Below are 115343 nucleotides of genomic sequence, written 5' to 3' on the forward strand. Positions count from 1 at the left end.
CGTCGATCACATTGTGGTGCTGCCGCTGTATCCGCAATTTTCTTGCTCGACGGTCGCCGCGGTTTGGGATGAATTAGGGCGCATTTTTGCCGACTATCGCTCGCTGCCGTCGATTTCCCTGATTCGCGATTATGCTGATAATGAATCTTATATCAACGCGCTGGTGGCATCGGTCAGGGAATCTTTTGCCAAACACGGTGAGCCGGATGTTTTGCTGCTTTCCTACCACGGCATTCCGCAGCGTTATGCCAACGAAGGGGACGATTACCCGCAACGTTGCCGCGACACCACGCGCGAATTGCTTTCAGCCCTCGAACTGCCGCCAGAAAAAGTGATGATGACTTACCAGTCGCGTTTTGGTCGTGAGCCATGGCTGATGCCTTATACCGACGAAACCCTGAAAATGTTGCCTGAGAAAGGGATAAAACATATTCAGGTTATGTGTCCTGGTTTTTCTGCTGACTGCCTGGAAACGCTCGAAGAAATGGCGGTACAAAACCGCGAAGTGTTCCTCGAAGCAGGCGGCACCAAATATGAATATATTCCTGCTCTGAATGACGACCCGGCCCACATTGCAATGATGATGAACCTGGTGCAGAAATATCGCTGATCTCGCTTAGGGCCGTTAATGTGCTACCATTTCCGGCCTGATTAGCGACTTTGAACAACATCATGAAATTTCCCGGCAAACGTAAATCCAAACACTACTTCCCTGTCAGCGCACGCGATCCTTTATTGCAACAGGCTCAACCTGAACATGAAACTGGCACTTCCTGGATTGTTGGGATTGACCAAACGCTGGTGGATATCGAAGCCAAAGTTGACGACGAATTTGTTCATCGTTACGGTTTGAGTTTCGGGCACTCGCTGGTGATTGAAGACGAAATTGCAGAAGCGCTGTATCAGGAACTGGTGCAAAAAGATCTGATTACTCATCAGTTTGCCGGTGGCACCATCGGTAACACCATGCACAACTATTCGGTATTAGCCGACGACCGCTCCGTTTTACTGGGCGTGATGTGCAGCAATATCGAAATTGGTAGCTATGCCTACCGCTACCTGTGCAACACCTCCAGCCGAACCGATCTCAACTATCTGCAAGGCGTGAATGGCGCGATTGGTCGTTGCTTCACGTTGATTGGCGAGCAGGGCGAACGGACATTTGCGATAAGCCCGGGCCACATGAACCAGCTTCGCGCTGAGAGCATTCCGGAAGAGGTTATTGCGGGCGCGTCTGCCCTGGTTCTGACTTCCTATCTGGTGCGCTGCAAAGATGGCGAGCCGATGCCGGAAGCCACCATGCAGGCCATCGCGTATGCGAAAAAGTACAACGTTCCGGTGGTGCTGACGCTCGGCACAAAATACGTTATCGCGGAAAACCCGGAGTGGTGGCAGGCGTTCCTCAAAGAACACGTCTCCATTCTGGCGATGAACGAAGAAGAAGGGCTGGCGCTTACGGGCGAAAACGACCCGCTGCTGGCGGCGGATAAAGCGCTGGATTGGGTTGATTTAGTGCTCTGTACTGCCGGGCCAGTAGGTTTGTATATGGCGGCCTTTACTGAAGAATCAGCAAAACGCACCACCCAGCATCCATTGCTGCCGGGCGCGATTGCTGAGTTTAACCAGTACGAATTTAGCCGTGCGATGCGCCATAAAGATTGCCAGAACCCGATGCGTATTTTCTCGCACATCGCGCCATACATGGGCGGGCCTGAGAAAATCATGAACACCAATGGCGCGGGCGACGGCGCACTGGCGGCACTGCTGCATGATATTACGGCGAACAACTATCACCGCTCCAACGTGCCGAACTCCAGCAAACACCAGTTTACGTGGCTGACGTATTCGTCTTTGGCTCAGGTGTGTAAATACGCGAATCGCGTGAGTTATCAGGTGCTGAATCAGCACTCTCCGCGCCTGACGCGTGGCTTGCCAGAGCGCGAAGATAGCTTAGAAGAGTCTTACTGGGAGCGTTAATTCCTTAGTCTGGAAGGTGGATGACGCGTGCGCTTATCCACCCTACAACACTCTTTCGTAGGTCGGATAAGCGAAGCGCCATCCGACACGGCTTCATCAAAAATTATCCCGACACGGTTTCCTGCACGACAGGTTTCTCCAACAACCCCATCATCGTATTCGCGATTTCACGCTCACCCATAACCACCCGATTGGCGCCGCGTTCGGTAATGTAATCCACTTCGTCGTCATAATGCGCGCGGGCAATAATCTCGATGTCCGGGCATTTGGTGCGTGCGGTCGCGACGATTTCACCGGCTTCGTAACCGTTGGGGATCGTCAGCAATAACCAGCGAGCGCAATCAAGATGCGCAAGATTCATGATCTCTTCGTTGGCCGCATTTCCCAGCACCGCCCGAATCCCACGCTCGCGCAGTTCATCAACGCGGCTGCGGGAGGTTTCAATCACCACCAGTGGAATGCCCTGCGCCATTAATTTCTCACCCAGCAAACTCCCCACGCGCCCAAACCCAACCAACAGGGCATGATTGCAAATATCGACCGGAATTTGCTTCTCGTCTTCGATAGCTTCTTCCAGCGTCTGCTCTTCCAGCGTTTCGGTTTTAGCCAGGTAGCGCTCAAGAATCGCAAACAAAATCGGGTTGAGCATAATCGACAGAATCGCCCCGGCCAGCACCAGATTTTGCCCGGTTTGCGGCAGCAGATTCAGCGCCATGCCCAGCCCTGCAAGAATAAAGGCGAATTCACCAATCTGCGCAAGGCTAGTAGCGATGGTTAATGCAGTCCGTTGCGAGTGGCCGAACAGGCGCACCAGGAAGAATGCCGCGAGGGATTTACCAAATACGATAATCGCCACGGTGCCCAGCACGGCGAGCGGTTCCTGAATCAAAATCATCGGGTCGAATAACATCCCGACCGAAACAAAGAACAACACCGCAAACGCGTCGCGCAGGGGTAAAGTGTCGTGGGCCGCACGGTGGCTGAGTTCAGATTCGTTGAGCACCATACCGGCGAAGAATGCGCCGAGTGCAAACGACACATCAAACAGTTCAACAGCGCCAAACGCGATACCCAGCGCCAGCGCCAGAACCGCAAGTGTGAACAACTCGCGCGAACCGGTTGCCGCACTTCGCGCCAGAATCCACGGCACCAGGCGGCGGCCAACAATCAACATAATCGCAATAAACGCCACCACTTTGCCGATGGTAAACGCCATATCCAGCGACAAAGAGGCGAGGCCCACGTCGCCTTTTTCCATCATCCCGGCAACGGCTGGCAGCAGAACCAGAGTCAGCACCATCACCAGATCTTCAACAATCAGCCAGCCAATAGCGATTTGACCGCGCTGGCTGTCGATTAACTGCCGTTCTTCAAGGGCGCGTAGCAGCACCACGGTACTGGCGGTGGAAAGACACAGGCCAAACACGATGCCGGTCATCAGCGACCAACCCATCAGCGATGAAAGCGCCATACCCAGTAGCGTCGCCACAGCAATTTGGGCGATAGCGCCGGGAATGGCGATGGCCTTTACCGCCATCAAATCCTTCAGAGAGAAATGCAAACCGACGCCAAACATCAGCAAGATAACGCCCAGTTCAGCTAATTCGGGCGCCAGTTTAGTATCTGCGACAAAGCCTGGCGTAAAAGGGCCGGCCAGTACCCCAGCTAATAAATAGCCCACCAAGGGTGATATACGTAGTTTGTTGGCGAGCATACCGAGCAAAAAGGCCAGTACAAGGCCGCCGACAATGGTGGTGATAAGCGGGGTGGCGTGATGCATTCCGTCTCCTTTCGTGGTTAATCAGATCCAATATGTCCAAAATATAACATTTAGTTTATGACAATTTTTTAAACGATGTGTGTGCTAAATAGATAGTTTCTTTAGAAAAGGCGCATTTAGACAAAAATAAGTGCCTGATGGGTATTTTGTACGTTTAATTTAGGAAAGGTCTGGCGGAATGTGGAAGTGGTGAAGGGCCAGAGAGTTTCTCCGGCCCTTATAACTATGACTTATGGCGATAGTCAGGCAGGAATATGGTCAATATGCCGAGAAGTGGCAGGAAAGCACATATTTTATAGACTAATTCGATACTTGTATGGTCGGCAACCAGACCCAGTACCGCGGCCCCCAAGCCACCCATACCAAACGCAAAGCCGAAGAACAGCCCGGAAACCATGCCGATACGTCCAGGCATCAGCTCTTGCGCATAAACCAGAATGGCCGAAAATGCAGAGGCAAGAATAAAGCCGATGATCACCGTCAGAATCCCCGTCCATTCCAGGGAGACATACGGCAAGAACAGGGTGAATGGCGCGACGCCAAGAATCGAACCCCAAATCACGTATTTACGGCCAATCTTATCCCCAACCGGCCCGCCAATGACCGTCCCCGCCGCTACCGCAAACAGGAAGGCAAACAGATGGAACTGGGCATTTTGCACCGACAAACCAAATTTGTGCATCAGGTAGAAGGTGTAATAGCTGCTGATACTCGCCATATAAAAATACTTAGAGAAAATCAGCACCAGTAAAACAGATACCGCCTGAATCACTTTCTTGCGCGGTAGCGGGTTCACCACCGGAGCGGCAGTTTTGCCCTTCGTCATACGATGCTGGGCGGCGTACCAACGGCTGATTTGCAACAACACGATAATCGCCAGTAAGGCCGCGAGCACGAACCAGCCGACGTTGCCTTTACCGTACGGCGCGATAATCAACGCTGCCAGCAGTGGCCCTAACGAGCTACCAAAGTTGCCGCCCACCTGGAAGAGTGACTGCGCAAGACCATGACGGCCACCGGAGGCCATGCGAGCCACGCGTGAAGATTCCGGGTGGAATACCGATGAGCCTGTGCCAACAAGGCCCGCAGCCAGCAGCACCATCGGGAAACTGCCCGCCATGGCGAGGATAACCAGGCCGCAAAGTGTGAAGCACATACCAATCGGCAACGACCACGGCATCGGGTATTTGTCGGTGTAGTATCCTACTACCGGCTGGAGTAGCGATGATGTCACCTGGAAAGTGAGCGTGATCATCCCAATTTGCACAAAGCTTAGCGAAAACTCGCTTTGTAGCAGCGGGTAGAGCGCCAGAATCAGCGACTGAATCATATCGTTGAGCAAATGGGAGAGGCTAATTGCCCCCAGAATGCCAAACGCGGTGCGAGCCTTTTGCGGCTCCGTTGACGCGAGAGTTTGTTCCGAGATTGCCATAAATACCTGTAATTATTGAATTGATTGTTTTTTAACCCAGTTCACTGATGGAACCGTAGGAAATCATTACCCAGCTAACATACCTGCAGGAAAGGGACGAAGAAAGTCACAAGAGTGAAAAGTTATTTGTCTATGCTAGTAGGGTTCTGCTATTGGTGCGAAAGCATTTATTAAATATGGAGATTTGCGATGAAGTTCGTAGTGAAAGGGGTGACCACCGCGCTGCTAATGGCAGTCAGCTTAACCAGCGCATCTGCACTGGCCTGGGAAAAAGATAAAACTTATAACATCACCATTTTGCACACCAACGATCACCACGGTCATTTCTGGCGTAATGAACACGCTGAATATGGCCTGGCAGCACAAAAAACTCTGGTGGATAGCATTCGTAAAGAGGTGGCGGAACAGGGCGGCAGCGTGCTGTTGCTGTCCGGCGGTGATATTAATACCGGCGTTCCTGAGTCCGATTTGCAAGATGCAGAACCTGATTTTCGTGGCATGAACCTGATTGGTTACGATGCGATGGCTATCGGCAACCACGAATTCGACAAGCCGCTGACGGTATTACGCCAGCAGGAAAAATGGGCAAAATTCCCGCTGCTTTCGGCCAACATTTACCAGAAAAGCACCGGCGAGCGTCTGTTTAAACCGTGGGCTATTTTCAAGCCGCAGGGCATTAAAATCGCGGTTATAGGTTTAACCACCGACGACACGGCAAAAATTGGTAACCCGGAAAACTTCACCGATATCGAATTCCGTAAACCGGCTGACGAAGCAAAACTGGTGATTCAGGAACTGCAAACCACTGAAAAGCCAGATGTGCTGATCGCCGCAACGCACATGGGTCACTACGATAATGGCGATCATGGTTCAAACGCGCCAGGCGATGTCGAGATGGCTCGTAGCCTGCCTGCGGGTGCGCTGACGATGATTGTCGGCGGGCATTCGCAAAACCCGGTCTGTATGGCAGCGGAAAACAAAAAGCAGGTTGATTACGTGCCGGGTACGCCATGTGCACCAGACCAGCAAAACGGCATCTGGATTGTTCAGGCGCATGAGTGGGGCAAATACGTGGGCCGCGCGGATTTCGAATTCCGTAACGGCGAGATGAAACTGGTGCATTACCAGCTGATCCCTATCAACCTGAAAAAGAAAATCACCTACGATAACGGGGAAAGTGAGCGCGTGCTCTACACGCCACAAATCCCGGAAAACCAGCAAATGCTCTCCTTGTTGACGCCATTCCAGAATAAAGGTCAGGCGCAACTGAACGTAAAAGTGGGTAGCGTAAACGGCCACCTGGAAGGGGATCGCAGCAAAGTGCGTTTCGTGCAAACTAACCTGGCGCGTCTGCTGCTGGCGGCACAAATGGACCGTACCGGTGCTGATTTCGCGGTAATGAGCGGCGGTGGTATTCGCGATTCGATTGAAGCGGGCGACATCACTTATAAAGACGTCCTCAAGGTTCAGCCGTTTGGTAACACTGTGGTTTATACCGATATGACCGGTAAAGAAGCGACGGATTATTTGAGTGCGGTGTCGCAGAAAAAACCTGATTCGGGCGCTTATCCTCAGTTCGCAAATGTCAGCTTTGTGGCAACTGCTACGGGTCTGCAAGATTTGAAAATCAAAGGTGAACCGATCGACCCGGCAAAAACCTACCGTATGGCGACGCTAAACTTTAACGCCTCCGGCGGGGATGGTTATCCGGCTATTGATAAAAAACCAGGTTACGTAAATACCGGTTTTGTGGATGCAGAAGTGCTGAAACAGTACATCGAGAAGCATTCTCCGCTCGATGTTAATGCTTTCGAGCCGAAAGGCGAGGTGAGCTGGAAGTAACTTTTCCCCTCACCCTAACCCTCTCCTTGGGGAGAGGGCCGGGGTGAGGGCGCTATTTCAACGGCAACAAAATATCGGTCTGCTGCGCATGTTCCGGGTGGTTTTTATCCAGCTCCAGGTAGCGGAAATAGACCGGAAAATCACGTAACTCCTCACCGCTATTGGGCAACCATTGGCGATAAAGATAGTAAACGCTATCGCTGATTCGCTCATAAGCGCCAACATGCCGAACCACCGCGCAACGCCCGCCGGGCAGCTTTTTGCTGATAACGCCCTGTGGATTTTCAGGCACCAGACCGTTCGCCTCCGGGATTAGCTCGCCACACACATCAAAACGAAACTCCTCACCTGGCGTGGTGGCGGGATCGCTGTAAGGCACACCGTACGTTCCTTGCGTGATGTAGTCCGAAAGTCCTGATTCTTTGCGCCATTCGATAAAACTTGCGACCGTATTATTGACGCGCATCGGGTCGCCAAGATGTTCCAGCACCGCGACATCCATCGGTTCGACAGTAATAATTTTCACGTCCATATTTTCTAACCTCTGCTGATTTTCCCGTCCGGGAAATTGAAAATGTACTTGCCAGTCAACCCACACGGGATCTTTGCGAAACTCGCCGGGGGTCAGGCCGAAAGTGTTTTTGAAGGCACGGGAAAATGATTCAGGATTTTCAAATCCGGCATCCAGGGCAATATTAATCACTCTTTCCTGCGGATGGCTCACCAACCGGAAAGAGGCCCGTTTCAGCCGCATTAACGTGATGTAACGGCTAATACTGATGCCACAGAATTGACTGAATTGCCGATGGAAATGAAAACGCGAAAAACAGGCCACTTCGCTCAGTTGCTCGACGGTTAACGGGCTATCAAGATGCTGTTCAATATAGGCAAATACTTGCTCAAAACGTCGGGCGTAAAGCTGGTGTCTGGATTTTTTCATTATTCCTCCCTCAAGGCGTTCACTTTGCCAGTCACTCGTTGCGCCGTCCTGACTGAAATTGCTCTTTTAGGAGAAATAAACCACTAATCGCGGCGGGCTATTTCGGCAAAAGTAGCCTTCAGCAGTTTTGCCAGATCGGCCGCGGCCAGTTCGATATCCAGCCCACGCTTGCCGCCTGAAACATAGATAGACGAAAACTCCTGAGCAGCGGCGTCAATAACTGTAGGCAGCAGTTTTTTCTGCCCCAGCGGGCTGATGCCGCCAACCAGATAACCGGTAATCCGCTGTGCCACCATGGGGTCAGCCATATCCACTTTTTTTGCGCCCAACGCTTTAGCAGCTTTTTTTAAGTCGAGCTGCCCGGAAACCGGGGTTACAGCGACCGCCAGATGCTTCATATCACCGTTAATAGCCACGAGCAGCGTTTTGTACACTTGCTCTGCATTGAGGCTGAGTTTACGCACCACCTCATCGCCAAAATTGGTTTCGCTCGGGTCATGATCGTAAGCATGTAACTGAAATGGAACACGGTTTTTTTCGAGAAGTTTTACTGCGGGTGTCATGTCACCTTCTTAGTGCTTTTGTCTGAAAAGCGCACGAATTATTAAGCTGCGTGATATATGTTTTAATTACTATAATCTCACTCAATAGTGATAGCGTTAATGGTCACATTGAGCGACAATTATTCATCTGGTCGTTTATTCGACCAGCATAATTACAACAATATAGAAATTCCTCTTTGACGGGCCGATAGCGATATTGGCCGTTTTTTTATCTGGTTTTCAAGAGCTCAGGCAGATTTCCCTTCCCATAAAGATGTAGCGCACCGACGGCGACGACGTAGCGTCCGGCAGGTAACTGCTGCAAAAAATGTTGCCACTCAAGATTACGCCGATGCATAAGAACATCGTATAGCTCATCGCCAAACGTATTGGGCAGCGCCACATTCCCACGCTGCGGCGGAGTTTCCAGCCACCAGCTAATCATCATTTGCAGCAGCCGGGCATTGGTGTGCCAGTGGGTCAACGTATCGGTTAGCAGCGGCATTCCGCCATTGGGTAAACGGGTGAGAATATCAATCTGGTGTTCAGCGCCCTCAAGCTCGATAACTGGGATCGCCATGGTTTTTGCCGCCTCCAGCATCTGAAAATCTATCCCGTAATTCGCCCGTAACCCCAGTCGCTGCGCCTGATGAGCTTGCAGCACCAGCGCAATTTGCCAGGCGGGCTGGGTTTCAATCTGGCTCAGGGGGATATCCAGTTCCTGAATTAACGACACGACTTGCGCCCAGTTTTCGGCAGACAAGCGCTGTTCGAGAGGAAGCTCGTTGGATTGTTGCGGGAAAGGAGAACCACTTTGGGTGATATCTGCTTCGACAATCAGCGCATCCGCGTCTCTGAGCTTGTCGATGAGCTTTTCGGACAGCGGCGACATATCGCGCGTGCCCATGTGAATACTGCCAACCAGATGCAGATGGCGATCTCCGGGCAGAACAATATCCAGAGCAGGCCAGGGATAGTGGGGAGTTGAAAGGCTTGAAAACAATGCGGTAATTCGCGATAGCAGACCCATTTGCAGATTCCCTGGCTAAAAAGTCATGCTACCGCTGCGATGAGTCGGGTGCAAATTTCCCCACGGTTTTTACACCGTGGGGAAGGTCATTGCGTTTTCGTCGCCCGGATAGGCGCAGCGCCATCCGACATTCAGTCCTTCGGCTTAAAGCGCAACAGGCGGTTAGCGTTACTGACTACCGTAATCGACGACAGTGCCATCGCCGCGCCTGCCACTACCGGGTTGAGCAACGTTCCGGTCAGCGGATACAAAATCCCGGCGGCAATTGGGATCCCCAGCGTGTTGTAGATAAACGCGCCTACCAGATTCTGCTTCATGTTGCGCAGCGTGGCTTTGGAAATCACCAGCGCATCGGCGACACCCACCAGGCTGTGGCGCATCAGCGTGATTGCAGCGGTTTCGATAGCCACATCGCTGCCGCCGCCCATGGCAATCCCCACTTCGGCTTGCGCAAGCGCAGGCGCATCGTTTATCCCGTCACCGACCATAGCGACCTGGCGGCCCTGTTGTTGCAGCTTTTTAATCGCTTCGGCTTTGCCATCCGGCAATACGCCTGCGATCACTTCGTCGATGCCTGCTTCTTTAGCGATGGCGTGAGCGGTGGTTGGGTTATCGCCAGTCAACATCACCAGGCGATAACCGTTACGATGTAAGCGTTGCAGCGCGCTGACGCTATCGGCACGAAGCGGGTCACGAATCGCAAACAGTGCCGCGAGTTTGCCGTCGACTGCCAACAGAACCGGTGTGGCGCCACGGCTTGCCTGGGCTTCAATCTCTGCGTCCAAAGCTGTGGTATCGACGTTTTGTTCAACCAGCAGCGCTTTGTTCCCGAGTAATAACTGACGCCCTTCGATTTCACCGCTAACACCCAGCCCGCGCAAAGTGCGGAACGCATTCACCTGCGGCAATTCCACGCCTACGGTTTTATCGAGAATCGCACGTGCCAGCGGGTGGCTTGAGCCTTGCTCCAGTGCGCCCGCCAGTCTTAATGCATCACTCTCTGACCAGCCGTTGTCAGTGCTCATCGCGACAACCTGCGGCTTGCCTTCGGTCAGCGTACCGGTTTTGTCAAACACGATGGTATCGAGCGTGCTGGCGCGTTGCAGGGCATCGGCATCACGTACCAACACGCCAAACTCCGCGGCACGACCCACACCAGAAATAATCGACATCGGCGTTGCCAGACCGAGCGCACAAGGACAGGCAATAATCAGCACCGTCGTGGCAATCACCAGCGTATAAACAATTTGCGGAGCCGGGCCGAAGAAGTACCAGATGGCGGCGCTAAACAGCGCAATCAGTACCACAACCGGAACAAATACCGCCGAGATTTTATCCGCCAGTTGGCCGATTTCCGGCTTGCTGCTTTGCGCCTGGCGCACCATACGAATGATGCGTGAAAGCGTTGTATGGTTGCCGGTGGCGGTGGCGCGGAACAATACGCTGCCGTCTTGCACCACCGTGCCCGCATGAATCGGTTCGTCGTTCGATTTTTGCTGCGGCACCGGTTCGCCGGTCAGCATCGCTTCATCAAACCACGCCTCGCCCTGGGTGATTTCCCCATCAACCGGCACGCGATCACCCGTGGTTAAACGCAGAATCATGCCTGCGGTCACTTCTGCCAGCGGCAGCGTCTTTTCGCCTTCTTCGGTGACGACGCGCGCCGTCGGCGGGGTTAAATCCAGCAGGCGTTCCAGCGCTTTAGATGAGCGTTGGCGTGCGCGTTGCTCCAGCATATGCCCGAGGTTTATCAGGCCGATAATCATGGCGCTGGCTTCGTAATAAAGGTGGCGAGCTTCCATCGGGAAGTGCTGCGGCCAGATATTCACGGTAATGGAATAAATCCATGCCGCGCCGGTTCCCAGCGCTACCAGCGTGTCCATGGTGGCGGTTTTATTGAGCAAACTGCGCCATGCGCTGCGGTAGAAGTGCCCACCGGCGAAGACCATCACGCCTAAAGTGACCAGGCCGATTGCCAACCATATTGAACGGTTGTCATCGGTGACCATCATATTGTCGCCAAACATTCCCCAAATCATGACCGGGATGCCGACGGCCAGCGCCAGAATCGCCTGCCAGCGGAAGCGTTTAACGGCGGCGTTGGCAGTTTCTTGCTGGCGTTCGCGGCGTTTCGCATCGTCTTCGATGGCTTCAGCGCCATAGCCAACACTTTCTACCGCTTTAACTAAAGATTCGGCGGAGGCAGTGCCCATAATCAGGGCGCTGCGCTCGGCAAGGTTTACCCGCGCAAGGCTGACACCAGGGACGTTTTGCAACGCACTTTGTACCCGGGTCACGCAACTTGCACAGCTCATCCCGTTGATCAACAACTGTTGGCTATCGTCGTTATCTTCGGTGGCTGCCGGAAGCGAGGGATTAGCCGCTGTCAGTGCTTCCGACGGGATTGATGACTCTGTCAGCGGATCAGACTTTGGGTGGCTGGCCGCTGTCGCTTCGTACCCGGCTTGTTTCACCGTGTTGATAAGCTCATCAACGGATGCCGTTCCGGTCACGCTGGCGTGAGTTTGTGTGACATCAGCCTGCTCAACGTCAGGGCGCTGCTCCAGGCTTTCTTTAACGCGTTTGACGCAGTGGCCACAGGTCAAACCATCAAGGTTTAGATCGATAACATGAGACATTTTCAGACTCCTTTTTTGAAAGTAAGGTAAGCGTAAACCTTCCCCTCAGGGGAAGGTCAAGCGATGCAGTTTAATATTTCTGGTTATTTCCCGTGTCATGCCTTGATAAATAACCGTTACCCGCTTTCGGACATCTATTTGCATCATATTTTCAAAGCATTATGTGAGGCAGTATGAGTTAAGTAATACTTTTTCTCCTGCCAGCTTTTCATTGCACCGCCATGTACTACTGTTACTTAAAGTATTTCGACACGTGTTTGTCGTTGTCTTTATGTTTCAGCGCGTTATTACTTTTGTGGCCATGCAGAGATTGCTTATGAATAATATATATCGATTAGTCTGGAGCCATGTTGCCAACAGCTATATTGCCGTTGCAGAAATATCCCGGGGTGGGAAAAAAGGGAGCAAAACGGGGCGGGGTGGGAAAAAGTTATTAGCAGCGGCGCTCGTGCTAACCGGGAGTTATACAAGCTACGCCATTGCGGACGATGTGACATGGATAACCGCGTATCCCACTTATTTATTCCCGGAAAATCAGGGGATTAATTACGATACCGTTCGTGATACCGGATTTGCCTTCACGATTGATAATCAAGTTCAGCCAAACCACTATATTCCAGGTACCGTCCTGAATATCAATGGCCCAATACCGTTTATTGCCGCCGGTTCTAACGGTGCGAGCACTGGCGTCACCGTGCTCAATGCGCTGCCGGGCGGCACAGGGACTGACCCTGACCGCATCACCGTTATTGAGGCAACAGATTCGACAGGTGCTGCCACCACGATAACTGAAGCCAATATTAGCCAGTACACCTATTCCCCATCTCCGGCTGTTCCACAAGAAAGTCAGGAACTGAATGTTGAAGTTCCGGGCCTGGACGGCAGCTACCAGGTGGTCAGTGTTTATGATTCATCGACTTTTATTTCCGCCGATGACACCGCCGTAAGCGCAATGGTTTTACCCGTTTATGATCATAATTCTATTCGTATCTTTAATAATTTTGGTATTGCCTCAGTAGCGTCAACGGGCGGGCAGGCCAATATCAATGTCGGTTCGAGCGATACCACCACGCCTATTTCAGCCGCTGCGAATACCATTAATTTACTGACCAAAAACTCTGTGCTGGCGAAAGCCGATGGCAGCGCGGGTGTTGCCAGCAGCACGCAGTGGCTTTCGGATAACTATATTGTTTTCCGTCCGGCGATTGTGCTTCAAAGCGATACACAACAGCTTGGTGCGCAAAGTGCAAAATACGATTTCACTATCACGCTGCCCAACTACGAGCAAATTGGGCCGCGAGTAGTTTTGCTGGGAAATAAAACATTCACCATTAACTCATCGTCTGATATCGCAGAGGTGAATGATTTCCTGGTAGGCCAGGGGGATTATGCCGGCAAGCCGCAAATCCAGTACTGGCTGACGGCGGGGGCCTCGGTCAACGGCGAAGTCATTGACTCAACGGTTGAAGCGCAAAATACCTACGACGCGATTATTACCGGAATGCTGGCGCAAGAGGAAAACACCAGCATCAATCTGACCTATCACGTTTGGGATGACAAAAGCGGGCACACCAATAACGCAACGCTTGGCTCCGGGGATTTAAACGTAATTTATGCCACCGGAGGCAATGCTTCAGGGCTGGTCACGGCTGATGGCAGCCTCGCCGTGGATGGTGCCTCAGCGGTCATGCGCGCCGATACGAACGCGATTATCACTAACGACGGTGCGATCAACGCATGGCGCAGCAGTGGCAGCAGCCCAACGTCAGTCGGCATGTTGACCACTAATGCCCGCGCAATCAACAACGGCACATTGAACGCCGGGTTGTTTATTGAAAAAGACGGCAACAATCAAAATGTCTCTAACGCGGGCAGCGTGGGGATGCAGGGCAGCGGTACCAGTACATTAACCAACAATGGTCATATTAATGTCGCGATAACAGACACCACCACCAACAATGCGCGCGGGATCAGCGCATCGGGTACGACGGCTGTCACCAACGCTGCCGACGCCACCATTGCGCTGGTGGGCAATAGCAAGAATGCAGGCGGGAGAGCGGGCGGGTACGGCATCTTCCTGCAAGATGGCGCGACATTGACGAACGCGGGGAATATCTACCTCGGCGTGACGCCTGTTTTCGATGCCACCGCGCCAACGCCAGTTCCGATGACGGGCGGCGATCTTTCTGCGGGTATTCACACGCAAAGTTCCGGGGCGGTAAATAACACCGGCACTATCACGCTGGAAGAAAATATCCGTAACGCTGCCGGGATTTCCGTGCAGGGTGCGACCGGGGCGATAACCAACAACGGCACAATTAATGTTTTAGGGAAGCTGACTAACGGTTCGGCGGCGGCAAACTATGGCCTGAATGTTGCCGACAACACCGGCACCGTGACGCACAACGGCGATATTAACGTTGATGGTGATAACAACATCGCCATTAACGTGCTGGCGCAAAAAGCAGGGGCGACAGTCAGTTCGACGGATGGTAGCACTATTACAGTGGGAACCGCCGGGGACACCGGGGGGAGCGACGGGCAACCGTATACTTATCGCAATTATGCGGTTTACGCCGAAGGGCTGAATACACAACATGCCCAGGTTAACCTGAACTCCACCATTCGTTTGTTATCGGCCGGGGCAATTGGTGTTCACGCGCGCGGAGATGCGCAAATTGATATTAATGCTGACTCAACGCTCACCTTTGAAAACACCCAACAGATGGGCTACTACGCCTGGGGTAATGAAGCGCAAATTAATATCGGCAGCGCGGCTATCAATGATAACGGCCAGAAAGATTCGATATTATTCGCGGTAGACCATGGCGCGACGTTTGCTGGCAGCGGGTCGGCGGCGGGTTATCAACTGACCGTTTCCGGCGAAAATGCGACCGGGATATTCGCCAACGGTCTGGATGAAAACAGCGGGACTAAAACGACACTCGATACCGGTACGGCGAAAATTAACGTCAACGGTAATGGTGCCATCGGGGTAAAAGTCACCGGTGGCGCGCAAGGGACAATTAGTGATGGCGGCATTGTATTAGGTGGGAATAACACCACAGCCGTTGTGCTTGATGGGCGTAATTACAATATCGACAGTACCATCGACCCCGAAGAATTAATTACGCTCGTTACATCGAATGCGGCGACGACAACGCTTTCTTCGCAAAGCGGTATTACCGGTTACAACGTTTCGCACCTCGGGCAATTAACTCTTAATGGCACGGGGATTGCGTTAAACGGAACGAACAGTACCGGGATCCTTCTGCACGATAATGGCTCGGCGATTGTGAACGCGCCGGTCAGCGTTTTGGGTACCAATAATATTGGCGTCAATATCCAGAACAACGGAGTGCTGACCAATAACAATACGATTAGCGTGAGCGGCGCGACCGGAAGCGGCAATGTTGGGTTGCGCGTCGGTGGGGCGAATGCGGTGGTGAACCGTCTTGGCACCGTTAATGCCACTGGCGGGTTGGCGGCAGTACAGTTAATTGGTACGGGTGCGAATCTGACGGTCAACGGAACGGGCAATCATATCACCGCCTCCGGTGGCGCCGATGGCGTGAGAATGGACTCCGGCGCGACATCATTTACCGCGACCGATACGGTTATTGATATTTCTGGCAGCGGTGCCGGGATTAATAACAACGCTGACACCTCGAACATCAACCTTAATGGCGTAACGATTAACGCCTCCAATGGCCCGGCGATCCGCACGGCGGTCACGTTTAGTGCGGCGGGTGCCGGTAACTCGCTAAACGTTTCCGGAAACGGCCAGGGCTTTGCCTTTATGAATGCGAACGGCGACCCAACGACCGGGAATCTCACCATTGATAACGGCTACACCATTAACGGTGATGGCGCGGGCAGCGTCGGGATTCTGGCAAGAACATCAGATAACGTGACGTCTGGCGCGACCATCAATATGGCGGCGGGCGCAGGGTCAGCAATTGTCGCAACGGATGGTGTGGCGGGCGCCAGCCGTACCATCACGAACACCGGTAATATTACCAGTCTGGGCGCGGGCGCCCCTGTCATTGATGCGTCAGGCAGCGGCAATACCACCGTGAATAACAGCGGCTCGTTGTTGGCGGCTGATGCCACGGCGCAGGCGATTTTGACCGGGGATGGCAACGATGTAGTGGCATTGAGCGGTGCGGGTGCGAATACCCGTGGCGAAATTGTGTTAGGCAGCGGTAACGACCAGTTTAGCTGGACGGCGGGCGCGTATACCGGCGGCGTCACCTTTACCGGTGGGGATGGTAACGACAGCGCCACGCTTGGCGATGTGTCGCTGGCAAACGTCACGCACATTCTCAGCGAAGGCGGCACGAATAATACGTTGACGCTCAACGGTACGCATCAGGGAACCGCCCCTGCGTTATTGGGAAGTTTTACCGCGGACGACCTGGTAAAAGGCACCAATATTGGCACCGGCTGGAGCACCTTGACCCTGGATGGCGATGCCACCGATGCGCGTATTGTTGATGACCTGACGCTCTCGGGCGCTCAGGCAATCAACATCAACAACGGCGCAACGCTGCGCTCGGGCGACAGCGCATCGACACCCGGTGACGCTACCCTTCATAACTACAATGTTTCTACTTCCGGCGCGACGAGCCTGCTCTCTTTTGATGGCGCTGGCGACCAGATTTACAGCGGTATTATCAGCGGCAGCGGCGGAATGGAACGCATCGGCGCGGGTAAAACCACGCTGCTTGGCGAGAACACTTACACCGGAAATACCTGGATCGGCGCAGGGGCAGAATTGGCGCTCGGTGACGGCGGAACGGTGGGGAGTTTGTCCCAAACAACTAACATCACCGACGACGGTATTCTGACTATTGATCGTTCTGACGATATTCTTCTTAACGGTGTGATTTCGGGTAGCGGTGCGTTCCATCAGGATGGAGCAGGCACGACGCGTCTTGGTGGAGCCAACGCCTGGACGGGTGCTACCGAAGTAAACCAGGGCACGTTGTTGGTTAAGGGCAATCAAAGCCTGGCAACTGGCCTGACAACCGTTCACACCAATGCGACACTCGGTGGGACGGGAACTATCGGCGGCGATGTCGTCTTTGAAGAAAATTCAATCCTGACGCCGGGCGATAGCGGCGTCGGCACCTTAACCATCAATAAAAATCTCACATTATCAAACACGACGAACAGCCAGTTTGAACTCGGCCAGGCCTATGTGCCGGGCGGTGCGCTTAACGATCTGGTGAACGTGGGTGGCAGCCTTATTCTTGATGGTGTCGTCAACGTCACGCTGGCCGCGGGAGGTGCATTCATTCCGGGTGTCTATCGCTTGTTTAACTACCAGACTGGCGGCCTGACTGATAACAATATGATTTTGGGTACGTTACCGACTGCCGATCGGGCGAATTATTATATCCAGACCGCTATTCCTGGGCAGGTTAACCTTATCTTAAACTTCCCCAACCCCGCTTCCGAATTGCAATTCTGGGATGGCGACGATCCTTTGAACCACGGCGACGGGTCGAGTGGGAACCTGCAAGTTAACGGTGGCGATGGGACGTGGCGTACTAATCTGGTCGGGCAAACCAATAACTGGACAGAACAAGATGGATTGGGCAACGAGCCATGGGCGCAGACTGCCTTCGCCATTTTTGAAGGTGAAAAAGGCACCGTCACCATCAGCGATATTAATGGCCGCGTTATCACTTCGGGTATGCAATTTCTGACAGATGGCTATGTTTTGCAACAGCTCAACCCAGCCTCACAATTGCACTACATCAGCACCGTCACCAGTTCATTTGATATCCCGGTTCCCGTACCGACTAACCGCTTCCAGACTGAAGGTGAAACTGACGCCGATTCATTCTTCGTGATTCGTGTTGGTGCAGCTGGCGACCCGGCAGTGACGACGACCATCAACGCAGATCTGGTGCAGGACGAACTGGACAGCAATGTCGTCCGACTGCTGAAAACCGATCCGGGCCGCTTGATCCTTAACGGCAATAACGATTTCAGCGGCGGGGTGGAAGTCTGGGGCGGGACGCTTCAGGTGTCCAAAGACCAAAGTCTTGGCGATGCGGGAACTTCCGTGACGCTGAGAAACGGCTCTGCGTTACAGGCAGGGGCGAGCTTCACCACCGATCGCAATATCTTCCTCGATGGTGCAACCGGCGGTGCATTCGATCTCTACGGCAACACCTTCACCCCATCAGGCCTGATTGGCGGCGATGGGCAACTGAACATTTATGACACGTCTGCCAGTGGCAACAACAGCTTCCTCGAGCTGAACCGGCAAAATATTTATCTCGGAGACACCAACATTGTTGGCAATGCCGGAAATGGACAGTTGGCGGTTAATGCCAACGCAACTGGCGTATTTGGCAAGGCTGACAGCCAGATTTCTCTTTCAAACCTTTCAATACTGAATCTCAACAATTCTGCTTCTGGAGAGACGCACACCTTTGCCGTCAACAATTCCACGCTGGCGTTTAACGACGCAGCCGGAGCGGGGCAAAGCACCATTAATCTGACCAACAGCGGTAACGCGGAATTTAACGGCAACAGCCAGGGCAACAATACCAACGTCACGGTCGATGCCACTTCGCGCCTGGCGCTGAACGAAAACGCAGATGCAGGCTCCGCGACCGTCACCAACAGCGGACAAGTCACATTTGCTGACAGCGCCCAGGGCGCAGGGGCGGTAATCTCCAACCTTGCTGGCGGGCTGGTGGATATCAGCGCGGCGCTGGCAAGCACCTCGGTCGGTTCGTTATCGGGTGCGGGTAACGTGGTTCTTGGCGCGGCAACACTGGTCGAAGGGGCGTTAAGTCGTAACGACACCATCAGCGGCATTATCAGCGGCAGCGGAAATCTGGTGAAAACCGGCAGCGGCACGCTAAATCTCACCGCCGACAATACCTGGACTGGCACCGCCAACGCGCAACAGGGCGTGCTGCTGATAAACGGTAATCAAGCCGCAGCAACCGGAAAAACCACCGTCAACAGTGGCGCAACTCTCGGCGGTGCGGGCGTGCTGGGTGGCAGCGTAGAAGTTGATAACGGCGGCCATCTGACGGCGGGCCAGGATCTCGCAAGCGTTGGCGTACTGGAGATGGGCGCATTAACACTCAACCAGGATTCGCAGGTCGACTTCCAGTTCGGCAGGCCGTTTACCGTTGGCGGCTCACTTAACGATCTGATTAATATCAATGGCGATCTTAACCTTAACGGCAAACTGAATATCACCCAGACACCGGGCGGATCCTTTGATGTCGGTGTTTATCGCGTCTTCAACTACACCGGTGCGCTGACCGACAACATCCTGGATATTGGCACAGCACCTGCGGCGGCAGACGATCTCTACGTGCAAACATCCATTGATGGCCAGGTTAACCTGGTGAACCGTACGGGAGCGGTCATGCGCTTCTGGGACGGGGCGGGCGGAACAGGCGGCGCGCTTAAAAACAACGGCGTGATTAACGGCGGCGATGGTATCTGGCAAAACAACACCGGCAACGACAACTGGACCACCGATGTCACCACGCCAGATGGCCGCTTTAATACGCCATACAGCAACGGATCGTTTGCGGTGTTTGGCGGCGAGGCGGGGAATGTCACGGTTGACGCCAGCCTTGGTGAAGTGGCCATCAGCGGGGCGCAATTTACCACCAACGGCTATGTGATTGGTGGCGATAACATCACCACGCATACCGCCGACACGGTGATTCGCGTTGGCGACGGTACGCTTCTGGGTGCGCGTTACACCGCGACCATTAACTCCGTTATCGACGGCGAAGGCGGTATCAATAAAGCCGATCTCGGTACGTTAATCCTGGGCGGCAACAACCAATACCAGGGCGGAACGCAGGTCAGCGGCGGGGTACTGCAAGTTTCTGCCGACAATAATCTGGGTGCCGCGGGAACGGGAATTGGCCTGAGCGGCGGGACATTACGCTACGGCGCGGCGTTCGATACCGCGCGGGTGGTCACGCTTTCAAACGGTGGCGGGGCGGTTGATACCAACGGTAATTCAGTTTCGCTGCTCAGTGCAGTCGCCGGCAGCGGCACCTTAACCAAACAGGGCGACGGTAAACTGACGCTGACGCAAGACAGCACATTTGACGGGCAAACGACTATCCGCAATGGCACATTGCAATTGGGCAACGGCGGAACCGGGGGCAGCGTCGGCGGTGATATTGTCGATGACGCGACTTTGGCGATTAACCGCTCTGATAACGTAACTCTCAACGGCAATATTTCTGGTAGCGGGAAAGTCTTGCAGCAAGGCAGCGGCACGACTTTCCTCAATGGCAGAAATACCTGGAGCGGCATTACGCTGGTAGAAAGCGGCACATTAGCGGCAGCGAGCCGCAATAGCTTTAGCCGTCAATCAGCACATATTGTCAGCAGCGGGGCGACGCTTGATACCGGCGGCCACAACCAGACCGTTGCTAATCTGGTGAACCAGGGCACGGTAAATCTGCGTGGCGGTGATGTCGGTTCAACATTGACCGTCAACGGCGATTACGTCGGGCTGAATGGCACGTTGAAAATTGCCGCACAGCAACACAGCCCTGGCGTTGCCGACCATCTGGTGATCAACGGCGGTACGGCTACAGGCAGCACGCTGCTGGATATTGACGTCAGTCAGCTCGGCGAACCGACCACGGGCGACGGTATCCTGGTGGTCGAAGCGGTGAATGGCGCGACGACGACGGCGCAAACCACCAAAGATGCCTTTAATATCGGCGGCGGTGTGCTCACCGCCGGAGCCTGGGAATACCAGCTGTTTGCCGGAAACCAACAGGGCGCGGGTGAAGACTGGTTCTTACGCGCCGGTTATCGCCCGGATGTTCCTGGGTTCGACACGCTCGGGGCGATTATCCGCCAGGCTGATTTGGCCGTGCTTGGCACACTTCACCAGCGTGTCGGCGACGAGCAACCGTGGCAGGCAGGAGTCCCTGAAGATCAGGACGGCCGATTCTGGGCGCGTTACATCGTGAAATCGGTCGATCAGAAACATGACGATCCGACCCAATCCCAGAGCAGCACTAACTATAACGGTATGCAAATGGGGCTGGATCTTTATCAGGACGATAAATGGCGTGCCGGTTTGTACACCACCTTTATGGATATCGACAGCTCCATCAATGGCATTACCGGGATGAGCGGCGGTGCGGCGTACAACTCGACCTTCTCGTCTTATTTGGGCGGTTACGGTACCTGGACGGATACCAACGGTTTCTATGTCGATAACGTCTTGCAGTATGGTTATCACTCCGTTGACCTGAAAAATATGAACGACCGGGAGACTTACAACCCTGACGGCAATTCGTTTGTGGCGTCGGTCGAAGTCGGCAAACCGTGGCAGCTTTGGAACAGCAACTGGCTGATTGAACCGCAGGCGCAGCTCATCTATCAATACAGCGATTTTGATGACGTGACGCTAAAAGACCCGGCAAGAACCAAAGTGTCGGTTGATGCTGACGGTGCGGTGATCGGTCGTCTCGGCGTGCGTCTGGCGGCGGATTACGACACCGATTACGGCAAAGTGAAACCGTATATTCGCGTCAACTACTGGCAGGAATTGTCGGACGGACAAGATACCGTGACGTATCGCAATACGGCAAACAGCGCGGGTGCTACGAAAATTGATGCCAACCAGCGCTTCCAGACCACCGAAGCCGCAGTGGGAGCGACCTGGGCCGTGACCGCGGAAGTGCAGACTTATACTGAAGTGGGTAAAACCTGGGACAACGGCGGCGATACTCAAGTGGACTCTGATATTTCCGCATCGGTCGGTATAAAAATTCGCTTCTGATAAAACCCCCTGCGCCCAACCGGGGGCAGGGGTTATACTTCTGTCGACGGGAATTCAGGTGTCGACGGAAATTCGGGAGGAAACATGAACATCAGTGATGTTGCGAAAAAAACCGGCTTAACCAGCAAAGCGATTCGTTTTTACGAAGAGAAAGGTCTGGTTACAGCGCCGCTGCGTTCTGACAACGGCTACCGGAGCTATACGCAAAAGCATCTGGATGAGCTGACGTTACTGCGCCAGGCCCGCCAGGTGGGCTTTAATCTTGAAGAATGCCGCGAGCTGGTGAATTTGTTCAACGATCCGGCGCGTCATAGTGCCGACGTAAAAGCGCGTACTTTGCAGAAAGTCGCGGACATCGAAAAGGTGATTTCTGAGCTACAGGGAATGCGCCAACAGTTGATGGCGCTGGCGGATTCATGCCCTGGTGACGACAGCGCGGATTGCCCGATTATTAATAATCTTGCGGGCTGCTGCCATAAACAATAGATGGTTGTAGGCGGTGTAGCAGTTGTAGGTCGGATAAGCGTAGCGTCATCCGACAAAGCCCGACCTAAAGCGCCTGTATTTTCAACGTAATACCTTCAACTGCGGTCACAATCACTTCTGTGCCTGCCGTTAAATCGCTGTCTGCCATGACTGGCCATGAGCTATCTGCAACGCGGATATGGCCGCGGCCATTCACCAGCGTATTTTCCAGCCGCAAACGGCGGCCAACTAACTGATAGCCGCGCTGATTGAGCACTTCGCCGGGTTCTTGCTGTTTACGCGTCGAGAGCCAGCGCCACCACAGAAAGGCCGCAACCAGTGTGAGAATCGCAAAGCACACGCCTTGCCATTCCCAACCGAGCGGCACAATCCACACCAGTAAACCGGTGAGTACAGCCGCCACTCCGCTCCACAGCAAATAACCGCTGGCGCCGAGCATTTCAGCCGCCAGCAGCAAACCGCCCAGCGTGAGCCAGAAGATATGCGCGTGGGTAAACAGCAGGGCTATCATTTTTTACGCTCGGTACCGCTTTGTGCGATAAGTTCACTGATACCGGCAATTGAGCCCATCAGGCTGGTGGCGTCGAGCGGCATCAACACCACTTTGCTGTTATTGGCCGAACCAATCTGTTGCAGCGCGTCGGTATATTTCTGCGCGACGAAGTAGTTAATCGCCTGAATATCACCCGCAGCAATAGCTTCAGAAACCATTTTCGTCGCCGCTGCTTCTGCTTCAGCACTACGCTCACGGGCTTCCGCCTGCAAGAACGCGGACTGGCGTTCACCTTCCGCTTTCAGAATCTTCGACTGCTTATCACCTTCGGCCTTCACGATTTCAGCCTGACGGATCCCTTCGGCTTCCAGAATATAAGCACGCTTGGTTCGTTCGGCTTTCATCTGCGCATTCATCGCATCAATCAATTCAGCCGGTGGGCGAACATCGCGAATCTCGATACGGGTAATTTTGATGCCCCATGGATTGGTCGCTTCATCCACGATATGCAGCAGACGGGTGTTGATGTTGTCGCGCTGCGACAGCATTTCGTCCAGTTCCATCGAACCCAGCACGGTACGAATGTTAGTCATGGTGAGGTTCATGATTGCCAGCTCAAGATTACTGACTTCATACGCCGCGCGCGGGGCATCGACAACCTGAATAAAGCACACCGCGTCAATGGCGACGTTGGCGTTATCTTTGGAAATGATTTCCTGGGAAGGGATATCCAGCACTTGCTCCATCATATTGATTTTGCGGCCAATGCGGTCCATAAACGGCACCACAAGGCTTAAGCCTGGCATCAGAGTTTTGGTATAACGGCCAAAGCGTTCTACGGTCCATTGGTAGCCCTGCGGCACGATTTTTACCCCGGCGCCGACGATAATCAGCGCGACGAGGATCAGTACGGGAATGACGATTAACATCAAAAAAACCTCCATTGTTTATTTGATGTAAGTCTAACCCCTAACGCAGAAACATTCAGCGACTTCCTGGTCTGAATTAACCCAACGGTTTTTTCAGCGTCTTCCGACTAATTAATACAGCAGCGAATACATCTGGCGGCGATATTTTGATGCCAGCGCATCACCGGTGCCTAATGCCGCCAGAATCTCCATCAGCATTTTGCGTACTTGCCCATCGGCCGCACCTAAATCTTTCTTCAGATGGGTATACAACAATTCCAGCGCTTCTTCGTTACGCCCAACCTGATGCAGTTGCAACGCCAGTTGGCTGGCAAGATGTGCGTTTTCAGGATCTTGATCCACTTGCTGCTGCAACAACTGAATTTCCGGCGTGTCAGCCGCTTGTTTCATCAAATCAATCTGCGCGACCAGGCCCTGATAACGCGTGTCTTGATCCTGCAACGGAATAGTTTTCAGCACCGCTTCTGCGTCTTCGCTACGGTTCAGCGCAATCTGCACTTCCGCCAGCATCAGGCCAATTTCGCTGTTCTGATTTGAGAGCTGCCACGCATCTTTCAGCAGCGGCAGCGCTTCGGCGTGTTTGCCTTCTTGCATCAACAACATCGCTTCTTGCGCTTTCAGCTCTTCTTCACGCGGCAGAACCTTTTCCAGCAACGCACGAATCGCTTCTTCTGGCTGTGGCCCCTGGAAACCGTCTACCGGCTGGCCATTCTGGAACAGATAAACGGTTGGAATGCTGCGCAAACCAAACTGTGAAGCGACCATTTGCTCGGCATCGCAGTCCACTTTGGCAAGAATAAACTGGCCCTGATACTGCGCGGCAAGTTTATCCAGAACCGGCGTGAGCTGTTCACAATGCTGACTACGAGCAGACCAGAAATAGAAAAGAACAGGCGTAGTAACAGACTGTTCCAGCACCTGGTGCATGTTCGCTTCGGTAATGTCGATGTTGTAAGACATAAATCAATTCCTTATAAAGATTTGCTTTTACATGGGGGTTGGCGGCAAACGCTTCAACTAACCACGTAAAATTTTATCTAACATGCGGGCCGGCAACAGGCGGCGCAACCACGTTAAAGCGTGGGCGACCAGCGTCACCGGATAGCGCAATTTCGGCTTCGGGTTTTCAAAAGCATGGCGCACTTTTTCCACTACCGCTTCCGGGCCGAGCGTAAAGCGTGCGGCAATCCCAGGGTTTTCTACCGGGTGGTCAGATTGCGTTTGATTCACATTTTGCGTGAACTGAGTGCGGATAGGGCCAGGTTCAATCAAACTGACTTTAATCCCGCTGTGATGCAGTTCCATTCGCAGCGCATCAGACCAGGCTTCCAGCGCGTATTTGCTGGCGGCATAGGCACCACGCCCAGGCGTTGCAACTAGCCCCATCACCGAACTGGTCATCACAATGCGCCCTTCACGGTGCGGCAACATCGCCGGAAGCAGCAGCATGGTGAGCTGATGGGTGCCAAAAAAGTTGGTCGAAAACTGTTGCTCAAGCTGTTCGCGGGAAAGGGTTTGTAGCGGGCCGTAAACGCCGTAACCGCCATTATTAAACAGCCCGTACAGACGATTCCCGGTGAGTTCAATAACCTTAGCCGCCGCTGCTTGCACACTTTCAGGCGAGTCGAGATCGAGCTGCACGCCGGTAAACCCGGCCTGGTTCATGCGCTCAACATCTTCGGGTTTTCGGCAGGCGGCCAGAATGCGAAACCCCTGCTTGTGTAATTCATGGGCGCAGGCGAGGCCAATTCCGCTGGAACAACCTGTAATTAAAACTGATTTTTGCATAACTTTACCCGATGAACGTCCCGATTGTTTATGAGTCGTGGTTAACTAAAGGTGCCAGACGAGAAGACATCCAGTCGGCGATAAACGGCTGCGCATCGCTATTCGGGTGAATACCGTCATCCTGCATCCATTGCGGTTTCAGATAGACCTCCTCCATAAAAAATGGCAGCAGAGGAATCGAAAACTCTTTGGCAAGTTGCGGATAAATAGCGCTAAACGACTCATTATAACGACGACCGTAGTTTGCCGGCAGACGTATTTGCATCAGCAATGGTTGAGCGTTCGCCGCTTTTACATCGTTGATAATCTGGCGCAGACTTTTTTCGATGGCTTGCGGTTGAAAACCGCGCAAACCATCGTTGCCGCCCAGTTCGATTAATACCCAGCGAGGCTGATGTTGCTTCAGCAGTGCCGGTAATCGTGCCAGCCCTTGCGGCGCGGTGTCGCCACTGATACTGGCATTCACGACTTTAGTATTTTGCTGGTTCCATTTCTTATCCAGCAAGGCAGGCCAGGCCGCCGTCGCCGACATCCGGTAACCCGCGCTCAGGCTATCACCTAATATCAACAACGTGTCCGCATGCGCGGCGCGAAAGGCCATCAAAGCCAGAAACAGGAAGGGCAAATGCCAGCGGAAAACATTGTTGAAGTTCATCATCTTAGTAAGTCCGTAGGTCTGGGGGAGCATCAGCTTTCCATCCTTACCGGAGTTGAGCTGGTTGTCAAACCGGCGCAGACCATTGCCTTAATTGGTGAGTCAGGTTCCGGGAAGTCTACACTACTGGCGATTCTCGCCGGGCTTGATGATGGCAGCGAAGGGGAAGTTCACCTGTGCGGCCAGCCGTTACACAGCATGGATGAAGAAGCACGCGCGGCGCTGCGGGCGAAAAACGTCGGCTTTGTCTTCCAGTCATTCATGTTAGTGCCGACCCTTAACGCGCTGGAAAACGTCGAACTTCCGGCGCTGCTACGCGGTGAAAAAGATTCTTCCAGCCGCGCGCAGGCGAAAGCATTGCTCGAACAACTTGGTCTTGGCAAACGTCTTGATCACCTTCCGGCACAGCTTTCCGGTGGCGAGCAACAGCGCGTGGCTTTGGCTCGCGCCTTTAACGGGCGGCCTGCGGTGTTGTTTGCCGATGAACCGACCGGCAACCTCGACCGCCAGACCGGCGACAGAATTGCTGATCTCCTCTTTTCACTGAATCGAGATTTTGCCACCACGCTGATTCTGGTCACCCACGATGAACAACTTGCAGCCCGTTGCGACCGCCGTTTGCGCCTGCGCGAAGGTAAATTGTGGGAGGAAGCATGATTGCCCGCTGGTTCTGGCGTGAATGGCGTTCGCCATCACTACTGATTGTCTGGCTGGCTTTAAGCCTCGCGGTGGCGTGTGTGCTGGCGCTGGGCAATATCAGCGACCGCATGGAGCAAGGGCTAAACCAGCAAAGCCGTGACTTTATGGCGGGCGACCGTGCATTGCGTAGCGCACGCGAAGTGCCGCAAGAATGGCTGGAAAGGGCGCAAAAAGAGGGGCTGAAAGTTGGCAAGCAGCTGACTTTTGCGACCATGACGTTTGCCAAAGACACACCGCAACTGGCATCTGTTAAAGCCGTCGATGATGTTTATCCGATGTATGGCGAGCTGGATACCAATCCGCCTGGGCTGAAACCCGAGCCGGGAAGCGTGCTGCTGGCGCCGCGTCTGATGGCATTGCTCAATCTCAAAGTTGGGGATTCACTGGAGGTCGGCGACACCACTTTGCTTATTGCGGGCGAAGTGATTCAGGAGCCGGACTTGGGCTTTAATCCGTTCCAGATGGCACCGCGTTTAATGATGAACCTCGCGGATGTGGAAAAAACCGGCGCGGTTCAGCCGGGAAGCCGCATCACCTGGCGCTATAAATTTGGTGGCACGCCGCAGCAACTCGATAAGTTTGAAAAGTTTGTTGTGCCGCTCCTGAAACCGGAACAGCGTTGGTACGGCATGGAGCAAGATGACGGAGCGCTGGGCAAATCCCTTGAGCGCTCACAACAATTCTTGCTGCTTTCCGCACTCCTGACGCTGCTGCTGGCGGTGGCTGCTGTCGCTGTGGCGATGAACCATTACTGCCGCAGCCGTTACGATTTAGTCGCGATCCTGAAAACGCTTGGGGCAGGGCGTGCGGCACTGCGCAAATTGATTATCGGCCAGTGGTTAATGGTTCTCGCCCTGGCGGCGATGGCCGGAGGTGTTGCCGGGTTGGTGTTTGAAGCGGTGCTGATGCGCCTGCTCAAGCCGGTTTTACCGGCGGCATTACCGCCAGCGAGCCTCTGGCCGTGGGTGTGGGCAATCGGTTCGATGGTGGTCATTTCGTTGCTCGTAGGTTTGCGTCCTTATCGCCTGTTGCTGGCAACACAGCCGCTGCGGGTTTTGCGCCGGGATGCCGTGGCAAATGTCTGGCCGCTGAAAATCTACCTGCCGATTATCACTCTCGTGGTGGTGGCGTTACTGGCATTGCTGATGGGCGGCAGCACGCTTTTGTGGGCGGTGCTGGCGGGTACGGTCGTTCTGGCGGCGCTATGCGGTATTGTCGGTTGGGGCGTGCTGCGCCTGCTCAAAAAGCTGACGCTAAAAAATCTCGCGCTGCGCCTGGCTGTGAACCGATTGCTGCGCCAGCCGTGGGCGACACTCAGCCAACTGGCGGCGTTCTCACTGTCGTTTATGTTGCTGGCGTTACTGTTGGTGCTACGAGGCGATCTGCTCGATCGCTGGCAGCAACAACTGCCGCCGGAAAGCCCGAACTATTTCCTGCTCAACATCGCCACCGAGCAGGTGCAGCCGGTGAAAGAATTTTTGGCTGAACACCAGATTATCCCTGAGTCGTTCTACCCGATTGTGCGCGTGCGTATGACGGCGATTAACGGTAAATCCACCGAAGGCAACCCTGACGAAGCGCTTAACCGCGAGCTAAACCTGACGTGGCAAAGCCAGAAGCCGACGCATAACCCAATTCTTGCGGGGAGTTGGCCGCCAAAAGCGGGCGAAGTTTCCATGGATGAAGGCGTGGCTAAACGCCTGAAGATCAAACTTGGCGATACCGTCACCTTTATGGGCGATACCCAGGACTTCTCCGCCAAAGTTTCCAGCCTGCGTAAAGTTGACTGGGAAAGCCTGCGGCCTAACTTCTACTTTATCTTCCCGCCGGGTGCGTTAGATAACCAGCCGCAAACCTGGCTGACCAGCTTCCGTCTGGAGGGTAAAAATGGCGTGCTAACCCAGCTCAACCGTGAGTTCCCGACACTCAGTTTGCTGGATATCGGGGCGATTCTGCGCCAGGTTGGGCAAGTGCTGGAACAGGTGAGTCGGGCGCTGGAAGTGATGGTGGTGCTGGTGACGGCTTGTGGCGTGCTGCTGTTGCTCGCACAAGTGCAGGTGGGCATGCGCCAGCGGCATCAGGAACTGGTGGTTTATCGCACGTTAGGGGCGGGGAAAAGCCTGCTGCGCACCACGTTATGGTGTGAATTTGCGGTATTAGGACTGGTTTCCGGGCTGGTGGCCGCTATTGGCGCTGAAACCGCGCTCGGCCTGCTGCAAACCCGCGTGTTTGATTTCCCATGGGAACCGGACTGGCGGTTGTGGGTCATTCTGCCTCTGACCGGTGCGCTGTTACTTTCGGTGTGTGGCGGCTGGCTGGGCGTGCGATTGCTAAAAGGCAAAGCGTTATTCCGCCAGTTTGTTGCATGAGTTTAATGGCGTTAAAAAGCCCTGAATGGTGCTGGATTTTTCCTCAAACAAACGGACAATTTCCAGCGCCGCTTTCCCGGCCTGCGCATGATGCCAGGCCAGGCCGAGCGGGGAAGGCGGGCGCATCGCCGGAATGGTGCGCGTCACCAGTTCGCCGCTATCGAGATAGCGCTGGCACAATTTTCTGGGCAAAAATCCAATTCCCACTCCTGCCACGTGCGCGGCAATTTTAGTGCTCAAATCTGAAACCTGAATCTCTTTTTGCCCGGTCAGTCGCCATGCCACGCGTTTGGTGATGTGACGTGCGCTGTCTTCAATATTAATCGCCGGATACTGGCGCAGTTTAGCCTCGTTTAACGGCCCTGTTTCGTGAGCTAACGGATGGTGTGCCGCCAGCACAAACACCCAGTCGATCTCCCCAAGCGGCAGCAGGCTGATGGTTTCGGACAGCGTTTCAGTTCCCGACACGCCAATCGCCAGCGAAAAATCTCCATGCAATAACGCATCCCAGACACCCATATAAATCTGGCGTGAAAGGGTGAATTGCGTCAGCGGAAAACGCGCTACTAAATGTGCAAGCAGAGTAGCAATCGCCGCAGGTTCATACAGTAAGTTATTGATAACAATATTGACCTGACGTTCTACGCCATCATTGATTTGCTTAAGCTCACCGGGCATGGCATCGAGCCACGCCAGCCACTCTTTCGAACGCTCCAGCAAGTGAATGCCCGCCGTGGTCAGCAGAACGCTGCGCGTCGTTCGCTGAAACAACGGCACACCCGTACTTTCTTCAAGCAACTTAATGCGATAGCTGATCGTCGCCGTGGTTTTGTGTAAACGCTCAGCCGCTTTAGAAAAGCTGGCGGTTTCGGCCACGGTGAGAAAGGTGCGGATGGTTTCCTGGTCAAGCATTATCAGACCTTTATATATCAATGATTTTTAATGATATTTGCATATTGACCTTAAAAATGATGTGGTGTAAATCTCATTGTTGGAAAAATATTCCAATTTAATATTGCATCAAGCGAGGTTAGGTTTTAGATTGCTGTCAGCGGTGCCATTTTGATCAACATAAATGGCAAAAGGATCAACAGGAGCAGGAACACGGAATGAAACTCAAGTTGTTACCTCTGACTCAAGAGGCTTTTTCGCCTTATGGCGACGTTATCGGAACCGAAGGAAAGGAATTTTTCCATATCAATAACGGGCAAACCGAGCGCTATCACGATTTGGCGTTGGTTGAGATCCTCCAGCAGGATCGTGCCCTCGTCAGCATCAACCGCGCCCAGCCGCTGGAAATGCCAATAACCGTCACGCAGCTCGAACGCCATCCACTTGGCTCGCAGGCGTTTATTCCCCTTAACGGCGAGCGTTTTATCGTGGTGGTAGCACTGGGAGATGAGCAGCCAGATCCTGAAACTATGCTCGGGTTTATCACCGATGGCCGTCAGGGCGTGAACTATCATCGCAACGTCTGGCATCACCCGTTGTTTGCATGGCAAAAAGTGACGGATTTTTTAACGGTGGATCGCGGCGGTAGCGATAATTGCGATTTAGTGAATGTTGCGCCAAAAGAACTGGTATTGAGCTGATTCTATCCCGTTTTATTTAGGATAAATCCCGTGACGCTTCAAAGTATCTTTCATAAGATGGCGCGTTAAATTCATTGACGTAGCACGCTTCCCGTAAAGTTTCTGGGGTGGGAGATAATAGAAGAATGACTGAATTAAGACGTCGCGGCCGACCAAGCCAACCGGAGTCCGGCTCGCAGAAAGGCGCGCAGGCACTGGAACGCGGCATCGCCATTTTGCAGTATCTGGCGCAGGCGGGTGGCAGCTCTTCGGTTACTGATATCGCCGAAAACCTCGAATTGCCTCTATCCACCACTTTTCGCTTACTTAAAGTGCTGGAGAATGCCGATTTTATCTATCAGGACAGCCAGTTAGGCTGGTGGCATATCGGTCTTGGCGTGTTTAACGTCGGTTCGGCCTATATCCACAACCGGGATGTGTTATCCGTTGCGGCACCTTTCATGCGCCGCCTGATGGTGCATTCAGGGGAGACGGTCAACGTTGCGATTCGTAACGGTGGCGAAGCGGTGCTGATTGGCCAACTCGAATGCCAGTCAATGGTGCGCATGTGTGCGCCACTGGGTAGCCGCCTGCCGCTTCATGCGTCCGGTGCGGGTAAAGCATTACTCTATCCGCTGATGGAAGATGAGCTGATGGACCTGATAGTGAAAACCGGGCTTAAGAGTTTTACGCCGGGAACGCTTGCAGACCTGCATCAGCTGAAGAAGGATTTGCAGCTTTCCAGTGAACGTGGTTATGTCGTTGATAAAGAAGAGCATGTTCTGGGGCTAAATTGCATAGCCTCACCGATATACGACAGTACCGGCAACGTAGTCGCGGCCATTTCCATCTCTGGCCCAAGCTCCAGATTAACGCCGGAAAGATTTTTAAACCTGGGCGAATTAGTTCGCGATACGGCAACTGATATTAGTGCGGCGCTGGGTCTGAATACTCCGGCACGCTAGAAACAAAATTCCCGTCAGTCTGTGTGCGGGATTTTTTTGAACTCACTTAAAGTTGGAAAAAGTTTCCAACAATGAAATCAAAAAAGGAAAAGTACCATGGCCCGAATGAAAGCCGTCGATGCGGCAATGTATGTCCTGGAAAAAGAAGGTGTGAATACCGCATTTGGCGTACCCGGTGCGGCGATTAACCCATTCTATTCGGCAATGCGTCAGCATGGCGGCATTCGCCATGTCCTTGCTCGCCATGTTGAAGGAGCATCCCATATGGCGGAAGGGTATACCCGCGCTAAAGCCGGTAACATCGGCGTGTGCCTTGGTACTTCAGGCCCGGCGGGTACGGATATGATTACCGCACTTTATTCCGCTTCTGCTGACTCTATTCCAATTCTTTGCATCACCGGCCAGGCTCCGCGTGCGCGTTTGCACAAAGAGGATTTCCAGGCGGTGGATATCGAATCTATCGCCAAGCCTGTCACCAAAATGGCCGTGACGGTTCTGGAACCTGCGCTGGTGCCACGTGTATTGCAACAGGCATTCCACTTAATGCGCTCTGGTCGTCCAGGCCCTGTGCTGGTGGACTTACCGTTTGACGTGCAGGTTGCGGAAATCGAATTCGATCCAGATTCCTATGAGCCGCTGCCAGTCTACAAACCTGAAGCTTCGCGCAAGCAAATCGTCAAAGCACTTGAGATGCTGATGCAGGCCGAACGCCCGGTTATCGTTTCTGGTGGTGGCGTTATCAACGCGGATGCGGCGGCATTGTTGCAACGGTTTGCGGAGATTACCCAGGTTCCGGTCATTCCTACGCTGATGGGCTGGGGCACGATTCCGGACGATCACGAACTGATGGCGGGCATGGTTGGGCTGCAAACTGCGCACCGTTATGGCAACGCCACTCTGCTGGCTTCTGACCTGGTGTTTGGTATCGGCAACCGCTTTGCGAACCGTCACACCGGTTCGGTTGAGAAATACACTGCCGGTCGCAAAATCGTGCATATCGACATTGAGCCAACGCAAATTGGCCGCGTGTTATGCCCGGATCTCGGCATTGTTTCTGACGCAAAAGCGGCTCTCACCTTGTTGGTCGACGTCGCAGAAGAGCTGAAAAAAGCAGGGCGCTTACCGGATCGCAAAGCATGGATTGCCGATTGCCAGCAGCGCAAACGTACCCTGCTGCGCAAGACTCACTTCGACAATGTGCCGGTCAAACCGCAGCGCGTTTATGAAGAGATGAACAAAGCATTTGGCCGCGAGGCGTGCTACGTCACCACCATCGGCCTGTCGCAAATTGCCGCGGCGCAGATGCTGCATGTTTTCCACGATCGCCACTGGATTAATGCCGGGCAGGCAGGTCCGCTGGGTTGGACAATTCCGGCCGCGCTGGGTGTTTGTGTCGCCGATCCAAAACGTAGTGTCGTTGCACTTTCCGGCGATTACGACTTCCAGTTCTTAATTGAAGAGTTGGCTGTCGGTGCGCAATTCAATATTCCCTATATCCACGTTGTGGTGAATAACGCCTATTTAGGTCTTATTCGCCAGTCGCAGCGCGCCTTCGATATGGATTATTGCGTCCAGTTAGCCTTCGAAAATATTAACTCTGAAGAAGTTAATGGATACGGTGTTGACCACGTCAAAGTCGCTGAAGGTTTAGGTTGTAAAGCGATTCGCGTATTTAAACCGGAAGATATTGCTCCGGCATTTGAGCAAGCAAAAGAGTTAATGGCGAAATACCGCGTGCCGGTTGTGGTGGAAGTTATTCTTGAGCGCGTCACCAATATTTCAATGGGAAGCGAGTTGGATAACGTTAATGAATTTGAAGCCACTGCTGAAAGTGCCGCGGACGCACCGACTGAAACCTGCTTTATGAAATATGAATAACGGAGAATATCATGCTACGTTTTTCGGCTAATTTATCGATGCTGTTTCTGGAATATGATTTTCTTGACCGTTTTGAACGCGCCGCAGCGGCAGGGTTTAAAGCCGTAGAATTTATGTTCCCGTATGGATACAGCGTTGCGGTGTTGCAGGAAAAGTTAAAATCTAACGGACTTGAACACACGCTACATAACTTACCGGCGGGTGATTGGGATAAAGGCGAGCGTGGTATTGCCTGTATTCCGGGGCGTGAAGCTGAGTTTCGCAGTGGTGTACAAGCTGCAATCTTGTATGCCAAAGCGCTGGGCAACAGCAAAATCAATTGCCTGGTCGGGAAAACGCCAGCAGGGGTAAGTGCTGAAAAAGTCCGCGAGACTCTGGTTGAAAACTTGCGTTACGCCGGAAGTGAACTGGCAAAAGAAGGCATTCTGTTAGTGATTGAACCGCTCAATCATTTCGATATGCCAGGTTTTTACCTCACCGGAACCCAGCAGGCTATCGACCTTATTGATGAAATTGGTTGCGATAACATACGCGTGCAATATGACATTTATCATATGCAACGTATGGAAGGGGAGTTAGCCAATACGCTAACGGGGAAATCAGCAAAAATTGGCCATATACAATTAGCGGATAATCCTGGGCGTGGTGAGCCAGGAACCGGTGAAATTAATTATGATTACCTTTTTTCGATAATTAATAAATTAGATTATGACGGGTGGGTGGGGTGTGAATATAAACCGAAAACCACCACCGAAGAAGGTATATCCTGGATTAATCCGTACCGTTAATCCTAATTAAATAAACAGGCAATAAGAATATGACCACTTTTGTGGCAGGGAAACTTATTGCCTGAAATAACCTGAAAGGAATGAAACAATGAATCTTGGTTTTATTGGTCTGGGTATTATGGGCACGCCGATGGCACAGCGCCTGGCGCAAGTGGGGCATAAGCTTCGCGTTTGCACTATTGGCCCCGTTTCAGACAAACTCTATTCATTAGGGGCTGAAAACTGCGAAACGGCGCGCAACGTAACAGAAAAATCAGACATCATTTTTATCATGGTGCCAGATACACCGCAGGTCGAAGAGGTGCTGTTTGGGCCTGAAGGTTGTGCCCAGGCTTCACTGAAGGGCAAAACCATTGTTGATATGAGTTCAATTTCGCCTATCGAAACCAAACGCTTTGCTCAAAAGGTGATTGAACGCGGTGGCGAATACCTTGATGCACCGGTTTCTGGCGGCGAGGTGGGAGCTAAAGAAGGCACGCTTTCCATCATGGTGGGTGGCAAGCCAGAAGTGTTTGAACGTGTGCAGCCGTTGTTCGAAGTGATGGGCAAAAACATTACGTTGGTGGGTGGGAATGGCGACGGTCAAACCTGCAAAGTGGCAAACCAGATTATCGTGGCGTTAAATATTGAAGCGGTTTCTGAAGCCTTACTGTTTGCCTCTAAAGCCGGAGCTGACCCTGCACGCGTTCGCCAGGCATTAATGGGGGGATTTGCGTCTTCACGTATTCTCGAAGTTCACGGCGAGCGCATGATCAAACGGACGTTTGCGCCTGGTTTTAAAATTGCACTACACCAGAAAGATTTAAATCTGGCGCTACAAAGTGCCAAAGCCCTGGCGATTACATTGCCAAATACAGCCACCTGCCAGGAATTATTTAATACCTGTGCGGCGAATGGCGGTAGCCAGCTAGACCATTCTGCATTAATTGAGTCGTTGGAATTAATGGCGAATCACAAAATTTCCTGATTGTTGAAATATAAGCACTGCGCACAAAGAGGCGCAGTGCCAATAGAGTTAACTTTTTTCTTTTTGTTTTATATGTGTTTCCGAAAAGCTAAGCCCATAGCGTTTTATTACGTGATTAGTAGAGGGATATATGGAAAGACAGGAACAGCAGCAAAGAGAGCTTTATCGGGCCAGGGGTTATAGTGACGATCTTCTTCCAAAAGAAAAAGAGAAACAAACCTGGAAAGCATTTAACTATTTCACCCTATGGATGGGGTCAGTTCATAATGTTCCAAACTATGTCATGGTCGGCGGCTTCTTTATATTAGGGTTGTCCACATTAAGTATTATGTTGGCAATTATTCTGAGCGCGTTTTTTATTGCTTTTGTCATGGTAATGAACGGCGCAGCAGGAACCAAATACGGCGTGCCGTTTGCCATGATTTTACGTGCTTCCTATGGCGTGCGCGGTTCACTGTTCCCCGGCATTTTACGTGGTGGGGTTGCAGCGATTATGTGGTTCGGCCTGCAATGCTATGCCGGTTCGCTCGCCTTCTTAATTCTGATTGGCAAAATCTGGCCAGGCTTCCTCTCCCTCGGCGGCGATTTCAATATTCTCGGTCTTAATTTGCCGGGCCTGATTGCCTTCCTGTTCTTCTGGGCAATCAACGTCGCCATTGGTTTTGGCGGTGGTGGAGTGCTCAATAAATTCACTGCGGTTCTCAACCCTTGTATTTACATTGTCTTCGGCGGCATGGCTATCTGGGCTATTTCCCTGGTGGGGATTCAACCTATTCTGGACTACGTCCCCGCAGGTGTTCAGAAAGCAGAAAATAGTGGCTTCCTGTTCCTGGTGGTGATTAACGCCGTAGTGGCGGTTTGGGCGGCACCAGCAGTGAGTGCATCTGACTTTACCCAGAATGCGCAAAGCTTCCGTCAGCAGGCACTGGGGCAAACTTTAGGGTTATTGGTGGCCTACATTCTGTTCGCGGTGGCCGGTGTGTGTATCATCGCTGGGGCGAGTATTCACTACGGCGTGGATACCTGGAACGTGCTGGATATCGTGCAGAAGTGGGACAGCCTGTTTGCCTCATTCTTCGCGGTGTTAGTGATTCTGATGACCACGATTTCAACCAATGCCACGGGTAATATCATCCCTGCGGGATACCAGATTGCGGCCATTGCTCCAACCAAACTGACCTATAAAAACGGTGTGCTCATTGCCAGTATTATCAGCCTGCTGATTTGCCCATGGAAGTTAATGGAAAACCAAAGCAGCATCTATTTATTCCTCGATATCATCGGTGGAATGTTAGGGCCGGTCATCGGCGTGATGATGGCACATTACTTTATTGTCATGCGTTCGCAAATTGACCTTGATACTTTATATACCAAGGCCGGTGATTATAAGTTTTACGATAATGGTTTTAACGTCACGGCGTTCTCCGTCACTTTAATTGCGGTTGTGCTTTCGTTAGGCGGGAAATTTATTCCCCTGTTTGAGCCATTGTCACGCGTATCATGGTTTGTGGGTGTGATTACCGCTTTCGTTTTATACGTATTGCTGAAAAAACGCGACGCACCAGGAATATCTACCGAACATAAAGCAGCTTGATATAAATATAACGTCTTACCCCTGTACTTAATAAAAATCTGTACCCTTACAAGGAGAAGTATATGTCTTACGATCTGATTATTAAAAACGGCACCGTCATTTTAGACAACGAAGCATTAGTTACCGATATTGCCGTTAAAGACGGCAAAATAGCCGCCATCGGCAATGGTCTGAACGGCGCAGCGAAGGTGATGGATGCTACCGGTCTGATAGTTGCACCTGGCATGGTCGATGCTCACACCCATATTTCTGAACCAGGCCGCAGCCATTGGGAAGGCTACGCCACTGGCACACGTGCTGCGGCTAAAGGCGGCATCACCACGATGATCGAAATGCCGCTCAACCAGCTCCCTGCTACGGTTGACCGTTCCAGCATTGAAATGAAATTCGATGCCGCCGCAGGCAAATTGACTATTGATGCTGCGCAGCTCGGTGGCCTGGTTTCTTACAACATCGACCGTCTGCATGAACTGGACGAAGTCGGCGTGGTTGGCTTCAAATGCTTCGTGGCAACCTGTGGCGATCGCGGTATCGACAACGACTTCCGCGACGTGAACGACTTCCAGTTCTTCAAAGGCGCTCAGAAGCTCGGAAAATTGGGTCAGCCAGTATTAGTGCACTGCGAAAACGCGCTGATTTGTGACGAATTGGGTGACGAAGCAAAACGCGAAGGCCGTGTTACTGCCCATGACTATGTGGCCTCACGCCCGGTCTTCACCGAAGTCGAAGCGATTCGCCGCATTTTGTACCTGGCAAAAGTTGCCGGTTGCCGCCTGCACGTTTGCCACGTCAGCAGCCCGGAAGGCGTGGCTGAAGTGACTCGCGCACGTCAGGAAGGCCAGGATGTTACCTGCGAATCCTGCCCGCATTACTTTGTGCTCGATACCGATCAGTTTGAAGAAATCGGCACCCTGGCAAAATGCTCGCCGCCAATTCGCGATGCGCAAAACCAGAAAGGGATGTGGGAAAAACTGTTCAACGGTGAAATCGACTGCCTGGTTTCTGACCACTCACCATGCCCGCCGGATATGAAAGCAGGCAACATCATGCAGGCCTGGGGCGGTATTGCTGGTCTGCAAAGCTGTATGGATGTGATGTTTGATGAAGCGGTGCAAAAGCGCGGCATGTCGCTGCCAACGTTCGCCAAACTAATGTCGGGCAATGCGGCAGATATCTTTGGTTTGCAAAATAAAGGCCATATCGCGCCGGGCAAAGATGCGGATCTGGTGTTCATCCAGCCGAACTCGTCTTACGTGCTGAAAAACGAAGATCTGGAATATCGCCACAAAGTTAGCCCTTACGTCGGTCGCACCATCGGCGCACGTATCCTGAAAACTATTCTGCGTGGTGAGGTGATTTACGACATTGAAAGCGGATTTGGCGCGAAACCAATCGGTAAATTCATTCTGAAACACCAGCAGTAATCGTTTACTTGCAGCTGCGCTCGTTGAGCCCGGGCGCGGCTTTTTTGTCATTTTACAGGGTGGAATTATGGAAGCTGTGCGTCTTAGCCGGGACACCTGGCTGTCTGGTTTTCAGTGGTTCTTCTTTATTTTCTGCAATACGGTGGTTATCCCGCCGACGTTGCAATCCGCATTTCATCTCACTTCCGCCACGACATTTGTGCTGACGCAGTATTCTTTTGTGACGACCGCGCTGGCTTGTCTGCTTCAGGCTTTTTTTGGCCATCGTCGTGCATTGATGGAAGGGCCGGGCGGACTGTGGTGGGGCACGATTTTAACTCTCACGCTGGCTGAGTCCGCGCAAGGAACGCCGCTGGCTTCGATTGGCGGCAGCCTCGCTTTGGGCATTGCGCTGGCGGGGGTTCTGACGATGGTGATTGGGTTTAGCGGATTAGGGCCGTGGCTTGCCAGGCTTTTTCGCCCGGCAGTGATGATTGTGTTTATGTTCTTACTCGGCGCGCAGCTTACCACCATCTTTTTTAAAGGCATGCTTGGGCTGCCGTTTGGTGCGGTGAACGGGCCGGTTGATCTCAACGGATCGGCATTTTCCCTCGCCGTGGCGGTGGTGATTTTTATCGTCACCTTTATTGTGATTCTCCCGCAGCGCATCGGGAAATTTGCCGTTTTGCTCGGCACCATTCTGGGCTGGGGCATTTACGTTTGCTGGTTTGGGAATACTCACGTCATCACACAAAACCAGAGCTGGCAGTGGTTCCCGCTCGGGCATTCGCTGGATATCAAACCCGGCATTGTGATCACCGCTGTGCTGACGGGGCTGGTGAATATCTCCAACACGTTTGGCGCGATCCGTGGCAGCGACACTTTCTATGGCAACACGCCTGCCATGCCTGCGCTATACCGGCGCAGTTTTGTTGTTTCCGGCGCGATGACATTAATGGGGGCACCGCTGGGTGTGATTCCTTTCTCGCCCTTCGTCTCCTCAATTGGCCTGATAACTCAAACCCAGGATGCGACGCGCCGCGCATTTGTTGTTGGCAGCCTGCTGTTTTTGTTGATTGGTCTTTTTCCACCGCTGACGCGTTTTTTCTGCGCTATTCCGCTCACGATTAGCAGTGCCGTGATGTTGGTAGCGTACCTGCCGTTGCTGTGGTCGTCGTTGCTGTTTGTAAATCTCACCACGCTGAACTCACGCAACATTTATCGCATCGCTATTCCGCTGTTCTGCGGCGTGTTTTTGATGGGCGTCCCGGGGGCGTATTTGCAGCAGCTTCCGTTATTGGTGCGTCCGTTACTCAGCAACGGCCTGTTGATGGGTGTGCTGCTTGCTGTGGCGCTGGAAAACCTCTTCCCCTGGGATCGCGTGAAATAACGCCCCACATTGTTAAGGAATAAATAATGAAAATTGTGATTGCACCGGATTCATTTAAAGAAAGCCTGAGCGCGGAACGCACGGCGCAGGCCATTAAAAAAGGGTTTGAGGAAATCTTCCCGGAGGCCCAATACGTCTGCCTGCCCATTGCCGACGGCGGGGAGGGGACGGTAGAAGCGATGATTGCGGCCACTCGCGGCAAACTTGTGACGCTGACCGTGAGCGGGCCAATGAGCCAACCGGTAGAGGCATTCTATGGCGTCACCGGGGACGGGCACACGGCGGTGATTGAAATGGCGGCGGCCAGTGGATTAATGCTGGTGGAACCCGAACTGCGTAACCCGATGTCTGCCACCAGTTTTGGTACCGGGGAGCTTATCAAACACGCGCTTAATGCGGGTATCCGCCACATTATTCTCGGCATTGGCGGCAGCGCGACCGTTGACGGAGGTATCGGCATGGCGCAGGCGTTGGGCGTGCATTTTTACGATGCTGATGGCAACGAACTGGCCGCGGGCGGCGGTGCATTGAGTTCTCTTTCCCATATCGACCAGCAACAAATCGACCCACGAGTCAAAGAATGTCATTTTGAAATCGCCTGCGATGTGGATAACCCGCTCACCGGGCCGCGAGGGGCGGCTGCGGTCTTCGGCCCACAAAAAGGGGCGACGCCGGAAATGGTCATCCAGCTTGATAATGGGCTGGCAAATCTGGCTGAAATTCTGGGAGCGCAGACGGGGCGTGATATTAACGCGATTGTCGGCGGCGGAGCGGCTGGCGGCATGGGCGTTGCGGCAGAGATTTTCCTCGGCGGCAAATTGAAACCGGGCATCGACATCATCATGAATGCGGTCAACCTTGAACAGGTACTCGAAGGCGCTGATTTAGTGATCACCGGCGAAGGGCGCATCGACAGCCAGACCGTCGGCGGCAAAGCGCCAATCGGTGTTGCGCGAGTGGCTCACCGCCTCGGTGTACCCGTTATCGGCATGGCCGGTGTACTTGGGGAAGGTGTAGAAGTGGTGCATCAGCATGGTATCGACGCTGTATTCAGCATCCTCCCGCGCCTTGCTCCGCTAGCCACCGTGTTATTGCAGGGGGAAATTAACCTGCAACATTGCGCGCGGAATATCGCTCAGGCGATGAAGTTGGGGCAGGCGATTCCGGCATAAAAAAAGGCCACGGTATTATCCGTGGCCAAACCGACAAGCTAAGAAAAATCATATAAAATCAGTTTTTCGTAGGTCGGATAAGCGCAGCGTCATCCGACATTCAAATCCGACAAAAACCTTAAATCTCTACATCACGGTTACAGTCTTTTGAATAGATATAACTAAATGCTTCACCGCGTCCCACGCCATAACCCGCCTGCAATGAATAAGCGCCCATAAAAATGTAATCGCCCTGTTTTACCGGTATCCATTCGTTATCGAGGTTGTAAACGCCCTGACCGCTGAGGATATAGGCACCGTGTTCCTGAACGTGGGTTTCGATATAGCCGTGGGATGCGCCCGGAGTAAATGACAGAATGTGCATGTTCATATCGAAGCCGAGATCTTTCGGCAGCAGATCCTGCAAAATCACGTCGCTCATGCCTTCATATTCAATACGCTCAAGCTGATTCACATTCCCGCTGACGATATGAGCTTTGTGCCCGTTAGCTGGAATATAGCGGCGTTTATATAAAAACAGGCGACTGTCTTGCGAGTGATTATTAATAAAAGTCATTGCGGTATCAGGCGGGCAATATAAATAACCCCCTTGTGTGAGTGTGAAGCTCTGTTCGCCAGCGCGGGCTTTGATAGCGCCGTCGATAACATAAACAAAGGTTTCAACGCCGTCGCCGCCAAAGCCGATATTGTTCCCGCCATCCTGATGTAGCGTCACCAGGTAATCGACAAAGGTCGCACCCAGTTTAGGCGTTGATAAAATGGTTACGTCGCAGTTTTCAAAACCGGGAATAATATTTTTCACCAAACCGTCGGGCGTAATTAACGCGTAGTTGCCACGTTTAATAATGGAGCGCGAAGCCAGTAAATCGCTGATGTAACCCGTGTTGTTATTAAGATAACCCATTTCTTTTTCTTCCTTATTCTTTATAAGCCAGTTCGTAAAGCATTAACGCCAGGGTTTTCACCCCTGCGGCCAAATCTTTTATATGTGTTGCTTCTGCGGGGTTATGGCTAATACCGCCAATGCTCGGCATGAAAATTAAACAGGTCGGTACCTGTGGGGCGAAAATTTGTGAATCGTGCCCGGCTCCGCTGTGCATCAGGCGATAATTCAGCTTTTCGGACTGGCAAATGGTTTCCAGTTTATCCACCAAATGCGTATCCATTGGCACCGGGGCTTCGTCCATCCACAAATCAATATCAATACCGATATTCATCTCATCACAAATACGGCGCATATCGGCCTCAAGCTCCCCGGTAAAGGCTTTGAGCAGGGCGGCATCGGTATGGCGGCAATCAATGGTGAAACAGGTTTTTCCTGGCACTACGTTCACGGTATTGGGCTGCGGTTCCACTTTGCCGAAGGTCAGCACCAGCGGGTCGCCCATCGCTTGTGCTTTTGCAATGCTTTCACAGCAGATGCGGCTAAAGGCATGAACCGTGTCGCGGCGATAACTCATCGGCGTACTGCCCGCGTGGTTTGACTCACCGCTCAACATCACGGTGTAGCGACGTTGGCCGACAATCGCGGTAACTACACCAATCTCTTGTTGATGGGTTTCCAGAATACGCCCTTGCTCAATATGCAATTCCACAAAGGTTTTGATATCAGCCCGTGGTTTTAGTGGGGCGGCGGCAAGGGTGAAGCCGCATTCACTCATCGCCTGAGTGAAAGGAATACCTTTGGCGTCTGCAATGTGGCGCACATCTTCAGGATCGGCCTGGCCGAAGATATTTTTACTGCCCCAGAATACATAAGGGAAACGGCTCCCTTCTTCTTCTGCCAGCGCCACCATTTCCAGGGTGCGTAGCGGTGCGCCGTAGGTTTTATAAAGCCTGCGAATCGCAAGCCACGCCGCTAAAGCACCAAACTGCCCATCCAGATTGCCGCCGTTAACCACGGAGTCAATATGAGAACCGCTCAGAATCACCTCTTCGGGGTAACGCGTGCCATTGATGCGGCCATATAAATTGCCGACTTCATCAAAACGTGTTTGCAGACCATCTTGCTGCATGCGCGATTTAAACTGCTGTTGCGCTTCAAGCCACTGCGGGGAATAAAGCAAACGCGTTATTCCGCCGTCAGGTGTGGCACCAAAAGACGAAAGCCAGGGCAATGTTTCTTCTATGTCAGACTGAAACGAAGTCATGATGATTATCCTTAATTATTGCGCGAAAGGATTTTTGGTTTCATAAGAACGGGTATATAACGCATCGGAAATTAAATACTCGTAAATTTCTTCAACGATCTCGATGCCTTCACGCGCTGTCGTTTTCTCGTAAATATCCAGATTTTGACCAGGATAATAAACTTGTGAGAATCCCGGAGCGGGTTTAACCGCATTTAATTGCTGCATGGTTTGCGTTATTGCTCTGCGGAAATAATCACTGCCACCAAAATAGTCAGGGTTAATCACAATATGTAATTGACCAAGATTACGCCCGGCACTTAAATCGTCATACATTGAGCTGACCTGTTTGCCAAACGGCAGGCCAAGCAAAATGCCGGAAAGCACATCAATCATCATCATTAGCCCGTAGCCCTTCGGCCCAGCGGCGGGCAATAAAGCATGAACGGCAAACGGATCGGTGGTCGGCTGGCCATTTTTATCCACCGCCCAGCTGTCCGGAATTGGCGTATTACGCGCCCGCGAGTCGAGAATTTTGCCCCATGCCTGCACGGTCGTTGCCATATCAAACGTGACAACATCATCGTTTTCACCGGGGGCCGCAAACGCCAGAGGATTCGTCCCGTAATAGATTTCTGCGCCACCAAACGGCACCACCATCGGGTCGGACTGACAAACTGAAACCCCTACCAGACCGGCTTTTGCAGCCTGTTGCACAAAGTACGAAAGCGCCCCGCTGTGGCCCATACTACGAATACCAACCACCGCCACGCCGTTCTCTTTCGCCATGCTGATGGCGTGTTCCATACCCAGTTTTGCCATCACCTGGCCGGCACCGTTGTCACCATGCAAAATGGCGGAGCATGGGCCAGTCTGTTCAAAGCGGATCTGCGGATTACAGTTTGTTCCACCCTGCGAGATGCGCTGTGCGTAGTATTCAACACGTACCGCCCCGTGAGAGTGAATCCCACGAGCATCGGCATAGACCAGCACTTCTGCCACGGTAGCCGCATGGTCTTTCTTGAGTCCGGCCGCGGATAATTTGTTTATGATGAGCTGCTGGAGTGTTTCCCGACTGATTTTCATCTGTCTTCCTTTCTGTTACCCATAGAGCTTAATTCCGCCATAACATACCCGCTGGAATGATAAAAATTGTGATCTCAACAGGGTTATTTTTATTGTTAGAATTAATTTGAAGATGGCTGTGTTTTCTGTAATTAATTTTAATTAATAGATATGCAGATAATATTAAACAATTCCCGTGTGACTATTTGAATAACTTTGCTAATAAATTTGTTGTGATATTTGTCACCTTAATTAATTCATTGAGGAAATAACCTGCAAGCCATTCAACAGGCTTTTCGGTGATGAGGAATTATCAATGATTCACGCCTTTATTAAGAAAGGATGTTTTCAGGATTCGGTCAGCTTAATGCTTATTTCCCGCAAGCTGAGCGAAACCGAAGATGTCGATGATGTTTCGGTAATGATGGGCACGCCTGCTAATAAGACGCTGCTCGAAAACACAGGCTTCTGGCATAAAGATTTTACTGGAGCAACGCCTAACGATATTTGTGTGGCCATTCGCAGTGAGAATGAAGATGCTGCGATTGTGCAACTCATTTGCCAGCAGCTTGATTCTGCTCTGGAAAGCGCCGGGCAGGCTGGCGGCAACGGGCAAAAACTGGTGCAGGCAAGGCGTTGGGAAAGTGCCTGCCAGAAGCTGCCTAAAGCCAATCTGGCACTGATTTCTATCGCCGGGGAATATGCGGCACAACTCGCAAACCAGGCGTTGGACAGCGACAAGAACGTGATGATCTTCTCCGATAACGTCTCGCTTGAAGATGAAATCGCGCTGAAAACCAAAGCCCGCGAGAAAGGTTTGATTGTGATGGGGCCAGATTGTGGCACCACCATTGTGGCGGGTACGCCGTTGGCGTTCGCCAACGTGATGCCACAGGGCAACATCGGCGTGATTGGCGCATCCGGCACCGGTATTCAGGAGTTGATTTCGCAGATTGCACTCGGCGGCGAAGGGATCACCCACGCCCTGGGGCTGGGCGGGCGAGATTTATCGGCACAGGTGGGCGGCATTAGCGCGTTAACCGCGTTAGAGATGCTGAGTCACGATGCGCAAAGTCAGGTGCTGGCCTTTGTCTCAAAACCCCCTGCAGAAGCGATTCGTAAAAAGGTCATTGCGGCGATGCAGGCGCAAAGCAAGCCGGTGGTAGCGCTGTTTCTCGGCCATAAATCTGCCACTAAACGCGATGGCAATATCTGGTTTGCTGACACCATCGACGAAGCAGCGCGTATTGCATGCTTGCTCGGCAGCGTTGAACGTGCGCGGGCGCTTTCACCCAATGTGGTCGGCGGCAAAATCAGCGGCTTGTTTACCGGCGGCACGCTGGCTGCGGAAACCGCGATGTTGCTGGCCGAACAGCTGGGTGTGGAGGCCGACGACGCGCACCATCACGGCACCATGCTTGATGCTGACGGGCACCGGGTCATCGATCTGGGGGATGATTTCTACACCGTCGGCAAACCGCATCCGATGATTGACCCGTCCACGCGTAATCAAATGATCAAAGACCTGGCGAACCAGCCGGAAGTCGGCGTGTTATTGCTCGATGTGGTGATCGGTTACGGCGCTCAGGAAAACCCCGCCGCTACGCTTGCAGAAGCGATTTGCGCGCTAAAAGCCAAACGCGCTACGCCACTGGCGATTATCGCTACTGTCACGGGAACGGAACAAGATCCGCAGTGCCGCTCTGGGCAACGCGCAATTTTGCGTGATGCGGGCGTGATGGTGATGGACACCTTGCCGCAGGCCACGCAGCTTGCGAGTTCGCTTATCGCTTCCGCTCCCGCGCAAGCCGAGCAATCCGCACCTTCACTGCTCGATGGCGTGGCGGTGATCAATGCCGGGCTGCGCAGCTTTGCTCAGGATTTACAGGCGACATCTACCGCCGTGGTGCATTTCCAGTGGGCGCCGATTGCCGGTGGCAATCCTCATCTGGCCCGTTTATTAGCTCGTTTACACTAAGAGGTTGTTATGACGACATCTGTGGCGCAAGCCAACACCGCAGTGATTGAACGTATTCGCAAAGCCCGCCCACACTGGCTGGATGTTAAACCTGCCGCATCGCTGATTAGCGTGCTAAATCGCGGCATGACGCTGCTGCACGCCGGGCCGCCCATGGTATGGGAAAACATGACCGGGCCGATGAAAGGAGCCTGCATCGGCGCATGCCTGTTCGAAGGCTGGGCAAAAGATGAAGCGCAGGCGCTGCAATTGCTGGAGGGGGGGGATGTCACTTTTGTGCCTTGCCACCACGTTAATGCCGTTGGCCCGATGGGCGGGATTACTTCGGCACATATGCCGATGCTGGTGGTGGAAAATATCACTGACGGCAATCGCGCCTACTGCAATCTCAACGAAGGCATCGGCAAAGTAATGCGTTTTGGTGCCTATGGAGAAGACGTACAGGCGCGCCATCGCTGGATGCATGATGTGCTGGCTCCGGTATTGAGCGCCGCACTTTCGCAAATGGAACGTGGGGTTGACCTCACCGCCATGATGGCGCAGGGCATCACGATGGGGGATGAGTTTCACCAGCGTAATATCGCGACCTCCGCATTGCTGATGCGCACGCTGGCACCGCACATTATCCGCCTGAATCACGATAAAGCCGAGCTTGCGCAAGTGATGGATTTCCTGAGTGTCACCGATCAGTTCTTCCTGAACCTGGCGATGGCGTACTGCAAAGCGGCAATGGATGCCGGAGCGGAAATCAAAGCGGGCAGCATTGTGACTGCGATGACGCGCAATGGGCATGAGTTCGGTATTCGCGTGAGCGGGCTGGGTGACCGCTGGTTCACCGCTCCCGTCAATACGCCGCAGGGTTTGTTCTTCACTGGATATTCCCAGGAGCAGGCGAACCCGGATATGGGTGATAGTGCCATTACCGAAACCTTCGGCATCGGCGGCGCGGCAATGATTGCAGCACCCGGCGTGACGCGCTTTGTGGGCGCGGGCGGTATGGACGCGGCACAGACCGTATCCGAAGAAATGGCGGAGATTTTCCTCGAGCGCAATATGCAGCTCACTATTCCAGGCTGGGATTTCCAGGGCGCGTGTCTGGGGCTGGATATTCGTCGCATCGTCGAAACGGGGATTACGCCGCTAATCAACACCGGTATCGCCCATAAAGACGCGGGCGTCGGGCAGATTGGCGCGGGTACGGTGCGTGCGCCTCTGGCTTGTTTTGAGCAGGCGCTTGAGGCGCTGGCTGAATCTTTGGGTGTGGAATAAAAGTGAGCGAGTGCTTATTACCGTTGCTGCGGAGTCGTCAGGCTCCCGCATTCCGCCAGCTTTGGCGGGTCGCGGGGGTCTACCCGCGCACCATTAATCTGGCCGCCAACGACGGCGCATTATTAACGCTGCACCGCGCCGGAGAAGGGGTCAGCCCGATGGGATGGGTGCTGCGCCATGACGATCACCAGCGCCTGCGGCTGGCTATTAAGCGTGATACCCCAATCAGCGTTACCGAGAAGGGGCTGAATTTAGCCGGATATCATCTGGTTGCGCCGCAACGTGAGTGCTCGCTTCGCCTGCCGGATAACCCGGCTGTACCCTGTTTGCAAACCTCGCTGTTGTATTGCAATGCGGAAACCGGGCTTTATGGCCCGCTTTCTACGATTGCCAGCCAGCCGTTACCCGTGGAGTTACGCCAGTTTCAACGTAGTTTCCGCACGTCGCTTGCAGGCAAGGTGGTGAACTGGTGTCGGATGCTCGGGAAAGGGCCAGGTTTAACGCCGACCCACGACGATATTCTGGTCGGCATGTTGCTGGCAGGGTGGTATCACCGCCGGTTAAGTGCAGAATGCGGCGCCCGTTTTTTTGACGCCTCCGTTGATTTACGCGCGACGACAACGCAAGTGAGCGTTAACTATCTGCGCTTTGCCGCACAGGGCGTGTTCTCCTCGCCATTACTGCATTTTGCACATTCATTAACTTCACCGGCTCGCCTGCCGTTTGCCACCCGGCAATTGTTATCACTGGGACACACTTCGGGCGCGGATACTTTGCTGGGTTTTTGGTTAGGGCAGCGGGTCGTACTGTAACGTTTACAAGGATATGTGATGAAAACTTTAGTCGTAGCTCTTGGCGGGAACGCGCTGCTACAGCGTGGTGAAGCGCTGAGCGTGGAAAATCAGTACCGCAATATTGATAAAGTGGCGAGTGCGCTGGCGCGGCTGGCGAAAGATTTTCGCGTCGCAGTGGTGCATGGCAACGGCCCGCAGGTAGGGCTGCTGGCACTGCAAAACCAGGCGTATAAAGAGGTCGCGGCTTATCCGCTCGATGTTCTGGTGGCCGAAAGCCAGGGCATGATTGGCTATATGCTGGCGCAGCGTATGGCGCAGCAACCGCATATGCCGCCAGTTACCGCCGTGTTGACGCGTATGCTGGTGGACCGCCATGATCCGGCGTTTACATCACCCGAAAAGTTCATCGGCCCGGTTTATTCCCCGGAGCAACAACCCGTCCTTGAAGCACAACACGGTTGGCTGATGAAAGCCGATGGCCGTTATATTCGCCGCGTCGTGGCGTCACCGGCGCCGCTTAAAATTATCGACAGCGAAGCCATCGAGCTGCTTTTAAAACATAACCATATGGTGGTGTGCAGCGGTGGCGGCGGGGTGGCGATGGTCGAAGGCAAAAATGGGCTGGATGGTGTGGAAGCGGTGATTGATAAAGATCTGGCGGCGGCGTTACTGGCGCAACAGATTGACGCGGACGGGCTACTGATTCTGACCGATGCCGATGCGGTGTATGAAAACTGGGGCACGCCACAGCAACGGGCAATTCGCCGGGCGACACCCGACGCGCTGGCACCGTTTGCGAAATCAGATGGTTCAATGGGGCCAAAAGTTGCGGCGGTCAGCAGTTTTGTTCGCCAACACCACAAACCAGCATGGATTGGGGCGTTGGATCAAATCGAACAGATTCTGGCGGGTGAAGCCGGAACCTGCATCGCAATGTAAGTTTTATGGCGGATGACGCAAGTTGTCCGCGTTACGTCCGGCTGCGCAGCCAGGATTCGACCTGGCTGTAGTCGCCACGAAACACAATATTTCCCGCTTTTTTGCTGAGCTGGTAACGATACATCGGGTCGTAATACTCTTCGAGCAGTGGCGCAAGCCAGGCCAGATGCCCCTCAACGGAACCGGTTTTACGTTGCAATTCCAGCGCGTTATCCAGATGTTTGCTGAACTGAGCAAAACGCTCCAGCCCCAAACGACGGCGTATAGCAAACAGGCCATGATGCAAATATTCGCCATAGTTTTGCCAGGCCGTTTCTTCGTCATGAATCGACAAAAACGCACTGCTCATTTGCTGGAAATATTCGGTTTTCAGGCGCTCTAAACGCTGCTCAAACGGGTCTTCAATCACCACAATCGGTGAACGCAGCATCTGCTCTCTGAAGCATTCCGGAATATGGCGCGAGCCAATCATGCGGCCTTCATCTTCAATAACCCAGGTGACTTCGCCACCGTCACTTTTCTTCAGCAGGGTAACAGCAAGGTTATTTTCAAAGTTCGTTTGCGAGGGCTGTTCCACAATCGTGCGGCCAAATGAGGAACCACGATGGTGCGCCAACCCTTCAAGGTCAACGCCGGTTGGCAATGAGCGAATCAGAATGGTTTTGCCCCCGCCAGTGTTACCGCTGACCAAAATCATCGGCCAGCGCGAGCGGGTTTCGATCACGTCCATTGCGTAATGGCGCAGTGCTTTATAGCCGCCTTCGACCAGCGGATAGTCAACACCCGCTTCGCGTAACCATTGCTGAACCAGATGCGAACGCATCCCGCCGCGTGCGCAACACAGATAACCCTGCGGATTTTCGCGGCATGCGGCAAGCCACTTTTGCAAACGCGCCTCACGGATTTTGCCATGAACCAGACTATGCCCTAATTTCACCGCCGCCTGCTGCCCATGCTGCTTATAGCAAGTGCCTACGGCTGCACGCTCTTCATCGGTCATCAGCGGTAAATTCAGCGCGCCAGGCATCGCCCCCTGGCTGAATTCAACCGGCGCGCGCACGTCGATAAGCGCCGTACCGTTGCGCAGCAGATGGTCATAATTTTGAGTATCAGGACGAGCGTTTTGCATATAAAACCTTAGAGCGAGTGAGGCCAGAAACGCCGTGGATTGTGCGCTTTCGCGTATAGAAAAGAAAGGCTGGGGAAATTGAGGGGCAGAGCGGGTGAGTAAAAAAGCCACCCGCTACTGTGATTAGAACTTACTTTGCGCCCAGGCAATGCCGCTGGCGTATTCCGCTGGAAGCAACGGTACCAGTGCCTCGAGAGAAGCGCTCAGTCTGCCGGTATCGCTGTCGTTCAGGTTAAGATGGCCGACTTTGCGGCCCTCGCGCACTTCTTTATCGTACCAGTGTAAATGGACCAGCGGCAGTTTCAGCCAGTCGTAATTCAGGTCGGTGCCGATAAGATTGACCATCACTGAAGGTGAGTTCACCACCGGTTGCGGCAGTGGCAGTTCCACAATCGCCCGCAGATGCAGTTCAAACTGGCTGATGGATGCGCCATTTTGCGTCCAGTGCCCGCTGTTATGTACGCGCGGCGCAAGCTCGTTAATCAGCAACCCGGCGGGAGTGATAAAGCACTCCATCGCCATCACGCCAACATAATTCAGCTCGTGCAAAATCGCCGAAAGCATGGCTTCCGCCTGTTGCTGCTGCTCAATGTTGGCCTGTGGGAACACCACGCTGGTGCGCAGAATGCCGTCCTGATGCAGATTGTGCGTCAGCGGATAGAACACGGTTGTGCCATCGTGACCGCGAGCGCCTACTAACGAAACTTCACCCGAGAAGTTAATCCCTTGCTCAACGATGCACTCGCCATAGCAATCGTCAGGCAACTGATCGGTTTCATGGCTGTGTAAACGCCACTGCCCGCGCCCGTCGTAACCGCCAACGCGGCGTTTCACAATGGCTAATTCACCCAGATTTTGGAAAACACCTGCCCATTCATCACGGCCAGAGAGCAGTTGCCACGGTGCGGTAGCCAGTTCGAGCTTATCGAATAGCTGCTTTTGTGTCAGACGGTCGGCGATAATCGGGAAAACATCGCGATTCACAAACGCGTTATGACGCGCTAATTCGCGGGTGAGGGCGGTTTCAGGCCAGCGCTCGATTTCTGCGGTAATAACACTTTGTGCAAATGGCACAGCTTCAGGTTCGGCATCAAGGCCAACCGGATAAACGGCGATGCCCAGCGGTTCACCCGCCTGGCGCAGCATTCTGCCTAACTGACCATTACCTAATACGCAGACGCGTTTCATGCATCACCCCGTGGATCCGGGTTTTCCAGCACTTCGTCAGTCTGACTTTGACGCCACGCTTGCAGGCGCTGATGCAAGCCGCTGTCATGCAGGGCAAGAATTTGAGCGGCCAGCAGCGCGGCATTCGCAGCACCTGCTTTGCCAATCGCCAGCGTGCCGACGGGAATACCACGCGGCATTTGCACAATAGAATAGAGACTGTCTACGCCGCTTAATGCCGCACTTTGAACGGGCACGCCCAGCACGGGGACTAGAGTTTTCGCCGCAATCATGCCCGGCAAATGTGCCGCTCCGCCTGCACCCGCAATAATCACCTGCAAACCGTTGTCGCTTGCTTGTTCGGCAAAACTGAACAGTTTATCGGGAGTGCGGTGTGCGGAAACCACTTCTACATGGTGCGGGACTTCAAGGGCGGTGAGGATTTCTGCGGCAAACTGCATGGTAGCCCAGTCACTTTTGGAACCCATGACAATGGCGATACGCGCTGGGGTCTGGTTGGAGGACATGCGTCTCAAAACTCCTGTGGGTATGCAAACATCACCGAACGTGGCTCGGTCGGTCAGAAGGGCTCAGAGAATACCATGAACATAGAGCAAGGAAAACGGTTGCGTGGTTAACAAAACGGCAAAAAGAGGTGATTTTATTTAAAAGGAGAAAGGAATTAACTCTACGTCTTCGGCAGTGACTTTAATCATCGATCCCTGCGTGTGCCATGCGCCAAGCACGCAGCGAAACGCGGGTTTACCATTGGCTGAAATCGGATGAATTTCCGGGCGATGGGTATGACCGTGGATCATCCATTGCACCTGATGACGTTCGAGGGCGTCGATAACCGCGTGCGGGTTCACATCCATAATCGCCATAGATTTACTGCTATTTGAGGCTTTGCTGTCAGCACGCATTTTGGCGGCGACGCGTTTGCGGATAAACAGCGGTAGGGCGAGGAATAACCATTGCAGCCAGGGCTGGTGGACTTTTTTGCGGAACGCCTGATAACCGTGGTCGTCAGTACATAGCGTGTCGCCGTGCAGCAGCAATATTTTGCGGCCATACAGTTCAACGATTTTTTCTTCTGGCAGCAGCGTCATACCGCTTAAGCGGGCAAAACGTTTGCCAAGCAGGAAATCCCGGTTGCCATGAATAAAGAAGCAAGGCACGCCAGAATCCACCAGGTCTTTGATGGCTAGCGCGATTTGGCGGTGCAGCAGCTCCGGATCGTCGTCGCCAATCCAGGCTTCAAAGAGATCGCCAAGGATATAAAGCGCGTCTGCTTCCCGAGCGCGGCCTGCCAGAAAACGCAGAAAACCGGCGGTGATCGCCGGTTCTTCTGAACACAGATGTAAATCTGCGATAAAAAGCGTCATCGCCATCGGGCGAATTATTCGCTTACGGTTACGCTAGTGATAACCACGTCTTCTTTAGGAACGTCCTGGTGCATACCGCTGCGACCCGTGGACACGCCTTTGATTTTCTCTACTACGTCCATGCCTTCAACGACTTCGGCAAATACGCAATAACCCCAACCTTGCATGCTTTCGCTGCTGAAGTTCAGGAAATCGTTATCCGCTACGTTAATGAAGAACTGGGAGCTTGCAGAATGTGGCGCCTGGGTACGAGCCATTGCCAGCGTGCCCTTGGTATTTTTCAGGCCGTTATTCGCTTCGTTTTGAATGGTGTCTTTGGTTTCTTTCTGCTTCATACCCGGTTCAAAACCGCCGCCCTGGATCATAAAACCGTTGATCACACGGTGGAAAATGGTGTTGGCGTAGAAACCTTCGCGGCAGTACTCGAGGAAGTTTTTAACAGTTTCAGGCGCTTTATCATCAAAAGTTTTGATTACGATATCGCCGTGATTAGTATGAAAAGTAACCATGCTGTGCATCCTATATTTAGTCAGACAGTGTTCCGGCAGACGGTGCCGCCACACAAGGTGGTTGTTATAGCATAACTGTACACTGTGAGTCAGTAAGCTATATCCTCGCAAAGCACACTGCCTCTGGGTAAAATTATGGTTTAATATAGCCAATTGCACCGTTTCGACACACTTACATGGAATCCCCTGATGTTAAAAATCTTCAATACAATGAGTCGCCAAAAAGAGGAATTCAAACCTATTCATGCCGGAGAGGTTGGCATGTACGTGTGTGGTATCACCGTTTACGATTTGTGTCATATCGGACATGGCCGTACTTTTGTTGCCTTCGATGTGGTTGCGCGTTACCTGCGTTTTATCGGCTATAAGCTGAAATACGTGCGCAACATTACTGATATCGACGACAAAATTATCAAACGCGCTAACGAAAACGGCGAAGATTTTGTGGCGCTGGTTGATCGTATGGTGGCTGAAATGCATACCGATTTCGACGCGCTGAACATTTTGCGCCCGGACAGCGAGCCTCGCGCCACTAAACATATCCCAGACATCATCGAAATTGTTGAACAGCTTATCGAGCGTAATCACGCCTATGTTGCCAGCAATGGCGATGTGATGTTCTCCGTGGAAACCGACGCGGATTACGGCAAGCTTTCGCGTCAGGATCTGGATCAACTGCAAGCTGGCGCTCGTGTTGAAGTTGAAGCGAACGTTAAGCGCAGCCCAATGGATTTCGTGCTGTGGAAGATGTCTAAACCGGGTGAGCCAAGCTGGCAGTCGCCGTGGGGCGAGGGCCGTCCAGGCTGGCACATCGAATGTTCGGCGATGAACTGCAAACAGCTCGGCAACCATTTTGATATTCACGGTGGTGGTTCAGATTTGATGTTCCCGCACCACGAAAACGAAATCGCGCAGTCCACCTGTGCGCACGGCGGCGAATACGTTAATACCTGGATGCACTCAGGCATGGTGATGGTCGATCGCGAGAAAATGTCCAAATCACTGGGTAACTTCTTTACCGTGCGCGACGTGCTGAAATATTACGACGCGGAAACCATTCGCTACTTCCTGATGTCCGGTCACTATCGTAGCCAGTTGAACTACAGCGAAGAAAACCTGAAACAGGCGCGTGCTTCTCTGGAGCGTTTGTACACTGCACTGCGCGGCACAGATTCAAATGTTCAGCCTGCCGGTGGCGAAGCGTTTGAAGCACGTTTCCGTGAAGCGATGGATGATGACTTTAATACGCCGGAAGCCTATTCCGTACTGTTTGATATGGCGCGTGAAGTGAACCGCTTGAAAACAGAAGATTTGGCTGCGGCAAATGGCCTGGCGGCGGCGTTACGCCAGCTTTCGGGCGTGCTGGGCTTGCTTGAGCAAGATCCAGAAACGTTCCTGCAAGGCGGGGCGCAGTCCGATGACAGCGAAGTGGCTGAAATCGAAGCGCTTATCAAACAGCGTAACGATGCGCGTCAATCTAAAGACTGGGCGCTGGCAGACCAGGCTCGTGACCGCCTCAATGAAATGGGTATCGTGCTGGAAGACGGTGCGCAGGGTACCACCTGGCGTCGCAAGTAATTTTTATTCCCTCAATAATACAGAAAGCGGCTTAGGCCGCTTTTTTTATCAGCTATTATATTGGAGATAAGAATTAAAAAAGGTCTATTCATGGATACGGTAAATAATCAAAACAGCGGCCACAGCTATCCATCGTTTTATCCCCCTCGTCCAGTCACTGAAATAGCGTTGTTGCGTCAGGCGCTTAGCGCGGTGGGAACCGATCAAATTTTTCATTCTCGGGATGAGATTTACGCTATTCGGGAAAATGAAAAATCCCTCTATTTATTTGCCGACGGGCATTTCAGCGCTATTCGTAGCGTTGACGGTTTGGTGCTTTCTTCGGTTCGCGGAGAGCTGATTTTTGGCATTGCAGAATGTATGAGGCCGCGGGGTGGCTGGTTTTTAAAGGTTGAAGAAACGTGTACGGCGCGCGTTGTGCCAGCCGATCAGGCATTTGCCATTTTTACGCAACAACAGTTATGGGAGCCGGTCGCGAGCATTCTTTCCTGGTTTTTGCAGATTTACTCCCTGCGTGAAGAGCATCTGGTAGGTGTGTCGGCGTATGTCATGGTGCGCAATAAATTAATTGAGCTTTATACCCTTGCGCCTGAGATGCGCTGCAATATTAATGTGGCGGACTTTATTCAGGAACGTACGCAACTTGCCCGAAGCACCATCATGGCGATTCTGGGTGAGTTACGCCGTGGGGATTATGTTGAGATAAAGCGCGGAAAGCTGGTGACGGTAAAATATTTGCCAAAAGAATATTAAAAAAGCGGCCCATCGAATGATGAGCCGCTTTTTATTATGAATGGCGAATCAGATAATCAAACGCGCTTAGAGAGGCTTTGGCACCTTCGCCGGTGGCGATAATAATCTGTTTGTATGGGACGGTAGTGCAGTCACCCGCCGCAAATACGCCTTTCACCGTGGTTTCGCACTTCGCATCAATGATGATTTCACCCATGCGGTTACGTTCAACGCTGCCTTCCAGCCAGTTGGTGTTTGGCAACAGACCGATTTGCACGAAAATACCTGCCAGCTCAATATCATGCACTTCTTGTGTCACACGATCCTGATACTTCAGTCCAGTCACTTTGCTGCCGTCGCCTTTCACTTCCAGCGTTTGGGCATTCAAAATAATATCGACGTTTTTCAGGCTGCGAAGTTTCTTCTGCAAGACCTGGTCGGCCTTCATTTCCGGGGCAAATTCCAACAGCGTAACGTGTTCAACAAGACCCGCCAGGTCAATCGCCGCTTCCACGCCGGAGTTGCCGCCGCCAATCACCGCCACGCGTTTGCCTTTAAACAGTGGGCCGTCGCAGTGCGGGCAGTACGTCACGCCTTTAGTGCGGTACTGTTCTTCGCCCGGCACATTCATGTTGCGCCATTTTGCACCCGTCGCAATGATGATGCTGCGTGCGCTCAGTGTGGCGCCCGAGGCCGTTTGAATCTGGTGTAATCCGCCTTCGGTTTGCGCCGGGATCAGTTTACTGGCGCTTTGCGTGTCGATAACGTCAACGTCGTAATCATCAACGTGCGCTTTCAGTGCGCCAGCCAGTTTCTGGCCTTCAGTTTTTGGCACTGAAATGTAGTTTTCAATATCAACGGTATCTAAAACCTGGCCGCCGAAACGCTCGCCCATCAGACCGGTGCGAATGCCTTTACGCGCGGAGTACACTGCCGCCGCCGCACCTGCCGGGCCACTGCCGACGATCAGCACATCGTAGGCCTCGCGTTTATTCAACGCTTCGGCAGCACGTTTTTCAGCCCCGGTATCAATTTTGCTGACGATTTCAGCCAGCGTCATGCGCCCCTGTCCGAACTCTTTACCGTTCAGGAATACCGCGGGTACGCCCATGACATTGCGATCCGTAATCTCATTCTGGTAAACGCCGCCATCAATCGCCGTGTGGCTGATACGCGGGTTCAACACGCTCATCAGGTTCAGCGCCTGCACCACGTCCGGGCAGTTGTGGCAGGAGAGCGAGTAATAGGTTTCAAAATGGAAATCGCCGTCGATTTCACGAATTTGCTCCAGCAAATCCTGCGACTCTTTCGACGGGTGTCCCCCGGTTTGCAGCAAAGCTAAAACCAGAGACGTAAATTCGTGGCCGAGTGGGGAACCGGCAAAACGCGGGCCTTTATCGGAGCCTGGATTGGTAATCAAAAATGACGGTTTGCGCACCGGCAAATCGTTATTAATGGTGAACGTAATCTTGTCGGACAATCCCGCAATATCCGCCAACAGAGCGCCTAATTCAGAAGACTTGACGCTGTTATCAAGTGTTGCAATCAACTCAACAGGTTTGGTGAGCTTCTCAAGATAAGTTTTGAGTTGAGTTTTCATATTAATATCGAGCATGTGTGTCTCCCTGTTGTATTGGCGAGAAAAAGCAGGGTGGACAGGCTTGCGCGCTGCCCACCACTAAGTTGCTTATTGCAGGTGTTTATTGTCTTATTATTTTTTAGATCTTACCGACGAGATCTAAGGACGGAGACAGAGTCGCTTCGCCTTCTTTCCATTTGGCCGGGCAAACTTCACCCGGGTGAGAAGCCACATACTGAGCGGCTTTCACTTTGCGCAGCAGGTCAGATGCGTCACGGCCAATGCCTTCCGCAGTCACTTCGATAGCCTGAATGATGCCCTGTGGGTCAACAATAAAGGTGCCGCGGTCAGCCAGACCCTGGTCTTCACGCATGATTTCGAAGTTACGAGTCAGTGCGCCAGTTGGGTCGCCGATCATCGCGTATTTGATTTTCGCGATAGTGTCAGAGCTGCTGTGCCATGCTTTGTGAGTGAAATGGGTGTCGGTGGAAACAGAGTAGATATCCACGCCCAGTTTCTGGAATTCTTCATAGTGGTCAGCAACATCACCCAATTCAGTTGGGCAAACAAAAGTAAAGTCAGCTGGATAGAAGAAGAAAACGCTCCAGCGACCTTCTACATCCTGCTCGGTAACTTCAACGAATTCACCGTTTTTAAAAGCGCTGTTTTTGAATGGTTTGATTTTTGTATTAATTAAAGACATCTGTACTTCCTCCGTTTTGCGATGGGAGAAAGGTACCGAATATAAGCATTTGGTTCTAATGGGTAGGCTGTATCGAATCAAAAGGTATAACCTAACAACCTGAGCGACAGGCAAAAAAAAACCACCCGTTGCCGGGTGGCCTATATTTGTTGCGCGTTACAATTCCACTTTAAAAAATCATAACAGCGGCGGGATTAAATCATTGATGCCGCGTATCGGTCAATCGACCTAATCGTTGTATTAACGATGATTGTAATAGCTGCCAGCTATTGATCATTGACTCATCTTGCCAACAGAACCCGAACAATTCCGAAATGCAGCACACTTTCATGTCATGGAAATTGCAGGAACGTGACAACAACGTTAGATTTAGCCTTCAGAAATGACTGAATACAGCTTTGCGCCAGTGAGCGCGTTTATTTCGAGGGTCAGGCGTTGTCGGAAATGCTTTCAATTGTGTTGTTTGTTGCAGCCATCGCCGTGTATGCCGCTAAAGCTGGACGCAATATCTGGTGGTTTAGCGCCATCCTTCTTATTTTGGGTCTTTATATTGTCCTGAACGTCACTTTTGTTGCCAGTAATTACTTTACCGGTGAAGGGATTAACGACGCGGTACTGTACACGCTGACCAGCAGCATGACAGGAGCCGGAATTGGTAAATACATTCTGCCGGGCGTGGGGGTGTTTGTTGCGCTGGTGGCGGTTTTTGGCGCGTTGACCTGGGTTTTACGCCGCCGAAAAGGTTATCCGCATCATTTTGGCTACAGCTTGCTGGCGCTGGTTTTGGCGCTGGCCTCGGTGGATGCGTCACCGGCTTTTCGTCAGGTGACTGAGCTGGTGAAATCACAAACGCGTTCGGGTGATTCCGACTTCGCTGTGTATTATCAGGTTCCGCAGGGAGTAATTAAAAATCCAAAACTCAACCTGGTTTATATTTATGGTGAAAGTCTTGAGCGCACCTATTTCGAACCTGAATTATTCCCTGATTTAGCACCGGAATTAACCGGGCTTAAAAATGAAGGAATAGATTTCAGCCATACCGTGCAATTACCGGGCACCGATTATACGATTGCCGGAATGGTCGCTTCGCAATGCGGCATTCCATTATTTGCGCCATTCGAAGGGAATTCATCGGCTTCAATGTCGAGCTTCTTCCCGAAGAATATTTGCCTCGGCGATATCTTGAAAGCCTCCGGCTACGAAAACTATTTTATGCAGGGCGCAGATTTACGCTTTGCAGGCAAAGACGTCTTTTTACAATCTCACGGCTTTGACCACATGTACGGCGCGCAAGAGCTGAAAACCATGGTTGCTGACCCGCAGTACCGCAACAACTGGGGTTTTTATGACGATACAGTACTGGATGAAGTCTTTGAGAAATATGTGGAATTGTCGAAAGCGAATAAGCGTTTCTCGCTGTTTACGCTCACGGTTGATACTCATCACCCGGACGGTTTTATCTCAAAAACCTGTAAACGCCGCAGCTATAATTTTGACGGCAAAGAAAACCAGTCATTTAGCGCAGTGGCCTGTAGCCAGGAACATATTGCCGCTCTTATCGAAAAAATAAAGGCCTCACCATATTTTAAAAATACCGTGATTGTGGTGAGTTCTGACCATCTGGCAATGAACAATACTGCATATAAATACCTCAATCAGCACGAGCGTAATAACCTGTTCTTTATTCTCCGTGGTGATAAACCGCAGGCTGATTTGGTGCCCGTTAAACGCAGCACTCTGGATAACGGAGCGACGGTGTTGGATGTTCTGGGCGGTGATAATTACCTTGGGTTAGGGCGCAGCAGTTTATCCGGGCAGTCGATTGCATCTGTCTTCCTTAACGTCAAAGAAAAAGTGATGGAGTGGAAACCGGACGTTATCGATCTGTGGAATTTCCCGAAAACCATTACTCAGTATGAAATTGACCAGAAGAAAAATACCTTCAGCTACTCTGGCGCACATTTCAAAATGCCTTTGTTGCTGCGTATTCTGGATAAAAAAATCGAGCCGTTGCCTGAAAGCGAATATTCCGCGCCGCTGCGTTATCAACTGGCTGACTTTAAAGAAAACGATAAATTCATTTGGGTCGATCGCTGTTTTAAAATGGCGCGTTTGTGGGATTCAAAACTGGCACTTTCCACCGGGCTGTGCGTGGCTCAGGGGCAAATGGGCGGTCAACCTACGGTGCGTTTAATCGAACAGCAGCAGGAACAACATGCGGTTGAATTCGCCAGACAGGATCTCGACAAAACACGCTTTAAAAAGAATGTCGCGTTACTCAAAGTGGATGAAAATGCCATTCGCTACCAGGCCGATAGCTTTATTTTCAACGTGCCGGGTGCGCCAGATAACGTCAAAGAGTTTAGCGGGATTTCGCGCCCGGAAGAGTGGGGGCGCTGGTCAAATGCTAATCTGGCACCGGAAGTGAAAATTGAATATGCCGAACCGCTGCCAGAGAAATTTGACCTGGTCATTACGGCTAAAGCGTTCGGCCCGAATATTGGCCAGCCAGTGCCGGTGAAAGTCGGAAACCAGCAGCAGACACTCACGCTTGGCGAAGAATTAAGTACCACTACCTTGCATTTTGATAACCCGGAGGGCAGTAATCTGCTGGAAATTATTCCGCCGCAGCCGAAGTTATCCAATGAAGGCAATATTCTTGGCCATGAACCGCGTAAGCTGGGGATTGGTATGGAAGATATTAAAGTCGTGCCCGCCACGTAGTTGTCGGATGACGCTTGCGCTTATCCGACCTACGCAAAGAAACGTAGGGTGGATAAGCGCAGCGTCATCCACCATTTACATCAAATACTTATAAAACGCCCTGGCCTAACATCGCGTCGGCCACTTTTACAAAGCCCGCAATATTCGCGCCGCGAACATAATGCGTTTGTTTCTCTTCGCCGCCGTAGTTCACGCAGGCTTCGTGAATATCAAGCATGATGTGGTGCAGGCGAATATCCACTTTCTCCGCTTTCCAGCCCAGGCGTGCCGCATTCTGCGCCATTTCCAGGCCTGATGTCGCCACGCCACCGGCGTTGGCTGCTTTACCCGGTGCAAACAATACGCCCGCATCAAGGAACAGATTCGTCGCCTCAATAGTGGTGGGCATATTTGCGCCTTCAGCCACCGCTTTCACGCCGTTGGCGATAAGCGTGCGTGCCGCTTCGGTATCCAGCTCATTTTGCGTGGCACATGGCAGCGCGATATCAACCGGAACGCTCCACGGTTGCTGGCCTTCGAGATATTTCAGACCAAATTCGCGGGCGTAATCGGCCACGCGTCCGTCGCGGCTGGATTTAATCTCTGTCAAACGCGCCAGTTTTTCGGTGGTAAAGCCCGCTTCATCGACGACGGTACCGTTGGAGTCAGACGCCGTTACGACCCGAGCGCCCAATGACAGCGCTTTTTCGATAGCGTATTGCGCAACGTTGCCGGAGCCGGAAACCGCCACGCGCATGCCTTCAAAGCCCAGCCCGTGGCGTTGCAACATTGCATCGGTGAAATAAATCAGCCCGTAACCGGTGGCTTCCGGGCGAATCAGGCTGCCGCCGAATGACAAACCCTTGCCGGTAAACACGCAGGCAGTATTGTTGGAGAGCTTTTTCATCATTCCCGCCATAAAGCCCACTTCACGCCCGCCAACGCCGATATCGCCTGCCGGTACGTCAGTGTCTGGCCCCAGATGGCGATACAACTCCATCATCAGTGCCTGGCAAAAACGCATCACTTCGCCTTCGCTTTTGCCTTTCGGGTTAAAGTCGCTGCCGCCTTTACCGCCGCCCATTGGCAGCGTGGTCAGGGCATTTTTGAAGGTTTGCTCAAAGCCTAAGAATTTCAGAATCGAGAGGTTAACGGAGGGGTGGAAACGCATTCCTCCTTTAAATGGGCCAATGGCTGAGCTGAACTGCACACGCCAGGCGCGGTTTACCTGCACTTGATTCTTATCATCAACCCAGGTCACGCGGAACTGAATCACGCGTTCAGGTTCCACAAGGCGCTCTAAAAGTGCCGAATGGCGGTATTGCGGATTTTGCTCCAGGAACGGCCAGAGCGTGGTCATGACTTCGCGTACTGCCTGGGCAAATTCGGGTTGGTTTGGATCGCGTTGTTGAACAGAGGTCAGGAATGATTCGAGGGAAAGCGTGTTTTCCATAGTCCAAAAAGTCCTTGTAATAATAGATGTTATATATGCGTTGTGTTCTTCGAATATAACATTCACTTATTACTTAACCGCAAGCGATTTCTTTTTATTGCCGCCCGAGCTGTATTAGTGTTATTAATTTCCCTGCGTCATTATTCCATATAATCATGAATTTATTGCCTTTTTTGTATGGCCCAAGTGAATGGTTGAGGGTCAGAATCAATTGCGTGTCATCTATTTTACTTATTGATGCATAAGAGAAATCAAAGTAACGACCCACATGGCGGAACATAGCTTTGAATAAACTTTCTTTTGCGCAAAAGGCCATGGTTAATGCGTAATGGAAAGGGTAAGGGGATTGGCGCAACAGTTCTTTTTCTGCGCAATCTATAATCCCGCCATGAATTTCTTCGGCGATGTTTGGGGCAATAATTTCTTCATAGTCGATACCGATGCCTTCGCGCATATCCGCAGAATCAGCCACCACCGTCGCGAATGCCACATTGCCGCTGTGCGTAATGCTGCCGGTGAATCCGGGCGGCCAGCAGGGTTCACGGTGCAAGCCAATTCCCGGCACATAGTCATTTACGCCATGAAAACGTAGTGCTTCAGATGCCGCAATCCTTCCTGCCAGATGCTCGGCTTTGCGCTTAATAACGGCGTTGGATAAGCGAGGGTGGTGCGGCAGCCATAACAGGTCGTCGGGCTGAAAGGTTGTGGCGTCAAAATCCACGCGGACGATTCGTTGCCCAGTATTGGGGAAGCTGAAATTTGTGAGCTGGGTTTTCATGAGATGTTTCTCCCTCACCCTAACCCTCTCCCTGAGGGAGAGGGTTAGGGTACTCTCAGGAGAGGTAATTAGAAGTGCGTGTTCAAACTGACGTAGTAAGTACGGCCTGACTCGTTATAGGTCGCGGCACCTGCGCCGTACATATAACCATTGTCACCACCCGTCGTCTGGGCATTGCCCGCACGCCAGTGGCGCTCGTCAAACAGGTTGTCTATACCCGCCGTCAGGCTCACATTCTTCGTCGCATCCCAGGTTCCGCTCAGGCCAACGATGCTGTAAGGGCTAACTTCGTTAGTTTCTGGGCCCGTTGCTGGCTGGCCTTTGTAGTTGTATTTCTTCGGCTGTTGTTTGCCGTACCACGTAAAGGTGGATTGCACAGAAACGTCCTGGCGAATCTGCCAGCTCAGCGTTGAGTTGAGCGTGTATTCCGGGATAACAGAAAGACGCTCGCCGGTTTCTTTGTTCTTACTTTCCAGCATATAGGTGACGTTGTTCGTCCAGCTTACCGTGGTGGAAACTGGAACGTTTAACGTTCCTTCAAGCCCTTCTACCAGTGCTTTAGGAATGTTTTCCCACTGGTAAATATCGGTCTTGGTTTTGCCGGAAGAGGTCTGGCCGATAGGAGCATAGCCCGCTTCGATTTTGTCTTTGTAATCGTTACGGAACCAGGTCACACCTGCGAGCCAGCCGTCTTTTTTGAACTCAAGGCCAATCTCTTTGTTAACGCTGGTTTCAGCCTTAAGGTCTTCGTTACCCATCATGTAACAGCCCACGCCAGTGCTGCTTGCGTAGCAACCCTGTCCCTTGCTGTACAGAATGTAGTTCGGGTTAGTTTGATACAGGCTCGGCGCTTTATACGCCTGGGCGATACCCATTTTCAGCGTGAAATAATCCCCTAAACCTTGCGACAGGTTGAGTGACGGACTCCAGTTGCTGCCAACAATGCTGTGGTGATCAAAACGCACGCCCGGCGTCAGCATGGTGCTGTCCGTCAGCTCCATATTGTCTTCGGCAAACAGCGAGAAGATTTCAGCCTGGGAATACGGGCTACGACCAGTGCTGGATGAACCTGGAACCGGCCCGCCCATGAAGGTCTGGTTGTTTGAAGACAAATCTTTCATCTTCTGCTGGTTCCATTCGGTGCCCAGCGTCAGGTTCTGATTCACGATAAAATCAATCGGGATATTCACATCGCTGTGCAGCAGCACGTCGCTCAAATCGATATCGCTGAATTGATCGCTGGAGAAAATCCCTTCGGTGCCACCGGCCAGGCCTTCTTGCATACGCGAGTTGCGCGTATGTTCGTACTGCACCCAGTTGCTGGTGGTCAGGCCGTTATCCCAACCGCCATTCCAGGTCAAAGAGTAGCTCTGGCGGTACAGACGGTTTGTCTCTTCGCCATAGTTATCTTTAACGATTTTGTTGGTGTTGGTGTTTTGGGTATCGCCGGAATACAGGTTGCCCTGGCGGCTGTAGCCCGCTTCCAGTTCCAAAGATTGCATCGGCGCAAAGTCCCAACGCACCACGCCGTTGATGTCTTTGTTAATCACACCCTCGCGCCCGGCGGGCAGCGTATCGGCGTAAATACCAGTACGTTCAGACTGGTGACCCTGGTTGATATCCCATGCATCGGCCTGGGTTTTATCGAGGTTGCCGTACAGGCGGAAGCTGAAATCCCCGCCCAGCGGGCCATTCAGACTAAAGTTGGTGCGCTTGGTGGAACCTTCGTCTTTGTGTTCCGGCGCATTCAGATAGGTGTTCCAGGAACCGTGCCATTCGTTGGTGCCTTTTTTGGTGATGATATTCACCACGCCGCCAGCCGCGCCGTTGCCGTAACGTGCGGCGGCTGGGCCACGAATAACTTCAATACGTTCAACCATTTCTGGCGGAACCCAGCTTGCATCACCGCGAGTATCACGCTCGCCACGCCAGCCCAGACGCACAGAGTTACGGCTGGTCACGGGTTTTCCATCAATAAGAATCAGCGTGTTTTCCGGGCCCATGCCGCGAATATCAATCTGGCGACCGTTGCCGCGCTGGCCGCTGGTGGAGTTACCCGTCAGGTTAACGCCCGGCATAGTACGAACGATTTCGGAAATATCACGCGCCGGTGGGCGCTTTTTGAGTTCTTCTGCTGTGATGGTCGAAACGCCTGGTGCCTGCAAATTTTGCTCGGCAGCGGTAACAACCAAAGTGTCTTCATGAGTGAGCGAGTCGTCGTTGCTGGGTGCCGCGGCTTGCGCCGTTGCCGGTGCCGCTTGATCTGCCGCAAAGGCAGGTTGGGCGACCCCGTAAATCCCCAGTTTGATCAGCATCGCGAGGGAATAGTTAATTTTATTATTCATTATGGCGGCCTGCTTTTCCGCTTCGCCCGGTGTCATTCCATTCCCATAGGGATCGGGCGCAGCATGGTTTTCACTTAGTCATACCGGGATCTGTCCAGCATTCGCCCTGAAATGAGGGAATCGTGCCTTCAAGTTCGGCAATTTATTGTTTTTGCACTCGGAAGCTGGTAGCTCAAAGCGCGGAAATACGCTATTGCAAATGAAAATAATTATCAATAGTATTATCAATATATTTCAGGTTTATTGATCGTTTGCATTGATTTCATAGGGTTGTGTTCAAGTGGCGAATTTACAGACAGGAAGTAAGAGCTGGTGGCAGGAAAAACAGGCGCAAGGGATCCCCGCCGTTACCTGTAAAAGTGACAATCAGTGTGAGGTGCGTTTTTTGTGGCGTGATCCGCAAGGCTGCGAGAAAACCTCACCGATAAAGCGAGTCTGGATTTACATCACCGGCGTGACCGACCATCACCAAAAATCTCGCCCGCAAACTCTTGAACGCGTGCCGGGGACGGATGTCTGGCAGTGGCAAACTCGCCTCGGCAGCACATGGCGCGGAAGTTATTGTTTTATCCCGTCGGTCTGCGAAGAGGATTTCCCCGCGCAAGCGTTCGAGGGTATCGAACCGGCGCGTATGGCGCTGCGTGAAGGCTGGCGCAAACTGCTGCCGCGAGCCATTGCCGATCCGCTGAACCCGGAAAGTTGGCTGGGCGGCCGCGGGCATCCGATGTCCGCACTCCATCTTCCTGACGCGCCACCGCAGCCTGGTTGGGATAAGCCCAACACGCCGCATTGCGCAGTGCAATGCATCACATGGGACAGCCTGCGTCTGAAAAATCAGCGCAAAGTGTGGATTTTTGCGACCGGTGACGCACAACCCGAAGAGCGCCCACTGGCGATTTTGCTCGACGGCCAATTCTGGGCCGAAAGCATGCCGGTGTGGCCTGCGCTTCAGGCACAAACTGACGCCGGAGCGCTGCCGCCTGCGGTTTACGTGCTGATTGATGTTATCGACAACAACACCCGCAGCAACGAACTGCCGTGCAATGCGCAGTTTTGGCAGGCGTTGCAGGAAGAGTTATTACCGCATCTGCGCACCCTCACTCGCTGGAATGAGACCCCCGAAACCACCGTGGTGGCTGGGCAAAGTTTTGGCGGGCTTTCCTCGCTTTATGCGGCACTTCACTGGCCGGAAGAATTTGGCTGCGTGTTGAGCCAATCCGGGTCGTACTGGTGGCCTAACCGAGGAAGCAACCCGCAGGGCGGGCAGTTAATACAGCGACTCGAAGGTGGGCTGGTCTGTGACAAACCGCTGCGAATTTACCTTGAGGCAGGGGTCAGAGAACCTCTTATCCATCAGGTTAATCAACGAATTTATCCCTTACTACAACAAACACAGCGAGCAGTTTTCTACCGTCAGGTTGACGGTGGACACGATGCGCTTTGCTGGCGGGGCGGGCTGATCAACGGCTTAGCCTGGCTCTGGAAAGCGTCTCTTTGACAGGAGTGGAATGAAGTATGGAATTCAGTAATCCCTTCGACTCGCCGCAGAGTCGTTTTTTCATCCTTGAAAATGCCGCGAGCCAGTTCAGCTTATGGCCTGAACACTGTGCCTTGCCCGATGGCTGGCAGGTAGTTTGTGAACCGGCATCGAACGAAGAGTGCAATCAGTGGCTGCTCGCTAACTGGACCCAATTACAACCGGCAAACTTTGCGAAAGCAGAGGTGAAAGGTGAGTGAATTAATCATGGCGCCGATACTCGCACCCACCGAAACCCTGCCGCTGGTGGCGGCGCAACCCGGCATCTGGATGGCCGATCAGCTTTCGCCCCAGGCCAACGCGTGGAGCGTTGCGCACTATATTGAATTAAACTGCGGAGACGAACTTAACGGTGAGCTTAATGAAGCGCTGCTGTGCAAGGCGATAGTGGCGGGCATGAGCGAGGCGGATACGCTGAAAATGCGTTTTAGTGAAGTGGACGGCGAGGCGCGTCAGTGGGTCGATCCTGATGCAACATTTACAGCCCCGTTTTGCCGTGATTTACGCGGCGTCGCTGAACCTGAAACGGCTGCCCTGGCACTGATGCGTGAGGATCTTGAGCAGGATTTGCGTATCAGCAGCGGTAAACCGCTTTATCATCATCAGCTCATGCGTATCAGCGAAACGCGCTGGTTCTGGTATCAACGTTTTCACCATTTGGTGGTTGATGGCTTCAGTTTCACCGCAATTACCCGCCGTATTGCCAATATTTACAGTGCGTATTGTCAAAATCAAAATCCTGAACCCAGCCCATTTACCCCGTTTAGTGATGTTGTTGCAGAATACGAGCATTACCGCAAAACCGACGTCAGAATGCGTGATGCGGCATTTTGGGCTGATAAAACTCGCCAGCTACCGCCGCCTGCCACGCTTTCGGCAAAACCACTCACAGATTTGGGCTCCTCCACCCAACTGATTCGCCAGTCGCTGAGTTTTGAGAGCGCAGATTTCCACCTGCTGATGGATAACGCCCGCCAGAAAAACCTGACGGCCGCCGATATGGCATTAGGGCTGGTGGCGCTGTGGCTCGGGCGTTTAAGCGGGCGGGCTGATTACTCCGCGGGCTTTATCTTTATGCGCCGCATGGGGTCTGCTGCTTTGTGTGCAACCGGGCCAGTGCTGAATGTGTTGCCGTTTGGTGTACGCATCGAACCCGATTTTACCCTGCCGGAATTCGCCGCAAACCTTGCTAAAGAACTCAAAAGCCTGCGTCGTTATCAGCGCTACGATGCTGAACAAATCCTGCGTGATTCAGGGAAAGTGACCAGCGGTGAGCCGTTGTATGGCCCGGTGCTGAACCTGAAAATGTTCGATTACCGCCTTGATTTCAACGGCATCGAAGGCATTACGCATCAATTGGCTTCCGGCCCGGTGCGTGATTTAGAAATTGCGCTGTATATCAGCGAACAGGGTGAGTTCTCCCTCGAACTGCTGGCAAATGCGCAGCGCTACGATGCTGCCACGTTGCAACAGCACATCGCCCGCTTGCCGCTTCTTTTACGCCAGTTTGCGGCCAGTCCCGCATTACGTTGTGTGGATGCGCAATTGCTGCACCCTTGCGAAATCGAACGGCTGGAAGGCATCAACGCGACGCAAACTCCGGTTCCGGTCACGACGTTAAGCCAGTTAATTGCTGAGCAGGCCGCAAGAACTCCCCATGCGCCCGCGCTGGCTGACGAAAACACTCAGTTCGACTATCGCCAGATGCGCGAACAGGTGCAGGCGCTGGCCGCAGAACTCATTTCACGCGGCGTGAAACCGGGGGATGTCGTGGCTGTCGCGCTACCGCGCTCGGTGTTTTTATCACTCGCATTGCAGGCGATTGTTGAAGTCGGGGCGGCCTGGCTGCCGCTTGATACCGGTTATCCCGACGATCGTTTGCAGATGATGCTTGAAGATGCCGCTCCGCGTCTACTGCTGACTTCTGACTCTCAATTACCGCGGTTTAGTGCCATAAATGGTCTGAAAACCTTCTGCTATCAAAGCATTATGGATACGGCTAATGTGCCGGAAATCCCTAATCTCTCACGCCCGGAACACACCGCGTATGTAATCTTCACATCCGGTTCGACAGGGCGACCAAAAGGGGTCATGGTCGGGCAGCAGGCTATCGTTAACCGTCTTTTGTGGATGCAAAATCACTATCCGCTCAATGGCGAGGACGTGGTTTTACAGAAAACGCCGTGCAGTTTTGACGTCTCCGTGTGGGAATTTTTCTGGCCGTATATCGTTGGCGCGCAACTGGTGATGGCTCCGCCAGAAGCGCATCGTGACCCGGAAGCGTTACAGCAACTTTTTGCCCGTTACAGCGTGACCACCACGCACTTTGTACCGTCAATGTTAGCGGCGTTTGTCGCGGCACTAACCAATGATGACGCGAGAGCAAAATGCGCCACTCTGCGCCGGGTGTTTTGTAGCGGGGAAGCGCTACCGGCCGAACTTTGCCGCCAGTGGGAACAACTCACTCACGCACCATTGCATAATCTGTATGGCCCAACCGAAGCCGCCGTTGATGTCAGCTGGTATCCGGCGTTTGGCGAAGAGCTGGCGCGGGTTTCAGGCAGCAGCGTGCCGATTGGCTGGCCGGTATGGAATACCGGATTACGCATTCTGGACTCAGCGATGCGCCCCGTACCTCCGGGGATCGCCGGCGATCTGTATCTCACCGGAATCCAGTTGGCGCAGGGTTATTTATCGCGCCCGGATCTCACCGCCAGCCGCTTTGTGGCCGATCCCTTTGAGGCAGGCGAACGTATGTATCGCACAGGTGATGTCGCGCGTTGGCTGGATGACGGGGCTGTGGAATATCTCGGGCGCAGTGACGATCAGCTGAAAATTCGCGGCCAGCGTATCGAACTGGGTGATATCGACCGGGCGATGCTGGCGCTGCCGGGCGTTGCTCAGGCGGTGACGCACGCTTGCGTGTTGAATAAAGATGCCGTCAGCGGCGGCGATGCCCGTCAACTGGTGGGGTATCTGGTGTCAGCCTCCGGCGAGGCTTTGGCTCTCGACACCCTGCGCGAACGCCTGGCTGCCGTGCTGCCTGCACACATGGTTCCGGTGGCGTTCATTCAACTGGATGATTTCCCCCTCAGCGCGAATGGCAAGCTGGACAGAAAAGCGCTGCCTTTGCCGGAACTGGCGCTACGCGGCAGCGGGCGTGCTCCTGAATCGAGTCTGGAAATCGCCATCGCCGACGCATTTTCACAGCTTTTAAACTGCGATATTCACTCGGTTAATGATGACTTCTTTGCCCTCGGCGGGCACTCGCTGCTGGCGATGCGCCTGGCGGCACAGTTACGCGAAAAACTCGCAAGGCCAGTCACGGTCGGGCAGGTGATGGTGGCGTCAACCGTCGGCCAGCTTGCGGAAATTCTGGGGCAGCTTCAGAGCGAAGAAGAAGCCAGCCGCGCGGGTTTTGATACGGTGCTGCCGTTGCGTAAAGGCAGTGGGCCGACGCTCTATTGCTTCCATCCAGCGTCGGGCTTTGCCTGGCAATTTAGCGTATTACAGCGTTATCTCGACCCGCGCTGGTCGATTACGGGCATTCAATCTCCGCGCCCGAATGGCCCGATGCAGCAAGCTGAAAACCTGGCGCAAGTTTGCGAAACGCACTTGCAAACCCTGCGCGAGCTTCAACCCCATGGCCCGTATTATCTGATGGGCTATTCGCTCGGCGGCACGCTGGCGCAAGGCATTGCGGCACGTCTCGAAGCGGCAGGGGAAGAAGTCGCGTTCCTCGGCCTGCTGGATACCTGGCCACCAGAAACCCAGAACTGGACGGAAAAGGCGGCAAACGAACTCGATCCGGCGGTGCTGGATGAAATCAACCGCGAACGTGAGGCTTTTGTCGCCGCACAACGTGGACAAACTTCAGATGCTTTATTCCAGGCTATTGAAGGGAATTACGCCGATGCGGTGCGCCTGCTGACGACCGCAAACAGTGTGCCGTTTGGCGGGAAAGCGACGTTGTTTGTGGCCCAGAGAACGTTACCCGAAGGAATGGACCTGCAAAAAACCTGGGCACCGTGGATTGCCGAGCTTGAAGTCTTCCGCCTCGACTGCGCCCACGTCGATATTATTTCCCCAAAATCTTTTGAGGAAATAGGGCCGGTATTGCAGCGAGTGTTGGCGTAAGCGCCGGATGACGCTGCGCTTATCCTGATTTTGTTGGGGGAATAAGCGACAGCGTCATCCACCGTTCATTTCATGCTGCACGAGTTTTACGTTTGAGCATTTCGCTGAGCGTTACGATGCGGCTGATTTCTTCCTGAGTACGGGGATCATTCTGGATCTCCCAGATATCCACATTCGTTTGCAGATTGAGCCAAAACTCCACTGAGGTTTCAAATACCTTTGCGAGTCTGAAAGCCATGTCAGTGGTGAGTTTACTGTTGTTATTTAAAAGTTTACTGACCGTGTTGCGATGGACCTGAAGCATATCAGCCAGATCGTTAATTCGCAGGCCTGTTGGTTCGAGATACTCATAAAGAAGCACGTCGCCGACAGAGGTTGGTTTACGTTGTGCCTGGACCATACTTAATCCTTATTGTGCGGTTATCGACCGATTCAACTGTGCCATCTGTAACTGTGATCATCGAGGTAAATATCGTGCGCTTTACTCTCTTGCCAGATGAAGATCAGTCTGTACTTGTTGTTGACTCGTATGGAAGAGTAGCCATTGAGCGGTGGCCTGAGATCTTCATAACGGTTGGCAGGAGGCGATCGTAAATCCTGCCTGGTCGCGGCGGCATTAATCAAATCTAGTTTTCGCGCCAGAACGCTGACGAGATCAGGAGGAATCTTTCTGTGTTGCCTGGTGAAAAGAAAGAAATCCTCAAGCCACGAGTCCCTGAAACTAACTATGGTGCGCATCTTTTCCATGATGCTAATTCCATCTGAGAAATCAGTGGGGCATTGAAACACGGATTGCATGCTTGCACAGTGCTAGTGTGCATCTTTGCGAGATGCTACGCAAACATTTTAACTATATTGATTTTCACCCACGCCCGAGCGGCACGACCAGCGGTGTATGCGCTACCGGATCTTCGATAATCATGCAGCGCAGGCCGTAAATCGCTTCGATAAGCTCGGGCGTGACAATCTCTGTCGGCGCGCCTTCAGCGATAATTTTGCCATCTCGCAGCGCGATTAAGTGAGTCGCGTAGCGGCAGGCCTGGTTCAAATCATGCAGCACCGCGGCAAGGGTAAAACCTTGCTTTTGGTTCAGGTCGCGCAGCAGTTCAAGCAAATCAATTTGATGGCTGATATCAAGCCAGGTGGTAGGTTCATCCAGCAACAGAATGGACGTTTCCTGCGCCAGCACCATCGCAATCCAGGCGCGCTGGCGCTGGCCGCCGGAAAGCGTATCAACGGGTTGGTCAGCCAAATCCTCAATATTCGTCGCTTTTAACGCCCGTTCTACCGCCTGTTTGTCTTCTTCTCGCCAGCGAGAAAACATCGGCTGATGTGGATATCGCCCACGCGCCACCAGTTCCGCTACGCTGATATCGCCCGGTGCGCTGGAGTTTTGCGCCAGCAAACCCACGCGGCGCGCCACTTCTTTGGTCGCAAAACGGTGGATTTCATTGCCATCGAGCCACACCTGGCCGTGCATTGGTTTCATCAGGCGGCTAAGGGTGCGCAGCAGCGTGGATTTCCCGCAGCCGTTGGGGCCAATAATGGCGGTGAATTTCCCGTCAGGAATGGCAACGGTCAGACCGTCGGCGACCACATGATTGCCATATCCCAATGTGAGCTGTTCGCCATGCAGGCGCGGTGGAGCGGAAATCTGGCTCATTTTTTACGGGACTCCTGAATCAACAAGGCAATTAAATAGATACCGCCGAGGCTTACCGTGACCACGCCAACCGGCAACTGATACGGCATGAAAAGATGTTGAGCGCACAAATCTGCCGCCAGTAATAACGCCGAACCACAGAGCGCTGATTGCAGTAAACCCCAACGCGAAGTGCCACTCAGGCGACGCGCAATGTGTGGGGCGACCAGGGCGACAAACGAAATCGGCCCGGCAAGTGCGGTGGCGGCGGCAGTCAGAATCACGCCGGTTAACATCAGCATCAGGCGCGAACGCTCAACTGAAACGCCAAGCGCACAGGCGCTGTCATCGCCCATCTCCAACAAGCGCATCCGCCGGACCAACAATCCACCAACGACCAACGCCAACAGCATTAATGGTGCGGCCGGGAAGATTTTCCCCCAGGTTAAACCATTGAGCGAACCGGCATTCCACAGCCCGGCGGAGATGGCCGTTTCAAGCGAGGCGTGCAGCAGTAACCAGGTATTAAACGCGACCAGCATCGCCCGAACGCCGATACCAATAATGATCAGGCGGAAAGTTTCGATGCCGTTACGCCACGCGAGCAGCCAGACCACCAGTGCGGTAACAACGCCGCCGACCATCGCAGAGGTAGCAATAGCGGTTTGATGCTGGCCGAATAGCACCATGGCCACCAGCACGCCACTCCAGGCTCCGGTGTTAAAGCCCATCACATCCGGGCTGCCGAGCGGGTTGCGCATCAGCGACTGGAAAATGGCACCGCTCACGCCTAATGCCGCGCCAATGAGTAGCGCCATCACCACGCGGGGCAAGCGCCATTCGACAACGACGAGTGAAACATTACGCGGTGCGGAACCGGCCAGCGCGTCAATCACCTGGCCTACCGAAAGCGGTAAAACGCCGCTGCCCAGGCTCCACACGCCTAACGCGCAACTGAACAGCAATAGCGCCAGGCTGACGAACAGTAAGCGAGGAGAGAGACGGGTCATGCATTCGCTCCTTTGCGTTGGCGGCGCACCAGATAAATCAGCATCGGCGCGCCAATAAACGCGCTAACCACCGACACCCGCAGTTCACCCGGCACCAGCAGGCGACCAACAATATCGGCGAACAGCAATAGCGCAGGCGTGGCAATCAGAGTGACGGGGAGCGACCAGCGGTGATCGGCTCCGACCAGCCAGCGCGAAAGATGCGGCATCATCAGGCCGATAAACGCAATCGGGCCAACGGCTGCCGTCGCGCTGCCACACAATAACGTGATGGCGATTAAACCGAGCAATTGAGTGCGTGCAACTTTGCTACCCAGCGCGGTGGCGGTGTCGGTTCCCATGCTCAGGCTGTTGAGTGAACGGCTTATAAACAGGGCAATGGCGCAGCCTGCCAGCACGGGCAACACGATGATTTTCAGCGTTTCGAGGGTGCGAATATCCAGCGTTCCGGCCTGCCAGAAACGTAACTGGTCGTAAACCACCGGGTTAAGCAGTGCGATGCCGTTGCTGAGGCCTTCCAGCACGGCGGCAAGCGCAACGCCCGCCAGTGTTAAACGAACCGGGCTGAGTTGCCCGCCGCCCTGGCTTCCGGTAAATGCCACCACCAGGGCTGCGCACAGCGCACCAGCAAAGGCCATGCCGAGCAGGGCAATCGGTGAAGAAAAACTCCAGACCGCCGCGCCTAATACAATGGCAAAACTGGCCCCGGCATTGACGCCAAGCAGGCCGGGGTCGGCAAGGGGATTACGTGTCAGAGTTTGCATCAGCGCCCCGGCAAGGCCGAGTGCGCCACCTGCCAGAATGCCTGCCAGCGTGCGCGGAAGGCGAGCGTCGAGCACGATAGTGCAATCAGCACTTCGGCATTGACCGCTGAACGCATTGATAACGACCTCAACAGGCAGAGATTTTGCCCCAATAAGCAGACTCATCACCGCCATTAAGAGCAACAGCAAAAACAGAATCAGCAGCGTCACAACGCGTGTTGATGGCCGTGGAAATAACATAAATCCCTTTCATGAAAATTAATGATAGTTATTATCATTATCACTCTTATTTGTTTATGTTAGCATGAGCCGCCTCGCACCCGGAAAGAAAAATTCGCTTTAAGGCCCTGTAATGAACCGCAATTCTTTGCTGCTAAATCTCAGTTTGCTCAAGACTCATCCCGCTTTTCGCGCCGTCTTCCTTGCTCGCTTTATTTCCATTGTCTCACTGGGGTTACTCGGCGTTGCCGTTCCGGTACAAATCCAGACGCTGACCGGCTCCTCGCTGCAAGTCGGCCTCGCGGTGACGCTCACCGGCAGTGCGATGTTTATCGGCCTGATGATGGGCGGGGTGCTGGCTGACCGTCATGAACGCCGCCGTCTGATTTTGCTCGCCCGCTCCACGTGTGGCGTCGGTTTTATTGGCCTGACGATTAACGCCGCGTTGCCGGAACCTTCGCTGGCGGCGATTTACTTGCTTGGCGTGTGGGATGGATTCTTTGGCGCACTGGGCGTGACGGCACTTCTGGCGGCGACTCCTGCGCTGGTTGGGCGTGAAAATTTAATGCAGGCGAGCGCGATAACCATGCTCACCGTGCGCCTGGGTTCAGTGATTTCACCCATGATTGGCGGACTGCTTCTGGCGTCAGGCGGTGTGGTATGGAACTACGCGCTGGCTTCCGTCGGCACGTTTATCACGTTATTGCCGCTGCTGAGTTTGCCGAAGCTGGCACCGCCGCCGCAGGCGCGTGAAAACCCGCTGCTCTCGTTGTGGAACGGGCTGCGTTTCCTGGTCGGCCATCCGGTTATCGGCGGCATTGCGTTAGTCGGCGCGCTGCTGACGATGGCGAGTGCGGTGCGCGTGTTGTATCCGGCACTCGCCGGGCACTGGAATATGAGTGCGGCGCAAATCGGCCTGATGTACGCCGCCGTTCCGCTGGGGGCGGCAATCGGCGCGTTGACCAGCGGGCGTATCGCGCATCACGTTCGCCCGGGCATGATTATGCTGGGGACGGGAATCGTGTCGTTTATCTCCATTGGGGTCTTTAGCCTGATGCCGGTTTGGGGGCTTGGGCTGGCGTGCCTCACGCTGTTTGGCTATCTCAGCGCTATCAGCTCATTACTGCAATACACCTTAATTCAGACGCTGACGCCGGACGGGATGTTAGGGCGCATCAACGGTTTATGGACGGCGCAGAATGTGACGGGCGATGCGATAGGGGCGGCGATTTTAGGCGGGATGACGGTGGCGTTAACGCCAGTCGCAGCAGCGAGTTACGGCGGTTTAGCATTGACGTTGTGCGGCGTGGTATTGGCGATTGTGTTGGTGCAATTGCGCGGTTATTTGCAAGCCGCCCCGGAGCAAACCGAAGCGGCAACCGTCAAATAGCTACTTACTGGCAAACAACTGGCTCATCCGCTCCAGAATTTGCGTGGCGCTGTAATAATCCAGGCGGAAGGTTTCGGTGCCCAGCGCGTACACACGCTTATTCTGCACGGCAGGAATGTGTGAAAGCAGCGGGTTAGTTTCAAGCGCGGTGGCGTCTTTCTCATCGCTGGCGAACAGGAACAGGCTTTCACCGTTCAAACCGGCAGCCAGATTTTCACCACCCAATTGCACGATATCGTGACGTTTCCCCATGCTTTGGCTGGCATGAACCGCCACCGGCAAAGTGGATAACGTGAAGCCAAGCTGCTGGAGCAATTTCCCTTGCGCAGATTCTTGCGTCCAGAGGTTTGCCGAGCGTGAAGCTGGGGTGTAAACGAGTGCTGTGACGGGCTGCGGTGGCAGCGTCATATGCATTTTGGACTCGCTCAATTGCTTGTCAAAACTGGCAATTCTTGCGGCGGCTTGCTTTTCATGCCCGGTGATTCCGCCCAACTGCGTGAGCAACTGCTGCCAGCTTTTATCGTCGTAATTGATGACCAGCGTTGGGGCAATGGCAGAGAGTTGATCGTAAAGGGCGAGGGCAGAATCACCGCCGGTGGCGCTAATTAAAATCAGATCCGGCATTTGCGCGGCCACCGCTTCGGCGCTTGCTTCACCAATGTACAAACGCTGAACATTGCGTGCTTTCGCGACATCGCCCCACTGGCGCAGGAAACCTTGTGAATCCGCCATGCGATTTCCAGGCGTGGTTGCACCGCTTGCGACCACAGGCGCGTCAATCGCCAGCAGCGAGCCGGTTAACGTCACGCTGGTTGACACAATGCGCACTGGTGCTTGTTCAAATGTGTGCGAGCCGTGGCTGTCGGTAATGGTTCTTGGCCAGTCGGCGGAATGGGCGAGGTGACTCAAACTCAATAATACGAGTGTGGGAATTGTTAAAAAAAATTTAGCCTTTGTTGACAGCATGTCCTTTTCTCTTTAGGTTACGACACCGAAAAGCAAATGATAATCATTATTACTATCTTTTGTCATGTTTTTACGGAGGATGCATGGAAACGTCAATGGCGAAGCCGCCACAAGAAAAGCAGCTTACATCCACGCCAGGGCAAGCGGTGAAGCATTGTGCAGACAGTTTTTTCTTTATGTCGCCTTACCGCAGTTTTTCCACAAGCGGCTGCTTTACCCGTCTGGATACCCCGGCGCTAGACGGCGCACATTCCCATGGTCATCTGCAAACTCAGTTGCGCGAAGCATTCGACAACGCCCGCAAGCACGGCATCGAAAAGCCTGTTGTCGTAGGGGCTATCCCATTTGACCCGCGCCAGCCTTCCGCATTATTCATCCCCGAAAGCTGGCAGCCGTTTTCACGCGCACAGCATCAGGATGCGGCTTGCCAAAAACGCGGCGGCCAGGCGCTGAATATTGCCTCGCGCCAGGCGATTCCTGAACAAGAAAAATTTATGGAAATGGTAGCCCATGCCGCCACCGCTACCGCCCAGCCGGATATTGATAAAGTGGTGCTCTCGCGCCTGATTGATATTGAAACCGATGCGGTTGTTGATCTCGACGTGCTGCTTAATCGCCTGATAAGCCAGAACCCGACCAGCTATAACTTCCACGTGCCGTTGCCGGATGGCAGTTCGCTGGTCGGCGCCAGCCCGGAATTGCTGTTACGCAAATCAGGCAAGAATTTCAGCTCCTTGCCACTCGCGGGTTCGGCGCGTCGTGATAAAGATAATATCCAGCGCGACAGCGAAATTGGCGCGCAGTTACTGCGTTCCACCAAAGACCGCCACGAACACGGCCTGGTAACGCAAGCGATGCATGATGTTTTGCTGCCGCGTAGCCAGTATTTAACGCTTTCCGACACGCCTGAATTAATCACCACGCCGACCTTATGGCACCTCGCCACGCCGATTTACGGCCAAATTAAAGACAGCCAGGACAACGCACTTTCTCTGGCTTGCCTGTTGCACCCGACGCCTGCGTTAAGTGGCTTCCCGCATGAAGCAGCACAAAAACTCATTGCCGAGCTTGAGCCGTTTGACCGTGAACTGTTTGGCGGGATTGTCGGCTGGAGCGACGCCGAGGGGAATGGTGAGTGGGTGGTGACGATTCGCTGCGCGCGCGTCGGCGGTAAGCAAGTGCGACTGTTTGCAGGCGCAGGCATCGTTCCTGCGTCATCGCCCGAATCAGAATGGCGCGAAACCGGCGTCAAACTTTCCACCATGCTCAACGTTTTTGGAATTAAATAAATGGCTATCGAATTTACCCGCTGGCCGGATGACCTGGCTGCCCGCTACCGCGAAAAAGGCTACTGGGCGGATTTACCGCTGACCGATATTCTCACCCGCCAGGCCAAAAATGACGCGATTGCGTTAATTGAAGGTGAGCGCCATTACAGCTACCGCGAGCTGGAACTGGCCGCTACTCGCCTGGCGTGTGCGCTAAAACGACGCGGCCTGAGCAATGGCGAAACCGCGCTGGTGCAGTTGGGCAACGTGGCGGAGTTATATATCACGCTGTTTGCGCTGCTGAAAATTGGCGTGGCTCCGGTGAACGCGCTGTTCAGCCATCAGCGCACTGAAATGGAAGCATATGCCCGCCAAATTGAACCGGCGGTGGTGATTGCCGATCGCAAACACAATTTGTTCGCCCACGATGATTTCCTTGATGCGCTGTGCCAACAAAATCCCTCGCTGCGCATGGCGGTATTGCTTAATGAAAACGATCGCGAACGTTCGCTGAGCGCATTGATCGGCGAGCCGGAAGAGAACTTTGTCGCCACCCCATCGGCGGCTGACGAAGTGGCTTTCTTCCAGCTTTCCGGCGGCAGCACCGGCACGCCAAAACTGATTCCACGCACGCACAACGATTACTACTACAGCATTCGCCGCAGCGTGGAAATCTGCCGTTTTGATGCCAATACCCGTTTCCTGTGCGCGATTCCCGCGGCGCATAACTACGCGCTGAGTTCGCCGGGTTCGCTGGGCGTATTTTACGGCGGTGGGCGCGTGGTGCTGGCAAACGACCCAAGCGCGACGCTCTGCTTCCCGCTGATTGAACGCCACCAGATAAACGTCACCGCGCTGGTGCCGCCTGCTGTCAGCCTCTGGCTGCAAGCGATTGGCGAGTGGGGCAGCAATAAATCCCTCGCATCTTTAGAACTGTTGCAAGTGGGCGGCGCACGTTTAAGCGAAGCGCTGGCTGCACGCATTCCGGCAGAAATTGGCTGCCAGCTACAGCAAGTTTTCGGCATGGCTGAAGGGCTGGTGAACTACACGCGCCTGGATGACGACAATGAGCACATCTTCAAAACCCAGGGTGTACCGATGTGCCCGGACGATGAAGTTTGGGTGGCAGATGAAAATGGTAATGCGTTGCCGCACGGTGAAGTGGGCCGCCTGATGACGCGCGGGCCGTACACCTTCCGTGGCTATTACCGCAGCCCGGAACACAACGCCAGTGCCTTTGATGCCAACGGTTTCTACTGCTCGGGCGACCTGATTTCTATTGCCGAAGACGGTTACATCACGGTTCAGGGGCGCGAGAAAGATCAGATCAACCGTGGCGGAGAAAAGATCGCCGCTGAAGAGATCGAAAACCTGTTACTGCGCCACGAAGAGATCGTTCATGCCGCGCTGGTTTCGATGGAAGACAGCCTGCTGGGCGAGAAAAGCTGCGCGTTTATCGTCGGCCTGCGTCCGTTCCGCGCCGTAGAGATTCGCCGTTATCTGCGTGAACTCGGCATTGCGGACTTCAAACTGCCCGATCGCATTGAAATCGTTGAAAACCTGCCGCTGACTGCGGTGGGAAAAGTGGACAAAAAACGTTTGCGCCAGTTGATTGCTGATAAGCAACTGGCTTCCTGATAGACGGAGAATTTATGGCTATTCCAAAACTGAACGCATACACCTTACCGACGGCTGCCGACATCCCGGAAAACAAAGTGAATTGGGCGTTTGAGCCTGAGCGTGCGGCGCTGCTGATTCACGATATGCAGGAATATTTCATTGATTTCTGGGGCGATAATTGCCCGATGATCCAGCAGGTTATCGCTAACATCGCTGCGCTGCGCGATTACTGCAAACGCCACAACATTCCGGTCTATTACACCGCGCAACCTAACGCTCAAAGCGATGAAGATCGTGCGCTGCTGAACGACATGTGGGGACCGGGTTTAAACAAACATCCTGAGCGTCAGAAAGTGGTCGCGGAACTTGCGCCAGACGAGCACGACACTGTGCTGACCAAATGGCGCTACAGCGCGTTTATCCGCTCGCCGCTGGAACAAGTGTTAAAAGAAACGGGCCGCAATCAGCTGATTATTTGCGGCGTGTACGCCCATATCGGCTGCATGACGACGGCAACCGACGCGTTTATGCGTGATATCAAACCGTTTATGGTGGCCGATGCGCTGGCAGATTTCAGCCGCGAAGAACACATGATGGCGCTCAAATACACCGCAGGCCGTTCCGGGCGCGTGGTGATGACGCGTGATTTATTGCCGGAAGCGGCACCGCAGAATAAAGAGCAACTGCGTGAACTCGTGCTGCCATTGCTTGATGAATCCGACATTCCGCAAGATGACGAAAACCTGATTGATTACGGTCTGGATTCGGTGCGCATGATGGCGCTGGCGGCTCGTTGGCGCAAAATTCACACGGATATTGATTTCGTGATGCTGGCGAAAAACCCGACGATCGACGCCTGGTGGGCGCTGCTGTCGCGGGGTTCCTGAGCATGAACATCGACTTTAGTGGCAAAACCGTTTGGGTAACTGGCGCGGGAAAAGGCATCGGCTATCACACCGCAAGGGCGTTTAGCGACGCCGGGGCGACCGTCGTCGGCCTCGATCTGGCCTTCCCGCTGGAAGTCTATCCATTTGAAACTGAAGTGTTAAACGTGGCGGATGCCGAACAGGTTGCCGCCGTTACGCAGCGTTTATTGAGCAACGAGCCACAGCTTGATGTACTGGTGAATGCGGCAGGAATTTTACGCATGGGGGCGACGGACGCGCTGGCGTTGCAGGACTGGCAGGATACTTTTGCCGTAAACGTAGGCGGGGCGTTTAATTTGTTCCGCGCCGTCATGCCGCGTTTGCGCGAACAGCAAAGTGGGGCGATTGTCACCGTCGCATCGGACGCGGCCCACACGCCGCGCACCGGAATGTCGGCGTATGGCGCATCAAAAGCGGCGCTGAAAAGCCTGGCGTTAACGGTCGGCCTGGAGCTGGCACCGTTCGGCGTGCGTTGTAATGTGGTGTCGCCCGGTTCGACCGATACCGATATGCAGCGCACGCTGTGGAAAACGCCGGATGCCGAGCAGCAGCGCATTCAGGGATTCCCGGATCAGTTCAAACTGGGCATTCCGTTGGGCAAAATCGCGCGTCCGCAGGAAATCGCCAGCACCATTCTGTTCCTCGCCTCATCGCACGCCAGCCACATTACATTGCAGGATATTGTGATTGACGGCGGCGCTACGCTGGGAGCCTGAATGAGTCTCTGGAAACGGCAGTTATCGCTCGACGAGCTAAACCAAACCAGCGCCGGAACGATGGTTGAGCATCTCGGTATTGTTTACACACGCATGGACGACGAAAGCCTGGAAGCGGAAATGCCGGTCGATAACCGCACCCAGCAGCCGTTTGGTTTGCTGCACGGCGGCGCGTCGGTGGTGCTGGCGGAAACCCTCGGGTCGATGGCGGGATTTATGACGACCACTGACGGGCAGTGCGTGGTGGGAACGGAGATAAACGCCAGCCATCATCGCGCTGTTGCATCCGGGTCAGTGCGCGGCGTATGCAAACCGCTGCATCTTGGGAAGACTTCCCAGGTGTGGGAAATTGCCATCTTCGACGCGCGCGGCAAGCGGTGTTGCACGAGTCGGTTGACGACGGCGACGATAGGGTGAATTTGTGGTGGATGACGTCTGGCGGCTTATCCACCCTACAAAACCGCATGTCATTCGTAGGTCGGATAAGCGCAGCGTCATCCGGCAGCTTTTCTCCCCCGCCGCACCCCGCATCGTGATCTCCTTAACAAGCTGATGTAAAGACCTGGTCAAACCACTCCATTCTCTCGTTTCAATATTGTTAAATCCACGTGCTTGATCTAGAACAAATCGGTAACACCTCTGCTTCTGGTCTACACATGGAAAACAAAGATGAATAATCCAGGGAAACACCTCATATGGGCTGTGCTTGCACTGATCGGTGCATTCGCGCTCGGCTATATCGCACTCAATCGTGGCGAACAGATAAACGCATTATGGATTGTGGTTGCTGCAATCTGCGTCTACCTCATCGCTTATCGTTACTACGGCTTGTTTATCGCTAAACGAGTATTAACCGTTGATGCCACTCGTATGACGCCAGCCGTGCGCCATAACGACGGGCTGGACTATGTTCCGACCGACAAGAAAGTGCTGTTCGGTCACCATTTTGCTGCGATTGCGGGGGCGGGGCCGCTCGTCGGGCCGGTGCTTGCCGCGCAAATGGGGTATTTGCCAGGCATGCTTTGGCTGTTGGCGGGTGTGGTGTTGGCCGGCGCAGTACAAGATTTTATGGTGCTGTTTGTCTCGACGCGCCGCGATGGGCGTTCGCTGGGCGAACTGGTCAAAGAAGAGATGGGCAACACTGCGGGCGTCATCGCGCTGGTGGCCTGTTTCATGATTATGGTCATCATCCTCGCGGTGCTGGCGATGATCGTGGTGAAAGCGCTGACTCACAGCCCGTGGGGCACCTACACCGTGGCGTTTACCATCCCGCTGGCGCTGTTTATGGGGGTCTACATCCGTTACCTGCGCCCAGGCCGCATTGGCGAAGTGTCGGTAATTGGCCTGGTGATGCTGGTCTTCGCGATTATCTCCGGCGGTTGGGTAGCCGAAAGTCCAACCTGGGCGCCGTACTTCGACTATACCGGCGTGCAACTGACCTGGATGCTGGTGGGTTACGGTTTTGTGGCGGCGGTATTGCCGGTCTGGCTACTGCTTGCGCCGCGTGATTACCTCTCTACCTTCCTGAAAATCGGCACCATTATCGGCCTGGCGATTGGCATTTTGATCATGCGTCCAACGCTGCAAATGCCTTCGTTGACCAAGTTCATTGATGGCACCGGCCCGGTCTGGACCGGCGACCTGTTCCCGTTCCTGTTTATCACGATTGCGTGCGGCGCGGTTTCTGGCTTCCACGCGCTGATTGCTTCTGGCACCACGCCGAAGATGCTGGCTAATGAAAACCAGGCTTGCTTCATCGGTTACGGCGGCATGTTGATGGAATCGTTTGTGGCGATTATGGCGCTGGTGGCGGCTTGTGTTATCGACCCAGGCGTGTACTTCGCGATGAACAGCCCGCTGGCGGTTCTGGCTCCGGCGGGCACCACAGACGTGGTGGTTTCTGCTGCAAGCGTAGTCAGCAGTTGGGGCTTCCAGATTACCCCGGAAACCTTGACTCAAATTGCCAACGACGTGGGCGAGCAGAGCATTATTTCACGTGCGGGTGGCGCACCAACGCTTGCGGTCGGGATGGCGTACATTCTGCACGGGGCGCTGGGCGGCCTGATGGATGTGTCGTTCTGGTATCACTTCGCCATTCTGTTTGAAGCGCTGTTTATTCTGACGGCGGTCGATGCGGGTACACGTGCGGCGCGCTTTATGCTGCAAGACTTGCTGGGCGTGATCTCGCCGGGACTTAAACGGACTGACTCGCTGCCGGCAAACTTGCTGGCGACGGCACTTTGCGTAATGGCGTGGGGTTACTTCCTGCACCAGGGCGTGGTTGATCCGCTCGGCGGGATTAACACCCTGTGGCCGCTGTTTGGTATCGCCAACCAGATGCTGGCGGGTATGGCGTTGATGCTGTGCGCGGTAGTGCTATTCAAGATGAAGAAGCAGAAATACGCCTGGGTGGCGCTGGTGCCAACCGCGTGGTTGCTGATCTGTACCTTGACGGCGGGCTGGCAAAAAGCGTTCAGCCCGGATGCAAAAGTAGGCTTCCTGGCGATTGCTAACAAGTTCCAGGCCATGATCGACAGCGGCAATATTCCGGCGCAATACACCAAATCGCAGCTTTCGCAGTTGGTGTTTAACAACCGTCTGGATGCCGGGTTGACCATCTTCTTTATGGTGGTTGTGGTGGTGATTGGTCTGTTTGCGATTAAAACCGCAATGCAGGCGCTGAAGTCAGACCTGCCAACCGCGAAAGAAACGCCTTACGAGAAGATGCCGGAAGACGTTGAGCAGATTGTTGCGCAGGCGAAGAGCGCGCATTAAGTCAGTATTTCCCTCACCCCGGCCCTCTCCCAAAGGAGAGGGAGAAAACCGGATAGTACCCTCTCCCTGTGGGAGAGGGGTAGGGTGAGGGCACCCAACAACACTGGAGCCAAACATGTTCGACACACTCGCCAAAGCAGGCAAATATCTCGGCCAGGCCGCGAAGCTAATGGTTGGCGTGCCTGATTACGACAACTATGTACAACACGTGCGCCTGACGCATCCTGAACAGACGCCGATGACCTACGAAGAGTTTTTCCGCGAGCGTCAGGATGCACGCTACGGCGGCAAAGGCGGCGCTCGCTGCTGTTAATCTAAGGAATATGACATGAATCAAGCGGTATCTGTCACTCTGTTAACGGGCTTTCTTGGCTCAGGGAAAACCACACTTCTTAACTACTTTCTCGCCCACAACGACAACCAACCTGTTGCGATTCTGGAAAATGAATTCGGTGCGGTAAACATCGACGGCGCGCTGCTCAAAGGCGGGGATAACGTCAACGTGGTGGAGTTAAGTAACGGCTGCGTGTGTTGTAGCGTTCGCGGGGAATTCACTGCCGCATTACGAGAAATGTTGGCAAAACGCGCGGCGGGACAACTCAATTTTGAACGCCTGATTGTGGAAACCACCGGCCTTGCCGACCCCGCGCCCATCGTCCAGACCTTCTTTGTTGATGAATATCTGCGTGAAGCGTTGCGCCTTGATGCCGTGATCGCGTTGGCCGATGCGGAACATATTTCGCGCCAGTTAGATGAACATGCGGTGGCGGCCTCGCAGCTCGGTTTTGCCGATCGAATTTTACTGACCAAAGCGGATCGTGTTGACGAAGACACCAAACTCCAGGCGCTGGAAAGGATTCATCGGATCAACAACAAAGCGGATCTTTTTGAGATAGTGAACGGCGAATGCCCGGCCGATTTATGGCTCGATCTCGATGCATTTGAGCTTACGGATAGCATTGAAACGACCGCCGGATTTCGGGTTATCCGTGCCGACGCCGACCATCCCGTTAGCTTCCAGCCATTTCGTAAAGCGTCTGCAAAACGCTCCTGGGACGACGCTATTCAGGCTCACGTCTTTGATGCGGGATTGTTGGATGTGAAGAAAATAGGCGCATTTATGGAAAGCTGCATCGCACGTTTTGGCAACGACATGTTGCGCTATAAAGGCGTGCTGGCAATTGACGGCAACCCGCAACGGCTGATTGTGCAAGGCGTCCACAAAGTCGTGGGTTTTGATTATGGTTCGGTCTGGCACCCTACTGAACAGCGGGTTTCAAGGCTGGTCATCATCGGACGTTATCTGCCGATTGACGAATTAAAACGTGAATTCGCTGCAACGGCTATTTAAGTGCTGTGATCTGGTGCACGTTTTTTTGCTGAGACAAATAAAGCTGTTGTGTGAAACGAGGCTGTGTGGTTGTATAAATTTCGACGTTAAAAACGCACAACACATATTCAGGACCCTAATGACTACATTCACTCGCAACACTGGCCTACTACTAACCGCGCTACCAGCCGCGGTGGTCGTCGTGTGTGTGGTGGTGGTCGCAGGCTTAGCGCCGTAGGGTCTGAATCAACGTATCGATTCCAAAACCCCGCCGGCGCAAACCGGGCGGGGTTTCTTGTTTTAGTCCCCCGGCCAAAAGCGAAACGGCATAAGAAGAAGGACTGGAGCAATGGCAATATCGGAAAACCCACCGCAAGCAAACCGCATTACGGGCGCACAGTTGATTGTGCAATTGCTTGAACATCATGGCATTACCACCATCAGCGGTATTCCCGGTGGCACAGTCCTGCCGCTTTATAATGCACTGAGCCAAAGCCAAAAAATTCGTCATATTCTGGCGCGTCACGAACAAGGCGCAGGCTTTATGGCACAAGGCATGGCACGAACCCAGGGCAAAGCCGCGGTGTGTATCGCGTGTAGTGGCCCGGGTGCTACAAACCTGGTTACCGCCATCGCCGATGCGCGCCTCGATTCCATCCCGCTGGTCTGCATCACTGGGCAAGTGCCGAAATCCATGATTGGCACCGATGCATTCCAGGAAGTCGACACCTACGGCATCTCCATTCCCATTACCAAACACAACTATTTAGTACGCGATATCGCCGAACTGCCGCAGGTGATTTGCGAGGCGTTCCGCATTGCTGAGTCAGGCCGCCCAGGGCCGGTATGGATTGATATTCCAAAAGACGTACAGACCGCTGAAATCGACATCAGCGAGTTGCCAGCGGTGTGTGCGCCGACCCCTGCGCCACAATTTGATGCTCAACAAATTTCTGATGCCGCCGCGATGATTAACCAGGCGCAGCGCCCGGTGCTGTATCTCGGTGGCGGGGTGATTAATGCTCATGCGGATGCGCGTGCGCTTGCTGAGAAAGCGAATTTGCCCACCACGATGACGCTCATGGCGCTCGGCACGATCCCGGCTAAACACCCATTATCTCTGGGCATGTTGGGGATGCATGGCGCACGCAGCACCAATTTTATTTTGCAGGAAGCGGACTTGCTGATTGTTCTGGGCGCGCGTTTTGACGACCGGGCAATTGGTAAAACCGAAGAATTCTGCCCGAATGCGAAAATCATTCACGTCGATATCGACCGCGCCGAGTTGGGCAAAATCAAACAAGCGCATATCGCTATTCGCGCCGATGTGGGCGAAGTGCTGGAACAATTACTGCCAAAAGTTAACGCGCAACTGCGCCAGCAGTGGCTGCAACAGGTCGCTGGTTTGCAGCAGGAATTTCCATTCAACATGCCGGGCGCTGACAACCCGTTGACGCCATACGGCCTGATCAACGCGGCGGCGGCGTGTGTGGATGATGAAGCGATTATCACAACCGACGTTGGGCAGCACCAAATGTGGGTGGCACAGGCTTATCCGCTGAACCGTCCACGCCAGTGGCTGACTTCCGGTGGTTTAGGGACGATGGGCTTTGGCCTGCCAGCGGCAGTTGGCGCGGCGCTGGCGGAACCCAATCGCAAAGTGCTGTGTTTTACCGGCGATGGCAGCATCATGATGAATATTCAGGAAATGGCGACCGCTGCCGAACATAACCTGGATGTGAAAATTATCCTGCTGAACAACCAGGCACTGGGACTGGTACATCAACAACAAACGCTGTTCTATCAACAAAATGTCTTTGCCGCGACCTATTCCGGCCAAACTAACTTCCTGAAAATTGCCGAAGGTTTTGGGCTGCAAACCTGCGATTTGAACGCCGCCGAAAACCCACAAGCTGCGTTACAAGAAGCTATTTCGCGCCCAGGCCCATGCCTGATTCACGTGCGCATTGATGCCAGCGAAAAAGTATTCCCGATGGTGCCGCCAGGCGCTGCCAATATTGAGATGATTGGAGAGTAAGCCATGCAACAACTAACTGTTATTCTTGAACTTACTGTGCGCAACCATCCGGGCGTGATGTCTCACATTTGCGGCTTGTTTGCCCGCCGCGCTTTTAACGTTGAAGGGATCCTCTGTCTTCCGCTCCCGCAGGGCGACCAGAGCCGTATCTGGCTACAGGTGGCAGACGACCAGCGTCTTGAGCAAATGATCAGCCAAATCGACAAACTTGAAGATGTGGTGCAAATCAAACGTGACGCAGACGGTGCACAAGTGTTTGGCAAACTGACGGCTTTAGTGCAATAACCTGGCGGCTGGCGGAGAGATTTTTCCCTCCGCCAACATGCTAAATTGCGAGATCCCTTCAATTAATTTTGGTCTAAATGTACGTGTTTCATTTCCTGCGGAAACCTCCTGGCACAATCAAAATCTACTCTGAAAAAAAACAGGCAAGTGTCGCTGAAACGCGTTAGTTTTTGCCTGTCGTTTATTCTTTCTTCTTACGAATCCCTGTTGGCTAAAATCAGCAGAAGGCATATGCTTTGGCATAGGCTATATTTTGTAGGGAGAAGGGAATGGAACGTATCGCGAAGATTTTTAAAAATGGCAGGAACCAGGCGGTGAGGTTACCGGTGGAATTCGAATTCGATACCGACAGGGTTTATATCCGACAAGACAAGGAAGGCAATGTGATTCTTTCAAAAAGACCAGCAAAACCAGATAACTGGGATAACGTTATCTCTCTGATTGCAAAAGCGCGTGTGCCAGATAACTTCCTGGATGCAGAAGAACGCAATCAGCCTCCTGCGGACAGAGATCCTTTTGCAGGAATTAAGTAATGGTCTGGATGCTGGATACCAATACGGTCAGTTATTTTTTACGCCGACATCCACAGGTCATGGCGAAGATTTCAAACATTCCGCCTTCCAGAATTGTGATTTCAAGTATTACGGAGGCGGAGCTGCTTTTTGGCGTGGCAAAACGGCAAAATAAAACCCTGAAGGCAGCAGTTATGGGCTTTCTTGATACTGTATCGGTGTACCCATGGGACAGCGCAGCGGCTGAAACGTACGGTAAACTCAGGGCGAGTCTGGAGAAAAAAGGCCAGGTGATGGGCACGTTAGACATGTTGATTGCGGCTCACGCATTCAGTGAAAAAACCACTATTGTGACCAGCGACCGCGCATTCCATAGTGTGGTAGGGCTACGCGCGGAAGACTGGACTGTCTAACGTTGATTTCCCGGACGTAAAAGCACGCGAATCAGGTGCCGATACCGTGCTGCAACCGTTCGGCAATTTCGCTCATTTTTGCAGGTGTTTCGTGGCCAATCACCATAAACTGGTGTGACTGACTCGCCCAGTAAACAATATTCATGTCCAGACGTTGTTCGCTTTGTGCATTTATCGCGTTTCCGGTTTGCCGGGTAATACACAGTGCCAGCGGGCCAGTACTTTCAAGCCAGGTAATTTGCGCGATGCGCCGATCTTCGTAGGCCAGAACACGAGCGTTTTTCAGCGTGGCATTGGGCAGAGCAAGGCTTGCGGCGGCGAGCGTAACGCCGAGCTGCGTTTCGGTAACTTTCAACTGCGCATCGAGAGCCTGCGGAGTTGGCGTTTCAGCCAGTGTTTCTGGGGTGTAAAGCGCCATATATTGCGCCACTAATTCGCGCCAGTTTTCCTCCGGTTGCGAAAAGTGCAGAAACACCCGATCGCCAATTACGCCTAACGCCAGGAAGCTTACGGCGGCGGCAATTAAATTGCGTCTTGAGACGTTGTGATTTTTGCGAAATTCTGCAGAAAACTGCTGTTGTAAGTGTTCATCAGGAGCCAGCTCCAGCAAAGGCTCAAAAGCGGATTTGAAAGGAAGATTGCTGCGTTCGAGCAGCGCCAACCGCTGCGCCAGCGCGTCGTCTGCGATTAGCTGGTTTTCCAGATCTTTGCGCTGCGTTTCACTTAGCTCATTATCCAGATATGCCACCAGCATTTCGTCCGTGTTGAGGGGAAGACTCATTGTTTCTCTCCTTTGAATTGCGGCGAACTGGCCTGGAGCGCGGTGTCCTGCGCGAGGGTGAGGCGAGCGGTGGCAAGACGGCTCATCACCGTCCCGACAGGGACATTCAGTACGACGGCAGCCTCCCGGTAAGACAACTCTTCCACGTAGACCAAAAACACGGTATTGCGCTGGGCTTCGGGTAGGCGATTCACCCGCTTCATCACATCATTTGACCAGATGGGGTCGTCGCTGTGTTCTTCACCGACCAGTTCATCCACATCGACAAAACCTTGCCCACGGCGAATTTGCTGCGCCCTAACTTCATTAATCCAGATCGAATGCAATATCGAAAACAGCCAGCGGTCCATACGACTGCCAGCAATAAATTGCGGGGCGCGTTCCAGCGCCCGCACACAGGTAGCCTGCACCAAATCATCCGCCACATCCCGCCGGTGGGAAAGCACCAGGCCATAGCGCCACAAGCGGGAAAGGTATTGGGCAATTTCTTTGCGTATCGTTTCGCTGCTGATTTTTGCCTCCACAGGCGAATATCAGGACTCCGGATGACCGTCGATGGCGGCTGCCAGGTCACGATATTCTTCGCAGCCTGTACCGCATAAGGTTTTGATGGTCGCCAGTTGTTCACGCGCCAGGTCAGGACGGTTTTTTATCATGTAGGCTTCACCCAGATACTCACGAACTTTTGGATATTTGGGATCAAGCGCGACAGATTTTAAATAATAGCTGATGCCTTCATCGGTGCGGCCCAGCTTGCGGGTGGCATATCCCCGATAATTCAGCGCTTCGGCTGTATTCGGGTCTTGCAGGGTGTTGAGCATCTCCAGAGCCTCTTGATAACGACCCGCTTTTGCCAGCGCGTAAGCGTAATCAGTACGGGCTTCGTCACCTATCATCCCGCCCTTATCGACCATGCAAGTTTTGGTTTTTTGATCGTAAATTTGCCCTTTGGGGCAGGTTGGTGGCGTGGGTTCATCGCTGCTGCCACCCATGGCCTGGGCGTAGCCTGAAAGTAAAAATACGCTGCTTACAACAGCGGGTAACAAAAAACGAGAAAAATGGTTCATGGCAAAATCCTCATCGTGTTCGGTATGCAGTGAACATTCGAGAGCGATGATTTATTCGATTTATTTTTACGTTACGAAAGGATTGCTCTTAGTTACCAGGCGAAGACGTATCCAACTCCTATACTTGTGGTTTGTGTCAATAAAACAGGAGCGCAGATATGACGATTCATAAGAAAGGGCAAGCACACTGGGAAGGCGACATTAAACGCGGTAAGGGCACCGTGTCCACCGAAAGCGGGGCGCTAAAGCAGCAACCCTATGGTTTTAATACCCGTTTTGAGGGTGTACCCGGAACCAATCCAGAAGAGCTAATCGGTGCAGCGCACGCGGCATGTTTCTCCATGGCGCTGTCGTTGATGTTGGGCGAAGAGGGTTACACCGCAGAAAGCATTGATACCACCGCTGATGTTTCACTGGATAAAACCGACGGCGGTTTTGCTATCACCAAAATTGCGCTAACCAGCACAGTAAAAGTGCCAGGTGCCGATAGCGCCAAATTCGACCAAATCATTCAAAAAGCCAAAGCCGGTTGCCCGGTATCACAACTGATGAAAGCTGAAATCACGTTGGACTACAAACTTAACTGATAATCAATATGTGTTGCCTTCGGTAAATTCTGGAGGCAACACCATGCCATTTTTCTCCATGCTGGAAGGCATGCCGCAAAGCTGAAACTCCCTCTCGAACATCCCTGCCAATTTTCCTTTCTATGCCATAGCCTGCATCCCCAAGCGATTATTTTGCTCAAAATAAAGTCATTGACTGATGTGGTATAAAAGCTACACTCGAGAGGTTTCAAGGATGAATATCATTAAGTACTTCAAACTGCAAAACGGTAAGACGCCCTTTAATGAGTGGTTAAGAGCATTAAAGGATGCGCGGGCGAAATTTAAAATTGTGCGGCGTATCGACCAGTTGGCGCTCAATAACCCTGGCGACCATAGGCATTGCAGGCAAGGTGTATGGGAAATGCGAATTGATGAAGGTCCTGGTTATCGGATTTATTACGCACATGAGGGCAAGGACACTTACCTGTTATTGCTCGGTGGCGATAAACGCAGGCAGCAAGCGGATATCGATCAGGCAGTGGTATGGTGGCAAGAACATCTGGAGTCAGAAAATGAAATTTAACGAGTTCGACCAAACAGTGATTGAAATGCTTCAAGAAGACCCCGCCTTTGCCGTTGAATATATCAAAGGGGCATTTGCGGGTCTGGATGAACAGAACGGTGAAGTGTTATTCCTGCTGGCTTTACGTCGTCTCGTTGAAGCTCGAGGTGGGGTGAGCAAAATTGCAGCCGAAACCAAACTGAACCGCGAAACTCTCTACAGAACGCTTTCCGCACGCGGCAACCCGACTATTAGCACCACCAAAAAAATCATTAATGCAGCTGGGATCCACTTTGCTGAATTAACGGGGTAAACAAAAAGCTCGCCACATTGTGCAATGGTGCGAGCACTTTTCTTTCTCTAAAAACCAACCGCCATGCCTTGCGGCGAAAGGATATCTTTCAGACCTTCGCGCACCAGCATCTCCTGGCTGATTTCGGCGATGGATTTTGCACCCGTTAGCGTCATGGCCACGCGCATCTCTTTCTCGATCAAGTTCAGTAAATTGGTAACGCCAGCCTGGCCGTGAGTCGCCAGCGCATAGAGATAGGCGCGGCCTAACAGACAAGTATCGGCACCCAGAGCAATCATGCGCACCACGTCCAGACCGCTGCGGATCCCGCTGTCAGCGAGGATCGCGATATCGCCTTTTACCGCGTCGGCAATAGCAGGCAGGGCGCGGCAAGACGAGAGCACGCCGTCGAGCTGGCGGCCTCCGTGGTTGGAAACCACAATGCCATCGGCACCAAATCGCACGGCATCTTTGGCGTCTTCAGGGTCGAGAATACCTTTAATGATCATCGGGCCGTCCCAGAACTCACGGATCCACTCCAGGTCACTCCAGGAAATTGACGGATCGAAGTTATTCGCCAGCCAGCCAATGTAATCTTCCAGCCCGGTCGGTTTGCCCAGGTAAGTCGAGATGTTGCCTAAATCATGCGGGCGACCATTCAGACCCACATCCCACGCCCACTGCGGGTGCGTCACCGCTTGCCAGTAGCGGCGCAGGGCGGCGTGTTGCCCGCTCATGCCGGAGTGGGCGTCGCGGTAACGAGCGCCTGGCGTTGGCATATCGACGGTAAACACCAGTGTCGAACAGCCCGCCGCTTTGGCTCTTTCCAGCGCATTACGCATAAAGCCACGGTCTTTCAAAACATAAAGCTGGAACCACATTGGGCGGTCAATGGCCGGAGCGACTTCTTCAATCGGGCAGACGGAAACGGTGGAAAGCGTAAAAGGAATGCCTTTTGCCGCCGCCGCTTTTGCCGCCTGGACTTCACCACGACGGGCGTACATCCCACATAGCCCAACGGGAGCCAGTGCGACCGGCATCGACAACGTTTCGTTAAACAGTTTGGTTTCAAGGCTCAGTGCCGACATATTTTTTAAAACGCGCTGCTTTAACGCCACTTCTGCCAGGTCATCAACGTTACGTCGCAGCGTGTGTTCGGCATACGCCCCACCGTCGATATAATGGAACAGGAAGGGTGGCAGGATGCGCTTTGCAGCGGCACGGTAGTCACTTGCAGCAGAAATAATCATGGATTTTCGTCCCTTATTACGTCGGTGTCTTCATCAGGCAGGCGGCTGATTCGCGCCTGTCGGGCTTCGTCTTCATGCAGGGTTTTTATCGTGGTATGGACAAACCCGAGGTGCGTTTTTGCAGCCAGGCGTGCGCGCTCGGGGTCGCCTGCCAGAATGGCCTGCAACAGTTCGTTATGTTGTTCGGTGAGTCCGGCAAAAATAGTCGGCACGGTGTACATGCGTTGGCGGCTGTGCATCACGGAGGATTGCAGCAGGTCAAAAAATCCACGCATCGTCTGGAGCAGCACGATGTTGTGCGAGGCCTCGGCAATCGCCAGGTGAAAACGCACATCCGCCTGCGCGGCCAGATCCGGATCGTCGCTTTCTTTGAACTTCACCGTGGCATCAAAGCAGGCGATGAGTTTCTCTTTGTCGGCGGGGGTGGCACGCTGAGCGGCATACCAGGCGGTGCTGGCTTCTATCGCATGGCGGGCTTCCAAAATGTCGTAGCGATAGTTCGGATCGTTCTCAACCAACGTTTTGAGTGGCTGAACAATGCGTTGCTCGGACCAGGCCTGAACTTCGTAACGTACAAAAGTCCCGCCGCCGCGACGGCTAATCAAAATGCCTTCGCTGATCAGTTTTTGAATCGCCTCGCGAAGAGAGGAGCGCGAAACGCCCATCTCGGTGGCAAGCTGGCGTTCGGCGGGCAACCGCATGCCCGCCTCCAGTTTACGTTCACTAATTAAGGCTTTTACGCGCTCAACTAAATGGTCAGCCAGGCGCGGTTGAGTCGTCATTAAGGGATCATCCAGGTTAAGACATAGGCCTGAAGCGTGGTGATGACGCCGACCATGCAGGTGAAAATTAAGCTGTGTTTGACGGTGAAGCGGAACAAGTCCGATTCCCGGCCCACTAAACCTACCGCGGCGCAGGCAATCGCAATCGACTGCGGTGAAATCATCTTCCCGGTCACGCCCCCGGTGGTGTTAGCGGCAACCAGCAACAAATCTGACACGCCAATTTGTTGTGCTGTCGTGGCCTGTAAGGCGGCGAACAAAGCGTTTGATGATGTATCGGACCCGGTCAGGAATACGCCCAGCCAACCGAGGAATGGCGAGAAGAAAGTAAATGCGTGGCCGGTGTGCGCCAGTGCCAGCGCAAGCGTTGCCGAAAGGCCGGAATAGTTCGAGATAAAGGCGAAGGCCAGCACCATGCCGATGGAGTAAATCGGCAGCGCTAATTCTTTGAGCGTTTCACCGAAGGTTTCGATGGCGGCTTTCGGTTTCATGCGCAGATAAACGATGGAGATAAGTGCGGCAACCAGAATTGCGGTGCCGGTTGCGGAGAACCAGTCAAATTTATACACCGCCGCGTAGGCCATGCTTTCGGCGACAACCGGTGGCATTTTGGCGACCATTTTGTCCAGATATGGCACCGAGACGTTAAATACCCAATCGGCCATTGCACCGCCCGGTGCGAACAGCGCTTTAAACGGTGGAATGCTCCACAGCGTTACGGTTGCTGTCAGGAAAATAAACGGCATCCAGGCACGAACCACCTGGCCTGCGGTGTAATTTTTGCGAGCCAGCGTCTGGTCTGTGACTGATGCGCCGACATCGCCAAAGCGGAAGATGCGAACCGGCTTCCAGACGCGCAAGAAAGCCGTCAAGCAAACCAAAGAAACCAGTGAAGAGATGATATCCGGCAGTTCCGGGCCTAAGAAGTTGGAGCTGAGAAATTGCGCGATGGCAAACGAGCCGCCCGCCACGATAACCGCAGGCCAGGTTTCTTTCACGCCGCGCCAGCCATCCATGATAGCCATAATCCAGAACAGCACGATCATCGTCAGGAACGGTAGCTGGCGGCCAACCATCTGCCCGATTTCAAAACTGTCCAGCCCGGTCACCTGGCCTGCAACAATAATCGGGATCCCCATCGCGCCAAATGCGACGGGCGCGGTGTTGACGATCAGGCATAATCCTGCTGCGTACAGCGGGTTAAAACCCAGCCCAACCAGCAAGGCGGCGGTGATGGCGACCGGAGCGCCAAATCCCGCAGCCCCTTCCAGAAACGCGCCAAACGAGAAACCGACAATCAGCATTTGCAGGCGCTGGTCTGGCGTAATGGAGAGAATCGACGAGCGGATAATATCGAATTGCCCGGTCTTCACCGAAATTTTGTAGACGAATACCGCAGCGATAATAATCCACGCAATCGGCCATAAGCCGTAGAAGAAGCCGTAAACCACTGACGACAATGCGCGGTCAACCGGCATGCGATAGAAAAAGAGCGCCACGAGTAACGCCAGGCCCACGGTAATCGTGGCGGCGGTGTAGCCCTTCATCCGCAGTTTTATCAGTGCGAAGAAGAAGAAAATAATCGGAATTGCAGCGATGAGACTTGATAGCCAAATGTTACCTGCGGGGTCGTAAACTTGTTGCCAGGCTTGCATGCAGGACTCTCCAGAACGTGATGTGCTTATTATTTTTTGCCTGATTGGTAGGACCAATGCGGCAATGTAGGGTAGTTAATGCGTAAAGGTTAATCTTTTGTTAATCATTAGCAATGGTTGTGTTGTGCATTTTGTCAGTAAGCGTGAGGTGGTCACGTTTTGGAAGGGATTGGTAGGACCAATATTTTGGCGGGCCCTCACCCCGGCCCTCTCCCCCAGGAGAGGGGGAAAACCGGACAATCCCCTCTCCCTTAGGGAGAGGGTTAGGGTGAGGGGGAAAACTACGAAACCTGCAATTTCAATGTGCTCTTGCGCCAGCGCACGACATCCGCAGCAATAAACAGAAGCAGACTCACACCCATGACGGGCAAGCAGTAGCCAAATACCGCCGCGATTAACACCATGGCTGCACGCCAGAAGCCAGGTAGCGCCAGCCACGCCTCGCTCAGCGTTTGTGCGGGATTGCTCGCAGAAGTCGCCGGGCGTTTTAACCACCACATCCGGTATCCGAGAAGAATCATCGCGCACAGACCAAAGCCGAAGGCGGCGAGTAACAGCTGGTTTGCCAGGCCAAACAGCACGCCCATATGCGCATCAATTCCCCAGCGTGTGAGTTTTGCAACCAGCGGAAAATCGGCGAAAAACGTTCTGTCGATGACTTTAAAACTGTGGGGATCGACCGCTGCGGTATCGACATGCGTTGGCCAGGTGCGGTCAATTTCAGTCACCGTCCAGGCTTTATCGGCGGCACGAGGAGGGCGAATTTCTATTTTGTGCGACTCGATTCCTGCTGCGCGAGCGGCAAGCAGAACGCGATCCCAACTGTCATCTGCGGCATCGGGCATCACCATTCCCGGCATCATGCCGTGATGTTCGGCATGGGGATCGTGGTGCTGATGGCCGGTTTGCGGTGCCAGGGACGTATTCACCTGCGGCGTCATCCAGCCCAGCGAACTGCGCATTTTGTCGATATTGCCACCTGCCCACTGCGACCAGGTCAGCCCGGTCGCGGAGAAAAATAACAGGCCAAGCAGTAACGTTGCACCGAGGGTGATGTGCCAATGGCGTGCTTTGCGTTGCGGGGTGTGTCGCACTTTTAGCTTTCGTTTCGGACGTGAAGTCAGCCACAGCACCACACCACCCAGGGCGGCAACCCACAGCCAGGATGCTGCCAGTTCGCTGTAAATTCGCCCAATATCTCCGAGCAATAATCCACGGTGGAATTGATCAATCCAGGTACGTAACGGTAGCACGCCGCTGGTGCCGTACACCGTCATATCGCCCTGAATGGCCAGTGTGGAAGGAGAGACAAAAATGGCTCTGGACTCAGATTCTCCCAAAGCAGAATCGGCAAATTGCACGCGGGTGGTGTCTCCGGGTTCAGGTGCCGGGCGTATCGCGTAAATAGTCGCTTCTTCGCCAATATAGTGACGAGCCGCCGCTATTTGCTGCGAAAGCGAGTAGTTTTGACCTGAGTCCTGAGTGTGGAGCGCGTCATGATAAAGCGCGTTCTCAATTTGCGGCGTTAAAACGTATAACGTGCCGGTGAGGGCCGCGACGAAAATAAACGGGCCGACAAACAGGCCAATATAGAAATGCAGGCGACGCAAAAGCGTCAGCAGCGCGCCACGGTAGGCGAGCTGAGATTGATTCACAGACATGATAATCCTCTGTCGTTAAAAGAAGTGTGTATTAACGAAGCAGGGCGACAGGAGGGGCGCGTGGCAGCGCTTCGGCGTCATCATGTTGGGCAAGAAGTGGGGCAATAACGGGTGGCGGAGGAATACGAGAAATGCGCCAGATTAACCAAATAAACGGAATAAATAACCAGACAATCAACGGAATATGCAGCAGCAACTGGCAATAACCGCAGGCGATATCATCCATCAACGATGCGCCTATGCCTGGCATCAGATGCGAAGGCGAGGGCATTTTCTCGCCAGCCATTTCCATCATCATGCCGCCTGAGTGGCTCATCATATGATGCTCGCTATTCATCGCAACGCGCCGGTGCTCCAGTGATTTTGAGATCACCGGGGCGATAAAAAGCATCAGCATCGCAAGTATGGCGAGTGCTGCAGGCAGTTTATGGCGTGATAAAGAGAAAAGTGATGGCAACCGGGCTATCCGTAGTACAACCGTTTTGTTGCGCGATTGTACACGGATTGATGGGGAATGTTAAAACCCTCCCAGTTTGCAGAGAGGTGGAAAAGAATCAGGCTTTCAGCGTCGCCATATCGATCACGAAGCGGTACTTCACATCGCTTTTCAGCATCCGTTCGTAGGCTTCGTTGATATCCGGCATATTGATCATCTCGATATCGGAAACAATCCCGTGTTCACCACAGAAATCCAGCATTTCCTGGGTCTCTTTGATACCGCCAATGCAGGAACCTGCAACGGAACGACGGCCCAGAATCAATGGCAGCGTACTGACAGGCGGCTCAATTTTGCCCAGTAAACCCACGTACACCAGCGTGCCATTCAGCGTGAGGGTTGGCATATACGGGTTGATGTCATGGTCGTAAGGTACGGTGTCGATAATTAAATCGAACTGGTTGGCGACCGACGCCATTTGCGATTCATCGGTTGAAAGTACAATGTGATGCGCACCTAAACGGCGGGCATCTTCTTCTTTGCTGGCGGAACGGGTGAATAGCGTGACTTCGGCACCCATCGCGTTAGCCAGTTTTAGCGCCATATGGCCCAGGCCTCCCAGGCCGACAACCGCCACTTTACTGCCTTTACCCACATTCCAGTGGCGCAGCGGAGACCAGGTTGTGATACCCGCGCAAAGCAGTGGTGCGGCACCTTTCAAGTCCATTCCATCAGGCATTTTCAGCACGAAATCTTCTGAGGCAACAATGGCCTGGGAATAGCCACCGTAGGTGGGTTGGTGATCGTGGCGGTCCACACCGTTATAAGTCTGGGTGTTGCCTTCTTCGCAATACTGCTCCAGCCCTTCTTGACACGGATGGCAGGTGCGACACGAGTCGACCATGCATCCTATTCCTGCGTAATCGCCCGGTTTAAATTTTGTGACGTTGCTACCCACTGAGGCCACGCGCCCCACAACTTCATGGCCTGGCACCACAGGATACTGGCTGAAACCCCAGTCGTTACGTGCCTGGTGCAGGTCTGAGTGGCAAACTCCGCAGTACATCACTTCAATCACTACGTCATCCGGACGCGGTTCGCGTCGCATAAACTCGAAGGGAGCAAGTGGAACTTCTGCGGACTGAGCCGCATAACCGAGCACTTTCATCGTCATGTTAATTCTCCGGATTGAGAGTCTATACCCAAAATAATTGAATTTGCTTCAAGGCGGCAAACTCGAGAATCCCCGGGAGCTTACTCAAGTAAGTGACTGGGGTGAGTGAGTGCAGCCAACGCAGAAGCAACTTCAAGAATGAAGGGTATCTTTTTTGTATTGATCGTCGCTGACGTGTTCCATCCACTCGACCGGGCTGCCGTTGAGTGATTCAGCAATGGCGATATGTGTCATCGCGTTGTCGGGTGTCGCACCATGCCAATGCTTCACGCCCTCGGGGATCCAGACAATATCGCCTTGATTCATTTCACGGATGGCACCTCCCCATTCCTGCAACCAGCCATGACCATGAGTGATAATCAGCGTTTGCCCTAACGGATGTGTGTGCCATGCGGTGCGTGCGCCCGGTTCAAAAGTGACGGTGGCACCGCCGGTACGGGCGGGTGGCGTGGTCTGGAAAGGTGCATCAATACGGACTCTACCTGTGAAGTAACTTTCTGGGCCCGATTGAGAAGGCTGAGATCCCGCCTGGATAATTTTCATTTTTTCTTCCATTTTTTCCTCGATTCGACGTTTATAGTCGGAGTTAGATGGACAACAGTGACTCTGAAGTATAGGAAACTCACCCAGGCTTGCCGTGTTATCCGAAAATGAAACTCTATCACCGCGCCCGCAAGGGGATTAGCTCACCTGATACGGCAGGGTCTATGAGCTGAATTCATGAATGGGAATTGCGGCTAAAGGAGGGGGCTTCCTCTTTTGCAAGAGGAAACAAATTGTTAGTGGCTCTGGATCAGCGGGTGAATCGAAAGATTACGCATGTAATATTCGTTGAAATTTGAAAAGCCACTTTTTCTGATCGCGACTTGCTTATGATGGCTGACAGTTTTAATCGAAATACCTAACTTATCGGCAATGCTTTTATGTGGCATTCCTTCGAGTAGCAACGAAACGATTTCTACTTCGCGATGAGAATGCGTATTGCGATAATAAAAATTTGAGTTGAGTTCATTTGTGCTTTTGTTGGGTTTTAATAAAATGGACTGTAATTCACTAATTGATATCGTAGGAGGAATAAGGACTCCACGCGGCGAAAAGTTGTGTGATTTTAAAATATAAAAAACATGTCGTTCAGCAATAAAGTAGTTAAACGTGTGAGGGTCATTTTTCTGATCGCTAAGCTGGGTTAACAGGCCGAGAAGCTGGCTGTTAGGGATTTGCCTGACCGTGAGTACAGCATTTGGCTCATGAAAATTAGAAAGGGCCTTTTCGACACCCGGCAACAAAAAGCGGTTGTCACTAAGAATATAAATAACCTTGTTTGATAATACAGTCACAATATAAATCCTTTTAATAAGATGTATTACTGGTTAAAGTTAGAGGAGAGTGTAGTTTGCGGCTGAAATAAAATGTTACCAGTCACTTTATCATGTTTTTTGTGTTAATAAATGGCTGGCATCATTAGTTATAATTAAGGGGGTATTTAGCAATGCTAAATACATTGAAATGTCATAGGCTTCGATGAGTGCAAGAATATTCTCAATCCTATTTTGGACAAAATAATTTATTCATTCGCCCATATTTCAGAATGTTCACGCATCAATTCGGTTAAAAGACCTCCATCGGCGATAAACTGTCGAATGCGTCGGGTATCACTCTCGTTATTACGCACATAGCGCTCAATGGACTCTAACGCTGAAAACCCCTTAAGTTGCGTGGCGTACGGTGCAAGGGTATCAAGCAGCGGTAAAATATCTTCCGCCATCGTGCGTTGTTCACCGGTGCGCACATCCGTCAGCACACCTTCAAACCCAAAACGGCAGGCTTGAAAACGATTGAAGCGGTAGAGCAGATAATCTTCTGAACGCGGTACGAATGGTCGTTCGGTTAACAACCAGTGAGCCAGTGCCTGAAGAAACCCGGCAATATTCACCGCGCGAGTGATGGTCAGGGGAGTGTCCATGACGCGCACTTCAACCGTGCCAAATTTTGGGCTGGGGCGAATATCCCAATGCAGGTCTTTCATGGATTGCACAATGCTGCTGGACTCAAGGCGTTGATACATCCATTTGAATTCGTTCCAGTCACTCACAAATGGCGCGGGGCCGTTATCCGGGAATGCGGAGAAGATATTCAGGCGTGACGAAGCGTAAGTGGTGTCAGCCCCCTGGATATAGGGCGATGATGCGGACAGCGCAATCACATGCGGTACAAACCGCGACAACCCATGCAGCAAATAAATGGCATCTTCTTCGTTATCACAGCCGATATGCACATGCTGACCAAACACGGTCGCCTGCTTCATTAAATAACCGTAAAGCTCCAGAGTCTGGTTATATCGTTCACTCTGGCAAACTTCCTGGCGCTGCCATTTCTGGAAGGGGTGAGTGCCACCACCGCAAATAGCCACATGATGTTGGCTTGCTGATTGCAAAACCTGCGTGCGTAAACCGGAAAGTTGGGCATAAGCCTCTGTGATATCACCGCACACTCCGGTGGCAATTTCGAGCATGCTTTCAGTGATGTCATGTTTGACTTCACCCTCAGTCACCGCCTCTTTCAGTGAACTAATCAGCAGGGAAGAATCCTGGCTCAGATCGTTTCCTGGCGGATTGATTATCTGCAATTCCAGCTCCACCCCGAGGGTGTACGGGTCGGAATGAACAAAATCTCCTAAAGGCATGCTGTCTTCTCGCAACTGAACCCTACGTGAATTCAGTATAGCCAGCAGCAGGAGAAATGTTTGTGGTATTAGCTGATTTTATCTCATTATTCTTGTTGAGAATTATCCAATACCCATTATTGCAACGAAAATATTGTAAAGAATATTCAGGATATTAAAAATGCCTTAATAGTTGCACATGAATTCATCAGCCATCATTATATGCGCTGATTCGGAAGGAGATGTTATGAAAGATTTGGTTTCACTTTTTAGCAAATTTGGAATTGTCATTGACCAGACAACTTCCATATTTGTGGTTCTGTGTATTATTTTTGTATTTTCATTAATAGTCCATTTTATTCTGCACAAAGTTGTTCTGCGCACCTTTGAAAAACGTGCAAACTCAAGCCAGCATTTGTGGCTGCAAATTATCACGGAAAACAAGTTATTTCATCGGGTTGCGTTAACGCTGCAAGGTATCATCGTTAATGTTCAGGCGGTCCTGTGGTTGCAGAAGGGTACGGATGTCAGCACAATTCTGATTATCTGCGCGCAGCTATGGATTATGCTCTATTCCTTGCTGTCGTTATTTTCCTTGTTGGATGTTATTTATAACTTCTCACAGAAATTTACCGTTGCCTCAAATATTCCGCTTAAAGGCATATTCCAGGGAGTGAAATTAATCAGCTCGATAATCATTGGTATCATGATGATTTCGAGAGTCATCGGCCAATCGCCAGCGATTCTTATCAGCGGCCTGGGTGCGATGGCGGCGGTATTAATGTTGGTATTTAAAGACCCTATTCTGGGGCTGGTGGCGGGGATTCAGCTTTCGGCAAACCGCATGTTAAAGCTAGGTGACTGGTTGGAAATGCCAAAGTTCGGCGCAGATGGTGCCGTTACCGATATCGGCCTGACCACCGTTAAAGTACGCAACTGGGATAACACCATTACCACTATCCCAACCTACGCGCTGGTTTCAGATGCCTTTAAAAACTGGAGCGGGATGTCGCAATCTGGCGGCCGTCGTATTAAGCGCAGCATTAATATTGATACCACCAGTATTCATTTTCTCTCAGAGGATGAAATTCAGCGTTTAACCCATGCGCGTTTATTAAAACCGTATATAGATTCACGCAGTAAAGAAATTGAAGACTATAACCGTACGCATAATAGCGACGGGACTTCAGTGCTTAACGGACGCAGAATGACGAATGTTGGCACGTTCCGTGTTTATCTGACTGAATATCTGCAAAACCATCCGCGTATTCGCAAAGACATGACCTTAATGGTTCGCCAGCTTGCGCCTGGTGCTGAAGGATTACCGATAGAGATTTATGCCTTTACCAATACCGTGGCATGGCTGGAATATGAAGCCATTCAGGCTGATATTTTCGAGCATATTTTCGCGGTCGTTGACGAGTTTGGTTTGCGTATTCACCAGGCACCAACCGGCAATGATATTCGTTCGATTGTGTTGCAGAAGGCTTTGTAGGTCGGTTACGCGTAGCGTCAACCGACACAAATAACCTTATCAATCACGGTCAATCGAAAACCAACGCTTCCAGATAAAGCGAATCACGAAGTATTCAATTGCACCCAACGCCAGGAACCACAGGCAGAAAATAATGGTGTAGAGCTGGTTCATATCCAGCAGGTGAAACATCGTGATGAGCTTTTGCGCCAGTTCAATCGTCAGCGCCGGAGCCGGAAGCAGCAGGCAGGAGAAAAAGGCCAGCAGCAAAATACTGCCAGCGCTCATCAGGGTTTCAAGGGGGTGTTTCATCATTATTGTTACGCCGGAAGTCAGGTGAAAATAGCCAAAAAGGCTATTGTCCGGGAAAATAACGGCTGATACAAATCCCCGGCGCAAACGCCGGGGACAGCAGGGCGAATCCACTACAACCCTTCAGTGCTCTCTTTCTTCGCTTCTTTCGCCAGAACCGCCCGATACCAGCGCGGATGGTGTTTCTGCGCCCAGCGGCGGCTAACTTTGCCGACGACCATGCCTTTAATCGAACCTTTCACCCAGAACGCCATGTACATATGAATCAGGATGGCGTGAATCAAAATAATGGCGACAGTGGCGTGAATCAGCAGGCTGTAGCGCACCAGTTTGATGGGAAAGTACGAGGCAAAATAAGGCCGCCAGATAATCACGCCGGTCACCAGCAGCACGAAAATCATGCTCATAATGGTCCAGAACATCATCTTCTGCCCGGCGTTATATTTGCCGACATCCGCCACTTTATGCTCGTTGCCTTTCAGCACTTCGACAATATTTTTCACCCACGGCCAGTCCTGCTTTTCCGGGATATTGTGATGTACGAAACGCGCAAACATAAACATCAGCGCCACGAAAATCAGCACCCCAAAGAACGGGTGCAGAATACGGCCCATTTGCGGTGTGCCGAAAGTTTCGGTCAGCCATTGCAGCGTCGGGAAGAACAGCGCAATACCCGAGAGCGATACCAGGAAGAAGCAAATCACTACCGTCCAGTGGCAAGCGCGGTCGATAAACTTCGTCCTGACAATTGATTTGCTCTGCTTAATCATGATGTTCGTCCTCGTCTTCATCCACTTCTTCATTCGGCCCGATGCCAATGTAATGGAAAATCAGCCCGGCGAAGGTGGCGATAAAACCTGCCGCCGACAGCGGTTTGAGGATCCCTTTCCACAGGTTGATTGGCGTGTCGATTTGCGGATCTTTCGGCAGATTGTGATACAGCTCCGGCTGATCGGCATGATGCAGCACATACATCACGTGCGTGCCGCCCACAGCCTGCGGATTGTAAAGCCCGGCGTGCGGATAGCCGCGCTTTTGCAGCTTCGCCACGCGCTCGTCGGCCACGTCTAACATCTCCTTTTTGGTGCCGAAATGAATGGCACCCGTCGGGCAGGTTTTCACGCAGGCCGGCTCCTGGCCGACGCTGACGCGATCGACACACAGCGTGCATTTGTAGACGCGGTTATCGTCTTTATTCAGGCGCGGAATATTGAACGGGCACCCGGCGATGCAATACCCACAGCCAATACAATGTTCCGACTGAAAATCGACGATCCCGTTAGCGTACTGAATAATGGCGCCCGCCGACGGACAGGCCTTCAGGCAGCCCGGATCTTCACAGTGCATGCAGCCATCCTTGCGGATAAGCCACTCCAGCTTGCCGTTTTGCGTGGTTTCGCTAAAGCGCATTAACGTCCAGGATTTGGCGCTCAAATCGGCGGGGTTATCGTAAACCCCGACGCAATGATCGACTTCATCGCGGATGTCGTTCCACTCCGAACAGGCGACCTGGCAGGCTTTGCAGCCAATACAGCTTGAGACGTCAATCAGCTTGGCGACTTCTTCTTTGAAGTCACGAGCCTGCGGCGGCGGCGTCATGGCGTTGGTAGCCGAACGCTTGATAATATCCTGAGATTGCATGGACATGAGTTCGCTCCTTACGCCTTCTCAATGTTGACCAGAAACGCCTTGTACTCTGGCGTTTGCGAGTTAGCGTCACCGACGGACGGCGTTAGCGTATTGGCGAGATAGCCTTTACGCGCCGCGCCTTCAAAGCCCCAGTGCAGCGGAATACCGACGGTTTCCACTTCCTGCCCGCCAGCGTTCAGCGTTTGCAGGCGCTGCGTGACCACCGCAACGGCGCGAATAAACCCGCGTTTGCTGCTGACTTTCACGTGGTCGCCGTTGGCAATACCTTTGCTTTTCGCAAGCACCACGCTGATTTCCACAAACTGCTCGGGCTGCGCAATCGCGTTAAGCCGCGAGTGTTTAGTCCAGGTATGGAAATGCTCGGTCAGGCGATACGTGGTGCCGACATACGGGAACTCATTGCGTTTGCCCATGCGTTTAGCGTCAGCTTCATACAGGCGAGCTGCCGGATTCGACACCACATTTGGGTGCAGCGGGTTGGTGCCCAGCGGCGTTTCAAACGGCTCGTAATGCTCAGGGAACGGGCCTTCCGCCATTTTGTCGATGGCAAACAGGCGGCCTAAACCTTCCGGCTGCATGATAAACGGCCCCACGCCGCTGCCCGGTGCGGCAGTGTTGTAGTCCGGTATATCGTTGCCGACCCACTTCGCCCCGTTCCATTGAATCAACATGCGTTTCGGGTCCCACGGCTTGCCCTGTGGGTCAGCTGACGCGCGGTTGTAGATAATGCGGCGGTTGAGTGGCCACGCCCAGGCCCAGCCCAGCGTGTTGCCGAGGCCTGACGGATCGGCGTTATCGCGGTTCGCCATCTGGTTGCCTTTCGCCGTCCAGCTCCCGGCATAAACCCAGCAGGCAGACGCGGTGGTGCCGTCGTCACGTAACAGCGCAAACGAGTCCAGAAGCTGACCTTTTTTCGCCAGCAAATTCCCAGCCGGATCATAGAGATCTTCCAGCGCGTAGCCGTTGTTCTCTTTGGCGACTTCTTCCGATTCAGGATGGTCAGGCTGCTCGTAATGCCAGCCCATTTTCAGTAGTGGCTCGGCACCTTTACCGCCTTCGGCGCGATAAAGCTCGCGGATCTGGTGGTAAATCCCAGCCAGAATTTCTCCGTCGTTACGCGCTTCTCCCGGTGCGTCAGCCCCTTTCCAGTGCCACTGCAACCAGCGCCCGGAGTTGGCAATCGAACCGTCTTCTTCAGCAAAACAGGTGGACGGCAGGCGGAACACTTCGGTCTGAATCGCCGCCGGGTTCACGTCGTTCATCTCGCCGTGGTTCTGCCAGAAGTTAGACGTTTCGGTGACGAGCGGGTCGATGATCACCAGGTATTTCAGCTTGCTAAGGCTTGCGACAATTTTGTTTTTGTCCGGGAATGAGGCCACCGGGTTAAAGCCCTGGCAGATGTAACCCGTGACTTTATTGCGGTCCATCATGTCGAAATACTTCAGCACGTCGTACGCCTGGTCCCACTTCGGCAACCAGTCAAAACCCCAGTTGTTTTCCGACTGCGCATCATCGCCATAGAACGCTTTCATCAGGCTGACGAAGAACTTCGGATAGTTGCCCCAATAGTTCACCTGGCCCGGCAGCGTGGCTTTTGGCGTGTTTGCCGTCAGATAAGTTTGCAGGTCGGTGTGCTTTTCAGAAGGCAGCGTCAGATAACCCGGGAGGCTTGTGGACAGCAGGCCGAGATCGGTCAACCCCTGAATGTTGGAGTGCCCGCGCAAGGCGTTCACACCGCCGCCCGCCATGCCCATATTGCCGAGCAATAACTGGATTATCGCCATGGTGCGAATGTTCTGCGCGCCCACGGTGTGTTGCGTCCAGCCCAGGGCGTACAAGAAAGTGGTGGTGCGATCGGCGGCACTGGTGGAAGCCAGCACTTCACACACTTTCAGGAAATCGGCCTGCGGCGTGCCGCAAATATGCTCGACCATTTCCGGCGTATAGCGGGAAACGTGCTCTTTGAGCAGGTTCCACACGCAGCGCGGGTCGGTGAGCGTATCGTCGCGTTTCGCATAACCGTTTTCGTCGAACTGATAGTTCCAGCTGGTTTTGTCGTACTGGCGTTTTTGCTCGTCATAGCCGCTAAACAGGCCATCATCGAAGCTAAAATCGTCACGCACCAAAAGGCTGGCATTGGTGTAATGCTTAACGTATTCGGCGTTGATTTTGTTATTGGAAATCAGGTACAGCAGAACGCCCGACAGGAAAGTAATGTCGGTGCCGGAGCGGATTGGCGCATAAATATCCGCCACCGATGCGGTGCGGGTAAAGCGCGGATCGACCACAATCAGCGTGGCGTCGTTGTTGTTTTTGGCTTCCATCGCCCAGCGGAAACCCACCGGATGCGCTTCTGCGGCGTTGCCGCCCATCACCATCACAACGTTGGCGTTTTTGATATCAACCCAGTGGTTGGTCATCGCACCGCGACCAAATGTTGGAGCAAGACTTGCTACCGTTGGTCCGTGTCAGACGCGCGCCTGGTTGTCTACCGCTAACATGCCCAGCGAGCGGACAAATTTTTGAGTCAGCATGCCGGTTTCGTTGCTGGCCGCCGACGCACATAACATGCCGGTGGAGAGCCAACGGTTTACCGTGACGTTTTGCTCATTCTTCTCAACGAAATTGGCATCGCGGTCGTCTTTCATCAGGCGAGAAATACGCGCGAACGCATCTTCCCAACTAATACGCTGCCATTTATCGGAGCCTGGCGCGCGGTATTCCGGGTAACGCAGGCGGCTTTCGCTGTGGATATAATCCAGCAGACCCGCGCCTTTTGGGCATAATGCCCCACGGTTTACCGGGTGATCCGGGTCACCTTCAATATGGAAAATGCTGGATTTAGCGTTTTTCGAGCCATCGCCCAGGCTGTACATCAACAAACCACAGCCTACTGAGCAGTATGTACAGGTATTGCGGGTTTCTTTGGCACGCAAAAGCTTAAAGTTGCGCACCTCGGCAAGTGCCGCTTTGGGAGAAAATCCCAGAACTGCGGCGGTAGTCCCTGCCATCCCGCCGGCACAGATCTTGAAAAATTTTCTGCGACTGACGTCCATCGTAACCTCACTGTTATGACGTTTGAATGGTCGCGAAAATACCCATATTTACCGGTTGGTTATTGAGCAAAATCAAGTCGCTAAACATTGGATAGCCAATTACCCCTTCATGAGTAGGGGTAATTGCGGGGGGATTAACCATAACGAGATAATGATTGGCGATATTTAGCGCAGATTCCCTCGCCACTGCTCATCCGTGGCAAACCACTCCACCAGATAATCCAGCATCGCGCGCAGCGTGGCGGGCATCTGTTTGCGGGTGGTGTAAATGCCGTAGATGCCCATCGCCTGCGGTTGGTAGCCTGGCAATAGTTCTACAAGTTCACCTTTTTCCAGTAGCGGGGCGGCAGAATAGTACGGCTGGAGCGAAATCCCCGCGCCCTGTAGCGTCCCCGCCAGCAGCACCACCGATTCATTGGCGCTGAGATTGCCGCTCACCGCCACGGCAGATTTTTCTCCTGCACGGTCAAAATGCCACAGGCTTTTGCCGAACCAGTTGTAAGTCAGGCAATTATGGCTGGCGAGATCTTCAGGATGATTCGGAGTACCGTTTGCCGCCAGATAAGCAGGAGCGGCACATACCACCGAGGCGCAGGTGGAAAGCGGGCGGGCAATCAAATTCGGGTCCAGTTCATTGGTGATGCGCAGTGCCAGATCGATCCGTTCTTCCACCAGATTTACCGTCCGGTTGTTCATTTGCAGATCGACGCTCACTAGCGGGTGGCGTTTCAGAAACTGCGTTACGGCACCTGCAAGGGCAGTTTGCCCCAGTGACTGGGAGCAGGTGATGCGCAGCAGGCCGCGTATTTCCTCGGTCTGATTATCCTCGACCAGATCGATGGCTTCGGCGACCGCGAGCATTTTGCGTGACAGGCTCAGGGTTCTTTCGCCCGCATCGGTCAGGCTCAGTTTGCGAGTGGTGCGGTGCAGCAGGCGTGCGCCCGTCCACTCTTCCATCTGCGCCAGATAACGCGTCACCATGGCTCGCGACATATCAAGATGGTCTGCGGCGGCAATCATACTGCCCAGATCGACAATGGTGACAAACACCCTTGCGGCGGTAATGCGATCCATTATTCGTCCGATTTATGCAATGAATAGTTGCTCATTATCCGGTTTTTGTATCAATTTATGCAACGTAAGATGTGCCCATCATTAAGACAATTAGGGACATCTGCTATGTTTAAAAAATCTGTACTTACTCTGACTCTCGCAAGCATTACGACTCTGGCGCACGCCGCCAGTCCGTTAACGATGGAAGTTTACAATCCCGGTGAGAAAAGCGTGTTCCCGGTGTCATCCGAGATAGTCAGCGGCGAGAAAGAAGTGGTGCTCATTGATGCGCAATTCCAGGGTAACGACGCCGAGCAGCTGATTCAGAAGATCAAAGCGACCGGCAAAACGCTGACCACCGTTTACATCAGCCATTCTGACCCGGACTTCTACTTCGGTCTGGACAAAATTAAGGCCGCGTTCCCGCAGGCAAAAATCGTCGCCACGCCGGAAACCATTGCGGCGATTAATGCCTCGAAAGAGGGCAAACTGGCTTACTGGGGACCGATCCTCAAAGAGAACGCGCCACAGTCAGTAGTGGTGCCGCAGCCGCTTCAGGGCAACAGCTTCATGGTTGACGGCCAGAAAATCGAAGTAAAAGGCCCAACGCCAGACCGCACCTATGTGTGGATCCCCGCGCTAAAAGCGGTGGTGGGCGGGGTGCCAGTGGCGGGCAATAATATTCATCTGTGGGTGGCTGATACTCAAACGCCGCAATCGCGTGCCGACTGGCAGCAAACGCTGGAAAGCATCAAAGCCCTGAAACCGGAAGTGGTGGTTCCAGGCCATTTCCTGCCGGGCGCACCGCAAACGCTTGAGTCGGTCACGTTTACGCAAAACTATCTGACGAGGCTGGAAAACGCGTTGCCGAAAGCCAAAGATTCAGCTCAACTGATTGCGGCGATGAAAAAGCAGTATCCGGGCCTAAAAGATGAGTCGAGCCTTGAGCTAAGTGCGAAAGTGCTGAAAGGTGAGATGAACTGGCCGCAGTAACCAGGAGGCAAAATGACAACTCACACTCTGCATTACATTTTCGACCCGCTCTGTGGCTGGTGCTACGGCGTGGCACCGCTGGTGAAGGCAGCTCGTGCGATCAAAGGTATTTCGATTGATCTGCATGGCGGCGGCATGATGGTGGGCAACCACCGTCGCACCATAGACGCGCAGTGGCGCGGGCATGTTATCGAGCATGATGCGCGGATTGCCGCCATGACCGGGCAACCGTTCGGTGATGCGTATATCAATGGCTTGCTGTTGGATACCACAGCAGTGATGGACTCGGCCCCGCCCACCTGCGCGATTCTTGCGGCGCAAAAGCTGGCCGGGCGCGGGCTGGATATGCTCCATCTTATTCAGGTGGCGCACTACCAGCATGGCAAGCGTGTGGCAGATTTACCGGTTCTGGAAGCGTTGGCCCTGGAACTTGGCTTATCGGCCCCGGCTTTTAGCGCAGAAATGCAGGCCATCGACGGTGAAATCCTGAATCAGCATATTGCTGAAAGCCGGGCGCTACTGGCGCAGCTTGGTGGCCGTGGTTTCCCCACTTTTGCGCTTGAGAATAACGTCGGGCAGTTACAGGTGCTGGATGCCGGACATTACCTGGGCGATGTTCCAGCCTGGCAGGAGATGTTGCTGCGAAGCGTGACTAGGGCTTAACCCCGAACCAACAAATCCCCATAAATTTCAGCCAGCAACCCACCTGCGGCGAACTGTTTTTTAATCCACTGCGTGACCTGCCCGGTGGCGGCGTGTTGAGTTGCTAACAGCATGCGCGAATCCTGGCGCGGGTTGTTAATCTGGCGCGTCACCAGCAGGCCGCTTTCCTGGGCCTCGCGCACCATGTAATCCGGTAAAAAACCGACGCCTTCGCCCAAAATCTGACACTGACATTTGGTGTTGAAATCCGGCACCAGAATCGCTTCCTGCCCGTGCAGCAACCATCCCACTTTTTTATTCAGCGTCAGCGCCGTGTCTTCCACCATGATGTTGGGATACAGGCGCAGTTGGCTCTCGGAAATCGGCTCCGGCATGAATGCCAGCGGGTGCGTCGGGGCGATGGCAAATTCCCAGCGAATCGCGCCAATTTCGGTGTAATCAATACCGCCGCCGTCGAGCAGCGTATCCGGCGCACCAATCGCGATATTGGCCTGGTTATTAATAATGGCGTCCCACACGCCGTTATACACCTCGGTGGTGACGGTTATCAGGCAGGTGGGAAACTGTTTTTTGAGGATTTGCAGGAGCTTCGCGGTATGGCGCGGCGTGTAAAGCAGCTGATTGATACAGATACGTACTTTAACTTCAATGCCTTGCGAGATGGTATCCACGCCGCGTTTAATGGCATGGAAGTCGTTCAGCAGTTCAGTCGCTTTGCGATAGAAGTAGTAGCCAGATTCGGTCAATTCGATGCTGCGCGTGTTGCGTACAAACAGCACCACATCGAGGTACGTCTCGATTCTTTTGATGGTGTAGCTGACGGCAGAGGTGGTGATCCCCAGTTCGACAGCAGCCTTACTAAAACTTGAAAGCCGCGCCGTGGTGGTGAAGGCCAGCAGGTTCTCTTCGGTAAAAATAGAATTCATGTGCCTCTCCCGTCAGTCCTTTCGTTGGATGTTTTTTGGTGGATGACGCCTGCGGCTTATCCACCCTACAAATCCCATAACCAACCGTAACGCCATTCGACGCTATTGTTGAATGTATTTGTATTCCTTATGATCCGCGACTTTGTCTTGAGCCATATTTAACACTGCCGTTACAAGTGATTTGAAGAGTATCACACTTCTTGAATCCCATTTTCCCCGCGTTCCGCAAGGCCTCGTGGCATGCTCGCCAGTGGGTACTAAAGCCTGCTGAAAGCGGTTCTATCATAGGTAAAATATTGCGCTGACCCACATTTTTCTCACATTGTTGAATACTATTCAACAATGCTGTCATTAACGATGAATGATTTTTAAACGGATGTTAAAGCATCGACAGTGTTGCTATTCTCAATTCATCGGAAATAGCAAAGTATGGGAGTATGGATATGTCTCAGAAAGAACTCATTGCAGAATTTCTAAATGCAGCAGAACTTGGGCATCTGGAAAATCTAAAACAATGCCTCAGTGATGGCGCGGATATTAACGCCACCAATCGCCAGGGTCGCACTGCAATTACTCTCGCCAGCCTGCACAAAAAATATGACTGTGTGGAATATTTAATTAAGGCCGGAGCCGACGTTAATAAGCAAGATCAAACCTGTTTTAACCCTTTCTTACTCAGTTGCCTGAATAACGACCTGACATTATTACGCCTGATATTACCGGCAAATCCGGATCTAAATTGTTTATCCCGTTTTGGTGGCGTGGGTATTACTCCGGCGAGCGAAAAAGGCCATGTCGAAATTGTTCGAGAATTGGTGACGCAGACCGATATTAACGTCAATCACACCAATTTCGTTGGCTGGACGCCGCTACTCGAAGCCATCGTGTTGAACGACGGTGGGGCGAAACAGCAGGAGATTGTCAAACTGCTGCTCGACCATGGTGCTAACCCGCACATGACCGATAAATACGGTAAATCGCCGCTGACGCTGGCACGCGAAAAAGGGTATCACGAGATTGCCGAGCTGCTGGTCAAAGCCGGAGCTTAAAACACAGGAGATGCACTATCGCCGGATATCAGCTGCGGCAGTGCCTCCTGGCAAAAACGGCAGACAGCGCGTTTTATGCGCCAGAATTACAAGTTGATACAGTTGGTTATATCGAGCAGGTGTTTTCCAGAGCGGTGAATATTCACCTCCCTGAAAAAGAACAGATTTTAACCCTGCTCAGTGCCGACTGTGATAACGCACCCAACAGCTGCCGTTTAGCCCTTGAGCATTGCCTGAATATTTTTAAGCCTGGTGAACAGGTGAGTTTTAAACACAGCGGCATCGAGATTGGCACCGATAAACGTATTGATTTCTCAAGTTGCACTCGCTGGCAACCTGATGCGCTGTTTATCACGCAACAACAAATAAACCAGACCGACTGGCAAAACCTTGCCCGAATTATTCAGGCATCGGTCGAGCAAAGTTCGTCATTATTTTATTTTTGCGGTGACAACATTTTTTATCAGGAAATGAGTCGCCAGCTTCAACACCATCGCCGGGAGCTAATTTCAGCATTATGCGCAGGGAACGGCAGTGCGATTAAAAATGAAATTAACGGTTTATTGGGTTTAGGAATTGGCTTAACCCCTACCGGGGATGATTATCTCGCCGGGTTAAGTGTGGTTTTATTTATAGCCGGGCATCCGGCAGTGAAGTATTGCGAAATATTTAAATCTACGCTGGAAGCGGGTAAGCATAAAACCACATTATTAAGTGTAATTACGCTGCGCGAAGCGATTAATCAGCGTTATCGCGAAAGTATTTATGATTTTATTCATCAGATACTGATGGGTGATGTAGAGAATATTCATCCATTTATAAATGAAATTAAAAAAATAGGGTCAAGTTCGGGTTGCGACATGCTTTGCGGCATGGCGGACGCCTTCGCTTTGACCAAAATTAACGGAGGAAATTATGTCGACCAGGATTGTAATTAAAAAGAACACCTATTTTGATTCGGTCTCACTGATGTCCATTTCAACCAAAGCTAACCAGCTTGAAGGCGTTGAACAGGCGTTTGTCGCGATGGCGACCGAAATGAACAAAGGGGTGTTAAAAAACCTCGGCCTGTTAAACGACGAATTCGAACAGGCCAAAAATGGCGACCTGATGATTGTTATCAAAGGTGCGAGCGATACGGCGAACGACGCCACGCTTGAAGCCATTGAAGGTCTGTTCACCCGCAAAGACAGTGGCAATGCACGCCACGAAGCGCGTTACGCAACCCTTGCCAGCGCACATAACAATATCCCGGAAACTAACCTTGCGGTGATTTCCGTCAACGGCGCTTTCGCGGCCCGTGAAGCGCGTCAGGCGTTGGAAAACAACCTGAATGTGATGCTGTTTTCCGATAACGTTTCTCTTGATGATGAACTGGCACTCAAGCAACTCGCCCACAGCAAAGGGTTGCTGATGATGGGCCCGGATTGCGGCACCGCGATTATCAACGGCGCAGGGCTGTGTTTTGCCAATGAAGTGCGCCGCGGCTCCATCGGAATTGTTGGCGCATCCGGCACTGGCAGCCAGGAATTAAGCGTGCGCATTCACGAATTTGGCGGCGGTATTTCCCAGCTTATCGGAACTGGCGGGCGTGATTTAAGCGAGAAAATCGGCGGCATTATGATGCTCGATGCCATCCAGATGCTGGAAAATGACGCACAAACTGAAGTGATTGTGCTGGTTTCTAAACCGCCTGCTGAAATCGTGGCGCGTAAAGTGCTGGAACGTGCGCAGGCTTGCCGCAAACCCGTCGTGGTTTGCTTCCTCGGTAACGGCGAAACACATGCCGACGAACCGGGTTTGCAGTTTGCCCGTGCCACTAAAGAAGCGGCGCTGAAAGCCGTGCTGCTGACCGGCATCAAAAAAGAGTCGCTGGATTTACATCCGCTCAACTGGCCGCTGATTGAAGAAGTGCGTGCGCGCCTGAAGCCTGAGCAGAAGTACATCCGTGCGCTGTTCTGCGGCGGCACCCTTTGCGATGAAGCGATGTTTGCAGCGCTGGAAAAATACCCGGACGTCTACAGCAATATCCAGCCGAATCCTGAATACCGCCTCAAAGACGTGAATGTCAGCATCGCACACACCTTCCTCGATTTCGGCGACGACGATTTCACCAACGGCAAACCGCACCCAATGATTGACCCGACCAACCGCATCAGCCGCCTGCTGCAAGAAGCGCGTGATCCGGAAGTCGGCGTGATCGTGATGGATTTTGTGCTGGGCTACGGCTCGCACGAAAACCCGGTTGGCGTGATGCTGGATGCCATCAAAGAAGCCAAAGCCATTGCCGCCCGCGACTCGCGCAACCTGGAAATTCTGGGCTACGTGCTCGGCACCGATTTGGACACGCCATCACTTGAAGCGCAGTGCCAGATGT

At 53.0% G+C, this 115343-nt stretch carries 97 protein-coding genes and 1 pseudogene (2 of these 98 running past the window's edge); 49 read left to right on the forward strand and 49 right to left on the reverse strand.

The annotated features are described in order from the left end of the window. Window positions 1-610 carry the 3' portion of a ferrochelatase gene (hemH, locus tag AC0IWZ_RS04195; protein WP_471678096.1) on the forward strand. Its footprint begins 353 nt before the window's first position, so 610 of the gene's 963 nt are visible here — the last part of the coding sequence; the start codon falls outside the window, past its left edge; its stop codon occupies window positions 608-610. Window positions 611-672: 62 nt separating this feature from the next. Beyond that, window positions 673-1977, forward strand: a complete 1305-nt coding sequence (locus AC0IWZ_RS04200; RefSeq protein ID WP_172895361.1) for an inosine/guanosine kinase — start codon at window positions 673-675, stop codon at window positions 1975-1977. Between the two features lie 103 nt (window positions 1978-2080). On the opposite strand, the gene ybaL is transcribed toward AC0IWZ_RS04200, so the two are convergent. Together ybaL and AC0IWZ_RS04210 are read right to left on the reverse strand one after the other, a co-directional pair. Beyond that, the gene (gene ybaL, locus AC0IWZ_RS04205) at window positions 2081-3757 is read right to left on the reverse strand and encodes a YbaL family putative K(+) efflux transporter (RefSeq protein WP_034493761.1); all 1677 of its coding nucleotides are present in this window, start codon (window positions 3755-3757) and stop codon (window positions 2081-2083) included. A 223-nt stretch (window positions 3758-3980) separates the two neighbouring features. Next, window positions 3981-5189 carry an MFS transporter gene (locus tag AC0IWZ_RS04210; protein WP_410372341.1) on the reverse strand — a complete coding sequence of 403 codons (1209 nt, stop codon included), beginning with the start codon at window positions 5187-5189 and terminating at the stop codon, window positions 3981-3983. 189 nt (window positions 5190-5378) lie between these two features. Between AC0IWZ_RS04210 and ushA the strand changes: the two genes are divergently transcribed. Further along, window positions 5379-7031, forward strand: coding sequence for a bifunctional UDP-sugar hydrolase/5'-nucleotidase UshA (ushA, locus tag AC0IWZ_RS04215; protein WP_471678095.1), 1653 nt, complete (start codon window positions 5379-5381; stop codon window positions 7029-7031). A 52-nt stretch (window positions 7032-7083) separates the two neighbouring features. Here the strand turns inward: ushA and AC0IWZ_RS04220 are convergent, their stop codons facing one another. The 4 genes from AC0IWZ_RS04220 to copA all read right to left on the reverse strand — a co-directional run bounded on the left by AC0IWZ_RS04220 (window position 7084) and on the right by copA (window position 12182). Beyond that, window positions 7084-7971, reverse strand: a complete 888-nt coding sequence (locus AC0IWZ_RS04220) for an AraC family transcriptional regulator (RefSeq protein WP_172895358.1) — start codon at window positions 7969-7971, stop codon at window positions 7084-7086. Between the two features lie 83 nt (window positions 7972-8054). Beyond that, on the reverse strand, window positions 8055-8534 hold the full coding sequence (ybaK, locus tag AC0IWZ_RS04225) for a Cys-tRNA(Pro)/Cys-tRNA(Cys) deacylase YbaK (RefSeq protein ID WP_471678094.1): 480 nt from the start codon (window positions 8532-8534) through the stop codon (window positions 8055-8057). 208 nt (window positions 8535-8742) lie between these two features. Beyond that, the gene (locus tag AC0IWZ_RS04230; protein WP_034493766.1) at window positions 8743-9543 is read right to left on the reverse strand and encodes a TraB/GumN family protein; all 801 of its coding nucleotides are present in this window, start codon (window positions 9541-9543) and stop codon (window positions 8743-8745) included. Between the two features lie 131 nt (window positions 9544-9674). Further along, the gene (gene copA, locus AC0IWZ_RS04235) at window positions 9675-12182 is read right to left on the reverse strand and encodes a copper-exporting P-type ATPase CopA (RefSeq protein WP_471678093.1); all 2508 of its coding nucleotides are present in this window, start codon (window positions 12180-12182) and stop codon (window positions 9675-9677) included. Between the two features lie 316 nt (window positions 12183-12498). Between copA and AC0IWZ_RS04240 the strand changes: the two genes are divergently transcribed. Then, entirely contained in the window at window positions 12499-21990 is a 9492-nt protein-coding gene (locus AC0IWZ_RS04240) for an autotransporter outer membrane beta-barrel domain-containing protein (protein WP_471678092.1), read from the forward strand. A gap of 84 nt (window positions 21991-22074) precedes the next feature. Then, entirely contained in the window at window positions 22075-22476 is a 402-nt protein-coding gene (gene cueR / locus AC0IWZ_RS04245) for a Cu(I)-responsive transcriptional regulator (RefSeq protein ID WP_034493769.1), read from the forward strand. Between the two features lie 64 nt (window positions 22477-22540). Here the strand turns inward: cueR and AC0IWZ_RS04250 are convergent, their stop codons facing one another. The 5 genes from AC0IWZ_RS04250 to tesA form a co-directional block, all read right to left on the reverse strand. Then, a complete protein-coding gene (locus AC0IWZ_RS04250; protein WP_471678091.1) occupies window positions 22541-22987 on the reverse strand; it encodes an NfeD family protein in 447 nt (148 codons plus the stop codon). Next, window positions 22984-23898 carry an SPFH domain-containing protein gene (locus tag AC0IWZ_RS04255; RefSeq protein WP_034493771.1) on the reverse strand — a complete coding sequence of 305 codons (915 nt, stop codon included), beginning with the start codon at window positions 23896-23898 and terminating at the stop codon, window positions 22984-22986. The genes AC0IWZ_RS04250 and AC0IWZ_RS04255 overlap by 4 nt, the downstream gene beginning before the upstream one ends. Window positions 23899-24009: 111 nt before the next feature. After that, window positions 24010-24858 carry a co-chaperone YbbN gene (locus AC0IWZ_RS04260; RefSeq protein ID WP_115630419.1) on the reverse strand — a complete coding sequence of 283 codons (849 nt, stop codon included), beginning with the start codon at window positions 24856-24858 and terminating at the stop codon, window positions 24010-24012. Window positions 24859-24915: 57 nt separating this feature from the next. After that, entirely contained in the window at window positions 24916-25686 is a 771-nt protein-coding gene (locus tag AC0IWZ_RS04265; RefSeq protein ID WP_034493773.1) for an SDR family oxidoreductase, read from the reverse strand. A 28-nt stretch (window positions 25687-25714) separates the two neighbouring features. Beyond that, on the reverse strand, window positions 25715-26344 hold the full coding sequence (gene tesA / locus AC0IWZ_RS04270; protein WP_034493774.1) for a multifunctional acyl-CoA thioesterase I/protease I/lysophospholipase L1: 630 nt from the start codon (window positions 26342-26344) through the stop codon (window positions 25715-25717). Here tesA and ybbA point away from each other — a divergent pair. Together ybbA and ybbP are read left to right on the forward strand one after the other, a co-directional pair. After that, window positions 26312-26998 (forward strand): putative ABC transporter ATP-binding protein YbbA, encoded by a 687-nt coding sequence (gene ybbA, locus AC0IWZ_RS04275; protein ID WP_410372336.1) that lies wholly within the window; start codon window positions 26312-26314, stop codon window positions 26996-26998. The two genes, tesA and ybbA, sit on opposite strands and share 33 nt — an antisense overlap. Further along, complete coding sequence (gene ybbP / locus AC0IWZ_RS04280) at window positions 26995-29409, forward strand: putative ABC transporter permease subunit YbbP (RefSeq protein WP_471678090.1); 2415 nt, start codon at window positions 26995-26997, stop codon at window positions 29407-29409. The genes ybbA and ybbP overlap by 4 nt, the downstream gene beginning before the upstream one ends. Here the strand turns inward: ybbP and allS are convergent. Beyond that, entirely contained in the window at window positions 29386-30321 is a 936-nt protein-coding gene (gene allS / locus AC0IWZ_RS04285) for an HTH-type transcriptional activator AllS (RefSeq protein WP_471678089.1), read from the reverse strand. The genes ybbP and allS overlap by 24 nt on opposite strands. A 197-nt stretch (window positions 30322-30518) precedes the next feature. Here allS and allA point away from each other — a divergent pair, with 197 nt between their 5' ends. The 9 genes from allA (at window position 30519) to glxK (ending at window position 41137) form a co-directional block, all read left to right on the forward strand. Further along, complete coding sequence (gene allA / locus AC0IWZ_RS04290) at window positions 30519-31001, forward strand: ureidoglycolate lyase (RefSeq protein ID WP_172895345.1); 483 nt, start codon at window positions 30519-30521, stop codon at window positions 30999-31001. Between the two features lie 125 nt (window positions 31002-31126). Beyond that, window positions 31127-31945 (forward strand): HTH-type transcriptional repressor AllR, encoded by an 819-nt coding sequence (gene allR / locus AC0IWZ_RS04295; RefSeq protein WP_034493779.1) that lies wholly within the window; start codon window positions 31127-31129, stop codon window positions 31943-31945. A 96-nt stretch (window positions 31946-32041) separates the two neighbouring features. Further along, the gene (gene gcl, locus AC0IWZ_RS04300; protein WP_172895344.1) at window positions 32042-33823 is read left to right on the forward strand and encodes a glyoxylate carboligase; all 1782 of its coding nucleotides are present in this window, start codon (window positions 32042-32044) and stop codon (window positions 33821-33823) included. Between the two features lie 11 nt (window positions 33824-33834). Further along, entirely contained in the window at window positions 33835-34611 is a 777-nt protein-coding gene (gene hyi, locus AC0IWZ_RS04305; protein ID WP_471678088.1) for a hydroxypyruvate isomerase, read from the forward strand. An 88-nt stretch (window positions 34612-34699) separates the two neighbouring features. Continuing rightward, entirely contained in the window at window positions 34700-35578 is an 879-nt protein-coding gene (gene glxR / locus AC0IWZ_RS04310; protein ID WP_034493782.1) for a 2-hydroxy-3-oxopropionate reductase, read from the forward strand. A 130-nt stretch (window positions 35579-35708) separates the two neighbouring features. Continuing rightward, window positions 35709-37172, forward strand: a complete 1464-nt coding sequence (locus AC0IWZ_RS04315) for an allantoin transporter (RefSeq protein WP_471678087.1) — start codon at window positions 35709-35711, stop codon at window positions 37170-37172. 62 nt (window positions 37173-37234) lie between these two features. Further along, window positions 37235-38596, forward strand: a complete 1362-nt coding sequence (gene allB, locus AC0IWZ_RS04320) for an allantoinase AllB (protein ID WP_471678086.1) — start codon at window positions 37235-37237, stop codon at window positions 38594-38596. A gap of 67 nt (window positions 38597-38663) precedes the next feature. Beyond that, on the forward strand, window positions 38664-39965 hold the full coding sequence (locus AC0IWZ_RS04325; RefSeq protein WP_471678085.1) for a uracil/xanthine transporter: 1302 nt from the start codon (window positions 38664-38666) through the stop codon (window positions 39963-39965). A 26-nt stretch (window positions 39966-39991) separates the two neighbouring features. Further along, window positions 39992-41137 carry a glycerate 3-kinase gene (gene glxK, locus AC0IWZ_RS04330; RefSeq protein WP_471678084.1) on the forward strand — a complete coding sequence of 382 codons (1146 nt, stop codon included), beginning with the start codon at window positions 39992-39994 and terminating at the stop codon, window positions 41135-41137. Window positions 41138-41255: 118 nt separating this feature from the next. Here glxK and allE read toward each other — a convergent pair whose 3' ends face one another. From allE to allD, 3 genes are read right to left on the reverse strand one after another with little or no spacing between them, the layout of a single operon-like run. Continuing rightward, a complete protein-coding gene (gene allE / locus AC0IWZ_RS04335; protein WP_034493791.1) occupies window positions 41256-42041 on the reverse strand; it encodes a (S)-ureidoglycine aminohydrolase in 786 nt (261 codons plus the stop codon). Window positions 42042-42054: 13 nt separating this feature from the next. Beyond that, window positions 42055-43287, reverse strand: coding sequence for an allantoate deiminase (gene allC / locus AC0IWZ_RS04340; protein ID WP_471678083.1), 1233 nt, complete (start codon window positions 43285-43287; stop codon window positions 42055-42057). A gap of 15 nt (window positions 43288-43302) precedes the next feature. Next, window positions 43303-44352 (reverse strand): ureidoglycolate dehydrogenase, encoded by a 1050-nt coding sequence (allD, locus tag AC0IWZ_RS04345; protein WP_471678082.1) that lies wholly within the window; start codon window positions 44350-44352, stop codon window positions 43303-43305. 295 nt (window positions 44353-44647) lie between these two features. On the opposite strand from allD, the gene AC0IWZ_RS04350 reads away from it, so the two are divergent. The 4 genes from AC0IWZ_RS04350 to AC0IWZ_RS04365 are packed head-to-tail and all read left to right on the forward strand — an operon-like array spanning window position 44648 to window position 49311. Beyond that, entirely contained in the window at window positions 44648-46309 is a 1662-nt protein-coding gene (locus tag AC0IWZ_RS04350) for an acyl-CoA synthetase FdrA (protein ID WP_471678081.1), read from the forward strand. A 9-nt stretch (window positions 46310-46318) separates the two neighbouring features. Then, entirely contained in the window at window positions 46319-47578 is a 1260-nt protein-coding gene (locus AC0IWZ_RS04355) for a YlbE family protein (RefSeq protein WP_471678079.1), read from the forward strand. 2 nt (window positions 47579-47580) lie between these two features. Continuing rightward, on the forward strand, window positions 47581-48390 hold the full coding sequence (locus tag AC0IWZ_RS04360; RefSeq protein ID WP_471678077.1) for an oxamate carbamoyltransferase subunit AllH family protein: 810 nt from the start codon (window positions 47581-47583) through the stop codon (window positions 48388-48390). Between the two features lie 18 nt (window positions 48391-48408). Next, the gene (locus AC0IWZ_RS04365) at window positions 48409-49311 is read left to right on the forward strand and encodes a carbamate kinase (protein WP_471678075.1); all 903 of its coding nucleotides are present in this window, start codon (window positions 48409-48411) and stop codon (window positions 49309-49311) included. Window positions 49312-49342: 31 nt separating this feature from the next. On the opposite strand, the gene mnmH is transcribed toward AC0IWZ_RS04365, so the two are convergent. The 5 genes from mnmH to ppiB form a co-directional block, all read right to left on the reverse strand. Then, on the reverse strand, window positions 49343-50440 hold the full coding sequence (gene mnmH / locus AC0IWZ_RS04370; RefSeq protein WP_471678073.1) for a tRNA 2-selenouridine(34) synthase MnmH: 1098 nt from the start codon (window positions 50438-50440) through the stop codon (window positions 49343-49345). Between the two features lie 123 nt (window positions 50441-50563). Then, the gene (gene purK / locus AC0IWZ_RS04375; RefSeq protein WP_471678071.1) at window positions 50564-51628 is read right to left on the reverse strand and encodes a 5-(carboxyamino)imidazole ribonucleotide synthase; all 1065 of its coding nucleotides are present in this window, start codon (window positions 51626-51628) and stop codon (window positions 50564-50566) included. After that, window positions 51625-52134, reverse strand: a complete 510-nt coding sequence (purE, locus tag AC0IWZ_RS04380; RefSeq protein WP_034493801.1) for a 5-(carboxyamino)imidazole ribonucleotide mutase — start codon at window positions 52132-52134, stop codon at window positions 51625-51627. The genes purK and purE overlap by 4 nt, the downstream gene beginning before the upstream one ends. A 138-nt stretch (window positions 52135-52272) precedes the next feature. Beyond that, window positions 52273-52992, reverse strand: a complete 720-nt coding sequence (lpxH, locus tag AC0IWZ_RS04385) for a UDP-2,3-diacylglucosamine diphosphatase (protein ID WP_034493842.1) — start codon at window positions 52990-52992, stop codon at window positions 52273-52275. A 14-nt stretch (window positions 52993-53006) separates the two neighbouring features. Continuing rightward, window positions 53007-53501, reverse strand: a complete 495-nt coding sequence (gene ppiB, locus AC0IWZ_RS04390; protein WP_034493843.1) for a peptidylprolyl isomerase B — start codon at window positions 53499-53501, stop codon at window positions 53007-53009. Between the two features lie 189 nt (window positions 53502-53690). Here ppiB and cysS point away from each other — a divergent pair, with 189 nt between their 5' ends. Together cysS and AC0IWZ_RS04400 are read left to right on the forward strand one after the other, a co-directional pair. After that, window positions 53691-55079, forward strand: coding sequence for a cysteine--tRNA ligase (cysS, locus tag AC0IWZ_RS04395; RefSeq protein ID WP_471678069.1), 1389 nt, complete (start codon window positions 53691-53693; stop codon window positions 55077-55079). A gap of 90 nt (window positions 55080-55169) precedes the next feature. Then, the gene (locus AC0IWZ_RS04400) at window positions 55170-55832 is read left to right on the forward strand and encodes a helix-turn-helix domain-containing protein (protein WP_410372318.1); all 663 of its coding nucleotides are present in this window, start codon (window positions 55170-55172) and stop codon (window positions 55830-55832) included. A gap of 34 nt (window positions 55833-55866) precedes the next feature. On the opposite strand, the gene ahpF is transcribed toward AC0IWZ_RS04400, so the two are convergent. Then, a complete protein-coding gene (ahpF, locus tag AC0IWZ_RS04405; protein ID WP_410372317.1) occupies window positions 55867-57426 on the reverse strand; it encodes an alkyl hydroperoxide reductase subunit F in 1560 nt (519 codons plus the stop codon). 103 nt (window positions 57427-57529) lie between these two features. Further along, window positions 57530-58093, reverse strand: coding sequence for an alkyl hydroperoxide reductase subunit C (ahpC, locus tag AC0IWZ_RS04410; RefSeq protein ID WP_034493804.1), 564 nt, complete (start codon window positions 58091-58093; stop codon window positions 57530-57532). 444 nt (window positions 58094-58537) lie between these two features. On the opposite strand from ahpC, the gene opgB reads away from it, so the two are divergent. Further along, on the forward strand, window positions 58538-60817 hold the full coding sequence (opgB, locus tag AC0IWZ_RS04415; protein WP_471678067.1) for a phosphatidylglycerol--membrane-oligosaccharide glycerophosphotransferase: 2280 nt from the start codon (window positions 58538-58540) through the stop codon (window positions 60815-60817). Between the two features lie 88 nt (window positions 60818-60905). Here the strand turns inward: opgB and gdhA are convergent, their stop codons facing one another. The 3 genes from gdhA to AC0IWZ_RS04430 form a co-directional block, all read right to left on the reverse strand. Beyond that, window positions 60906-62249: an NADP-specific glutamate dehydrogenase gene (gene gdhA, locus AC0IWZ_RS04420; protein ID WP_034493806.1), complete on the reverse strand. Its 1344-nt coding sequence runs from the start codon at window positions 62247-62249 to the stop codon at window positions 60906-60908. 94 nt (window positions 62250-62343) lie between these two features. Further along, window positions 62344-63027: an enterobactin synthase subunit EntD gene (entD, locus tag AC0IWZ_RS04425; RefSeq protein WP_034493807.1), complete on the reverse strand. Its 684-nt coding sequence runs from the start codon at window positions 63025-63027 to the stop codon at window positions 62344-62346. A 68-nt stretch (window positions 63028-63095) separates the two neighbouring features. Then, window positions 63096-65372, reverse strand: a complete 2277-nt coding sequence (locus AC0IWZ_RS04430; RefSeq protein WP_471678065.1) for a TonB-dependent siderophore receptor — start codon at window positions 65370-65372, stop codon at window positions 63096-63098. A gap of 280 nt (window positions 65373-65652) precedes the next feature. On the opposite strand from AC0IWZ_RS04430, the gene fes reads away from it, so the two are divergent. Genes fes through AC0IWZ_RS04445 form a run of 3 tightly spaced genes read left to right on the forward strand, consistent with a single transcriptional unit; the run spans window position 65653 to window position 71046 of the window. Then, entirely contained in the window at window positions 65653-66870 is a 1218-nt protein-coding gene (gene fes / locus AC0IWZ_RS04435; RefSeq protein ID WP_471678063.1) for an enterochelin esterase, read from the forward strand. Window positions 66871-66887: 17 nt separating this feature from the next. Beyond that, window positions 66888-67109 carry an MbtH family protein gene (locus AC0IWZ_RS04440; RefSeq protein WP_115630361.1) on the forward strand — a complete coding sequence of 74 codons (222 nt, stop codon included), beginning with the start codon at window positions 66888-66890 and terminating at the stop codon, window positions 67107-67109. Between the two features lie 7 nt (window positions 67110-67116). Next, window positions 67117-71046: an amino acid adenylation domain-containing protein gene (locus tag AC0IWZ_RS04445; RefSeq protein WP_471679088.1), complete on the forward strand. Its 3930-nt coding sequence runs from the start codon at window positions 67117-67119 to the stop codon at window positions 71044-71046. Window positions 71047-71116: 70 nt separating this feature from the next. Here AC0IWZ_RS04445 and AC0IWZ_RS04450 read toward each other — a convergent pair whose 3' ends face one another. From AC0IWZ_RS04450 to fepD, 5 genes are all read right to left on the reverse strand, one after another. Further along, window positions 71117-71446 carry a HigA family addiction module antitoxin gene (locus tag AC0IWZ_RS04450; protein ID WP_034493810.1) on the reverse strand — a complete coding sequence of 110 codons (330 nt, stop codon included), beginning with the start codon at window positions 71444-71446 and terminating at the stop codon, window positions 71117-71119. A 32-nt stretch (window positions 71447-71478) separates the two neighbouring features. Further along, on the reverse strand, window positions 71479-71793 hold the full coding sequence (locus tag AC0IWZ_RS04455) for a type II toxin-antitoxin system RelE/ParE family toxin (protein WP_034493811.1): 315 nt from the start codon (window positions 71791-71793) through the stop codon (window positions 71479-71481). 115 nt (window positions 71794-71908) lie between these two features. Next, window positions 71909-72709 (reverse strand): iron-enterobactin ABC transporter ATP-binding protein, encoded by an 801-nt coding sequence (gene fepC, locus AC0IWZ_RS04460; protein WP_471678061.1) that lies wholly within the window; start codon window positions 72707-72709, stop codon window positions 71909-71911. Beyond that, on the reverse strand, window positions 72706-73698 hold the full coding sequence (gene fepG, locus AC0IWZ_RS04465; RefSeq protein WP_471678059.1) for an iron-enterobactin ABC transporter permease: 993 nt from the start codon (window positions 73696-73698) through the stop codon (window positions 72706-72708). Before fepG ends, fepC begins: the two co-directional genes overlap by 4 nt. After that, complete coding sequence (fepD, locus tag AC0IWZ_RS04470) at window positions 73695-74702, reverse strand: Fe(3+)-siderophore ABC transporter permease (protein ID WP_034493814.1); 1008 nt, start codon at window positions 74700-74702, stop codon at window positions 73695-73697. Before fepD ends, fepG begins: the two co-directional genes overlap by 4 nt. Window positions 74703-74814: 112 nt before the next feature. Between fepD and entS the strand changes: the two genes are divergently transcribed. After that, the gene (gene entS / locus AC0IWZ_RS04475) at window positions 74815-76071 is read left to right on the forward strand and encodes an enterobactin transporter EntS (RefSeq protein ID WP_471678057.1); all 1257 of its coding nucleotides are present in this window, start codon (window positions 74815-74817) and stop codon (window positions 76069-76071) included. Here entS and fepB read toward each other — a convergent pair whose 3' ends face one another. Continuing rightward, window positions 76072-77037 carry a Fe2+-enterobactin ABC transporter substrate-binding protein gene (fepB, locus tag AC0IWZ_RS04480; RefSeq protein ID WP_471678055.1) on the reverse strand — a complete coding sequence of 322 codons (966 nt, stop codon included), beginning with the start codon at window positions 77035-77037 and terminating at the stop codon, window positions 76072-76074. It lies immediately after the preceding gene. Window positions 77038-77120: 83 nt separating this feature from the next. Here fepB and entC point away from each other — a divergent pair, with 83 nt between their 5' ends. The 13 genes from entC to AC0IWZ_RS04545 all read left to right on the forward strand — a co-directional run bounded on the left by entC (window position 77121) and on the right by AC0IWZ_RS04545 (window position 88920). Then, window positions 77121-78326: an isochorismate synthase EntC gene (gene entC / locus AC0IWZ_RS04485; RefSeq protein WP_471678053.1), complete on the forward strand. Its 1206-nt coding sequence runs from the start codon at window positions 77121-77123 to the stop codon at window positions 78324-78326. Continuing rightward, window positions 78327-79943, forward strand: coding sequence for a (2,3-dihydroxybenzoyl)adenylate synthase (locus AC0IWZ_RS04490; RefSeq protein ID WP_471678051.1), 1617 nt, complete (start codon window positions 78327-78329; stop codon window positions 79941-79943). Window positions 79944-79957: 14 nt separating this feature from the next. Beyond that, window positions 79958-80812 carry an isochorismatase gene (locus AC0IWZ_RS04495; protein ID WP_259268273.1) on the forward strand — a complete coding sequence of 285 codons (855 nt, stop codon included), beginning with the start codon at window positions 79958-79960 and terminating at the stop codon, window positions 80810-80812. 2 nt (window positions 80813-80814) lie between these two features. Beyond that, window positions 80815-81567, forward strand: a complete 753-nt coding sequence (gene dhbA, locus AC0IWZ_RS04500; RefSeq protein ID WP_471678048.1) for a 2,3-dihydro-2,3-dihydroxybenzoate dehydrogenase — start codon at window positions 80815-80817, stop codon at window positions 81565-81567. Continuing rightward, window positions 81568-81984, forward strand: a complete 417-nt coding sequence (gene entH / locus AC0IWZ_RS04505) for a proofreading thioesterase EntH (protein WP_471678046.1) — start codon at window positions 81568-81570, stop codon at window positions 81982-81984. 252 nt (window positions 81985-82236) lie between these two features. Beyond that, on the forward strand, window positions 82237-84342 hold the full coding sequence (cstA, locus tag AC0IWZ_RS04510; RefSeq protein WP_471678044.1) for a pyruvate/proton symporter CstA: 2106 nt from the start codon (window positions 82237-82239) through the stop codon (window positions 84340-84342). Window positions 84343-84457: 115 nt separating this feature from the next. Further along, window positions 84458-84655: a YbdD/YjiX family protein gene (locus AC0IWZ_RS04515; protein WP_034493861.1), complete on the forward strand. Its 198-nt coding sequence runs from the start codon at window positions 84458-84460 to the stop codon at window positions 84653-84655. Between the two features lie 15 nt (window positions 84656-84670). Further along, a complete protein-coding gene (locus tag AC0IWZ_RS04520) occupies window positions 84671-85693 on the forward strand; it encodes a CobW family GTP-binding protein (protein ID WP_034493848.1) in 1023 nt (340 codons plus the stop codon). 118 nt (window positions 85694-85811) lie between these two features. Next, the gene (gene ivbL / locus AC0IWZ_RS04525; RefSeq protein WP_471678042.1) at window positions 85812-85910 is read left to right on the forward strand and encodes an ilvB operon leader peptide IvbL; all 99 of its coding nucleotides are present in this window, start codon (window positions 85812-85814) and stop codon (window positions 85908-85910) included. A gap of 111 nt (window positions 85911-86021) precedes the next feature. Next, window positions 86022-87710, forward strand: coding sequence for an acetolactate synthase large subunit (gene ilvB, locus AC0IWZ_RS04530; protein WP_471678041.1), 1689 nt, complete (start codon window positions 86022-86024; stop codon window positions 87708-87710). Between the two features lie 3 nt (window positions 87711-87713). Further along, window positions 87714-87995 (forward strand): acetolactate synthase small subunit, encoded by a 282-nt coding sequence (ilvN, locus tag AC0IWZ_RS04535; RefSeq protein ID WP_034493851.1) that lies wholly within the window; start codon window positions 87714-87716, stop codon window positions 87993-87995. A 269-nt stretch (window positions 87996-88264) separates the two neighbouring features. Then, complete coding sequence (locus AC0IWZ_RS04540) at window positions 88265-88528, forward strand: antitoxin (protein WP_034493852.1); 264 nt, start codon at window positions 88265-88267, stop codon at window positions 88526-88528. Next, window positions 88528-88920: a PIN domain-containing protein gene (locus AC0IWZ_RS04545; protein ID WP_471678039.1), complete on the forward strand. Its 393-nt coding sequence runs from the start codon at window positions 88528-88530 to the stop codon at window positions 88918-88920. The genes AC0IWZ_RS04540 and AC0IWZ_RS04545 overlap by 1 nt, the downstream gene beginning before the upstream one ends. 31 nt (window positions 88921-88951) lie before the next feature. Here the strand turns inward: AC0IWZ_RS04545 and AC0IWZ_RS04550 are convergent, their stop codons facing one another. The 3 genes from AC0IWZ_RS04550 to AC0IWZ_RS04560 form a co-directional block, all read right to left on the reverse strand. After that, window positions 88952-89701, reverse strand: coding sequence for an anti-sigma factor family protein (locus AC0IWZ_RS04550; RefSeq protein ID WP_471678037.1), 750 nt, complete (start codon window positions 89699-89701; stop codon window positions 88952-88954). Continuing rightward, complete coding sequence (locus tag AC0IWZ_RS04555; protein WP_471679087.1) at window positions 89698-90147, reverse strand: RNA polymerase sigma factor; 450 nt, start codon at window positions 90145-90147, stop codon at window positions 89698-89700. Before AC0IWZ_RS04555 ends, AC0IWZ_RS04550 begins: the two co-directional genes overlap by 4 nt. Before the next feature lie 87 nt (window positions 90148-90234). Further along, window positions 90235-90768, reverse strand: a complete 534-nt coding sequence (locus AC0IWZ_RS04560) for a tetratricopeptide repeat protein (RefSeq protein ID WP_034493855.1) — start codon at window positions 90766-90768, stop codon at window positions 90235-90237. A 158-nt stretch (window positions 90769-90926) separates the two neighbouring features. On the opposite strand from AC0IWZ_RS04560, the gene AC0IWZ_RS04565 reads away from it, so the two are divergent. The 3 genes from AC0IWZ_RS04565 to AC0IWZ_RS04575 all read left to right on the forward strand — a co-directional run bounded on the left by AC0IWZ_RS04565 (window position 90927) and on the right by AC0IWZ_RS04575 (window position 92191). Next, the gene (locus tag AC0IWZ_RS04565; protein WP_172895301.1) at window positions 90927-91355 is read left to right on the forward strand and encodes an OsmC family protein; all 429 of its coding nucleotides are present in this window, start codon (window positions 90927-90929) and stop codon (window positions 91353-91355) included. A 214-nt stretch (window positions 91356-91569) separates the two neighbouring features. Beyond that, window positions 91570-91899, forward strand: a complete 330-nt coding sequence (locus tag AC0IWZ_RS04570) for a type II toxin-antitoxin system RelE/ParE family toxin (RefSeq protein WP_471678035.1) — start codon at window positions 91570-91572, stop codon at window positions 91897-91899. Beyond that, window positions 91889-92191 (forward strand): helix-turn-helix domain-containing transcriptional regulator, encoded by a 303-nt coding sequence (locus AC0IWZ_RS04575; RefSeq protein WP_034493857.1) that lies wholly within the window; start codon window positions 91889-91891, stop codon window positions 92189-92191. The genes AC0IWZ_RS04570 and AC0IWZ_RS04575 overlap by 11 nt, the downstream gene beginning before the upstream one ends. A gap of 47 nt (window positions 92192-92238) precedes the next feature. Here AC0IWZ_RS04575 and lldD read toward each other — a convergent pair whose 3' ends face one another. The 9 genes and pseudogenes from lldD to AC0IWZ_RS04620 all read right to left on the reverse strand — a co-directional run bounded on the left by lldD (window position 92239) and on the right by AC0IWZ_RS04620 (window position 101811). Further along, a complete protein-coding gene (gene lldD, locus AC0IWZ_RS04580; protein ID WP_115630326.1) occupies window positions 92239-93420 on the reverse strand; it encodes an FMN-dependent L-lactate dehydrogenase LldD in 1182 nt (393 codons plus the stop codon). Continuing rightward, window positions 93417-94202 carry a transcriptional regulator LldR gene (gene lldR / locus AC0IWZ_RS04585; RefSeq protein ID WP_172895299.1) on the reverse strand — a complete coding sequence of 262 codons (786 nt, stop codon included), beginning with the start codon at window positions 94200-94202 and terminating at the stop codon, window positions 93417-93419. The genes lldD and lldR overlap by 4 nt, the downstream gene beginning before the upstream one ends. Then, a complete protein-coding gene (gene lldP, locus AC0IWZ_RS04590) occupies window positions 94202-95857 on the reverse strand; it encodes an L-lactate permease (RefSeq protein ID WP_034493860.1) in 1656 nt (551 codons plus the stop codon). Before lldP ends, lldR begins: the two co-directional genes overlap by 1 nt. Window positions 95858-96162: 305 nt before the next feature. Continuing rightward, a pseudogene (locus AC0IWZ_RS04595) lies at window positions 96163-97518 on the reverse strand (PepSY-associated TM helix domain-containing protein); the annotation flags it as partial. Window positions 97519-97549: 31 nt separating this feature from the next. Next, the gene (locus AC0IWZ_RS04600; protein WP_471678033.1) at window positions 97550-97975 is read right to left on the reverse strand and encodes a DUF2946 domain-containing protein; all 426 of its coding nucleotides are present in this window, start codon (window positions 97973-97975) and stop codon (window positions 97550-97552) included. A gap of 97 nt (window positions 97976-98072) precedes the next feature. Then, window positions 98073-99128, reverse strand: a complete 1056-nt coding sequence (locus tag AC0IWZ_RS04605) for an NAD(P)-dependent alcohol dehydrogenase (RefSeq protein WP_471678031.1) — start codon at window positions 99126-99128, stop codon at window positions 98073-98075. Between the two features lie 132 nt (window positions 99129-99260). Further along, on the reverse strand, window positions 99261-99683 hold the full coding sequence (locus AC0IWZ_RS04610; RefSeq protein ID WP_034493866.1) for a (R)-mandelonitrile lyase: 423 nt from the start codon (window positions 99681-99683) through the stop codon (window positions 99261-99263). A gap of 224 nt (window positions 99684-99907) precedes the next feature. Beyond that, window positions 99908-100465 (reverse strand): helix-turn-helix domain-containing protein, encoded by a 558-nt coding sequence (locus AC0IWZ_RS04615; RefSeq protein ID WP_034493867.1) that lies wholly within the window; start codon window positions 100463-100465, stop codon window positions 99908-99910. Window positions 100466-100692: 227 nt separating this feature from the next. Then, window positions 100693-101811, reverse strand: coding sequence for a YbdK family carboxylate-amine ligase (locus AC0IWZ_RS04620; protein WP_471678029.1), 1119 nt, complete (start codon window positions 101809-101811; stop codon window positions 100693-100695). A 226-nt stretch (window positions 101812-102037) separates the two neighbouring features. Here AC0IWZ_RS04620 and AC0IWZ_RS04625 point away from each other — a divergent pair, with 226 nt between their 5' ends. Then, on the forward strand, window positions 102038-103285 hold the full coding sequence (locus AC0IWZ_RS04625) for a mechanosensitive ion channel family protein (protein ID WP_471678027.1): 1248 nt from the start codon (window positions 102038-102040) through the stop codon (window positions 103283-103285). 39 nt (window positions 103286-103324) lie between these two features. On the opposite strand, the gene AC0IWZ_RS04630 is transcribed toward AC0IWZ_RS04625, so the two are convergent. From AC0IWZ_RS04630 to AC0IWZ_RS04650, 5 genes are all read right to left on the reverse strand, one after another. Beyond that, window positions 103325-103576, reverse strand: coding sequence for a DUF1158 domain-containing protein (locus AC0IWZ_RS04630; RefSeq protein ID WP_034494557.1), 252 nt, complete (start codon window positions 103574-103576; stop codon window positions 103325-103327). 113 nt (window positions 103577-103689) lie between these two features. Then, complete coding sequence (gene fdnI / locus AC0IWZ_RS04635) at window positions 103690-104343, reverse strand: formate dehydrogenase-N subunit gamma (RefSeq protein ID WP_172896161.1); 654 nt, start codon at window positions 104341-104343, stop codon at window positions 103690-103692. Continuing rightward, window positions 104339-105223, reverse strand: a complete 885-nt coding sequence (fdxH, locus tag AC0IWZ_RS04640) for a formate dehydrogenase subunit beta (RefSeq protein ID WP_471678026.1) — start codon at window positions 105221-105223, stop codon at window positions 104339-104341. Before fdxH ends, fdnI begins: the two co-directional genes overlap by 5 nt. Window positions 105224-105234: 11 nt before the next feature. Continuing rightward, window positions 105235-108282, reverse strand: coding sequence for a formate dehydrogenase-N subunit alpha (gene fdnG / locus AC0IWZ_RS04645; RefSeq protein ID WP_471678025.1), 3048 nt, complete (start codon window positions 108280-108282; stop codon window positions 105235-105237). A 165-nt stretch (window positions 108283-108447) separates the two neighbouring features. After that, a complete protein-coding gene (locus AC0IWZ_RS04650; RefSeq protein ID WP_471678023.1) occupies window positions 108448-109356 on the reverse strand; it encodes a LysR family transcriptional regulator in 909 nt (302 codons plus the stop codon). A 105-nt stretch (window positions 109357-109461) separates the two neighbouring features. Between AC0IWZ_RS04650 and AC0IWZ_RS04655 the strand changes: the two genes are divergently transcribed. Next, window positions 109462-110328: an MBL fold metallo-hydrolase gene (locus tag AC0IWZ_RS04655; RefSeq protein WP_410372295.1), complete on the forward strand. Its 867-nt coding sequence runs from the start codon at window positions 109462-109464 to the stop codon at window positions 110326-110328. Between the two features lie 12 nt (window positions 110329-110340). Beyond that, window positions 110341-110991 carry a DsbA family protein gene (locus AC0IWZ_RS04660; protein ID WP_471678021.1) on the forward strand — a complete coding sequence of 217 codons (651 nt, stop codon included), beginning with the start codon at window positions 110341-110343 and terminating at the stop codon, window positions 110989-110991. On the opposite strand, the gene AC0IWZ_RS04665 is transcribed toward AC0IWZ_RS04660, so the two are convergent. After that, on the reverse strand, window positions 110988-111917 hold the full coding sequence (locus AC0IWZ_RS04665; protein WP_034493878.1) for a LysR substrate-binding domain-containing protein: 930 nt from the start codon (window positions 111915-111917) through the stop codon (window positions 110988-110990). The two genes, AC0IWZ_RS04660 and AC0IWZ_RS04665, sit on opposite strands and share 4 nt — an antisense overlap. Window positions 111918-112360: 443 nt before the next feature. Between AC0IWZ_RS04665 and AC0IWZ_RS04670 the strand changes: the two genes are divergently transcribed. The 3 genes from AC0IWZ_RS04670 to fdrA form a co-directional block, all read left to right on the forward strand. Continuing rightward, window positions 112361-112966: an ankyrin repeat domain-containing protein gene (locus AC0IWZ_RS04670; protein WP_034493879.1), complete on the forward strand. Its 606-nt coding sequence runs from the start codon at window positions 112361-112363 to the stop codon at window positions 112964-112966. A gap of 134 nt (window positions 112967-113100) precedes the next feature. After that, window positions 113101-113904: an oxamate carbamoyltransferase subunit AllH family protein gene (locus AC0IWZ_RS04675; protein ID WP_471678019.1), complete on the forward strand. Its 804-nt coding sequence runs from the start codon at window positions 113101-113103 to the stop codon at window positions 113902-113904. Further along, window positions 113882-115343, forward strand: the 5' portion of a protein-coding gene (gene fdrA / locus AC0IWZ_RS04680) for an acyl-CoA synthetase FdrA (protein ID WP_471678017.1). Its footprint extends 89 nt past the window's final position; the window shows 1462 of its 1551 coding nt (coding positions 1-1462); it begins with the start codon at window positions 113882-113884; its stop codon lies off the right edge, out of view. Before AC0IWZ_RS04675 ends, fdrA begins: the two co-directional genes overlap by 23 nt.

The organism is Buttiauxella sp. AC142, assembly GCF_979253435.1.

Coding starts and splice junctions, on each gene's coding strand:
- AC0IWZ_RS04200 (WP_172895361.1), top strand. CDS start 673: ATGAAATTTCCCGGCAAACGTAAATCCAAACACTACTTCCCTGTCAGC.
- ybaL (WP_034493761.1), bottom strand. CDS start 3,757: ATGCATCACGCCACCCCGCTTATCACCACCATTGTCGGCGGCCTTGTA.
- AC0IWZ_RS04210 (WP_410372341.1), bottom strand. CDS start 5,189: ATGGCAATCTCGGAACAAACTCTCGCGTCAACGGAGCCGCAAAAGGCT.
- ushA (WP_471678095.1), top strand. CDS start 5,379: ATGAAGTTCGTAGTGAAAGGGGTGACCACCGCGCTGCTAATGGCAGTC.
- AC0IWZ_RS04220 (WP_172895358.1), bottom strand. CDS start 7,971: ATGAAAAAATCCAGACACCAGCTTTACGCCCGACGTTTTGAGCAAGTA.
- ybaK (WP_471678094.1), bottom strand. CDS start 8,534: ATGACACCCGCAGTAAAACTTCTCGAAAAAAACCGTGTTCCATTTCAG.
- AC0IWZ_RS04230 (WP_034493766.1), bottom strand. CDS start 9,543: ATGGGTCTGCTATCGCGAATTACCGCATTGTTTTCAAGCCTTTCAACT.
- copA (WP_471678093.1), bottom strand. CDS start 12,182: ATGTCTCATGTTATCGATCTAAACCTTGATGGTTTGACCTGTGGCCAC.
- AC0IWZ_RS04240 (WP_471678092.1), top strand. CDS start 12,499: ATGAATAATATATATCGATTAGTCTGGAGCCATGTTGCCAACAGCTAT.
- cueR (WP_034493769.1), top strand. CDS start 22,075: ATGAACATCAGTGATGTTGCGAAAAAAACCGGCTTAACCAGCAAAGCG.
- AC0IWZ_RS04250 (WP_471678091.1), bottom strand. CDS start 22,987: ATGATAGCCCTGCTGTTTACCCACGCGCATATCTTCTGGCTCACGCTG.
- AC0IWZ_RS04255 (WP_034493771.1), bottom strand. CDS start 23,898: ATGTTAATCGTCATTCCCGTACTGATCCTCGTCGCGCTGATTATCGTC.
- AC0IWZ_RS04260 (WP_115630419.1), bottom strand. CDS start 24,858: ATGTCTTACAACATCGACATTACCGAAGCGAACATGCACCAGGTGCTG.
- AC0IWZ_RS04265 (WP_034493773.1), bottom strand. CDS start 25,686: ATGCAAAAATCAGTTTTAATTACAGGTTGTTCCAGCGGAATTGGCCTC.
- ybbA (WP_410372336.1), top strand. CDS start 26,312: ATGCCAGCGGAAAACATTGTTGAAGTTCATCATCTTAGTAAGTCCGTA.
- tesA (WP_034493774.1), bottom strand. CDS start 26,344: ATGATGAACTTCAACAATGTTTTCCGCTGGCATTTGCCCTTCCTGTTT.
- ybbP (WP_471678090.1), top strand. CDS start 26,995: ATGATTGCCCGCTGGTTCTGGCGTGAATGGCGTTCGCCATCACTACTG.
- allS (WP_471678089.1), bottom strand. CDS start 30,321: ATGCTTGACCAGGAAACCATCCGCACCTTTCTCACCGTGGCCGAAACC.
- allA (WP_172895345.1), top strand. CDS start 30,519: ATGAAACTCAAGTTGTTACCTCTGACTCAAGAGGCTTTTTCGCCTTAT.
- allR (WP_034493779.1), top strand. CDS start 31,127: ATGACTGAATTAAGACGTCGCGGCCGACCAAGCCAACCGGAGTCCGGC.
- gcl (WP_172895344.1), top strand. CDS start 32,042: ATGGCCCGAATGAAAGCCGTCGATGCGGCAATGTATGTCCTGGAAAAA.
- hyi (WP_471678088.1), top strand. CDS start 33,835: ATGCTACGTTTTTCGGCTAATTTATCGATGCTGTTTCTGGAATATGAT.
- glxR (WP_034493782.1), top strand. CDS start 34,700: ATGAATCTTGGTTTTATTGGTCTGGGTATTATGGGCACGCCGATGGCA.
- AC0IWZ_RS04315 (WP_471678087.1), top strand. CDS start 35,709: ATGGAAAGACAGGAACAGCAGCAAAGAGAGCTTTATCGGGCCAGGGGT.
- allB (WP_471678086.1), top strand. CDS start 37,235: ATGTCTTACGATCTGATTATTAAAAACGGCACCGTCATTTTAGACAAC.
- AC0IWZ_RS04325 (WP_471678085.1), top strand. CDS start 38,664: ATGGAAGCTGTGCGTCTTAGCCGGGACACCTGGCTGTCTGGTTTTCAG.
- glxK (WP_471678084.1), top strand. CDS start 39,992: ATGAAAATTGTGATTGCACCGGATTCATTTAAAGAAAGCCTGAGCGCG.
- allE (WP_034493791.1), bottom strand. CDS start 42,041: ATGGGTTATCTTAATAACAACACGGGTTACATCAGCGATTTACTGGCT.
- allC (WP_471678083.1), bottom strand. CDS start 43,287: ATGACTTCGTTTCAGTCTGACATAGAAGAAACATTGCCCTGGCTTTCG.
- allD (WP_471678082.1), bottom strand. CDS start 44,352: ATGAAAATCAGTCGGGAAACACTCCAGCAGCTCATCATAAACAAATTA.
- AC0IWZ_RS04350 (WP_471678081.1), top strand. CDS start 44,648: ATGATTCACGCCTTTATTAAGAAAGGATGTTTTCAGGATTCGGTCAGC.
- AC0IWZ_RS04355 (WP_471678079.1), top strand. CDS start 46,319: ATGACGACATCTGTGGCGCAAGCCAACACCGCAGTGATTGAACGTATT.
- AC0IWZ_RS04365 (WP_471678075.1), top strand. CDS start 48,409: ATGAAAACTTTAGTCGTAGCTCTTGGCGGGAACGCGCTGCTACAGCGT.
- mnmH (WP_471678073.1), bottom strand. CDS start 50,440: ATGCAAAACGCTCGTCCTGATACTCAAAATTATGACCATCTGCTGCGC.
- purK (WP_471678071.1), bottom strand. CDS start 51,628: ATGAAACGCGTCTGCGTATTAGGTAATGGTCAGTTAGGCAGAATGCTG.
- purE (WP_034493801.1), bottom strand. CDS start 52,134: ATGTCCTCCAACCAGACCCCAGCGCGTATCGCCATTGTCATGGGTTCC.
- lpxH (WP_034493842.1), bottom strand. CDS start 52,992: ATGACGCTTTTTATCGCAGATTTACATCTGTGTTCAGAAGAACCGGCG.
- ppiB (WP_034493843.1), bottom strand. CDS start 53,501: ATGGTTACTTTTCATACTAATCACGGCGATATCGTAATCAAAACTTTT.
- cysS (WP_471678069.1), top strand. CDS start 53,691: ATGTTAAAAATCTTCAATACAATGAGTCGCCAAAAAGAGGAATTCAAA.
- AC0IWZ_RS04400 (WP_410372318.1), top strand. CDS start 55,170: ATGGATACGGTAAATAATCAAAACAGCGGCCACAGCTATCCATCGTTT.
- ahpF (WP_410372317.1), bottom strand. CDS start 57,426: ATGCTCGATATTAATATGAAAACTCAACTCAAAACTTATCTTGAGAAG.
- ahpC (WP_034493804.1), bottom strand. CDS start 58,093: ATGTCTTTAATTAATACAAAAATCAAACCATTCAAAAACAGCGCTTTT.
- opgB (WP_471678067.1), top strand. CDS start 58,538: ATGCTTTCAATTGTGTTGTTTGTTGCAGCCATCGCCGTGTATGCCGCT.
- gdhA (WP_034493806.1), bottom strand. CDS start 62,249: ATGGAAAACACGCTTTCCCTCGAATCATTCCTGACCTCTGTTCAACAA.
- entD (WP_034493807.1), bottom strand. CDS start 63,027: ATGAAAACCCAGCTCACAAATTTCAGCTTCCCCAATACTGGGCAACGA.
- AC0IWZ_RS04430 (WP_471678065.1), bottom strand. CDS start 65,372: ATGAATAATAAAATTAACTATTCCCTCGCGATGCTGATCAAACTGGGG.
- AC0IWZ_RS04440 (WP_115630361.1), top strand. CDS start 66,888: ATGGAATTCAGTAATCCCTTCGACTCGCCGCAGAGTCGTTTTTTCATC.
- AC0IWZ_RS04445 (WP_471679088.1), top strand. CDS start 67,117: ATGGCGCCGATACTCGCACCCACCGAAACCCTGCCGCTGGTGGCGGCG.
- AC0IWZ_RS04450 (WP_034493810.1), bottom strand. CDS start 71,446: ATGGTCCAGGCACAACGTAAACCAACCTCTGTCGGCGACGTGCTTCTT.
- AC0IWZ_RS04455 (WP_034493811.1), bottom strand. CDS start 71,793: ATGGAAAAGATGCGCACCATAGTTAGTTTCAGGGACTCGTGGCTTGAG.
- fepC (WP_471678061.1), bottom strand. CDS start 72,709: ATGAGCCAGATTTCCGCTCCACCGCGCCTGCATGGCGAACAGCTCACA.
- fepG (WP_471678059.1), bottom strand. CDS start 73,698: ATGACCCGTCTCTCTCCTCGCTTACTGTTCGTCAGCCTGGCGCTATTG.
- fepD (WP_034493814.1), bottom strand. CDS start 74,702: ATGTTATTTCCACGGCCATCAACACGCGTTGTGACGCTGCTGATTCTG.
- entS (WP_471678057.1), top strand. CDS start 74,815: ATGAACCGCAATTCTTTGCTGCTAAATCTCAGTTTGCTCAAGACTCAT.
- fepB (WP_471678055.1), bottom strand. CDS start 77,037: ATGCTGTCAACAAAGGCTAAATTTTTTTTAACAATTCCCACACTCGTA.
- entC (WP_471678053.1), top strand. CDS start 77,121: ATGGAAACGTCAATGGCGAAGCCGCCACAAGAAAAGCAGCTTACATCC.
- AC0IWZ_RS04490 (WP_471678051.1), top strand. CDS start 78,327: ATGGCTATCGAATTTACCCGCTGGCCGGATGACCTGGCTGCCCGCTAC.
- AC0IWZ_RS04495 (WP_259268273.1), top strand. CDS start 79,958: ATGGCTATTCCAAAACTGAACGCATACACCTTACCGACGGCTGCCGAC.
- dhbA (WP_471678048.1), top strand. CDS start 80,815: ATGAACATCGACTTTAGTGGCAAAACCGTTTGGGTAACTGGCGCGGGA.
- entH (WP_471678046.1), top strand. CDS start 81,568: ATGAGTCTCTGGAAACGGCAGTTATCGCTCGACGAGCTAAACCAAACC.
- cstA (WP_471678044.1), top strand. CDS start 82,237: ATGAATAATCCAGGGAAACACCTCATATGGGCTGTGCTTGCACTGATC.
- AC0IWZ_RS04515 (WP_034493861.1), top strand. CDS start 84,458: ATGTTCGACACACTCGCCAAAGCAGGCAAATATCTCGGCCAGGCCGCG.
- AC0IWZ_RS04520 (WP_034493848.1), top strand. CDS start 84,671: ATGAATCAAGCGGTATCTGTCACTCTGTTAACGGGCTTTCTTGGCTCA.
- ivbL (WP_471678042.1), top strand. CDS start 85,812: ATGACTACATTCACTCGCAACACTGGCCTACTACTAACCGCGCTACCA.
- ilvB (WP_471678041.1), top strand. CDS start 86,022: ATGGCAATATCGGAAAACCCACCGCAAGCAAACCGCATTACGGGCGCA.
- ilvN (WP_034493851.1), top strand. CDS start 87,714: ATGCAACAACTAACTGTTATTCTTGAACTTACTGTGCGCAACCATCCG.
- AC0IWZ_RS04540 (WP_034493852.1), top strand. CDS start 88,265: ATGGAACGTATCGCGAAGATTTTTAAAAATGGCAGGAACCAGGCGGTG.
- AC0IWZ_RS04545 (WP_471678039.1), top strand. CDS start 88,528: ATGGTCTGGATGCTGGATACCAATACGGTCAGTTATTTTTTACGCCGA.
- AC0IWZ_RS04550 (WP_471678037.1), bottom strand. CDS start 89,701: ATGAGTCTTCCCCTCAACACGGACGAAATGCTGGTGGCATATCTGGAT.
- AC0IWZ_RS04560 (WP_034493855.1), bottom strand. CDS start 90,768: ATGAACCATTTTTCTCGTTTTTTGTTACCCGCTGTTGTAAGCAGCGTA.
- AC0IWZ_RS04565 (WP_172895301.1), top strand. CDS start 90,927: ATGACGATTCATAAGAAAGGGCAAGCACACTGGGAAGGCGACATTAAA.
- AC0IWZ_RS04570 (WP_471678035.1), top strand. CDS start 91,570: ATGAATATCATTAAGTACTTCAAACTGCAAAACGGTAAGACGCCCTTT.
- AC0IWZ_RS04575 (WP_034493857.1), top strand. CDS start 91,889: ATGAAATTTAACGAGTTCGACCAAACAGTGATTGAAATGCTTCAAGAA.
- lldD (WP_115630326.1), bottom strand. CDS start 93,420: ATGATTATTTCTGCTGCAAGTGACTACCGTGCCGCTGCAAAGCGCATC.
- lldR (WP_172895299.1), bottom strand. CDS start 94,202: ATGACGACTCAACCGCGCCTGGCTGACCATTTAGTTGAGCGCGTAAAA.
- lldP (WP_034493860.1), bottom strand. CDS start 95,857: ATGCAAGCCTGGCAACAAGTTTACGACCCCGCAGGTAACATTTGGCTA.
- AC0IWZ_RS04605 (WP_471678031.1), bottom strand. CDS start 99,128: ATGACGATGAAAGTGCTCGGTTATGCGGCTCAGTCCGCAGAAGTTCCA.
- AC0IWZ_RS04610 (WP_034493866.1), bottom strand. CDS start 99,683: ATGGAAGAAAAAATGAAAATTATCCAGGCGGGATCTCAGCCTTCTCAA.
- AC0IWZ_RS04620 (WP_471678029.1), bottom strand. CDS start 101,811: ATGCCTTTAGGAGATTTTGTTCATTCCGACCCGTACACCCTCGGGGTG.
- AC0IWZ_RS04625 (WP_471678027.1), top strand. CDS start 102,038: ATGAAAGATTTGGTTTCACTTTTTAGCAAATTTGGAATTGTCATTGAC.
- AC0IWZ_RS04630 (WP_034494557.1), bottom strand. CDS start 103,576: ATGAAACACCCCCTTGAAACCCTGATGAGCGCTGGCAGTATTTTGCTG.
- fdxH (WP_471678026.1), bottom strand. CDS start 105,223: ATGTCCATGCAATCTCAGGATATTATCAAGCGTTCGGCTACCAACGCC.
- AC0IWZ_RS04650 (WP_471678023.1), bottom strand. CDS start 109,356: ATGGATCGCATTACCGCCGCAAGGGTGTTTGTCACCATTGTCGATCTG.
- AC0IWZ_RS04655 (WP_410372295.1), top strand. CDS start 109,462: ATGTTTAAAAAATCTGTACTTACTCTGACTCTCGCAAGCATTACGACT.
- AC0IWZ_RS04660 (WP_471678021.1), top strand. CDS start 110,341: ATGACAACTCACACTCTGCATTACATTTTCGACCCGCTCTGTGGCTGG.
- AC0IWZ_RS04665 (WP_034493878.1), bottom strand. CDS start 111,917: ATGAATTCTATTTTTACCGAAGAGAACCTGCTGGCCTTCACCACCACG.
- AC0IWZ_RS04670 (WP_034493879.1), top strand. CDS start 112,361: ATGTCTCAGAAAGAACTCATTGCAGAATTTCTAAATGCAGCAGAACTT.